The following is a 91,602-nucleotide window of genomic DNA, read 5'->3' on the forward strand; positions in this document are numbered from 1 at the left end:
TTTACTGGCTTTGTATTTAAAATTCAGGCTAATATGAATCCTCATCACCGCGATCGCATTGCTTTTGTCCGTATTGGCAGTGGCGAGTTTAAAAAGGGATTGGATGTAACTTTAGCTCGTACAGGTAAACCAATAAGGTTAAATAATGCGACAGAGTTTATGTCCAGTGAAAGGATGCAAGTTTCGGATGCTGTAGCAGGAGATATTGTTGGACTTTATGATACTGGTAATTTTCAGATAGGTGACAGTATCTATGCCGGCAAAGACAAAGTGGTTTATCCACCACTACCAGAATTCACACCGGAATTATTCGTAAGGGTCACTGCTAAAAACGTGATGAAACAGAAATCATTTCATAAAGGAATGGTCCAACTGGTTCAAGAAGGTGCGATTCAGTTATACCAAAATTATCAAACTGATGAGTATATTTTAGGTGCAGTCGGTCAATTGCAATTTGAAGTCTTTAAGTTCAGAATGAAAAATGAGTATAATTCAGACGTTGAAATGACTAATATTGGTCATAGAGTAGCCCGTTGGATTGACCCTGAACAACTGGATCCTGCCATGGCTAATAGTCGAAACCTACTGGTTAAAGATCGCTATGGTCAACCACTATTTTTGTTCGAAAATCAATTTGCTGAACGATTTTTCAAAGATAAATATCCTGATGTGAAATTAACCGAAAAATTATAACAAAAAAGCTGGTTTTTAAACCAGCTTTTTTTATTTATCGATATGGATTTCAATTACATGTTGGCTTTCATCAATTGTCAACTTGTATATAGGATCTTTTTCCTGAATAAGTCTTTTAATGACAAAATCTGTCTCGTCCTTGCGTACACGGCGATTGTGGTTTTCCAAGATAATTCCGATCGCTTTATCACTTTCGGTGTAGATAACGGAAGTATTGCCTAGAGAGTAAACTTTGACGTAATTTACGTTAGTCGTATTTAGTTGACTATGAACTAGGTCCTTATAACTATTGGTTACATCTATTAAATGCATGGATTTCACCCGTTTCTTCTAGTAGCTCTTTTTTATTTTAGTATACAACTAATCTAAACTTTTTTCTTTAGTAAAAAGCATGATTATCATAATTTACAATAATCATGCTTAATAGGAATTGACTTAGTTAGTAATTATCACTGCTGTTTGCTGAGTCGACAACATTTTCACTTTCGCTTATGACAATTTTGTTGTCAGAAACATTTGCTAGTAAGTTCTTTGCTGCAGGGTGGTCAAGCTTATAGTCAGCAACTTTATCTTCAATTTCTTCCTGAATAGTTCTGCGCAAAGGTCTTGCTCCCATAGCGGGATTATAGCCTTCTTCAACAAGTTTTTTCTTGGCATCGTCGCTAACAGTAATCTGTAAGCCCTGATTTTTAACCATATTGTTTACTTCGTCAAGCATCAAATTAACAATCTTAATCAGATCATCTTTAGTTAATTCATTGAATTCAATTACATCATCTAAACGGTTTAAAAATTCTGGTTTGAAGAATTGACTCATTGAACTTCTGGCAGAGTCCGGCTTATCCTTAGAATTTTCAGCTGCGAAACCAACACTGGTATTTTTAATGCCCTGACCAGCATTAGAGGTCATGATAATAATTGTGTCTTTGAATGATACAGTTCTACCTTGAGAATCGGTCAAACGACCATCATCAAGGATTTGTAAAAATAGATTCATAACAGCTGGGTCAGCCTTTTCAATCTCATCAAGCAATATCAAACTGTATGGGTGTCTTCTAACTCGTTCAGTCAATTGACCAGCTTCTTCATAACCTACATAACCAGGTGCAGACCCAATAAGTTTAGACACTGAATATGATTCCATATATTCTGACATATCAAAACGAATCAAAGCATTCTCTGAACCAAACATTTGTCTTGCTAACTGTTTAGCTAGTTCAGTTTTACCGACTCCAGTTGGTCCAACAAATAGGAAGGAGCCTATCGGACGACCAGATTTGTTAAAGCCAATTCTGTTACGCCTGATTGCCCGAGCCAGTTTATCAACAGCCTTGTCTTGACCAATGACGTGAGCTTTCAGATTTGGTGCCAGATTTTGCAGCTGGTTTTCTTCCTGCTTTTGCAAATCGCCAACAGGAATGCCAGTTTTTTCTTCAACAATCTTATTCATAATCTTGCTGGTAATAATAGGAGATTTATCTGGATCTACTTTTTGATCCTTCATCTTATTATATTTTTCAATTTGATCGCGGTAGTATGCTGCTTTTTCATAGTCTTCGTTCTTTAAAGATTCTTGTTTTAATTTTTGTGCTGCATCAATCCGTTCCTTCATTTTATCTTTATCAACGTAAGGAATTGTCAGATTCATGCGTGAACCTGCTTCATCAAGCAAATCGATAGCTTTATCAGGTAAAAATCTGTCCTGGATATAACGCTCGGATAATTCAGCAGCAGCTTTTATGGCATCATCAGTATAATGTACATGATGATAGTCTTCATAACGCTTTTGAATACCCTTTAAGATCTGGATAGTTTCTTTAACCGAAGGCTCTTTAACGTCAACGGGTTGGAAACGTCTTGCTAAAGCAGAATCTTTTTCAATTTCACGATATTCCTTTAAAGTTGTCGCACCAACTAATTGCAAATCACCACGGGCAAGAGCAGGTTTAATAATATTGCCTGCATCCATTCCGCCCTCAGCATTGCCTGCGCCGACTATTTCGTGAATCTCATCAATAAAGAGAATAATATCATCGTGATTTTCCACTTCTTTAAGAAGTTGCTGCATACGTTGCTCAAATTGGCCACGAATACCTGTACCTTGCACTAAAGAAACTACGTTTAATGATATTATTCTTTTATCTTGTAATTTGGCAGGAACCGAGCCATCAACAATTTGCTGAGCTAAGCCTTCAACCACAGCAGTTTTACCCACTCCGGCTTCACCAATTAAAACTGGGTTATTTTTTGTTCTGCGATTTAAAATCTCAATGACGCGGGCAATTTCTTTGTCACGCCCAATGACTGGGTCAATCTTGCCCTTTCTTGCTAATGCAGTTAGATCTGTACCATATTGATCTAAAAGTGAACGACTACCTCCGGCACCATTATTACCATTGCCAGGTCCACCATTATTCATTCTCGGATCTCCCGGATTTCCAGCATTGCCATTATAGTTAAACAGGTCGCTGAAATCACCAAAGAAGCCATTATTGTCATTATTCATATTAATATTTCCTTGTTGTTTAAGTTGTTGATAACATTGTCCGCATAAATTAATTTCGCGACTTTGTCCATTAACTTTTGCAAATAAGTGAATGGAAGCTGGTCGTTTTTGACAGTTTTGACAAAGCATTGTATTACCGCCTTTCATATCAGTTTACTAAATTATATAATTAGCACTCGGAATAATCAAGTGCTAAAACTTGGATCTTATTATTTGTAAGTACGTTAAATATGCTAAAATACATGTAGGCAAAATCAAAAATGTTGCTGAATTAATATAGGATAAAAGCGGTGGTAAATTTGGATTATCAAAAAATTCTTGAGCAGTTGGCAGATGGTGAACTAGATCATTATGAAGTTGACCCTAAAGATGCTTTTGAATTTCAATCTGCATTAAGGTCTTTTGGTAAGAGGCAAAACATAACGGGAAAGGCCTTGCGGGGTGGTAAAATAATTTATTCGCAGTCTAAGACTGGAGTTTAGTGATGTAAACTGTTACATTTATGTTGTCTAATTCACAAAAAAATGATAGTCTAAGTAAGCGAATAGGTATTTATTACCGTTTTGATTTTTTGAATTAAAAGGAGATATATATAATGGAAAAACGCGATTTTCATGTTGTTGCAGAAACAGGTATTCATGCTCGTCCAGCTACATTGCTAGTACAAGCTGCTTCTAAGTTTGGTTCAGATATCAACTTGGAATACAACGGTAAATCAGTTAACTTGAAATCAATCATGGGTGTTATGTCACTCGGAGTTGGTAAAAATGCTGATGTTACGATCAGTGCTGATGGTGATGATGAAAAAGACGCAATTAACGCTATTTCTGAAACAATGAAAAAAGAGGGTTTAGCTGAATAATGACCAAGACATTAAAAGGAATTGCTGCAAGTGATGGTATTGCTGTAGCACCAGCCTATCTCTTGGTTGAACCTGATCTTTCATTTTCAAAAACTACAGTTAGCGATGTTGAAAGTGAATTAGCACGGTATAAGAAGGCAATTTCAGTATCAACTGCTGAAGTTGAAAAAATCCGTGATAGCGCAAAGAAGAGTTTAGGTGAAGATGAAGCTCAAGTCTTTGAAGCTCATCTGATGATTTTAAACGATCCTGAATTTACTGGTGCCATCGAAAATGAAATCAAAGAGCAAAAAATTAACAGTGAAGCTGCACTTGATGAAACTGCTCAAAAGTTCATTACAATTTTTGAAGGCATGACTGATAACGAATACATGCAGCAACGTGCAGCTGATGTACGAGACGTTTCTAAGAGAATTATGGCTCATTTACTGGGTAAAGAGTTGCCTAATCCTGCATCAATTGATCACGAGGTAATTGTGGTAGCTCATGACTTAACTCCAAGTGACACTGCTCAATTAAACAAGAAGTTTGTTAAGGGCTTTGTAACTGACATTGGTGGTAGGACTGCTCACTCTGCTATTATGGCTCGTTCTCTTGAATTACCAGCTGTTGTTGGTACTGACTCAATCACAAAAGACGTTCAAAATGGTGATACTCTTGCTGTTGATGGTCTTAGCGGTGATGTTGTCGTTAAGCCGACGGACAGCGAAATTGCAGACTATAAGCAAAAGAGTGCTGATTTCTTGAAGCAAAAAGCTGAATGGGAAAAGTTAAAGGATGAACCTTCAGTAACTGCGGATGGTAAAAAATTCACAATTGCAGCAAATATTGGTACTCCAAATGATATGCCAGGTGTGAATGACAATGGTGCTGAGGCTGTAGGCCTTTATAGAACTGAATTCTTGTACATGGACTCAAAAGACTTTCCAACAGAGGATGAACAGTTTGAAGCCTATAAAGAAGTCATTGAAGACATGCATGGCAAGCAGGTTATTATTAGAACCATGGATATTGGTGGTGACAAGCACCTTGACTACTGGGACTTGCCAGAAGAAATGAACCCGTTTTTGGGAGTGCGTGCAATTAGGCTATCACTGCAAAATGAAGAAATTTTCCGTACTCAGCTTCGTGCTTTGTTACGTGCATCTGCTTACGGTAAGTTGGGCATCATGTTCCCAATGATTGGTACCATAAATGAATTACGCAAAGCTAAAGCGATTTTAAGTGAAGAAAAAGACAAGTTAGTTGAAAAGGGAGTTAAGATCGGTTCTGATTTGGAAGTCGGAATGATGATTGAGGTTCCAGCTGCTGCCGTTTTAGCCGACCAACTTGCAAAAGAAGTTGATTTCTTCTCAATTGGTACTAATGATTTGATCCAATATACAATGGCTGCTGATCGTGGTAATGATAACGTTTCTTACCTGTATCAACCAGCGAATCCATCAGTTTTACGCTTAATAAAGCATACAATTGATGCAGCTCATGAAAATGGTATTTGGTGTGGCATGTGTGGTGAAGCTGCTGGAGACAGTACCATGTTCCCAATTCTGTTGTCAATGGGCTTAGACGAGTATTCAATGAGTGCTACCTCAATTTTACGAATCAGAAGTTTGATGAAAAAGCTTGACACTAATGACATCAAGGAATTAGCTAATAAAGCTTGTTATGTTTCAGAAACAGCTGAAGAAAACGAAAAATTAGTTAGCGATTTAATGAAAAAAGTAAACAAGTAAATATTAATATTCAAAAAGGGTACATTCTTTAAGTTCTTGTATCCTTTTTTAATTTCTTTAATCTTTCTTGGCAAAAAGTTCACAGAATATTCATGTTTTTAACTTAACATAAGAATGTAATTAGTCATCAAAAACACTACTTACAAAAAAGAAGTAGTATGTTATAATAATTTAGAAAACAATTAAAAGGAGCGTGAAATATATGGTCAACTTATATATATCTCCGAGCTGTACATCATGTCGCAAAGCAAAGGCTTGGTTAAAGAAACACGACATTCCGTTTAAGGAAAGGAATATTTTTTCTGAGCCACTAACAAAAGACGAACTTATGCAAATTTTGCGAATGACTGAAAACGGTACGGAAGAAATTATTTCTACGCGTTCAAGAGCCTTTCAACAACTTAAAGTTAATCTTGATGATCTATCAATAGACCAACTGCTTGACTTAGTGGAAAAAAATCCTAGTTTATTGAGACGTCCAATTATTATGGATGATAGGCGTTTGCAAGTTGGGTATAATGAAGACGAAATTCGTCGCTTTTTACCAAGAAAAGTACGTCGTCTTGAACTTGAAGAAATGCAAAAGATAGCTGATTTATAAAATTCAGGTAAGTTTAAAATAAAAGCGTTAGTTTTTAAACTAACGCTTTTATTTTATTAGCAAAGTACGCTACAATAGAACAAAGAATCTGATGGAGGTGAGAACTCATGCAAGTAGATCATATAAACAATAATACGATTCGCGTGAGAATAGGTAAACAAGAGTTAGCTAATCGTGGTCTCAAAGTTTTGGATTTACTAGGTGATAAAAATAAAATCCAGCATTTCTTTTACTCAATTTTGGATGAAATTGATACTGACCACTCTTTTAGCCAGGATGCACCTGTAACTTTTCAAGTGATGCCTAATAACGGTGGACTTGATTTACTAATCACTAAAGTAACAGAAAAAGATCGTAATAATCTTGCTCAATTATTTGATAATGATTTTGCTGATAACGGCAATAAAAAGAATAATGATGCTCGCAAGTCTTTTCTCGACCTTGAACCTGAAAATGAGGAAGAAGATAAAGAAGATTCAAGTGACCCAGCAGATTCTTCTCAACCTAAGGTTAAGAAACAGTTTTGGAAATTGCAGAAAAAACAGGCATACTGCTTTAATGATCTTGATCAGGTAACTGAATTAGCAGACAGTCTTGAAGCAAGTGATTTATCCTCCAGCCTATACTTCGAACGAGGTAAATTTTATTTGGAGCTGATTTTTACTGATCAAGAATATTCAGAAATAAAGCCAGCAGATGCTTGGGCAATTGCAAACGAATATGGTATAAAAGTAAAGACTAGTGAAATGGCTCGCGTGCGGACAAATGGTAAATGTTTGTTATCTCATGATGCTTTAGACCGATTGCGCCAATATTTTAGTGATATTAAATAAAATAGCAAAATAGCTGAATAAAAAAGGCAGGTAAAACCCTGCCTTTTTGCGTATTTATTCTTAGGTGATAAATATGTATGCAGCATTGTTAAATAATATTTTGGTTTTAGCAATTGAGGAAGCCAAGTTGTCCCAAAGTAACAATAAAATTAAAAAACATTATTTTTGTCCACACTGTGAACGAGAAATGCGATTAGTAAGTAAAGACAAGCGACCCTACTTTAAACATATACCTTCTGAAATTAACTTATGTGGGGAAAATAAAGAACATGCTCAAAGTAAAAAATTACTAACTCAGGCACTGAGAGAGGTACATTTTAATGCTCAAACAGAGGCTAGTCTTGCTAATGGACAATTGCGAGCTGATGTATTGGCAGCTTCAAATTTAGCCTTTGAAATTCAGTGTGCTCCTCTCAATAAGTCAGAATTTCGCCATCGCCATTTTTTATATAAACAAATAGGCATTAAGGATATATGGATAGTTGGTAAGAGGCATTTCTTAGGACAAAACGTGAAAAAATCTCAGCTTATTTTCTTTCGCAGAAACAATTTTTGGCAAGATTATTATTTAGAGATTGATCCTTTTAAAAAGATTATTCGGCTAAAATATAACGTTTTGCTTGAGCCGCTAACAAATAAAGTTCACTTTCAAGAAGAAAACTTTGGTATCTGTGCAAAAGGTTTAAAAAAATTATGGCATTTTCAGCCATTGTTACAGAAATATTATGTTAATCCCAAACAGCAAAAACAATATTTGCAAATGCAGCTTGCACATAAAAGCTTGAAGGGCATGCAAATTGCAAATTTGTTATATAAAAAAAGGCAAACCATAGATGATTTGCCGCCTTGGGTTTTTAACAATTTTCGTAAAATAAATTCGTCAGATAATGCAAGTAAATATTTAAATCAACCGTAAATGTCGCACGGGGTAATAATTCTTTGGCTCTTTGGCAACACAATCATTATCCTTAAGAAGCTTTATCAGTTTATCATGTGCAAGAATACCTTCTAACATTACACCATTATAATTGCCACTTTCGTTAAAAATAATAGTAGTAGGAAAATTGCGAACGTTAAATTTACGGACAAGATCTTTATCTTGTTGAATTGAATCATCAACATAGCAAGCAATTTTGCGACTATTAATACGACTAAAATCCAAGTCTAAACTTTGCGCAATTTCTCTAGGCAAACTTTCTGAATATTTATTAAAATCGGTACTCATAACACGCTGTAAAGCAACTAAATAAGCACGTGCCTTCTTATTGCCATATTCTATTTTAATTGCATTGTAATGCCGTAAAGCCTGGTAAGAAGCAATTGTATACTTTGATATATCTTTTATTTTCTGGCCATTATTTTTTCTTCTAATAATGTCCTCTCTTATTACTTTTGAATTTATGATCGGAACAAAATGAAAAGAAGAGTTGATATTAAGTTCATCAATCGCGTCTTTGATTAAAACTTCCGTATTATAACAATAAATACCAACGGGATTAACAAAAAGAAAAATCTCGAACATGATCAGGCTCCTCCAATACTGATTGTTAAGTATAAAATGATTAAATATCTACCCTTTTAAAAGTTCACTCAATCATATTCTAACACGATGTATGTAAGCGCGTGCAACTTTTGCTTGGTTAGTATTAGTATAATTTTGTGTAAATTTATACTCTTTTTTTAATTTTGCAAGAATTTGCGCTATTAAATCTGGATTATGGTTTTCAATCTCAAGCTCAAAATCTTCGTAGTTATCTGGATAAATGTTATCATCAAAAGTCAGTTCACAATTTTGTGGCCCATTCGCTAATGTACGGTGAGTTTTGCAGAAAGTTTGTAAATGCAGTTTTAACTTCTGTGAAAATTTCTGATCCAAATATTCTCCTACGCTATACTTAAAAATTATAGGCGATCCTTTTGCTACCTGCTTAATTAATGCTTTAGCTTCATCTAATTTTAAGGAATCATTAATTTCTATTGCTTCGTGAAAATCGTTTTGTATGGGATTCTTATTTGGAACCTTCAGAGTTTGCTCTGCATGGTCACTAAAAAGCCTAATGCGACAGCTTATGTTATATTGTTTTAACAAACTTTCAGTAGTATCAAAATAATAATTTTCCTGTGTAAAGCTTTGCTTTACTGGAAAATCATGACAAAGTTTTTGGTATATTGCCTTATGCAAGATGATTTTTGCTTCAATTTCATTATTTTGTGACATTTAATATTACTCCATTCAATTTTGTTTATGAAAGAAATGCTTTAATTTTCTGTATCAAAATCTATATTTTTCAAAAGTAGTTTCTAAAAATCAAAAACAAATGTCATTAAATTTTAAAATTTTCTAAATAAGTAAAATAAGTGCTAAAGCTATGATAGTATAGCCTAATTGAAATTAATAAATTTATCATAATATCAAAAGGTTTAATGTGCAAGAAAAAAGACTTTGTAATAAGGCTTTAGGCACCTGTATAGAAAAACAGGGATTATTTTATTAAGGTAAATGACCATATGAAATTGCTATCATATAAATTATGTTAAAATGAATATGCTGTTTGAGAAAGGGTTATTTCTATGAATTATGACTGGGATAATTTTTTATGGCCATATGAAGAGGCCGTGCGAGAATTAAAGGTGAAATTTCGTTCTTTAAGACAAAGTTTCTTGACAAAGGGAGAACATTCACCTATAGAATTTGTGGTCGGCAGGGTGAAAACTGTTGACTCAATTAAAGAAAAAATGAAAAGACGTGTAATTAGTTTCGACGTTATTGAAACTGATATGCAAGACATAGCGGGAATTAGAATAGTTTGTCAATTTGTCGATGATATTTATAAGGTGGTAGACTTAATTCATACACGTGCCGACATGGAAGTCATTGAAGAACGTGATTATGTGAAAAATGCCAAACCTTCGGGCTATCGCTCTTATCATATGGTTATTTCATATACTGTTTATTTGCCGACTGGTCCAAAAAAATTATTAGCTGAAATTCAGATTAGAACATTGGCAATGAACTTTTGGGCAACGGTAGAACACACTCTCAATTACAAATATCAGGGTTCTTATCCTAAAGATATTTCTGAAAGACTAAAATCTACTGCAGAAACGGCATATAAGCTTGATGAAGAAATGTCATTAATTAAAGATGAAGTGCAAGAAGCTCAGAAAGTTTTTACCAAAAACAAGGGTAAGGAAAAATAATGAGAATTACAATTGCCCATAACACCAATCAGGAGACACTAAAGGTAGTGGCGCACTTGCGAAAATTGTTAGAAACCAAAGAGGGCGTTGTCTTTGATGCCAAGTATCCAGATGTAGTGATTACGGTCGGTGGAGACGGAACTTTGATAAATGCTTTTCACAGATATGAAAACCAAATCAGTTCAATTCGCTTCATCGGCATCCATACTGGACATCTGGGCTTTTATACTGATTGGCGTGGTCCTGAAGTTGATAAAATGGTAGATGCTTTATTTTTAAGAGAACCTGAGTCTGCCAGCTATCCGCTGTTAGAGGTGGAACTTCTAACTGAAGCTAATGAAAAGAAACACTTTTTAGCTTTAAATGAGTCAGCAGTAAAGCGCATTTCACATACGCTTGAAGCTAAAGTTTACATTGATGATCAGTTATTTGAAAATTTCCGCGGAGATGGTTTATGTATTTCAACGCCAACCGGCTCAACAGGTTATAATAAATCGCTTGGTGGTGCCGTAATCCATCCGAGACTTAAAGCCTTACAGATGGCAGAAATAGCTTCTATTAACAATAGTATTTTTAGATCTTTGTCATCACCAATTGTACTCGCTCCCCAGCAGTGTGTTACCATAGTTCCTAATGCTGATCATTTTGTAATGACCATTGATGGTCGTCGCATTAACATTAGAAATGCTAAAAAGATTAATTACCGTATTTCTACTAAGGAAATTCATTTTGACAGGTTTGGACATACCCATTTTTGGTCAAGGGTTCAAAGTGCATTTATTGGAGATAACGATGACACTATTTAAAGTTACTGTAGATGAAAAAGCCCCCAAAAAATTGGGGATTTTTTTATTAAAGAATGGTTTTTCAAAAAGAGCTGTCAATAATGCTAAAAATGCGGGTGGCATGATTCTTGTTAATCATAAAAGGCGCTATACAAACTTCATTTTACATGTTGGCGATGAAGTGATTTTCATTCCGGGTCAGGAAAAGCATAATCCATGGCTCACACCTTCTCAAAAACCTATTGAGGTTGTTAAAGAAACTGAAAACTACCTGGTTGTTAATAAGCCTGCAGGGATTTTATCGATTCCTTCCCGCTATGATGATAACGCACTCGTTAACCAAATTTTAGGTTATTTTGAGCGCAAAAAAAGTGTGAATATCAAGCCACATATTGTAACGCGACTTGACCGTGACACTTCTGGTTTGGTTTTAGTTGGTAAAAATGCTATTGCTCATGCACGTTTTAGTCAGCTCAAAAAGGATAAATTTATTAAAAAGTACCATGCAATAGTTCATGGTAATTTTGGTTTAGACGAACTAAAGGGCATCATAGATCAGCCAATTGGACGAAAAGGAACTTCGATTGTACGTAGTATTGAACCCACTGGCAAGAAAGCAAAAACGGCATATAAAGTGATTGCACAAAAAGAAAATGCCAGTATAGTAGAACTACGCCTTTATACCGGGAGAACTCACCAGATTCGTTTGCATATGCAATATCTTGGTCACCCCTTATATGGAGATCCATTATATGGGCAAAAAGATAATTTCAAAAGGCAAGCATTAAATTGCTTTCACTTAGAATTTCCTGATCCTTTCAAAAAAGAGAGGCAAATTAGTATTGAAGTGCCCGATCCACATGATATGCAGGAATTATGGCATAATATTCCAAAATAGTTTTAGTAAATGTAATAAAAAAGAGTTGTCATTATATTAGACAACCCTTTATTTGTTATAGGAAAATTATTCACTAAAAAGTACGCGAGTACCTTCGGGAACAAAAATATTTTTTTGCACAGGAGTCAAACAGCCATTTTCCGCGTCCCTGGTATATAAAGTAGCATTATCTGAATTTTGGTTGGTTGCCACCACATATTTTTCATCTTTGTCCCAGTTAAAATCTCGCGGAAATTCGCCAAAGGTTGAGACTCTTTGGCGCAACTGTAAAGTGTGATCATCATTAACTGCAAAAACAGTAATGGTATCGTGACCACGGTTGGAAGTGTAAATAAATTTACCATCTTTACTAATTTTAATAGCAGCAGCTCCATTGTGGTCGGAATAATCATCAGGGATAGTTGAATAAGTAGCAATACTCTTAAATTGCCAATTAACCTCATCAAACTTGACTAAATTAATTTTACTTGAAAGCTCACCAACAACATAAAAATAATTGCCATCAGGACTGAAAACAATATGACGTGTGCCAAAACCCGGTTCGTTTTGATATTTAGCTAAATGTTGCAGCTTATCATTTTTGAAACTGTAAAAATCAACACAGTCATTGCCTAAGTCGCAACTTACAAGATTGCCTTGCGGTGTTTGATCAAAAAAATGCGGGTGGGGACCATCAGCTTGTTCAGGACAAGGCCCCAGGCTATCTGCAGTGTGAGTCACTGAATCTAAAAAAGTTAGCTTGCCATCATTATCAAATGAGAATACAGCTAAAATTGCTGTATGGTAATTGGCAGTATAAAGCAATTTCTTTTTCTGATTAATGCCAATGTAGGCAGGTGACGAGCCGGCAGTTAAGTATGAATCTTTTTCTTGATACTTGCCATCAATAAGCTCAAATGAGCTGATACCACCCTTAGCGCCAGCGTTATTAATAGTAAAAATTAGCTTGCCATCCTGGACAAAATAAGTCGGACCCCCGACTTTAATTACTTCTTTGGCTGGTCCCATTTGCATTTCTAATCCATTTTTTGCACGGGTAAGTGGTAATTCATAGATTCCCGTTGACTTTTTTTTAGTATATCCGCCGATTAATAATTTCATGCTTGAAAAGCCTCCAATTTCATTTATAATTGTCTCAACAATTAGTATAGCATGACACGCAATTGTAAAAATATTGAGTGACTTTAACATTTTAAAAAGTGTTAAAGTATGGTGTCAGCTTTATTGATTAGTTTAAAATTGAAAGTTTTGAAATAAGAGGTATGTTGGGAATGGAAGAAAATAAAATTCGAGAGCTTTATGCTAAGAATGATATTTCTGAAGTTTATACTAATCTTCACTCATCTTCTGCAGGTTTAACTTCTGCAGAAGCAACCGCAAGATTGGCTAAATATGGTCGTAATGAAATTAAAAAGTCTGAAGAAGAATCTGAATGGAAGACTTTTTTTAAGAACTTTATTAGTATGATGGCAATCTTGTTGTGGATTTCCGGAGCTGTAGCGATGTTCAGTGGCACCATTGAATTGGGAATTGCCATTTGGATGGTTAATATTATTAACGGTCTGTTTAGTTTTTGGCAGGAAAGAGCTGCTAAAAGAGCCACAGATGCTTTGAATAATATGTTGCCAACTTATGTTCAGGCAATTCGTGACGGTAAAAAAACGCAGATTGATGCCAAAGAACTGGTTCCTGGAGACGTTTTTATTCTTCAAGCAGGTAATGCTATTCCAGCAGACGCCAGACTAATTACTGCCAGCTCGATGCAGGTTGACCAAAGTGCCTTAAACGGTGAATCCGTACCTGAATCAAAAACAACGGATTACGCACCGGGCGAAGGCAGTTACGCTGAAGCTAACTTGGTTTATTCAGGAACAACCGTTGGCTCAGGCACAGCTCGTGCAATAGCATTTGCCACGGGAATGAATACTGAATTTGGCAAAATAGCGCAGTTAACCCAAAAGCAAAATAAAGTCGATAGTCCTCTAACCCAGGAACTAAACCGCCTGACGAAACAATTATCAATTATTGCTGTTTCGATAGGCGTTTTGTTCCTAATTGCAGCAATTTTCTTTGTTAAATATCCGTTTGCTAAAGCCTTTATTTTTGCTTTAGGTATGATTGTAGCTTTTATCCCAGAAGGATTATTGCCTACTGTAACTCTTAGCTTAGCCCAAGGTGTTAAACGCATGGCCAAAAAACATGCATTGGTTAAGGAATTAAATTCAGTTGAAACATTAGGAGAAACTACAGTTATTTGTTCAGACAAAACGGGTACTTTAACCCAGAATCAAATGACTATTCATTACATTTGGACTCCTCAAAATGAATATAAAGTTACTGGCAACGGCTACGTCAATAATGGTCAAATTGAGTTAAACAATAAGCAGTTGTGGTATGAAGAAAATCCCGACTTGCATAAGTTGGTTCAAATAGCGTCTTTGGACAATGATACTGCTGTTCAACCCAGCAAAGTTAAAGGGGGTAAGCCTAAAATTTTAGGTACTCCAACTGAAGCTTGTTTAATTATCATGGCTGAAAAAGCAGGGTTTGATCGGCAAAAAGTTTTGGTTAAATATCCCCGATTAAGAGAACTGCCTTTTGACTCTAATCGAAAGCGCATGTCAACCATTCATCGCTGGAATGATCACCAATATATCATTTTTACTAAGGGTTCTTTTAGCGATGTGATTAAGCAGTGTGACCAAATTCAAGTCGATGGTAAAGTTCGGGCTCTGACTGACGATGATAAGAAACGAGCCGAAAAACACAATGCCGACTATGCTGCTAAAGGACTTCGCAGTATGGCTATGGCCTATCGAATTGTGGAAAAAGAAAATACTGATGTTACTAAGTTAACCATTGAATCAGCTGAGGAGCACTTAATATTTGTTGGTTTGACTACAATGAGTGATCCACCTCGTCCTGAAATATATAATGCCGTTAGACGTTGCCACCAGGCAAAAATTAAAATTATTATGGTTACTGGAGATTCCAAGTTGACAGCAAAATCTGTTGCAGTTCAAATTGGTTTGACCTCTGACAAGGCACGAGTCATATCTGGTGATGAACTAGAAACCATGAGCAATGAAGACTTACGAGAAGCATTGAAAGGAGAAGTGATTTTTGCTAGAGTAGCTCCTGAACAAAAATATAAGGTCGTTAAAACTTTACAGGAAAATGGTGAAATTGTAGCTTCTACTGGTGACGGAGTTAACGATGCACCTGCTTTAAAGCAGGCAGATATTGGTATAGCAATGGGCTTGACTGGTACGGATGTAGCTAAAGATGCAGCCAATATTATCTTGACTGATGATAATTTTGCGTCTATTGTGGCCGCAATTGAAGAAGGCCGTGCCGTCTACAGCAATATCCGTAAGTTTTTAACTTATATTTTGACTTCAAATGTGCCGGAGGCCTTTCCATCGATATTGTTCCTATTTTCTGGAGGCATGATTCCTTTGCCAATGACTGTAATGCAGATTTTAACAGTAGACTTGGGAACGGATATGTTGCCAGCATTAGGACTCGGTGGAGAAGCTGTTGATCCTGATGTCATGAAACAAGCTCCACGAAAACGTAATGAGCACTTGCTCAACAGAAGCGTAATTATTAAAGCATTTTTGTGGTATGGTTTGATTTCCAGTGCCATATCAATTGGTGCATATTTCTTTGTGAATTTCCAAAACGGCTGGCCTCATGTGCCATTAGCTGCTGATGGTCCAGTTTATATGCGTGCAACTACAATGGTTTTGGGAGCAATTATTTTTACACAGATTGCTAATGTACTAAATTGCAGAACAAATAAAGTTTCTCTGTTTAAGAAAGGCATATTCAGCAATCGTAATATCTGGTACGGAATTATATTCGAAATCCTTCTGTTTTTGGCTTTAACTGTTACTCCCGGCTTGCAGCAATTATTCAATACGACAAGATTATTACCGGTTGACTGGTTATTCTTATTCTGTCTGCCAATACCGTTAGTTATTATTGATGAAATTAAAAAATGGCTTCTCTATCATAAAAAATAAAGAAGTAACAAAGAAAACCGCTTATATATTAGTTAAGCGGTTTTTGTTATGCTAAAATTAAAGCTTAAGGAGAGCAAATTATGAAATGGACAGCAACTATTACGAAAATTGGTAAGCAAGCTATTGAGCCTAAGGGTAATATGGTGATTTTATTTGGTGAAAATGTCACTCCCGAACTAGTCGATGTTTCGGTTATTCAAAAATTTAATGCCCAAACCCCTGTCAGTAGTTTTATTATGAAAAAAGGCGACACAATTACAATCGATGGTCAGACCTATATTGCTGACTTTGTCGGTTCCATGGTTACTAGCGATATGAGAGCTTTAGGTCATGTAACGCTGTTTTTTAATCAGAAAAAGTCAAAAAATCCTCTTGCTAACGGTGTGTATTTCACTATAGAGGATAAACAGACAATGCCTGAATTTAATATTGGTGATGACATAGTATATGAACACATTTGATTAGGATGATTTGATGGACTACGAGAAAAAGCATAAAAAAAGAACCATATTTCAAAAATGGTTTTTGAATAATCGGTTTAGTATTGCACTACTAAACATTTTGTTGTTCTTCCTTGTGATTTGGTTGTTCAACAAAATATCATTTGTTTTAAATCCCGCTAAGGTCTTTGTAAGTGCGATTCTTCCTCCGTTAATGCTGGCTTTGATTCAGTTTTATATTATGAATCCGCTAGTAGATATTTTAGAGAGAAAGTTCAAAGTACCAAGGATTGTTACTATTCTTGGATTATTTGTTTTAGTAGCAGTTTTGCTCGTTTGGATAGTTAATACTTTATTGCCAATTGTTCAAAGTCAAATTAACTCATTAATTACTCATTGGCCTCATATCTGGAAGGATGCTACAAATGCGGTACAGGATTGGCTGAGTAATCCGCAACTTCACAGTGTTAAGGGCAATATTAATGATGCTATCAACAGGGCGCAAGATATGCTCTTTAAGTCAGGTCATGAGGCCGTCAATGCAGCGCTTAGCAATATTTCTTCAGCAATTAGTGTTGTTACTATTATAGTTATGACTTTACTTACTGCACCCTTTATTCTGTTTTTTATGTTAAAAGATGCTCACAATTTACGCCCTTACTTAATGCAATTTGCACCGAAGCGTTGGCAGAAAAGTTTTGGCGAACTTCTTTACGATATTAATACTGCACTAGCATCTTATATTAGGGGACAACTTACTGTTGCTTTTTGGGTCGGAATAATGTTTGCCATTGGCTACAGTATCATCGGACTTCCGTATGGCATTGCCCTTGCTGTTTTAAGCGGTATTCTTAACCTTATTCCATATTTTGGTACTTTTATTTCATTTATACCTGTAATCGTGATTGCTATTATGCTTTCTGTACCAATGGTAATTAAAGTTTTGGTTGTTTTTGCAATCGAACAGACCATTGAGTCAAGGGTTATTAGTCCTTTGGTAATGGGAAACAAGATGGAGATGCACCCGGTAACCACTATTTTGTTATTGATAGGCTCAAGTTCTGTTTGGGGACTTTGGGGCGTCATTTTTGGTATTCCAATTTATGCTATTTTAAAAATTATTATTTTGCGTGTTTATAACTATTACCGTAATGTTTCTCAGGTTTTCAAAGAAGATGAAGATGAGGAAAACTTCCAAGTTGCGGCTGAGAACTCGAATAATTTAAGCGCGGGATCAGAAGAAAAAGCGCCAAAAAAATAAGTTTTATTTGTTAAAAATATAGTGAAGGAGAAAAAGATTGACAAATCACGTAGTGTTATATGAGCCACTAATGCCAGCTAATACTGGTAATATTGCTCGAACTTGTGCCGGGACTAATACAGTTCTTGATTTGATTGAGCCATTAGGTTTTCAAATCGATAACAAAAAAATGAAACGAGCTGGCTTGGATTATTGGGATAAGGTTGATGTCCGGGTGCATGAAGATCTTAATGCATTCCTAGGTCAACTTGGTTCCCAAGACGAAATGTATCTTATTTCTAAATTTTCTTCAAAAAATTATGCGGAAATAGATTATACAGATTCTGCGAAAAATTACTACTTTGTGTTTGGCAAAGAAACTACTGGTTTACCAGAAACATTTATGCGAGAATATTACGAGCGCAATTTGAGAATACCAATGTCGGATAATATTCGTTGTTATAATTTGGCTAACTCAGTGGCGATAGTTTTACTTGAAGCATTGCGTCAGCAGGGTTTTCCTAATTTAGAAACTACACATCATTATGAAAATGATAAATTAAAAGATAACTACAATCGCCCTGAGCGCTATGAAAGAAATTTAGGAGGAAACTAAGATGGATTTTGAAAAAGAAACTCCTGTTATAGTCAAAAATTTTCATTATGATATTAATGAAGAGCCGGAAACTAAAGATCAGGTAAATTTTGGCTTAAAAAAGGTCGAAAAACAAAATGATGATGGCACAACTGATGCTGGTACTGACGGCAATTATTTTGATGTAACCGTTGTTTTTGACGTAGCACCTGCGCCGGGAGATTTTTCTGTAAGTGGAATGATTAGTCAGATCGTTAAAATTAAAGATTATTTTGGTGATGGCAGCGATCTGGAAAAGACAGATTATAAGTTGCTTAGTCGTCCATTAGTTGAATATATTGAAACCCTTACTTATGAAGTTACTCAAATTACTTTGGATGAACCAGTTAATTTGAACTTCCAAGCAAATTTTTAATTGTTGATTAGGTAGTATTATGCCTAAAAAGAAGAGGAGAAAAACCACTAAATCTCATAAGAAAAATCAGAATACTGGAATTACTTGGGCAATTGTTGGCCTTGTACAAATTATTATTTCAGTTTTGGCATTTGTTAAATTTGGAATTCTTGGTAAACAAGTTGCGAATATTTTTCGTTTCTTTTTTGGAGATTCATATTTATTAGCTGCTGGAATTTGTATTATTTTTGGCCTGGTTATGCTGATTTACAACAAGCCGATGCACTTTAAATTTAAGCGCAGTTGTGGTCTGTTTTTTGCAATACTCGGATTTTTATTAATTCAGAGCAGCATTTATTTTGAAAGTGAATTTGTAAATAATGCGTTTATGAATGCATTCTGGCATGAAATATCTGCCGAATTTGGCCGAATGGCTGTTACCAAACATGTTGGTGGAGGAGTCATTGGCGCATTATGTTACCAAATATTTTATCCCTTACTAGGCCATATAGGATTGCGTGTAGTTGCGATTTTATTGATTCCCTGCGGCATTTTAATGTTCTTTGATGTAAAGTTTGCAACTATAATTAAAAAATTTCAGACGGTTAGTCAGCTTTTTATTGATAAAAATAAGGCAGCTGGCACGAAAATAAAAGATAAATATGGTTCATTCAGAGAAAAACAACAACAGAAGAACTTGAATGAACAATCTCAAAATTTACAGGAGACATCGGATTCTCAAAATATGGTTTTTCCTGATGTTGATGATTTTGCTGTTAATGACAAGTCAACCGAAGAATTTGCAGACACTACGGATGTAGACAATTCTGTTTCGAATGAATCAGAATTTGGTGATATGCCAGAACAGTCTCCGGTTGAGCCACAAATTCAGGTGGCCAGTCAAAATAATATTCAAAAAGAGAGCAAAACTGATAATACCAGTGGCAATTTACCCAAATCACATTCTTTTGTTGAAGAAGATAAGAAAATTAAGCAAGAATTGGAATCTGTTGATCATGGCGAACTTAAACAAGATCAGAAAGTAAGTCCAAATTATCAAAAACCTCCTTTAACCTTGCTTGACAGCATTAAGAATGTTGATCAAAGTACCGATAAGGCTCTTATTCGCAAAAATACGCAAACTTTACAATCTACTTTTAAAAGTTTTGGCGTCAAAGTTATCATAAAAAAAGCGATTTTGGGTCCTACAATTACACGTTATGAAGTACAGCCTGCTGTTGGAGTTAAAGTTAGCAGGATTGTTAATTTAGCAGATGATTTGGCTCTTGCCTTGGCAGCAAAAGATATCAGAATAGAAGCGCCTATACCTGGCAAACCATATATCGGTATAGAGGTGCCGAATAAAAACACTTCGGTCGTTGCTTTTAAAGATGTAATGCAGAATCAAGATAATAGGGCTAAAAAAGATCCTATGCAAGTGCCTTTGGGCAAGGATGTTAGCGGACAAACGATTTCAGCTGACTTAACTAAGATGCCCCACCTTCTCATTGCTGGTTCAACAGGTTCCGGAAAGTCTGTTGCAATCAATACCATTTTAACGAGTATATTAATGAAGGCACTGCCGGATCAAGTTAAGTTGATTTTAATTGATCCTAAAATGGTTGAACTTTCGGTTTATAATGGTGTACCACATTTGTTGATACCGGTAGTTACAGATGCTAAGTTAGCTGCGAATGCATTAGGCAAAGCTGTTAAGGAAATGGAACGACGCTATAAACTATTTGCCGCAAGTGGTGTCCGTAATGTGGGTGAGTTTAATGATAAGGTTCAACTCAATAATCAAGATAAATCGAAGCCTGCAATGAAACCATTGCCATATATTTTGGTAGTAGTCGATGAACTTAGTGATCTGATGATGGTTGGTGGCCGCGATGTTGAAGGTGCAATTGTGCGTTTGGGGCAAATGGCGCGCGCTGCGGGAATTCACATGATCTTGGCTACTCAACGACCAAGTGTTGATGTCATTACCGGTTTAATTAAGGCAAACGTACCATCTCGAATTTCTTTTGCTGTTTCAAGTGGTATTGATTCAAGAACAATTTTAGACCAAACGGGAGCTGAGAAGTTGCTCGGCAGAGGAGACATGTTGTACATGCCGGTAGGAGCCTCCAAACCTGAACGAATTCAAGGTGCTTATGTTTCTTCAAGTGAGGTTGAGAAGATAATATCTTGGGTAAAGAAACAACAAAAGCCTGAATATGATAAAGGGATGATTCCGCAAAAAGGTCAAGAAAATTCAGGAAAACAAGATGACGCACCAGAGGATGAATTTTATGATCAGGCTGTTGAACTGGTAAGACAGCAACAAACAGCAAGTGTATCACTTTTACAAAGAAGATTTCGTATAGGCTACAATCGTGCTGCCAGAATAGTTGATGCGATGGAAGAGAAGGGGATTGTGGGCCCATCTGAAGGATCAAAGCCTCGTCAAGTTTTGTTACCGCCTAAAAAAGATGAGGATAAGACCTAATTTTTAAGAAAGTTTATCATGTCGTTTTATTAGTTCAAATTTGCAAAAAAATAATGTTAAAATAAAAATGAATATGAATACATAACTGAATTTATCTTTAATGGACTAGTTTAGCTATATGGTCATCTTCATACTAAAATAAAATAAAAGGAATGTTTTAATTGCAGCGAGCACTTGTATTTGGTGCAACAGGTGGCATTGGTCAAGCTATTTGTGCTGACTTAGCCAACGCCGGTTGGTCTCTTTATGTTCATTGCAGTCAAAATTGGCAAAAGGCCTATACTATGGCTGAAGGAATGAGTCAAAAATATCCTAGTCAGGACTTTATTCCTATAAAGTTAGATTTTTTGGCTAAAAATGACGAATTAAAAGAATTTGTTAGTGAGCTTTTGCCAGTGAACGCAGTGGTATTTGCCCAAGGAGTTACAGATTATAATTTTGTTAGCAGTCAGAATATGACCAAAATTGATGAAGTTTTGTACATAAATTTGATTACTCCTATTAAATTAACAGGCTTGTTAGAACCTCATTTGATAAAAAATGATTATAGTCGTATTGTTTATTTAGGTTCGGTTTATGGTGGTTCAGGCAGCGCTATGGAAGCTGTCTACAGTTCTTCAAAATCTGGACTTGAGCGCTTCGCACAAGCATATTCTCGTGAAGTGGCTTCTGCTAATCTCACAGTAAATGTTTTAGCACCTGGCGCGGTCAACACATCAATGAATTCAATATTAGCACCAGAAGCAATGGAAGAGGTTAGGGGCGAAATACCTGTTGGACGTTTAGCAGAGGGCAAAGATATCTCTTATTGGGTTAAAACGCTGCTGGACGTTAATTCTGGATATTTAACTGGTCAGACTATTTATGTAAGTGGCGGCTGGCTCATTTAAATATAAAAATAGTATGTAGTATATGTTATACTCAAAGAGTAAATTTAGGATTTAAAGAGGTAACTATGGCAGATATCGGAGATAAATTACGCAGTGCCAGAGAGGCTAAGGGACTTTCAATTGAAGATATTGAAAAAGCAACCAAAATTCAAGGCAGATATCTGACGGCGATTGAGCAAAATGATTTTGATAAGCTTCCGGGTGATTTTTATGTAAGAGCATTTATCAGACAGTATGCTCAAATAGTCGGTTTGGATGGTAAAAAGCTGCTAAGTGAATATCACGAGGATATACCAAAGGCTGAGCCTGAAGAATTTGTTGAAGATTCGATTGACAATAAAAGTGAAGAAGTCAGCAAAACAACTAATAATAAGAAAAAGATATGGCAAGATTACCTTCCACGAATTATTGTTGGCCTGGGAATAATCGTTGTTATTTTGGTATGCTATGTTGTTTATGCTCATTTCTCTTCTAACCGCAATGAAAATAATAATACAGCGGGTGATGTATCAGTTTCTTCAGATAATGATAAACATCGTCAAAAGATCAAGAAACCTAAAAAGAAGAGCGTAAAAATTAAAGAATTAGCTACAAATCAGTTCCAAATTACTGGTCTAAAAAATAATCGCAATTTGGTTGTGCGAGCTGGTGATCAGGCTACTACAGTTTCTATTGCTATGAACGGCGTTAACCAAAGTGGTCAGACTTTAACTGCTGGTCAAAAGCACACATTGAGGATTCCTGAAACTGCTCAAACTGTCGTTGTTACTTTCAGTAATGCTGTCGGGACTTCAGTTACAATTGGTGGTAAAAAAGTTCCATACACTGCTCAGAATTCGAATCTTTCTTTGACCTTTTATATTGGTAAACGTAACAGCAATCAAAGTAATCAAACTCAAACTGACCAGAACAATTCTGGAGCCACGACCAATAATTCAGGACATAGTAATTCAAATCATCAAAACCAGAGCCATAATCAAACTGGCAATCATAGCACTAATAATGGTACTAGTGGCAACAATAATTCTAGTTCATCCAATAGCCAAGAAAGTAATCAAAATAATAACCAGAGTAACCAGAATAATAATCAGTCAGGTCATGATAGCAATCAGTCAAATAATAATGAACACAGTAGTGAATCTGGTCATTCAGGTGGCACTTCTTCCGGTGGGAATGATAGTAATGAAAGATAGTTATTTTGGGAGGAAAAGTTAAGAATGAATTTGCCTAATAAGTTAACGGTTTTTAGAATATTATTGATACCAGTTTTTATGTTAATTGTCATTTTTGGTGGCGATGCTAGTGTTAAGGTTGCAGGAACAACTGTTTATTGGAAATTAGTCATTGCAGCTATTGTTTTTGCAGTGGCATCTGCAACGGATTGGTTTGATGGGCACATAGCAAGATCACGCAACCTTGTTACCAATTTTGGTAAATTTGCAGATCCGCTGGCAGATAAAATGCTTACCATGACTGCTTTTATCATGTTAATTTCGTTAAATCTGGCTCCTGCCTGGGTTATCGCTATTATAGTTTGTCGTGAATTAGCAGTAACAGGTTTGCGCTTAATATTGGCAGAAAACAAGGGTCAAGTTATGGCTGCAGCCATGCCTGGCAAGATTAAAACAACTTGTCAAATGCTCTCAATTATTTTCCTGTTAATCGGAGACTTCTATCACATAGGAACAATTTTGCTATACATTGCATTAATCTTTACAATTTATTCTGGTTGGGATTATTTCCACAGTTCATGGGATGTTTTCGAAGGTTCAATGTAAATTAATGAAAAGTTAATATAGAAAAAAAGCATTACTTTTAGTAGTGTTTTTTTGTGCATTATTTTTAATATAAACTGCTGTTGAAAAGACAGATTGTTGATTAAGTTACATTTACTTGTTAGGATTAAATTAAGGGAATATTGGAAAAGGAGGAAATTTTATGGTAGAAAAAGTACCAGCAGTTGAATTTCGGGATGTTTCAAAAATATATCCTAAGATGAAAAATGCAGCTGTTAAACATATTAGTTTTAAAATAGAAAAAGGTGATTTTTGCTGCCTGATTGGCACCTCCGGTTCAGGAAAGACAACTATAATGCGTATGATAAATCGCATGAACAGTGTAACTAAAGGTGAAGTACTTGTTAACGGCAAGAATGTTAAAAGTTTCAATCCTGTCAATTTAAGGCGTCATATCGGTTATGTTATTCAGAATAATGGTTTAATGCCTCATATGACTATCAGAGAAAATATAATTTTAGTACCAAAATTATTAAAGTGGCCTAAAGAAAAGTTGGCTGGAGAAGCACAAAAGCTTATTAAAATGGCTGAGTTGCCTGAGTCATATTTAGACAGATACCCAACAGAGCTATCTGGTGGTCAGCAGCAAAGAATAGGTGTCGTACGTGCGCTTGCGGCAGATCAAAACTTGATATTAATGGATGAACCATTTGGCGCACTCGATCCAATAACGCGTGAAAGCTTGCAGAACTTGGTTCAAAACTTACAAGTACGCTTAGGCAAAACAATAGTTTTCGTCACACATGATATGGACGAAGCGTTAAAGCTTGCCACTAAGGTAGTTGTTTTACATGATGGCCAGTTAATTCAAGTAGGAACACCGGATCAGATTTTACACCAACCTGCAAATGACTACGTTAAGAGCTTGATTGGTGAGGAGCGCTTGTCAGAAGCAAAATATGAAACTGTAAAAGTTAAAAATGTGATGCTGACTAATCCAACAAAAATTGATTTAGGTGCTTCTCTCACTGATGCTTTAACTATGATGAAGGAGCATCGAGTTGATACGCTTTTAGTAGTTGATAATGGAGACCATCTTAAAGGTTACATTTCAATTGATGATTTGCAACGCAATTACCCTAAAGCAAGTAGCGTCAGCGATATATTGATTACTAAACTAGGGACTGTCGGTCCGGAGGAATATCTACGTGATAATTTTAGTCGGATTATGAGTCGTAATAAGAGTTACATACCAGTAACAGATTCAGATAAAAAATTAGTTGGAATCGTCACTCGAGCTAGTTTGGTAAATGTTGTTTATGAAAAAATATGGGGCGATAAAAGTCACCTGCAAGGTTCTTCAGAAAAAGAGGCGAAATAATAATGTCAGCCTTTTTTGCACAACACGGTTCAGAGTTATTAGTAAAAACTTGGCAACAAATATATATTTCTGCTATTTCTTTAGGACTGGGAATACTAGTTGCAGTTCCACTGAGCGTTATATTAATGAAATTTAAGCGAATTGCTAAAGTGGTAATAGCAATAGCCAGTATGTTACAAACTATACCTGCTTTGGCTCTTCTAGCAATTATGATACCATTTTTTGGTGTTGGTAAAGTACCAGCAATTATAGCTCTTTTTCTTTATAGTTTAATGCCAATTTTACGTAACACATACGTAGGACTAACTGATGTTAATCAAGATACAATTGATTCTGCACGCGGGTTAGGCATGACTAATATGCAGCTTATTTTAAAAGTTGATATTCCTTTAGCCATGCCAGTAATTATGGCAGGAATTAGACTTTCTGCTATTTATGTAATTGCTTGGGCAACTCTGGCTTCGTATATCGGAGCTGGCGGCTTAGGAGACTTTATTTTTAACGGGCTAAGTCTCTACCAAACGGATCTCATTTTTGGAGGAACAATTCCTGTAATCATTTTGGCTCTTCTTACAGATTACCTATTGGGCAAGCTGGAACGTAAGCTGACTCCAAAAGGAATATAAGGAGGCGTTCATCGTGAAAAAGTATTTAAAAAAAATATTGTTAATGATAACAACCTTGCTGGTAATGCTTACTACTAGTGCTTGTGGTCTACCGGGACTTTCTGATAGTCAGGGCAGTGAAAAAAACATTAGAATTACGGCACTAACAACGACTGAATCTCAAATTATGGCTAATATTGTTGCTCAATTAATTGAGCACGAAACTTCATACAAGACATCAATTGTTAATAATTTGGGATCTGCACCTATGCAACACCAGGCATTGTATCGTCATGATGCTGATATACAAGCAGCCGCGTATGATGGTGGCGAGTTAACAGCAAATTTGCTCTTACCTGCAATTAAAGATTCCAAGAAGGCAAATGATACAGTTCGCAGAGAAGTAAAAAAGAGATGGGATCAAACTTATTTGCATACCTATGGTTTTGCTAATAATTATGCCTTTATGGTTAGAGCAAAAGATCAAAAGAAATATCATCTTTATAAAATTTCAGATTTAAAGAAAGTTAAAGACAAATTTTCTTTTGGTGTAGCATCGGAGTGGGTTAATGCCCCAGGAGTAGGTTATCCGGCTTTTCAAACAGCATATGGAATGACTTTTTCTAAAGCCCATCCTATGAACATAGGTTTAGTATATTCTGCTTTGAATAGTGGAAAAATGGATGTCATTTTGGGCTATTCAACAGATGGTCGAATTGACAGCTATAATTTACATCTTCTCAAAGATGATAAGCATTTCTTTCCACCATATAATTGTGGGATGTTAATCAATAATTATTTGTTGCGCGAGCATCCTGAATTAAAGCCGATACTGAAACGGTTAGTTGGCAATGTGAGTGTTCATGATATTCGTAAAATGAATTTCCAAGTTGATGATAAATTGCTTGAGCCGGCTATTGTTGCACATCAATTTTTAGTAAAGCATAATTACTTTAGGGGGGAGAAATAATGTCTCATTTATCATTGTGGCAGCAGTTTATTTATTATTATGCCCATAATGGCAGTTACGTATTGGAACAATTTAATCGTACTTTTCTCATTTCAATATATGGGGTATTATTTGCTGCAATTATAGGAATTCCAGTAGGAATTTTTATCTCCCGGAATGGTCATTTAGGTGACTTTGTTGTTGAAATTGCCAACTTTATTCAAACTATTCCATCTTTGGCTCTGTTGTCCATTGTAATGATTGGTCTGGGTTTAGGTGTTATGACTGTTATTGTAACTGTTACACTTTATTCACTTTTACCTATTATAAAAAATACATATACTGGTATGAGTAATGTTAATAAAAATGTTATTGATTCTGGTAAAGGTATGGGTATGACAAAGTTTCAGCTGCTTTACATGGTTCGTCTGCCTTTATCGATGTCAGTTATCATAGCAGGTTTAAAAAACGCTTTAGTAATAGCTATTGGTATTACATCAATTGGCTCATTTGTTGGTGCTGGCGGGTTAGGTGATATTATTATCCGTGGCACTAATGCTACAAACGGCAGTGCAATTATACTGGCTGGTGCTCTTCCTACAGCATTAATGGCAATTTTAGCAGATGTCATTTTGAACTTCTTGCAAAAAATTTTAGAACCAAAAGGATTAAAAAAGGCAAACTAAAAAAGTTTTGCTGGTTTTTGCGTAATTATTATTGTGAATAAAATTAATAAACATTTGTTCGCCTTTTTTCTTGCAAATATACACTAAAGCAAAGTATAATTATTACGTATTAAAATGATGAAACTATTTATAGGAGGACAAGAGTCTTGGCCAAAGATGAAAAACAAGCTGCATTGGAAAATGCGCTTAAGAAAATTGAAAAGAATTTTGGTAAAGGCGCCGTTATGCGTATGGGCGATAAAGCTGACACCAAAATTTCAACTGTTCCTTCAGGTTCGCTTGCTCTTGATGCGGCCTTAGGAGTTGGCGGCTATCCCCGTGGTAGAATTGTAGAAATTTACGGACCAGAGTCTTCTGGTAAGACGACAGTAGCTTTACATGCGGTCGCTGAAGTGCAAAAAAGAGGCGGCACCGCTGCTTATATTGATGCTGAAAATGCGATGGATCCTGCTTATGCAGAAGCACTAGGTGTTGATGTTGATTCATTAATTTTATCCCAGCCTAACACTGGTGAAGAGGGATTGCAGATCGCGGATACACTGATTACGAGTGGTGCGATTGACATTTTAGTAGTTGATTCAGTTGCAGCACTTGTACCTCAAGCTGAAATTGACGGCGAGATGGGTGACAGTCACGTTGGACTGCAAGCACGTTTAATGAGTCAAGCATTGCGTAAACTTTCAGGTAATATTAATAAGACTAAAACTATAGCAATTTTTATTAATCAAATACGTGAAAAAGTTGGGATCATGTTTGGTAATCCTGAAACTACGCCAGGTGGTCGTGCACTTAAGTTTTACGCAACTATTCGACTTGAAATTAGAAGAGCAGAAAAAATTAAACAAACTGGTGGTGAAATCACTGGTAACCGCGTAAAGATCAAAGTTGTTAAGAATAAGGTTGCACCACCTTTTAAAGTTGCCGAAGTTGATATGATGTATGGTAAAGGCATCTCGCAAAGCGGTGAACTTCTAGATATGGCCGCTGACAAGGACATTATTGCTAAAGCTGGTTCCTGGTATTCATATCATGATGAGCGGATTGGACAAGGCCGTGAAAATGCGAAAAAGTATCTTGAAGATCATCCTGATGTTTATGATGATGTTCAGAAACAAGTTCGTCAGGCTTTTGGTATTGATGAGGAATCCGTAGCTGAAAGAGAAGATCCGGAAAAAATAAAAGAGAAAAAAGCCAAGAAAGTTGCAAGCAAAGAAAAGGAAGCTTCTGATAAAAAAGAAGCTGACAGCAAAAGCAGCTAACTATGAGGAAATAGACCTCGACCTGTGAAAACTGGTTGAGGTTTTTTTCATGACGTTTGACATAATCCCCGTGGTTCTTTATCATTAATATTGTGTGAATAATCTAAAAAAATAAAAAAGGCGATAGAAATCATGATGAGTAAATTTTTGATTCCCGTCGCGATTGCTATTATTTCAATTATAGTAGGCACAGTTGCAGGATACGCTACACGTAAAAAAATTTGGGAGAAGAAAGCCCAAAATGCCCAAAACGATGCCGATCATATTTTAACCGAAGCAAAAGCACGAGTCGACGCTGCTAAGGCTGAAGTCAATGCACAAAAGCAGGCAGCTGACGCTATAAAACAAAGTGCGCAAAACACTAAAAAGGAAAAAATTCTTGAAGCTCAAGAACAAATTCAAGATTATCGACAAAAAGTTGAAGATGAATTAAACGACAAACGTGATACAATAGCACGCGATCAAAATCGCTTAACACAACGAGAGGATACTCTTGATCATAAAAACTCTTTGCTAAAAGAAAGAGAGGAAGATTTAGCTAAAAAAGATGAACAGCTGGAACAAAAGCAAACTGAATTAACCACTAAATTGCAAAAGGCTGATGAATTGGTCGAACAGACTACACAAAAACTCTATGAAGTTGCTCATTTAGACAAGGAGCAGGCGAAAAAGCTCGTCTTAAATCAATTGGCAGACCAATTGGTTAAAGAACGAGCAGAAATGATTAGTAATAGTAATGCAGAAGTAAAAGCCAAGGCGGATCACTATGCACGTAAAATAATTATTGATGCAATTCAAAGCAGTTCTGCTGATACAGTAGCCGAAACTACAGTATCAGTCGTTGATTTGCCTAATGAGGAAATGAAAGGTCGTATTATCGGTCGAGAAGGGCGTAATATCAGATCTTTTGAGGCACTTACCGGAGTAGATCTAATTATTGATGATACTCCTAAAGTTGTCACACTAAGTGGTTTTGATGCAATTAGACGTGAAATTGCTAAAAGGGCAATGGAGCGTTTAATTAAGGACGGAAGAATTCATCCAGCTAGAATCGAAGAGACAGTCGATAAGGCTCGTAAAGAGGTAAATGATGATATTTACGAAGCTGGAGAAAGCGCTCTAATGGAGCTGGGAATTCATAAAATGAATCCTGAGCTGGTTAAAATATTGGGTAGACTTAAATACCGTACATCATACGGTCAAAATGTTTTAGGTCACTCAATTGAAGTTGCAAAATTAGCTGGGACAATGGCTGCGGAGCTTGGATTAAATGAAAAATTAGCGGTTCGCGCGGGATTATTACACGATATTGGAAAAGCAGTCGACCATGATATTGAAGGTTCACACGTTGAAATAGGTGTGGAATTGACTAGGAAGTATCACGAGCCGGATGTGGTTGTTAATGCAATTGCAGCACATCATGGAGATGTGCCGAAGTTATCGTTTATTGCTGAATTGGTAGTTGCAGCGGATACAATTTCTTCTGCAAGACCCGGTGCCAGAAGCGAAAGTTTGGAAAATTATATTAGAAGACTTACTGACCTGGAAGAAATAGCTAGCAGGTATGATGGAGTTAAACAGGCATATGCTATTCAAGCTGGACGTGAAGTTCGCGTAATGGTTGAGCCTGATAAAATTTCAGATGATCGTATTACCGTATTGGCACGAGACATTCGTAACCAAATTGAAAAAGAACTTGATTACCCGGGTAATATTAAAATAACAGTTATTCGTGAAAAGCGTGCTGTAACAATTGCAAAATAAAGTATAAGGTTGAATTTTAAAAATTCAGCCTTTTTTATTTATTTCTTTTTTATAAATATGACTAAAAAGTGGCGTATTTTGACATATATTATCGTAAAGAGACATATTTTGCTAAAATGAAAGGGTATACAATTGAAATTGAATGGAGGAAACTGCTGTGAATCAAAAAATAACAATTGAGCTGAAAGATTTTTTGCAAGAGCTAGGGTATCCATTTGATTCTATTTCGGGGTTACTTGATTCCAGCGTTATGGACAAATATCTCAATGCCAAGTGGATTAAGAATTCGCATGTATTTGAGGTGCTTGATAGAAAAGCAAGTGATGAGCAGTTGCTGGCTTGCAGCGATGTCCGAAATTTTTACCAGTTTGTTCCTCCATATTTTGCTGCATTATCAAGTAAAAACGGAATACAGGCAATTTCTCGGTTGGCAACCTATCAGCAGCTTATAGGGCCAATCGAAATGGGAAGATTTAAAGAAGGTGAAAATTTAAGAATTCATATCAGATACCTGGATCAATATCGTAAATTCTCACGTTTTAGTCTACTAGTTGATCAAATTTCTTTAGTTAGTCTGATTAGAGCTGGAACAAATAAAAATATTGTTCCTGTATCTGTTGGTAGCAAATACAAATATGGATCAAAAATTAATAGTTATTTAGGCATTAAAGGTCAAAATAGTTTAGACAATTATTTGGTGTTTAGAAAGTGTGATTTAGAACAACCTTTTATAACTAAGAATGATGTAATGTGGAACTTTATTGAACCCGGTTTAAAAAAGTACATTAAAAAATTAAATATTAATCCTCCAATTTCAGCCGTTGTGCAAAACACTCTTTTTAAGCTGATTGCTGGGGGTAATTTTCAGCTAAAAGATGTAGCAAATAAACTGGGTATTTCTTCACGGACCTTGCAAAGATGGCTGCAAAATGAGGGTACTACATTTAAAAAGCAACTCAGTATTGTGCAAAAAATTTTGGCACAAAATCTGCTTCAAGATAAAACTTTAAATACTGCTGAAGTAAGTTTTTTAGTTGGTTTTAACAGTGTTGCCTCATTTTATAAGGCTTTTAAGAAGTGGTTCGGGGTAACAGTCAGAGAGTACCGACTGCAAAAAATTTTACAATCTAATAGCATTAATGCAATTTAATTTGGGAGAAAAAAATGTTTTTAAAAGATAACGAATCATGGAATGCAACTTATGACGTCGTGGTAATCGGTTTTGGCGGAGCAGGTGCTACAGCAGCGCGTTTTGCCGCAGATAAGGGAGCTAAAGTTCTTCTAGTTGACAGTGCTCCAGAAGGACATGAAGGTGGAAATACCAGATACTGTGGTCAGATTGTTGAAGCAGGTTATGATTATGACAAGCTCAAAAAGTATTATCAAAAAATGACTGCTCCACTTGATTTAGATGAACAGGTGCTTGAAACTTTTGTAAAAGGGATGGTTAATTTACCGGATTACTTTGAAAAATATCTGGGTGGTAAAGCATTTAGCGTAAAAAATAATCCAGGTAACAAAAATGTTGCTATGTTGGCATATATGAGTGCAGAATATCCTGAATTTGAAGGCGCAGACACCAATGATGACTTGTTAGTGCATGATCAGATATTCGATGCAGCTCTTTGGAAAAAATTGCGGCAGAATGTGCTGGATCGCAGCGACAAGATTGATGTGCTTTATTCAACACCAGCAAAGCACTTGATTCAGGATACGGATAAGACAATTATCGGTGTACAGATTGAAAATAAAGACAAGCTGTTCAATGTTCAAGCAAAAAATGGTGTAGTTTTAGCGCTAGGTGGATTTGAAAATAACGAACAAATGGTGCAGGACTATTTAGGTGAAACTAATTTACTGCCATACGGAACGCTTTATAACAATGGCGATGGCATCAAAATGGCTATAGAAGTTGGTGCGGATTTATGGCATATGAATAATTATGAACCAGGTGGAACTGTAAATTTAGCTGCTCCTAAAGGTCAAAGAGCTCATAATATTATGGCCTGGAAAGCATTATTTGCCGGTTCACTGATCACAGTCGGCGATGATGGTACGCGTTATGTAGCAGAAGACGATCCAACCCGTCATGGTCATCGCTATAATCATGGTCTTTGGAGAATCCCTTTAGCCCAAGTGCATCCTCATATGATTTTTGACCAGAAGAAATATGATGAACTATTCTCAGCTGAGAATGATGAATTTCAAAAGGAAGCTTTAACTAAAGTAGTTAAGTCAGAAACTATCTCTGACTTAGCTAAAGAAATAAAAGTTGATCCGGCAGTTTTAGAAAATACTTTGAACACATATAATTTCTTCGTTGATCGTGGAGTTGATTACCAATGTGGCCGCAAGCCAGAGTCAATGACCAAAATTTCACTTACGGGGCCATTTTATTCGTTAGCTCAACAGCACACCATGTTAAACACCCAGGGTGGCCCACGTCGAAATAAAAATGCTGAAGTATTAGATACAGATCAGAAAGTTTTGCCACACTTGTATGCTGCTGGTGAACTGGGTCATATCGGTGCAAATCAATATAATGGCGGTGGCGACATGGCTGACTGCTTAATATTTGGTAAAATAGCCGGAGAAAATGCCGCCAAGACTAAAGATGATCAAGTAGTCTCAGGTGCCAGTGCTAGTGAAAATAATACTGATGCTGCATTTCCTGAATCAGAAGGTAAGCAAGAAGATTATTCCACTGCTGAAAATCAATATATTGGTAAATCAACAAGCGGCATGGGCAATGAAATAGTAGTGCGAGTAACAGTTGACAGTGATAAGCGTCCAACCAATATTGAAGTTTTAAAAGAAAGCGAATCTCCTGACTACGGTGAAAAAGCGATTAAGAAAATGAAACAAGAAATGCTGACTAACAAAACAGTTAATGTAGATGCTGTATCTGGAGCTTCTGCATCAAGTCGTGCATTTAAAGAGGCTGTTGAATCTGCGTTAAATCAAGCTTAGTTTCTAACGAAAGGATAAGAAATGGCAAATTTAAAAGATGGCATTTATCAGGGACAAGGTTCTGGTAACCGCGGTGAAGTTAAGGTTTCGGTAACCGTTAAAGACAATAAAATTACGAATGTAACAATTGATCAACAGGATGAAACTTCTGGTATAAGCACTGTTGCTTTAAAAAAGGCACCAAAACTAATTGTTGAGCATCAGTCATATAACATTGATGTAGTTACTGGAGCAACTATTAGTTTTCAAGCTGTCCAAAAAGCAGTCAGAGATGCAGTTTCAAAGGCTGGCGATCCTAGTGGTCTTGATAAAAAAGTTGATTTGAGAAATACTGAGAAAAAGGATAATGGCAAAGACTATCGCAACATAAATCCAGATAATTTAGAATTTGAAGATCAAACAGATATTTTGGTAATCGGAGCGGGAGCTGCTGGTCTTTCAGCTTCTATTGCTGCAAGGCAAAAAGGTGCCTCAGTAATTTGTTTAGAATATACTTCAAGTTATATGTTGTCAGATATGACTTTATCTGGTGGTTATTACAACGCTGGTGGGGGCACTAGTTTGCAAAAATCTCAGGGAATAAAAGATACCAAGGAAAACTGGAATAATTATTTAAAAGCAGTTGGTCAAGGCTATGAAGATGCGGGCATGAGAGAAACAATCGTTGAACATGGCGCAGAAGATTATGAATGGCTGGCTGGTGAAGTTGGTGTCAATTTTCAAGAAGTCCAGGAAATTGGCAATGAAGAAGCAATGAAAGACTATGCTATTCCGGCAGCCAGATCGCATTTGACCATCGAAAAAAGTGGCTATGGTCTGTCAAAGCCGCTTTACAATAAGGCAAAAGCAGTTGGAACAAAATTTATTTTTAATATTACAGCTGAGAACTTAATAACTGACGAGAATAATAATGTAGTTGGTGTACATACTAATAAGGGTAACTACAAAGCCCAAAGTGTTATTATTGCTACGGCAGGCTTTTCTCGTAATAAAGAAATGCTTAAGAGTTTTGCGCCTGATTTTGCTGTTGGAGAATCGTATGGTTCAATCAGACAAATGGGTGATGGTATCACTATGGGTGCTGAAATTGGCGCTAAGTTAAAAGATATGTGGATGCCAATAGCAAACTCAATTGGCACTCAATCCGGCGATAATGTATGTATCGGTCCTCTGTGTACTGCCTGGACAAAGCCTTACATTTGGGTAGGCACAGATGCTAAAAGACACTTTAGGGAAGATATGTATTTTGAATATGCCTCTAAGAAAATCGCAAGTCTTGATCAAGGCTACGTTTGGTTAATTTTTGATGAAGGCATGGCAAATGAAATGCCAGCTGCTTTTTCAGCACCAGCTCCGTCACCACATTTAAAACGTGAGGTAGAAGATGGCTACTTTAAGAAAGCTGATACGATACAAGAATTAGCCCAGCAGATTAACCTAAATCCAGAGGTATTAGAGCAAACAATTAAAAAGTGGAATAATGATGTCACTAAAGGTGAAGACACAGAATTTGGTCGTCAAAAAGATTTAACAGCTTTTAAAGCGCCATTTTATGCTGCTAAACTGGCTCCATCAACACCAGACATGGCAGGTGGACTAGCTATTAACACCAAAGCAGAAGTTCTGGACAATTTTGATCACAAGATAAACAATCTTTATGCTGCAGGAAGTACTACAGGTGGCTGGCGCGGAATGACTTATCCTGGTTGCGGAATGGGCATTACTAATGCTGTTGTTTTTGGAAAAATAGCTGGAGAAAGTGCGGCAACTAATGTCAAAATAGAGGCTGATACGAGTTCAGCTGCCTCTCAAAGTTAGTTTTTATATTTTACAGATTAATCAGAACTGGATTCATTTGAACCCAGTTCTTTTTAATTATAAATAACAGTTTTTTGTTAAAAAATACTTGTATTCAATTAACCTAATTTGTGCATTTTTATTCCACCTTGTATAATTAAGACAACTATAAATGAAAGTAGCCGACTATGTTTAAAATTATTGTTGAATTATTCTTTTTAGTGATTATACAAGCTGCGATCACGCCTTTTATTAGGAGATTGGCTTTTGTATTAGGTGCAGTCGACATTCCAAATAAAAGAAGGGTAAATAAAAAACCAATGCCAACGTTGGGTGGATTGGGTATTTTTGTGACCTTTAATATTGGCGCTTTTGTTTTATTGCGTGAGCAATTTCCAACACATGAGGCTTTTAGCATACTTTTAGGCTCTAGTGTAATTGTCTTGACTGGCATAATCGATGATATTATGGAGCTGAAGCCAAGACAAAAAATGCTGGGTATTTTTATCGGTGCTCTAGTAATTTATTTTCTTGCCGGTATTAAAATGAATGTTCTCAATCTGCCATTTTTGAACAAACAAATAAATTTGGGATGGTGGAGTCTGCCAATTACTATTTTTTGGATCTTAGCTTTAACTAATGCTGTTGACTTAATTGATGGTCTTGATGGCCTGGCCGATGGGGTTTCGATGATTTCACTTATTACCATGGGGATCGTTGGTTATTTCTTTCTGCATACCGGTCAACTATACATACCTATTGGTTGTTTTATGCTTGCTGCATGTCTATTGGGATTTTTGCCTTATAACTTTCATCCCGCAAAAATATTTTTGGGTGATACAGGGGCGTTATACATTGGCTTTATGATTGCGGTATTTTCACTTAAAGGTTTAAAAAATGTGACTTTTATTTCTCTGTTAGTGCCAGTCACTATTTTAGGCGTTCCAATTACAGATACGATTTATGCCATGATTCGGCGCAAATTAAATAACCGTCCCGTTTCGCAAGCCGATAAGCACCATTTGCATCATCAACTAATGAAAATGGGTTTAACCCATAGACAAACCGTTTTAACTATTTATGCTTTATCACTTATTTTTTCATTCATTTCCCTCTTGTTTTTATTGTCACCAATGTGGGGGATGTGGGTTTTAATTGCTGGTCTGGCAGCTGCATTAGAGTTTTTTGTGGAATCCATTGGACTTTTAGGAGAAAAATATAAACCGCTGATGAATTTGACCCAAAAGCTGATTAATTCTCGGAGTAAAAAAGATCCTACTGTGGAAGTTTGGCATCTTGGGCAAGACAAGCCTGAGCAATTAAGAAAGAAAAAGAAAGATTAAGCTTGGAAGATACTAGTTTTAAGGTCAATTTGACTACTGCTAAAATTAACAAGAAAAAAGAAGACAAATTCCTTAAATGTGGATTGTCTTCTTTTGTATAGTTATTGAATTATGCTTTTATTGATCATGATAATTGTGCTGAGTAACGGGAACCTCATTATATCTTTTAGGCAGAAAAATAAACTGTATTTTGCCGGACAAAATATTAGTGAGGTCATTCTCTAATTCCTCTAATTTGCCTTCATCAATGTAAATTGAAATTGTCACGCTGACGCCATAGTCAATATTGGCAATAAAAATTTTTTCTTGTTTAAGATAATGCTGGACCTCATCGAATTTATTATAATCGACTTCGAATTTAACACCTTGTTGCTGAACGCGTTTAACTACACCCAAGGCTTCGGCTGCCTTAGTCACACTATTAGAATATGCACGGATCAATCCTCCAGCTCCCAGTTTTATTCCGCCAAAATAGCGTGTAACTACTGCAGTGACATTTTTAAGCTTCATTAACTGCAAGGCTTTTAATTCTGGTACTCCCGCAGTACCAGAAGGTTCACCGTTGTCGCTGGCTTTAACATGCTCATCGTTTAAACCAATGGTGTAAGCAAACGTATTATGAGTGGCATCACGGTATTTGCTAGAAACAGTGGCAATTGCCTTTTCAGCTTCTTCAATAGTTGAGGTCCGTATTAAAGTTGTAATAAAGCGACTTTTTTTAATCGTTAATTCGTGATTGCCATTTTCTTTAATGGTCAAATAATTTTCTTTTTCATTCAAAAAAATCAACCCTTCTTGCGTATTTATCATTGGAGGACAAAATGGAAAGTATTTCAAATCTTGCAGGCCGCCAATGGCTTAGTAGTCAAATGGATTTTAGCACAAAGGATGGTTTAACCAAAGTCGAGGCAATTAAAAATGGTCGTTGCTTGCGCTGCAATGCCAATGTTTATGCCCAATTGCCAAGTGGTAAAAAATATTGCAGAGCTTGCATTGGTCTGGGAAGAATTGTGGAAGGCGATTATTTAATTCGCAATAAACAAAAAATAAATTTTTCGATAAAAGCAAATGGTGGATTAACGTGGAAGGGTGAACTAACCTTACTACAGGCTAAAATTGCACGTAAGTTAGTTGAAAATTATGTTGATGGTCGCGATTCACTAGTTCATGCTGTAACCGGTGCAGGTAAAACAGAAATGTTATTTCCTTTAATAGCACATTGTTTGGCAGAAGGAAAAAGATGTTGTATAGCCACGCCAAGAATTGATGTGGTAAACGAATTATATCCGCGTTTTCAAAAAGCTTTTAGTGAAATTAAGATCGGTAAATATCATGGGCGTGAGTATCAAGAGCCGGGACTGGAGCAATTAACTATTTGTACAACACACCAATTATTAAAATTTTTTCATGCTTTTGATTTACTTGTGATTGATGAAGCTGATTCTTTTCCCTATGTCCATAATTCAGAATTACATTTTGCAGCAACGAATGCGGTTAATGATGGCGGTCAACGCGTTTACTTAACAGCAACGCCTACTAAAGATTTATTGGTATCTGTAGAAAAAGGTAAATTGCGCAAACTAAAGTTGAAAAGAAGGTTCCATGGAAATCTTTTACCTGTACCAAAAGAAAAATTGTTTCTCCGTCCCTTTCTGAGCCAAAACAAAATTAATGTCAGACTCATTAAAGAAATTGTGAAAGTTATAGAAGCAGGCCACCCATTACTGCTTTTTGTACCTCGGATTGACCAAATAAATATTTATATAGATGCCTTGAAAAAAGAGCCGAAATTTAGTCAGATTAGGATTTCTGGAGTTTATGCAAATGATACTAATAGAATTGAAAAGGTTGAAAAGTTTCGGGCGGGAAAAATTCAGCTGTTAGTGACAACTACAATATTAGAACGAGGCGTTACTTTTAACCATGTCTGGGTAATTGTTGTTCAAGCGGATGATAAAATTTATTCTGCATCGAGCCTAGTACAAATAGCTGGCAGAGTGGGTCGAGCTAAAACTGATCCCAGTGGTTTAATATTATTTTGTTATCATAAATACACTAAAAGTATTCGTGATGCGATGAAACAAATTCGTGAGATGAACAAATGAAAAAATGCATACTGTGTGGTCAGCTTTTTGTTGCTAAAGTGTCATTTATCCAATTATTTTCTTGGCACAAACAGGAAACCAAATGTATTTGCTCTAATTGTCAAAGTAAATATATGCGCATCCCTGACAAACATTGTCCAAATTGTTTTGGTAAGTTGAGCCAAAATAAATTTTGTTTAGATTGTATTAATTGGCAGAAAATCTATGGAAAAAAATTACTAAAAAATCATTCCTTATATTTATATAATGAAGCTTTTCATGATTTAATGGTTAATTATAAGAGGTATGGTGATTATGCTTTGCACAAAGTATTAGAGGAATTATGTCGGGAAGATTTAACTAAACGTCAAGCAGACCTCTATGTTCCTGTGCCCACTTCTCCAGAGCATCTTGAACAAAGACAGTTTGATACTATCAGTTCAATTTATAGTAATCTGGTTTCATTAACCTGTGTATTGAGTAAAAAACCAGGGCTAAGTGCACAAGGAGAAAAAAATCGCGCTGAAAGATTAAGAAGTGAGCAAAGTTTTTTTGTTAAGAAAAACTTTACGATTAATTTGAAGAAATACAAGATACTTTTATTAGATGATATATATACTACGGGCAGAACGCTTTATCATGCACGGGATGCGTTGGCAGAAGTTTTTCCTAATGCAAAAATTAGTAGTTTTACCTTATGCAGATAAAACTAAATTGTTCAGCGCTTTCATGTTTTGCTATAATTTTGCTATAATATAGGTAACATAAGACTGCATAAGCAGTTGAAAGGAGAATCTCATATGTTAAAGTATAATGTCCGTGGTGAAAATATTGAGGTAACTGATGCTTTAAGAAGTTACGTAGAAAAACGCCTAAAAAAATTAGAGAAGTATTTTGATTTGAATCAAGATATGATTGCACATGTAAATTTAAAGGTGTATCGTGATCACAAGGCTAAAGTCGAGGTAACTATACCACTGCCATACTTAGTATTGAGAGCTGAAGAAACAACTGACGATATGTACCGCAGTATTGATTTTGTTTCAGAGAAACTTGAAAGACAAATTAGAAAGTATAAGACTCGAGTGAATCGTAAGAGTCGTGAAAAAGGATTTAACGACTTCTTCGTTGAAAGTGCAGAAGAGGATTCTAAAGATAAAGAGGTCAATGAGTTTTCTATTGTGCGCAATAAGCAAATAGGTCTGAAACCGATGAGTCCTGAAGAAGCCATTTTGCAAATGAATATGCTTGAACATGATTTCTTTGTTTTCCAAGATGGTGAAACTAACGGTACAAGTGTTGTCTATCGCAGAAATGATGGCCGTTATGGTTTGATTGAAACAAAATAAAAATAGTATTATCAAGCAAGGGCCCCACATTTAGTGTGAGGTCTTTGTTTTGTTTATTTTTCATTTAGCGTCAATCATGGTAAAATTATTATGTGTTTTTATACTTTAACTACATATAAGGATCGATTAAATGGTAAACATTTTAAAGAAACTATACAATAATGATAAAAGAGAACTGAAAAAGTTTGAAAAAATTGCTAGTAAAGTTGAAAGTCATGCAGAAGAGTATGGCCAACTTTCTGATGAAGAATTGCAGGCAAAAACGCCTGAATTTCGTGATCGGCTAAAAAATGGTGAAAGTTTGGATTCACTTTTACCAGAAGCTTTTGCAGTTGCTCGTGAAGGTGCCAAAAGAGTTTTAGGACTCTATCCATTTCATGTGCAGGTTCTGGGTGGAATTGCGCTGCATTATGGTAACATCGCTGAAATGATGACAGGTGAAGGTAAGACTTTGACTGCAACCATGCCAGTATATTTGAACGCACTAACAGGAAAAGGTGTTCATGTTGTTACTGTCAACGAATACTTATCTAGTCGTGACGCAGAAGAAATGGGTCAGCTATATAAATGGTTAGGCTTAACTGTTGGTCTTAATCTTAATGCAATGTCGCCAGATGAAAAACGGGAAGCTTATAGTTGTGATGTAACTTATTCAACTAACTCTGAACTTGGTTTTGACTATTTACGTGATAACATGGTTGTTTACAAGGAACAAATGGTTCAACGCGAGCTTAACTATGCTATTATCGATGAGGTCGACTCAATTTTAATTGATGAAGCTAGAACGCCATTGATTATTTCGGGTGAAGCCGAACAAGCTAATGGTGACTATATTCGTGCAGACCGTTTTGTCAAAACCCTTAAAGAGGATAAGAGTGATGATGATGCAGACGATGACAAAGACTATGGTGATTATAAGATTGACTGGCCTACTAAAACTATTTCGTTAACCAGAACAGGTATCCAAAAGGCTTGTGATCATTTTGGACTTAAAAATTTATACGATGTTGAGAATCAAAAACTAGTACACCATATTGATCAGGCTCTGAGAGCAAATTACATTATGCTTAAAGATATTGATTACGTTGTTCAAGATGGTGAAGTCTTAATTGTGGACTCGTTCACTGGTCGTGTTATGCAGGGACGGCGCTATTCTGATGGTTTGCACCAAGCTATTGAGGCAAAAGAAGGCGTTAAGATTCAAGAAGAGTCCAAGACTCAGGCTACAATTACCTACCAGAACTTCTTTAGAATGTATAAAAAACTTGCTGGGATGACTGGTACAGCTAAAACGGAAGAAGAAGAGTTTCGTGAAATTTACAATATGCAGGTTATTACGATTCCAACTAACCGCCCGTTAATTAGAAAGGATAATCCTGATATTCTTTACCCAACTTTGTCATCTAAGTTTGCGGCTGTTGTCAATGAAATAAAAGACCGTCATTCTAAAGGTCAACCAGTTTTGGTCGGTACTGTTGCGGTTGAAAGTTCTGAAAGACTAAGTAAACTGCTTGACCAAGAAGGAATACCGCATGCAGTTCTGAATGCTAAAAACCATGCTAAAGAAGCTCAGATCATTATGAATGCTGGTCAACGCGGTGCCGTAACTATTGCTACTAACATGGCTGGTCGTGGTACTGACATTAAATTAGGGCCCGGTGTCAAAGAATTAGGTGGACTGTCTGTTATTGGTACCGAGCGTCATGAATCTCGTAGAATTGATAATCAGCTCCGTGGACGTTCTGGTCGTCAGGGTGACCCTGGTGTTACACGTTTTTATCTTTCACTTGAAGATGATTTGATGAAGCGTTTTGGTGGTGACAGGGTAAAAGATTTTCTTGATCGTTTATCAGATAATGACGATGATAAAGTGATTGAGAGTCGTCTGATCACCAGGCAAGTTGAGTCAGCTCAAAAACGGGTTGAAGGTAATAACTACGATACTCGTAAGCAAACTCTGCAATATGATGATGTTATGCGTATTCAACGTGAAATTATTTACGGTGAAAGGATGCAAGTTATCGGCGAAGAAGATTCTCTTAAGGATGTTTTAATTCCGATGATTCGTCGTACTATTAACAGTCAAGTAGATATGTTTACGCAAGGTGATCGCAGCAAGTGGCGCCTTGATTCTTTGCGGGACTTTATTTCTTCCAGTTTAACCAATGAAGAAGAGACAGATGCAATTGACTTCAAAACAATTACAGTATCTGACTTAAAGCAAAAACTATATGATCTTGTTGAAGCTAATTACGAAGAAAAAGAAGAAATTTTAGCTGATCCTTCAGAAATGCTTGAATTTGAAAAAGTAGTTATATTGCGAGTAGTTGATGACCGCTGGACTGATCATATAGATGCAATGGATCAATTACGGCAATCAATTAGTTTGCGTGGTTACGGTCAACTTAATCCGTTGGTTGAATACCAGGATTCTGGTTACAACATGTTTGAAGAAATGGTTTCAAATATTGAATTTGACGTAACTCGTTTATTTATGAAAGCTGAAATTAGACAAAATCTTAGTCGTTAACAGTTAAGATTGAAGAGAAAGCAGCTGCTTTCTCTTTTTTACTGAAATTTTATTAAGAATAAAGGTGTTATGCTTAAAAATGGAAATAAGTGAAATTCAAAATGAATTAGATAGTTTAAAAAAGCGGTTAGACCACTTTAGGGGGTCTCTTTGACTTAGATTCAATTACTGAAAATATTATTGTTAATGAAAACAAGATGCAAGATCCCTCTTTTTGGGATGATCAAGAAAAAGCCCAAAGCTTGATCAGTGAAACAAATTTGTTAAAAGAGAAACGCGATTCTTTTGATAAATTAAAGTCTGATTATGAAAATGAAATAACTGCAGTAGAGTTGCTGAGAGAAGAGTCAGATAATGATTTACAAAAAGAAGTTGAAGCAGATTTACAACAGTTGCAGACTGAATTTCATGATTACGAATTAGATTTGCTCTTATCTGGTAAATACGATAGTCATAATGCACTTATTGAAATTCACCCTGGTGCTGGTGGTACTGAGGCTATGGACTGGGGGCAAATGCTTCTTAGAATGTATCAGCGTTATGCTGATATTAGGAATTTCAAGTTTGAAATTAATAATTATGAACCTGGAGAAGAAGCTGGTCTTAAAAGTGTCAGTGCAAAAATTACTGGCAAAAATGCCTATGGTCTAATGAAGTCGGAAAATGGGGTTCACCGGTTAGTTAGAATCTCACCATTTGATTCAGCTAAAAGAAGACATACGTCTTTTGCGTCTGTTGAGGTTATTCCGGAAATTGATGACAGTATTAAAGTTGATATTAATCCTAAAGACCTTCGTATTGATGTCTACCGTTCAAGTGGTGCAGGGGGACAACATATTAATAAAACTTCAAGTGCCGTTAGAATCACTCACTTGCCCACAGGAATTGTAACAACATCTCAGGCACAGCGATCCCAGCTGCAAAATAGGGAAACCGCGATGAATGAATTGCGAGCAAAATTGTTTCATTTAGAAGAAGAAAAGAAACGTAAACACAAACAGGAACTTAAAGGTGACCAAAAAGAAATTGGCTGGGGTTCTCAAATTCGGTCTTATGTTTTTCATCCTTATAATTTGGTTAAAGATTTGCGTACAAGCTATGAAACTTCTGATACAAATGGTGTAATGAATGGTAAGCTGCAACCATTTGTTTATGCATATTTGCAGTGGCTTTTAAGTCAGGAAAATCCAGAGTAGGTGATTAGATGAGTTTTTGGGGAATTATTGGTTTAGTTTTACTTGCAGTAGTCATTTTGAGTATTATTTACGCCATGTTTCATGTCTTTATTTTGTTATTGCCCGCAGCCCTAGTAATAATTGGCATTATATGGTTGATTAACCATTTTACTAAAAATGATGAAAATAAGAGCGGACACTCAGGGTCTAGTTCCTATAACTGGGACAACTGGAGCCAAAATAATGAAGCCAGACCAAAACGTAAAAAAGTACGTGATGCTAAAACTAAAGATGTCGACAAGTAAAAAGGGGCAATTTAAAAATGACAAATGCGGTCAAATTAAAGAATTTAATTCGTGATAATAAAATTGTCCACGTTGTGCACGGAAAACAATATATTAACGATAAAGAAATTATAGTATCCGATATTTACAGACCAGGGTTGGAATTGACAGGATACTTTGATTTTTATCCGCGCCAGCGTATTCAGTTATTGGGTAGAACAGAAATTTCTTATGCTGCCAGGTTAGATCACGATAGCTTGGTCGATGTTTTTACTAAGCTTTGTACACCTGATACGCCGTGCTTTTTTGTGTCACGTTCTCTGCGTGTACCGCCTGAATTAGTTAAAGCTGCTGATGATGCACAAATTCCAATCCTTTCTTCACCTGAATCAACCACTTATGTTTCTAGTATATTAACGGAATATTTGCGAGAACGTCTGGCCGTTCGCGATACTATTCATGGTGTTCTGATTGAAGTCAAGGGCATGGGTGTCCTTTTGACTGGTGATTCTGGTGTTGGGAAATCTGAAACTGCCTTGGGTTTGATTCATCGTGGTCATCGTTTAATTGCCGATGATCGGGTTGATGTCTATCAAAAAGATGTGGAAACGGTGATGGGCGAAGCTCCGGAAATATTAAAACACCTAATGGAAATTCGTGGTATTGGTATCATTGATGTCATGGATTTGTTTGGTGTTGGTGCCGTCAAAAGCCGTGAAAGTATTCAACTAGTAATCAAGCTTGTTAATTGGGATAATAAGGCAAATTACGATCGTTTAGGCTTTGAAGAGAGCAAACGTGATATTTGCAATGTTGAAGTGCCACAAATTACTATTCCAGTTAAAGTAGGCCGCAACATGGAAGACATTATTGAAATTGCCACAATGAATTTCCGTGCCAAGAGAAGTGGTTATAACGCTACAAGAACTTTTGATAATAACTTAACGAAGTTAATTAAGAAAAACTCTAAAGAAGATTCAGCAAAGGATAAGAATAAATGACATTGACCATTAGTCCAGTAGCATTTAAATTAGGAAACCTAAGTGTCAAATGGTATGGCGTCATCATGGCAGTGGCAATTATTTTAGCCGTATCAATGGCAATTGTTGAGGGACGCAAACGGCAAATTGAAAGTGACGACTTCATGGATTTGCTGTTATGGGCTGTTCCGATTGGATATGTTGGCGCACGAATTTATTATGTTATCTTTGAGTGGAATTATTATTCCCAGCATCTCGATCAAATAATTGCTATTTGGAATGGTGGCATCGCTATCTATGGCGGCTTGCTAGCAGGCTTGGCAGTTCTTTTGGTATTTTGTTATAAAAGAATGCTACCCCCATTTTTGATGTTGGATATTATTACCCCAGGTGTAATGGCGGCTCAGATATTGGGACGCTGGGGTAATTTTATTAACCAGGAAGCCCATGGTGAACCAACAACATTAGCATTTTTACAAAGCTTACATTTGCCTAATTTTATCATCAGCCAAATGAAAATCGGTGGAATCTACTACCAACCTACTTTCTTGTACGAATCTTTTTTTAATTTAATTGGTTTGTTAATAATATTGTTTTTGAGACATAAAAAGCATTTATTCAAACAGGGTGAAATATTTATGCTTTATTTGGCATGGTACTCTGTGGTGCGTTTTTTTGTGGAAGGGATGCGGACTGACAGCCTTTATTTAATGGGTTCGATACGCGTTTCACAAATGCTTAGTTTAATACTATTTGCTGTGGTCGTAGGATTATTTATTTATCGCAGAAAAGTAGTTAAACCGAAATGGTATCTTGACGGCAGCGGCTTGAAGTATCCTTATAGTCGAGACTAATAAATTGTTTTAAGTGAAAGAGAGTTAGAAATGACAAAAATTGCAGTTTTAGGAGCAGGTTCATGGGGCACGGTTCTGGGATCGATGCTTGCTGATAAAGGCTATGAAATCGTATTGTACGGTAATAACGCAAAAGTTAATGATGAAGTTAATCAACACCATACTAATGAACATTACATGAAGAATTGGCAGGTAAATCAGACGGTTACTGCAACGGGTGATTTAAATCAAGCACTAAAGGATGCAGAAATCGTTTTATTTGTTCTGCCTACTCAGGCTATTCGCAGTGTTGCTCAAAATGTAAGCAAGGTGTTACAAAAGACTAATGCTAAGCCACTTATTGTGACAGCGACTAAGGGTATTGAGCCGGGATCTAAAAAATTGATTTCTGAAATATTGACAGAAGAAATCTATCCAGATGATGAGGACAAAATTGTAGCAATCTCAGGACCGAGTCATGCAGAAAGCGTTGCTCAAAAAGATTTAACTGCAATTTCATGTGCCTCAACAAGCAGGGAAAATGCGCAAAAAGTCCAGCAATTATTCTCAAATGATTATTTCCGCTTATATACTAACAATGACTTAATTGGCGTTGAAGTGGCAGGAGCAGTTAAAAATGTTATTGCTATTGCAGCTGGTATTTTAGTAGGAAAACATTATGGTGATGATGCCAAAGCAGCTTTAATGACTCGTGGTTTAGCTGAAATTACGCGTTTAGGAGTTAATTATTTTGGTGCTGATCCAATGACTTTCAGTGGACTTTCCGGAATAGGTGATTTAATTGTTACCTGTACTTCAGTTAATTCGCGTAATTGGCGTTGTGGTAAGCAATTAGGAGAAGGAAAGAGTCTTGACTACATATTGCAGAATATGGGTCAAGTTGTAGAGGGTGCTACAACGGTAAAAGCTGTGCATGAATTATGTCAGGAAAAGCAAATAGATATGCCAATCAGCGAAGCAATTTACCGAGTGTTATACCAAAATTCCAATGTTGACGATGAAATTACCAAGATGATGGGTAGAAGTCCTAAACAGGAAATTAGACTTTAGCGGTCAATTCGTTGTAACATTACTTACGAAAAATAAGAAAGTACTGGGGGTAAAACTATGACGGAAAAATATGATGTGATCATTATAGGAGCAGGACCAGGTGGGTTAACTGCCGCTCTTTATGCTTCTCGGGCAAATTTATCAGTTCTAATGCTTGATCGTGGCTTGTATGGCGGGCAAATGAATAATACCGATGCGATTGATAATTATCCTGGTTTCAGTGAAATAAAAGGACCTGAACTAGGTGAAAAAATGTATAATTCAATCATGAAATTTGGTACAAAATTTGAGTATGGCGATGTTCAAACAGTAACTATAGACGGAGACCAGAAAATCGTAAAAACAGACACTGGTGAATATAGCGCTCCTGCATTAATAATCGCTACCGGAGCTGATCATCGTCATTTAGGAGTTCCGGGTGAAGAAGAATATTCCGGTAAAGGTGTTTCTTATTGTGCAGTCTGTGATGCTGCCTTTTTTAAGGACGAAGACATTGCTGTTATAGGTGGTGGTGATTCAGCTATTGAAGAAGGAATTTATTTGGCACAAAGTGCTAAATCAGTCACGGTTATCCATCGTCGTGATCAATTACGGGCTCAGCCGACTTTACAAAAACGTGCTTTCGCTAATTCCAAAATGCACTTTATTTGGAATGGTTTGACCGAATCTATTGATGGCGATGGCGAAAAGGTTACAGGAGTCACATACAAAGATAAAGAAACAGGAGAAGAAAAGCATTTGCAAACTCGAGGTGTCTTTATTTATGTTGGGGTTATTCCTCAAACCGCTCCATTTAAAGATTTGGGAATAACTGACGAGAAGGGCTGGATCCCAACTGATGAACACATGAGAACTAAAGTTGATGGCATTTTTGCCTTAGGTGATGTGCGCGCTAAAGACTTGCGTCAGATTGCTAATGCAGTTGGTGATGGCAGCATTGCTGGTCAAGAAGCTTATAATTATCTCCAAGACTTAAATGATCGTCAAATATAAAGATTAAAAAAAGAATTCATTTAAATTGAATTCTTTTTTTGTTTTTACGGCTAGCAATAATGATAAATGCTAGAATAGAATCTATGAAACCGAATTTATTGCTAGAAATAGGGGTACCTTATCTAAATGAAAGCTGAAAAAACATTTCAAGAATGGCAAAATGCCCACAACATGCCTGATTACTTGCAAGAACAGTTAGCAAAGCTGAGTCAAGATCCTAAATGGATTGCGGATGCATTTGGCCAGGATATTAACTTTGGAACTGCTGGAATGCGGGGCAGACTTGAGCCAGGGACTAATCGTATTAATTTATATACTATAGGTCGAGTGACGGAAGGTTTGGCTCGTCTGATAGATGAAAAAGGTGACAAAGCTCAAAAAAGGGGTGTAGTGATCTCTTTTGATTCTCGCTATCACTCTCGCGAGTTTGCGGAGCATGCAGCACAAATTTTAGGAGCTCATAATATCAATGTTTATCTTTTTGATGATTTAAGACCAACTCCTGAACTTTCATTTGCAGTACGATATTTGCATTCTTATGCGGGAATTAATATCACTGCTTCTCATAATGCCAAGCAATATAATGGTTACAAGGTTTATGGTGCTGATGGTGCCCAAATGGGACCTGAAGATGCAGAACGGGTTTTTGAATACTCCCAAAAGGTAACTAATATATTTACAGTTAATACTGCATCGGTAGCTCAACTTCGTGCTCAGGGAATTTTACAGTTAATTGGAGAAGATATTGATGAGGCATATTTGGCAGAACTGAAAACGGTAAATGTTAATGCTAAACTTATAGAGCAAAATGCTGACAGGCTAACAATTATTTACACTCCTTTGCATGGCACAGGCAAAATACTTTATGAACGGGCTTTTAGGCAAAATGGTTTTAGTAAAGTAATACCCGTTCCCAGTCAGGCAATCATCGATCCAGAATTTCCCACTACTAAAAAGCCAAATCCAGAATACCGCGATGTTTTTGATCCAGGGATTAAGCTGGCAAATGAAAAAAATGCCGATTTAATCATTGCAACTGACCCTGATGCAGATCGTATGGGTGCTTGTGTGCGAACAAAAGATGGTGGCTTTCAAGTTTTAACAGGTAATCAGATCGCTACGTTGATGATTTACTATTTATTAGTTAATTTGAAAAATAATGGTCAACTCATCAGTGATTATGAATTGATTACTTCAATAGTTTCGAGTAGTATGCCACTTAAAATTGCTGATGATTTTGGTATCAAAACAAAATCAGTTTTGACAGGTTTTAAATTTATTGGCGAAGAAATTGACCGCATGAATAAAATGCATGATGGCAAATTTTTAATGGGATTTGAAGAAAGTTATGGTTACCTTTTTAAACCATTTGCTCGAGATAAGGATGCTATGCAAGGAGCGCTAATGTTTGCTGAAGTAGCCTCTTATTATGCCTCAAGGAATATGACAGTCTTAGATGGTTTGAGTGAAATCTGGCAAAAATATGGCACATCGTATGAAATTACCCAAGCTATAGAAATGCCAGGAATTGGTGGACAAAAGAAAATGGCCGAATTGATGGCGAAATTGCGTTCTGAAAACTTACAACAAATAAATGGGATCCCAGTCGTTAAAATTCAAGACTTTTTAAAGCAACAGGAATCTAATGAAGATGGCACTAAACCAATGAGAGACTTACCTAAATCAAATGTATTAAAATACTTTTTAGCCGATGAAACTTGGCTGGCTTTGCGGCCCTCAGGTACAGAACCAGTAATTAAAGCTTATGTTGGAGTAAATAAACCAGATATTGCTACTGCACATGAAGCTGCTGAAAGTTATCAAAAAGCATTGGCAAAACTGTTAAAATAAAACAAAAATGATGCGAAAATACGTTCGAGAGTGTAAAATATAATAAGTCAAAATAAGAGTTGGGCTGTTTTGTCCAACTTTTTCTACGAGAGGTTTTTCGATGATTAAACGACAAGAAGAACGTAAATTTGATCTGGTTTCAAAATTTAATCCAGCAGGTGATCAGCAACAAGCTATCGACAAATTAGCTACTGGTTTTAAAAAAGGCTATAAGGAACAGATCTTAGAAGGTGCTACTGGTACAGGTAAGACTTTCACAATGGCCAATATTATTGCAAAATTAAACAAACCCACTTTAGTTATTTCTCATAATAAGACTTTAGTTGGCCAATTATATGGTGAATTTAAGGAATTTTTCCCTCACAATGCTGTTGACTATTTTGTGTCATACTATGATTATTATCAACCTGAAGCTTATGTGCCTCAATCCGATACTTATATTGAAAAGGACTCGGCAATTAATGATGAAATTGACCAGTTGCGTCACCAAGCTACCAGCGATTTAATGGAACGTAATGATGTCATTGTCGTTGCTTCTGTTTCGTGCATTTATGGTTTAGGTGATCCTAAAGAATATGCTGCAAGTGTGATTACAGTTCATGAAGGCGAAGAATATAATAGAAATACTCTGTTGCGTGATTTTGTTAATATCCAATATGATCGTAATGATATTGACTTTCAGCGTGGTCGTTTTCGCGTTCGTGGAGATGTTGTAGAAGTTTTTCCTGCAGGTAATTCTAACCATGCCTATCGGATTGAATTTTTTGGCGATGAAATTGACAGAATTGTAGAAGTTGATGCTTTAACTGGTGAAGTAATTGGTGAAAGAGAAAGTATATCTCTGTTTCCGGCTACTCATTTTATGACCAATGAAGAACAGATGAGAAGGGCTCTTAAAGCAATTTCACAAGAAATGAAAATTCAAGTGAAAAAGTTTGAGGGTCAAGGTAAATTGCTAGAAGCCGAACGTATCAAGCAACGTACGACTTTTGACATGGAAATGATGGGCGAAGTCGGTTATACCAATGGTATTGAAAACTATTCTCGCCATATGGAAGGACGTAAAGAGGGAGAACCGCCGTATACTTTGCTGGATTTCTTCCCTGATGATTTCTTGATTTTAATTGATGAGTCTCATGCTACAATGCCGGAAATAAGGGCAATGTACAACGGAGATCGTAATCGCAAAAAAACATTGATCGATTATGGTTTTCGTTTACCGTCTGCTCTTGATAACAGACCTTTGCAACTCGCTGAATTTGAGAAGCACGTTAACCAAATTCTTTATGTTTCGGCAACTCCAGGTGATTATGAATTGCAGAGAACAAATCACAAAGTCGAACAAATTATCAGGCCGACAGGTTTGCTTGACCCTAAGATTGAAGTAAAACCGGTTGAAGGACAGATTGATGATCTTGTTGCCGAAATTAACAAACGAATTGAAAAGAATGAACGTGTTTTTGTTACTACTTTAACGAAAAAAATGGCAGAAGATTTGACGGATTATTTGAAGGATCTAGGCATCAAAGTGCAGTATCTGCATTCAGATGTTAAAACGTTGGAACGTATGCAGATATTGCGTGATCTGAGAACCGGTAAATATGACGTTCTAATTGGTATTAACTTGCTACGTGAAGGCATTGATGTACCGGAAGTATCGCTGGTTGCAATCCTTGACGCGGATAAAGAGGGATTCTTGCGTTCATACAGACCTCTCGTTCAGACAATGGGTCGTGCTTCTAGAAATTCTGATGGTGCAGTAATAATGTATGCTGATACGATTACTGATTCAATGCGACAAGCCATTGAAGCAACGCAGAGAAGACGTAAATTACAGATTAAGTTTAATGAAGAACACGGCATGAAACCGAAAACCATTGTTAAGCCTATTAGAGATGTGATTTCTGCCACAAAAGTTGCTGATGAAGACGCTCAAACTGACAGTTTTGCCGATTTGAATTTTGATGAATTAACTGCCAAACAAAAGAGAACTATGATTAAAGACTTGCGTAAACAAATGCAGGAGGCTGCTAAGAAACTTGACTTTGAAGGAGCCGCTACTTTACGGGATGCGATCATGGAATTGGAGAGCTCAACTAGAAGCCCAATTAAGAAAAAAGGAAAAGCATTAAATGGTAAATGATAAGATTGTTATTCGGGGTGCCCGTGAACATAATTTAAAAGACATTAACCTGTCAATTCCTAAGGACAAATTGGTCGTTATTACTGGTTTGTCAGGTTCTGGGAAAAGTTCTTTAGCTTTTGATACATTATATGCTGAAGGACGCAGAAGATATGTTCAGTCATTATCAAGCTATGCACGGCAATTTTTGGGTCAAATGGACAAACCTGATGTTGATTCTATTGATGGTTTAAATCCTGCGATTTCAATTGATCAGAAAACTACCTCACATAATCCCAGGTCAACAGTTGGCACAGTGACTGAAATCAATGACTATCTGCGATTATTATGGGCTCGAGTTGGGCATCCGGTTTGTCCAAATGATGGCACCTTAATTGAGCGCCAGTCAGTCGAGCAGATGGTAAATCGTATTTTAGCTTTACCTGAGCGAAGTCGTATACAAATCTTGGCACCAGTAATTAGATCTAAAAGAGGCGCTCATAAAGAAGTTTTTAAACGGGTACAACGCGCCGGATATGTGCGTGTCATTGTCGATGGCACTATGCATGAGATTGGTGAAGAATTCGATTTAGAAAAGAATAAACGTCATTCGATTGATATCGTTGTCGATCGTTTAATTGTTAAAGAAGGTATTCGCTCGCGACTTTTTGATTCAGTAGAAGCTGCTTTGCGTTTATCGGACGGTTATATGAATGTTGATGTTATCGGTGGTGATATGATCAATTTTTCAGAGTACTATGCTTGTCCTAAATGTGGTTTTACTGTAGGTGAAATGGAACCGCGTCTATTTTCTTTTAACGCACCATTTGGAGCCTGTCCTGATTGTGATGGCTTGGGTGTTAAGTTATCAGTCGATGAAGATTTAGTTGTCCCAGATAGAAATAAAACTTTGGCAGAAGGTGCAATCGCACCATGGAAGAATTCGAAGTACTATGGGGAAATGCTTGAACAAGCTTGTGCAGCGTTAAAAATTCCCCTAGACAGACCTTTTGGCAAATTAACTAAAAAGCAAAGAGAGACGATTTTGCATGGCTCAACTAAGAAAATTAAATTTCATGTAACTGGTGATTTTGGCGTTAATGACACTACTGCACCTTTTGAGGGTGCCATGGAAAATGTTGAAAGACGCTATTACCACCCAATGTCCAAGTTCATGCGAGATGTTATGGGCAAATATATGACAGAACTTACTTGCTCAACTTGTCATGGCAAAAGATTAAATCGTAAAGCATTAGCGGTTAAAGTTAATGGCAAGGATATCGCTGAGGCATCGGATTTGGCAATCAGTCATGCCCTTGAATTTTTCAATAATATCAAACTTGACGAGCAGGAATCTGTCATAGCTAAGCCAATACTAAAGGAGGTGCGTGACAGGCTCACCTTCTTAAATAGTGTGGGCCTAGATTATTTGACCTTGTCACGTTCTGCTAATACTTTATCTGGTGGGGAAGCTCAGAGAATCCGACTTGCGACTCAAATTGGTTCTAATCTTTCAGGTGTTATGTATGTTTTAGATGAGCCTTCAATCGGTTTACATCAGCGTGATAATGACCGGCTGATAGCTGCTTTGAAGCGCATGCGTGATTTAGGTAATTCCTTAATTGTAGTTGAACATGATGACGAGACTATGAGACAAGCCGATTACCTGATCGATATGGGTCCGGGTGCTGGGACTTACGGCGGTGAAGTCATGGCTGCTGGTACGCCAGAAGAGGTTGAAGAGAATGACAAGTCTTTGACTGGACAATATATGGCAGGTAAAAAGTTTGTTCCAGTTCCGTTAAAAAGACGCAAAGGCAATGGTAAAAAAATTACAATTACCGGTGCAGCTGAAAATAATCTCAAAAATTTAAAGGTTGAATTTCCTTTAGGCAAATTAATTGTGGTTACTGGAGTTTCCGGATCTGGCAAATCAACATTAGTTAATATGATTTTAAAACGGGCTCTAGCGCAAAAACTAAATCGTAACCAAACAAAGCCTGGCAAATACAAGAGCATCAGTGGCTACCAAAACATTGAAAAGATCATTGATATTGACCAGAGTCCGATCGGCCGCACTCCTCGCAGTAATCCTGCTACCTATACCAGTGTTTTTGATGATATTAGAGCTTTATTTGCCCAAACAAATGAAGCCAAACTTCGTGGTTACACTAAGGCGCGCTTTTCTTTTAATGTTAAAGGCGGCCGTTGTGAAGCTTGCCACGGCGATGGCATTATTAAAATAGAAATGAACTTTTTACCGGACGTTTATGTTCCTTGTGAAGTATGTCATGGCAGTCGTTATAATTCTGAAACTTTAGAGGTTACCTACCGCAAGAAAAATATCGCACAAGTCTTGGATATGACAATTAGCGAAGCATGCAACTTTTTTAAGAATATTCCCAAAATTGCCCGAAAATTGCAAACGATTGTAGATGTCGGCCTAGGCTATGTCAAATTAGGTCAGTCTGCGACTACTCTTTCTGGTGGGGAAGCTCAAAGAATGAAGCTTGCTGCTGAACTGCAAAAGTTGTCAACGGGAAAGAATTTCTATATTCTCGATGAACCAACAACTGGACTTCATACTGATGACATCAAGCGGTTACTGGAAGTCTTGCAAAGATTGGTTGATCAAGGAAATACCGTTTTGATAATTGAACATAATCTTGATGTGATTAAAAATGCTGATTGGTTAATTGACCTAGGTCCTGAAGGAGGAGAAGGTGGTGGCAAAATAGTTGCTACTGGAACTCCGGAACAGGTTGCACAAGTTGAGGAAAGTTATACTGGTCAATACTTAAAACCTGTGCTTAAGCGTGACACGTCATTAACGGAAAAGGCTAATAAAAAGCCAAGTAAATAGTATTAATTTATTGCGATAAAGTGTACAATAAAGCGCAAGGAGGAATAGAAATGAATAATTTTTCTAGTTACAGAGAAAATCGCGGGTTTAATTGGGCAGCATTTATCTCTGGTATTTTAATGGTAATTGCCGGGCTGTTCTTATTGCGTCACCCTGGCAAAGCACTTCATGCCTTTGTATTGCTTTTTGCTATTGTGTCTATTGTTCAGGGATTCGTGTGGCTGGTATTCTACAGTCGTTTTCGGTATTTTATCCCTTCCAGTTGGTTGTCGATTGTTTCAGGGGTGCTTGATATTATCGTCGGAATCTTATTTCTCTATTCCTACGATGCTGCTGGCTTAACAATTGCTTATTTGTTTGCCTTTTGGTTCTTATTTGATTCAATTACCGGGATCATTTTTTCATGGAATATGAGGAAGATTTCTACCTTTTTCTTTTGGCTCAATTTAATATTAAATATCTTAGGGCTACTGATAGCAATTAGTTTGATGTTTAATCCTGCGTTGTCAGCTTTAACTTTGATTTGGCTAGTTTCCTTCTGGTTGCTAATCTTTGGTATTAATCAGATAATTGCAGCATTTGTCAACAGATAAATTTAAAAAGTTCATTTGAACTTTTTTTTTGCCAAAAAAGTAATGAAACACCTGGTATGTTATAATTTTAGTAATAGGAGGTCAGCGAAAATGGCTAAGCATAAAAAGCAGCTACTGATTGTTACAGGCATGAGTGGTGCAGGGAAAACCGTGGCTTCTCATGCTTTAGAAGATATGGGCTATTTTGTGGTTGATAATTTACCTCCATCGCTTTTATCTAGTTTTTGGGACTTAATTGTTAATTCGGATGATTTTACTAAAGTAGCAGTTGTAATTGATTTACGTGTTAGACGATTTTATAAAGATCTTGATAATGAAATTAATTCGCTGGAAGACAATGGTACTGTCCAAACCAGAATTATTTTTCTAGATGCTGCAGATAATACTTTAGTTGCACGTTATAAAGAAACAAGGCGTGTTCCGCCATTAGCCAATAATGGTCGCTTACTTGATGGTATTCAGGAAGAAAGACGAATTTTAACCAGCATTAAGAGCCGGGCAAATGACATAATTGATACTTCTAATTTAAGTCCTAAAGAATTGAAACAAGAACTGGCAAATAGGTTTAGCAAACAGCATAAACAGCCTTTTGCAATTGAAGTATTATCTTTTGGCTTTAAATATGGTATACCGATTGATGCTGATATTGTGATGGATGTCAGATTTTTGCCTAATCCATTTTACATACCGGAATTGCGCCCTTTTACTGGCCTTGATAAGAGAGTTTTCAATTATGTGATGGAAAAAAAGGAAACGCGCAGCTTTTATCAAAAATTTTTGGACTTGTTAAAAGATGCTTTACCAGGTTATATCAAAGAAGGTAAAAGCAAGTTGACTATTGCCATTGGTTGTACAGGTGGACAGCACCGTAGCGTTGCAATTGCAAACCAATTAGCCAAAGATTTGGCTGAAGATTACACGGTTGACCTAACCCATCGCGAAATCAGTCGTTACACTAGAAATAGGTGATTATATGACATTTGATGAAAAAGCAAATCATACCAGTAAAAGCAGGAGACCCCAGGTTGTGGTTATTGGTGGCGGTACTGGTTTGCCTGTTGTTTTGAATGCACTCAAAGAGCAAAATGCTGATATCACAGCAATTGTAACGGTATCAGATGACGGTGGTTCTTCTGGTTCAATACGCAACTTTATTAACGTTGTCCCCCCGGGTGATATCCGTAATGTCTTGGTTTCGTTAAGTGAAATATCCCAAGAAGAAAAAGATGTTTTTCAATACCGTTTTGATTCTTCCGATTCCTTTTTCTCTGGTCATGCCATTGGTAATTTGATTATTGCCGCTTTGAATGAAATGCACGGCAACATTTTTGATGCTGTCCAGTCTTTATCTAAAATGATGAAAGTGGACGGACATATTTTCCCAGCTTCTAATGAGCCCTTAACGCTTAACGCTGAGTTTGTTGATGGTTCCATTCAAGCTGGTGAAAAAGAAATTACTGATAAGGATAAAAGAATTAAACGGGTGTGGGTTACTAATACAAACTCCAAGTCTGAACCACAAGCTGTACCGCCAGTTTTGGAGGCAATAAAAAATGCTGATGCTGTAGTCTTAGGACCAGGAAGTTTGTTTACATCAATCTTGCCTAATCTAATGATTCCTAATTTAGGAGATGCCGTCAAAAAAACTAATGCAGAGGTAATTTATATATGCAATATTATGACCCAATTAGGTGAGACCGATCATTTTTCAGATTGTGATCATGTAAGAGTAATCAATGCCCATCTTGGCGGACACTATATTAATACGACTTTAGTTAATGGTGCCAAAATAGATATGTCTAAGTTCAATCCTAAAGATTATGATGCCTACCTTGAACCTGTTAAAAATGATTTCAAGGGATTACGTGAGCAGGGGTGTCGCGTGATTACTGATGATTTTATTGACCAGCATAGTGGCTTGGTTTTTCATGATGGTAAAAAAGTAGCTGAGGAAATCATCAACTTGGCATATGCTGCAATGTCTCGCAGGAAGGAATAACAAACAATGGCAAGCTATGCAAGTAATGTGAAAAAAGAGTTAACCTCATTACCTATTCATCCTGAACATGCTAAAGCAGAATTGGCTGCTTTTTTGCGCATGAATGGTGTCTTAAATTTTCACGAGCATCAGTTTAGCCTTGATATAACTACTGAAAATCCTGCAATTGCTAGACGTATATTTTCTTTAATAAAAACTGCATATAAAGTTGAGCCACAATTAATAGTTTCACGCAAAATGAAACTTAAGAAAAATAATCAGTATTTGGTACGACTGCAAAATCATGTCAAAGAAATACTGAATAATTTAGAAATTTTAACACCCTCGTTAAATTTAATCACCAGAATCCCAGACCGAATAATTAAGTCACGTGAAGGAGCAATGTCATATCTTAGGGGTGCGTTTTTAGCCAGTGGCAGTGTGAATAATCCCAATACGAGCAGGTATCATTTAGAGATTTATTCTATTTATCAAGATCATAATGATGATTTACTTAAGATTATGAATGATCGTTTTAATTTGAATGCTAAAAGTACGAAAAGACGACGAGGTTATATTGTATACCTGAAAGAAGCTGAAAAAATTGGTGACTTTTTACATATTGTTGGAGCTTTAAATGCAATGCTGTCTTTTGAAGATCTGCGTATTATGCGTGACATGCGGAATTCTGTGAACCGGCTTGTTAATTGTGATACAGCTAATTTAAAAAAGACGGCAAATGCTGCAGCGAAACAGGTTGAAGACATTGAGCTAATTGAGCGCAAAATTGGCTTAGAAAATATTCCTGAAAAATTGCGGGGTTTGGCTAGACTAAGATTAGATGAACCGGAACTTTCACTCAAAGAAATAGCACAGCAAGTTCCGGATGGTCCGATATCAAAATCAGGAGTCAATCATCGTTTTAAAAAAATTCATGATATAGCAGAAAACATAAAGAAATAAAAAAGAAACCCATCCATGCGGATGGGCTTTTTTATTGTGTTGAAGTGACGATAAGGTCTATGCCGCTGCTAGTTATATTTTTAGCAATAGCAGTAGATGGAGTCTTATCAGTAATAATGGTCTTAATTTTTTTTGAATTGAAATCCGATAAAAGAATATAATCTTTTTTTCCAAACTTGGTATGGTCAATTAGTAATATTGTCTTCTCTGATTTTGCAATGGCTGCTCTCTTCATGTATGTTTGGCTTTCGTCAGCCATATATATACCATTTTCATCAATTGAACTACAAGAGATGAAGTTTAAATTTGGTCGATAATTATTGTTAAGATCATAGATTGCTTTTGGACCTAGTATTGAATTAGAGCGATTATAAATTTGTCCTCCCAACACAGAGATGTCAATATTTTTTAATTGTGTAACCTCATCGACAATATTTATATTATTTGTAATAATATGCAGATTTTCTTTTCCAGCAAAATACTTGGGCAAAAAAGTTAAGGTTGAAGACCCATCCAAAAATATAGCAGCTCCATTAGTAATCAAATCTGCTGCATATTTACAAAGCTTATTCTTAACTGCCACATTTTCACTTCTTCGAGTTGCATAAGCGATTTCTACGTTGGAATTTTCAAGCAAACTGACATAACCATGTGTTCTGCTAATTGTATTTGTTGCTTGTAGACTTATTAGATCTCTTCTTAAGGTTGAAATACTTATTCCTAATTTTTCTTGCAATTCTTTTGTACTTATTCTTTTATTTTTAGCTAAAATTTCGATTATTTGCTGTAACCGATCTGCTTTTGAAACATTCAACTTTGCTCCTCCTGTTTACCCAATAATACAAATATCATATTATCAAAAGAAAATGAATATGAAGATAATAAAGATTTTTTATAGTTTTCGATTTGAACAAAATTGCTGATAAATTATATATATCTTAACAGCTTTCATTATAACGTTTACAAGGCTTGAACACTTAGAAATATATTTTACATATTCTTTTTAGTCCGAGTTCATAAATTTGAACATTTGTGAACAAATAACATATTTTTTTCAAAAAAAACTTGAAATGCTCATGAAAGCGTTTTATAATCATACTTGTAAAATAAAAGTTCAAAAATGTTCGAACAAATGAACAAAGGGAGGATTTAATGAGTAGTTATTCTGATTTATTTAACCGTAATCTCGTATTCTGGGACGTAAATGCAAGCAGTTGCACTGAATTATATCAAAAAATTGCCAAAGAGCTTGAAAAATTCAATGTAGTTGAATCAAGCTATTTTAAAGCTTTAACCGAAAGAGAAAAGGAATTTCCTACTGGTTTGAATACCCAGTATTTACCAATTGCACTACCACATGCTAATCCTGAAAATGTCAAAAAAGCATTTATAGCTGTTGTGAAAACGGCAGGTAAAGTCAAGATGAAGCAAATGGGAACTAATGAAGATATGGAAACGAATTATTTCTTCTTTTTAGGAATTGTTAAAGAAAAACAAGATTTACAAGTCAAGTTATTACAAAGATTTATGCAGCTGATGAATGACGAAAGTTTCGTTAAGTCGTTTAAAAAGCTGTCGAAACCAGAAGAAGTTTATGAATTTTTAGTAAATAGATTTTAAGGAGTTTATTATGTTAAAAATTGTTGTTGCGTGCGGCAGTGGTATTGCTACTAGTGAAACAGTTGTAGGGACAGTGAAGTCATTTTTAGAAGACCATTCAGTTAAAGGTGTAGAGGTTGAAGCAACGGATTTTAAGCAACTAGCCAGTGTTCTGCCAAATTATGATATTTATGTTTGGTTAGCAAAACCTACACCGGAGATTCATGACATTTGCAAAAAAGAAGGAATTCCAGAAGTAAACGGAGTTGATATTTTGACAGGATCAAAGGGTGACAAGACTTATCTAGAATTAGTTAATGCCATGATGTCACTCAAAAGTAAGGCATAGTGAAGGAGATGAGTTAAATGGAAATATTAAAAAACGTAGTCAATTATGTTCTTAACTTAGGTGCAGCTGTCTTTGTACCATTGATTATGTTCGTCATCTCTATCATAGCAAGATTAAAGTTGAGCAAAGCAGTCAAAGCTTCACTTACACTGGGTGTTGCTTTTAGCGGAATGACTTTAGTTGTTAACTACATGACAGATTCAATATCACCAGCCGCTAAGGCAATGTCTAAGATGTTGCACTTAAGTTTGAATGCTATTGACCAAGGCTGGCCTGGTGTAGCTGCAATCACATGGTCATATAAAGCAGCATTTTTGTTCTTTCCATTCTTGTTACTAATTAATTTTGTCATGTTGACATTTAATTGGACAAAAACTTTAAACGTAGATATGTGGAATGTTTGGAACAAAATTTTCACGTATGTAGTTGTTTTATACTTCACGCATAATGCTCTTTATGGTTTTATTGTTGCCGGAATTCAAATAGTTTTAGAGCTAAAAGCTGGAGATATGTGGCAGAGGCACATTCAAGATTTGACAGGAATTCCAGGAGTTACTGTTCCTCATTTTATTACACTGTTTGCGGTAGTATTAATGCCACTCAATAAACTTTTAGATTTTATTCCAATAATGAATAAGCCAGCTGATGCCAACGCAATCCAAAAGAAGATAGGTATTTTTGCTGATAACTCAGTAATGGGCGCGATTATTGGATTGTTATTAGGTTTTGGAGCAGGTTATTCTGTTTCGGGTTCCTTAAAACTTGCCATTGAGGCCGCAGCAGCCATGACAATGTTTCCAATGATTTCAAAATTATTCATGGAAGCATTAAATCCGATAGCTAATGCTATGAATGAAATGATGAAGAAACATTTCAAGGGTCGGCAAGTATTTATTGGCTTAGATTGGCCAATTCTCGCAGGAAGAAATGAATTATGGGTTACAGTAATCATTTTAGTACCAGTTATGTTAATTATGGCAATGGTTTTACCTGGTAACACAGTTTTACCATTTGCCGGAATAATAAATCTGTCATTTGTAGTTGCAGCTTTGCTTTTAACAGGAGCAAACCTGTGGAGAATGTTGACATTAGGCGTCATTACAACCCCAATTTTCTTATACGGAGCAACCTATTTTGCACCAGTCATTACCAATTTGGCCAAATCGACTGGAGCCGTTCATGTTAATCCTGGTCAACAGCTGTCATGGTCAACTTTTGAAGGACCAGATTTTAGATTATTTTTTGCACAAGCCTTTAATGGCAAATGGTGGGCAATAGCTGCTGCTTTAGTATGGTTATTAATTTTTGTTTGGCTTTATAAAGATCAAAATAAAATTGCCTTGCCTAGCAAACGTTATGCCCTAAATAATGGCCAGGTTAACAAAGTAGAAAGTACTCACGATGATCTTGAGGTTAATGAAGAAGATAGATCATGGAGTATTTCCAGTATAGACGGTATTGATTTTGCTAATGTGCATAAAAAGATTCCTAGTCCTGCAACAAAAGGCAACTTCACAATCAACGATATTAATGACGTAGATTTTACGAACTTTAACAAATAAAACGGAGTAATCAAATGAAAGATAAAACTCCAAAATCAAAAAAATTAACCAAAATATGGTGGTCGTTTGCTTTATTCATTAACATCATTTTAACAATTCAGGCAATTTTGACTCAAAATATTATCGGTTGTATCAGCGTAACCTTATTTGGTCTTTTTATAGCTAAATATGGTGACCCAGTAATTTTTGAAAATTATAATCGCCAAAAAGAAATTAAGTATCAGGCTGCCTATAAAAAGCGCAAAGAATATGAAATAAGGAAAAGAGATAAATAAATGATAGAGAATTACAATATAACTAAGGAAAGACTTCCTTTTGAAAATGAACGTAAAGATATTGCTGAAGTAGCACGCGAAATGTTTAACCGGAAGATGACAAATATCGCGGGTGGAAATATTTCCGTAAAAATTACTCCAGATGAAACTTTCTCTTATGATAACCAGACTTATTATGCTAACCACGATTACTTACTAATGACTCCTACTTTTATGTCAGAAGCGTGGTTTTCAAAACTAAATGCTTCTCAAATTTTAGTCATTGATTTGGAAACAGGCGAAAAAATGGCTGGTGAAGGTAGATTAACCCGTGAAATCAACATGCATATAGGAGCATACAAAGCAAATAAAGACATTAGAGTAGTTTATCATTCTCATGCTCCAAAAAGCATGTTTTGGGCAACACTGGGTCAGGATATGCCTAATTTAACAGAGATTACCTCTTTTAATGTTCCTCTTGGCAAAATTAAATGCTTACCTTATCGAGTAGCATGCAGTAAAGAACTTGCAGATTTAGTGCACGATGAACTGGTAAAGCTTGGTGATAACGCTAAAGAAAATATTTTTCTATTAAACAGCCACGGAGTTTTAATTACTGAAACTGATTTGCATGCTGCAGCTCAAGTTTTAGAAACAGTTGAGTGGAATGCGGAGATTGCATATAAACAGGCAATCTTTAAGAAATTAGGAATCATAGATCAATATCAATCACGTGGCAAAAGTACTGATGGTATGGTTGGTTAAACTGCCAGGCTAAAAGTAAATATCTATTCAAACAAAAAGGAAGTCAAATACAATAATTTGACTTCCTTTTTCACTCTTAAAGAGCATCAATTTTTTAGTTGATAATAAATTTTATTTCTTTTGGTTAACCATAATTTCATCGATTAAACCATAGTCTTTAGCCTGCTGTGCGGTCATATAATTATCGCGCTCAGTATCCTTTTGAATCTTTTCTAAAGGCTGACCAGTAGTTTCATGTAAAATCCGGTTAATCTTTTCACGGCTCTTTAAAATCTCATTGGCTGCAATTTGAATATCAGTTTGCTGACCCTGAGCACCACCTAATGGCTGGTGAATTAAGACAGTTGAATTAGGTAATGCAAAACGTTTACCTTTTGCACCACTAGTCAGTAAAATGGAAGCCATAGAGGCTGCCATACCAATGGCGATGGTTGAAACATCTGATTTAATAAAGTTCATGGTATCCATGATTGCTAAGCCAGAAGTAATCACGCCACCCGGTGAATTAATGTAAAGTGAAATATCCTTGGTGTTGTCTTGAGCATCAAGAAATAGTAATTGTGCAATAATTGAATTTGCCATATCATCGTTAATTTCACCACTTAGCATGATGATTCTGTCTTTCAATAAACGTGAATATATATCATATGCGCGTTCGCCGCGTGCAGTTTGTTCAATAACTGTAGGTACAAGCATCTTTCTACCTCCTAAATATAATTAGCACTCTATCAAGTACAGTGCTAATTAAATCACTTACATTACGTGCTGTCAATGAAAGTGTATTAATTTTGTATTCTTTTTAATGAGGTTTTTATTATATAATTTAAAGGTAAACTTAAATATTGGAGGATATATTTTGAAGCTTTGTAAGAAAACAATAACCTATTTACTGACTATAGTTGCCGGACTATTGATCTATACCGGTTTGTCAACTACATCAGTTGCGGCAGATTCCAGTAGCACTCAGCCGCCAGTTCAAGATGATAATAATAAATCATCGAATAGCTCAACTGATGCAAATTCTGATAATAATGATACCAATAAATCTGGTCAAACTGATCAAAATGGTACAGGTGATCAGGATAATACTAAACCTAAGCCAAAACAGGTTGTTACTGGTTTTGCTATGATGACAAAAGTTGCCGGTAATAAGAACTATAAGGTTTGGAAAGAAGTTAAAGACGGCAAAGTTAATACTAAAGTAGCTGATGGCATTAATTTTCAGTACAGTCACATTCAGTCGGATCAACTGATCGAAACCAAGAAATATCGCTATTGGCGTATTTATGTCAATGGTCGTGAAGTAGGTTATGTAAATGAAAATTACTTTGACAGAAACAAAATCGCCGTTCCTAAGACTGTTACTTTGGTTCGCAATGAGTTTTATGACTTTTCAACAAAAGATGCAATTTCATATGTTACAAATAGTATGGGAACCGTAATTGACAACAGTCAGGTAATTGTTTCTAAAGATAGTATAAATTGTGGTACTCCTAAAACATATAAAGTGAAATATACATATGGAGACGCAACTGCCACCGTTAAAGTGACTGTAAGAAAGAGTACTAAAGAAGGAGTTGTTGATGCAGATACATTTAATTCCTTCCCTGCTCAACCGGGCACAAATGATTATCAAGCTTGGAAAACTCATTATGGTTCATCCTTAAATTATGTTAGTCCAACAGAGTATAGCCCTGAAGATAGTAAACATACTTTAACTAGTGGTGATTTAACTTTAAAGACGAAATTTTACCAGCCAGTTTTACTCAGTGTGGCAGATCCGACAGATGATAACATTAATCGTGTCGGTCATATTCCAGAAGGAGTAACCGTTTCTGATGGTTGGGCCTATACCAGTCTTTTGAGCCACACAGATGTGATGTCTGGTCACATTGTTGGTTATGATTTGAACAAATTAACTAATCCATATAATTCACAACACTTACTTGATATGACCCAAAAGAAGTTTAACAATTATGTTAAACATATTAAAGTAAGTCCATATATTCCAATCGGTCACGGTCAAGCTATGGGCTCAAGTGACAAATACATTTATGTTTTAAACAACGACAATACGTTAAAAGACACAAATAATTCTGAAGAATTAATTCAAATACGTAAAAGTGACTTGCAGATTAATAAAATTTGGACAATCAAAACGTGGATTGATGACGGCAAGACTAACCGCTATTTCCATAATGGTGTGATGATTTCTGACTATGACATGTATACCGTTTATCATGACACTGAAAATAATTGTTATGAATACTGGGAATTTACTCGTACCGGTGATAACTGGTATCCAAAATTAGTAGGAAAAACTGATGGCAACTTTGTTAATAACAATGCACCTGTCCAAGGTTTTACTTATGATCCCAAGCATAAAAACTTTTATTTAGCCTTTAACGATTTGATTTTTAAGATTGGACGCAACGGTAAAATAAAGGATACTTATTCATTTGATACTGGTCGTGAAATCGAAGGACTATCAGTAAGTGATAATAAGTTATATGTAAATCTAGCTCAAAGAGCTGAATTACTCGTAAGTATGAATATCAATTAGACAAAGTAATTTGAAATAAGAGCTGAAAAGCTCTTTTTTTGTTTGCGATTAAAAAAATTCCTTTAATAAAAATAAAATTACACGTTTAGAAATCCTAGAGTTAATTATATCTTACTAATTTATTGCTTTATAATTACACTTATAAATTATGAATAAATAATAATATTGTATAAAAACAAAAAGCTAAAAAGCATTTTTAGTAGTCAAAACGCTAAATTTGGTCTAAACCGTTTTTGTATGTTCATAAATGAAAAGTATACTCTCACTATAATCTTTATTTTTATTATTTTTATATGATGTTCCAAAACCGCTACAGCAGTTTTATTATAATTTATAGCACTTTTAAAATTAGTTTTACGTATTAACTAAAGTAATGGTGTACAGTATAATATTTGGTTATTTTGGTAGGAAAAAGACATATTAATTAATCTTCTATTTATATAATATAATAGAAATAATCATAATAGATATATTTAAGTTAAAAATGCCGGATTTGAATACTTGTTATTTATAGGAGAAAATAAATGAAAAAATGTCCCAATTGTGGTGCCTTAATGGAAGCTGACGTTAACTTTTGTACTAAATGCGGTACGGACTTGCGTAACATCAACAATGCTCAAGCTAATAAATCAGAACTTAAGCCAAATGTTAACTCACCAATTATTCCGGAAAGAATTGAGCCGGAGCATATAAAACAAAGTACAACTCTAAATGATCAGCAATCTACTTCTGAGCGAAATAGTCAAATTGAAAGCCAGTTTGCACAAGCTAAGGCCACGCCACCAAAACCGCAAAATTATGTTCAACCAGCTGTTTCAAATCAAGAACAAGCTAATAATCAATATCAAACTTCAAGTAGTGCAAGAAAAGAAAAGTTCAACAACTATTGGCAATGGTGTGTGGCATCATGGAAACGCCCATTCTCAGAACTTACTGGGGAAAGTTGGTATGGTTGGGTGACTATCCTCGCAGAAGATATTGTGCTGGTTTTAGGAATATATTTTGGAATGAAAGCTGTTGCTAATAGGTATGGTGCAAGTACTTTTGGTCTAGGAGATACAGTTTCTGGAATTGCCTTTAATTCTACAATTGCATTATTATTTTTCTCAGTCCTTTTTGAAGTGATAGTTATTGGTGGCTATTATGCTGCTTATAGATTTATTTATGGTCACGGGAAAAATTTGCTTGAATTTGTTAATTCTGGTGTTCATTGTAGTAATTTGAATTTGATCCTGTCCGTTTTAACTTTTGTTATTATGCTATTAGGTTCAAGTAATGACTCAATGGCAGCTTTATTGTTTTTGCTAATAATTGCAAACTTCTTTATGGGTTTTCAGGTGACTACTTTAGGTGAAAATCTTAAGCCGGTACATGACAAAATGTACGGCTACATCATTTCTTTCTTTATTATCATTATTGCTCTAATAATTTTATTTTCGCTGATATATAGTTCAGCTTATGATTCATTAATGAACCAGTTGTTTTCAGCCTTTAGCTGATAAGGTTAAAGGAGTAAGTAATAATGAGTGAAAAAAGATTTTGTCCCAATTGTGGCACAAAGTTAGAGAACAACGTCGAATTTTGTCCTAACTGCGGTTTCAAATTAGAAAAAAAAGAGCATGCCAGTCCATCAAGACAAGCATATCAGCAAACAGTTAGGAAACAGACCTCATCTCAAGGACGTAAAGCTTATCATGCTCAACCTATGAAGAAGAAAACGAAAGTTTTGCTTACTTTGGGTGTAACATTTTTAGCAGTTTTTACAATTTTTTATGCTTGGGGCTCAAACCATTATTCAAAAGAAAATCAAATTAATAGAATTAAAGCAGATTTAATTGATACTAAAGCTGGATTAGCTAAAGATGTTGTTGCAGATGATTCTGCTATGCAGGTAACAGATACGGCTTTAAAACCAACTCAGACTTATTTTGCGGAACATCATAAAGCTGCTAACGAGCTAATTAATTATTTAAAAGAAGATGCTTCATTCAATAAAATTCATCTTGTTCAATCTGGTCATCATATGTTGCTTTTTCCGAGATATGTTTTAAGAGTGCCTACGATTTATGCAACTGTAGCCACTAATCATTCAAATTCTTCCATAACTGTCAATGGTAAACACATCGGTCAGGTTAAACCCGGGAATTTTGCTAGTGAAAAACAAGATAATAAATATGGTGTTAAATTAAGACACTTGTTCGTCGGAACGTACCACATAAAAGTCAAGTCTAATATTTCAAACAGGAATTTGTCGACAACTTCAAATTATGACTTGTGGTCCAGTGGCACAGTTGATATGGGAATTAGGACTGAAAGCTTTACGGTTAAAAGTACTCCTGGTGCAATTCTTTACTTGAATGATAAAAATGTTGGCACTTTAAACAAAAAAGGTCAACTTACGTTTAAAAACTATCCAGTAACCGATAAGTTGAAAATTTATGTTAAGGCTAAAGTTGGTAGTAATACTATTAAATCTCAAGAATTGAATTATGGTGATGTGCAATATGATGATGCAAATGATAGTCATAAGACCATTGAGCCTAAGTGGGATGGTTTAATTGCCAAAGAAGATGCCCAAGAAATATTAGAGGACAATTTTAAGGATCCCGATGAAGATGCTTTTGTTAATGGTGCGGAAAACAAAAGTTATCAAGAATTACGCAAAATGGACAAGGGGTATGACGAAGATGACGACATTGACAGTTATGATATGTCATGTTCTGTTATTTCTGTCAGTCCAGCACCAAATAAGTCTAGCAATGTAGTTTATAAAATTACCTTTACTTTTGAAGTTGGCGATACTGAAAGAAAACAGGTTTTGCTGTATAAAGGTGCTTCATTCCGTTCTTCTGCTAGCGATGATGAAGATAATGAAAGTCAAAAAATTAAATCAATTGGAACAGGCAAAATAGTAAGTGATAAAAGGTATTAGTTAAGAAATTCAATTTAGAAGTAATAATATATAAATGTGTTCATTTTCTTTACCGGTATGTTTATCTCAAACACTAAACAGGAAAAATAATATGGAATCAAAAAATATACACAGAATAATTTTCAGTTTTTTAATTGTTATAACGTTAATAACATGCGTAATTGGCATCCTGCGAAATAATGTTGCAGCTTCCAGTAGAATTCATCATGGCTCTCTTTTGCATTGGGAACGTGTATTCAGTTATCAAGGAAAAAAGGGACATCGAAAACTAGATTATGTCAAAACCGGTAAAAAAGTTCTTTTACCGGGAGATAAAGTTCGCATATATGGTAAAGAAAACAAATATATGTATAAAATTGGCAAAAATCGATATTTACCGATTGTAGCAGTTGACGGTGTTAAACGTATAATTAAGAGAAACACTTACTATTACAACGATAAAGAAAGGCCAATTAAAAGCTGTAAACTGTATAAGGGGCAAACGGTTAGAACCTATGTGCAGATGTCTTTTCTAGGTAAAAAAGATCATCTTTACTATGAAACTCATTATGGCTGGGTTAGGGCAAAGGACATAAAAAAATAAGCTGAAATAACTAGCCCTAATATAAAAATATTATTTTGCTTAATTTTTTAATTGTATAAAATACTTAGTAATGAAAATAAAAACTTTGATTGTGAAATATTGGCAGATGATCGCATACCTGATTTTTGGTGGCTTAACTACTTTAATTAATTTGTTATTATTTAATTATTTATATACTTGGAAACATATGACTGGCTACCAGATGGCCACCTTTGTGGCTTGGCTGGTGTCAGTCATTTTTGCTTATGTTACCAATAAACTATACGTGTTTCATGCACATTCTCGTACAAAAAAGCAAATGATTCGAGAAATTTTTTCTTTTTTCTTCTGGAGAATTCTCAGCTTATTAATAGATTTTTTAATTCTGAAGATTGGCATTGGTATCATGAATGCAAATGCTTTTTGGGTAAAAATTGTCGATAACGTAATTGTCATTATTGCTAATTATCTATTTAGTAAAGTATTTATTTTTAAAGATAAGACTCGGCCAGGTAATTAAAAGATGTGGTTAGATTTAGGAAGAATGTAAATCGTGAACAAATGAATATAAATTTTTCAAATTGGATATCTAAACTTTTAAAACTTTGTTTTTTATTATTTAGCTGTCTTGTGACACTAGGAATTTTAACTTATTGCTTCCTTTTATATCAAATGAGGGGACTAAAAAGTAGTGTATTATTAATTTTTTGTATGATTTGTGCCTTTTTAGCAATAGCTTTTGCGTGTTATATTTTGGCTATAATTCCTGAAAGCGAGAGAAATAATATAATTGTTTTGTCTATCTTGCTTATTGTCTTTGTTTTGATTAGTTGTCTTTGGATCTATAAAACACCTATGCAACAGACAAGTGACTATGAAACATTTTGGCAAACAACACTTAAAGCATTAAAAGGTAAAGCAATATATCAAACTGACAATAATTATTTTGCCAAATGGGCATATCAAACTGGGTTTTTAACTTATTTAATGTTGGTTGTTAAGTTTTTGGGGACTCATATTAGAATTTTGCAATTACTGAATATTTTCTATCAAGTTATTATTTTGATTCTTTTATACTGCATAACTAAAAGGCTTTGGCAGAAGATAATCTTTTGTCGCTGGTGTGTTTTCCTAATGGCAATAAATATGGAATGGTTCTGCCTAAATAACCGCTTGAGTAATCAATATATTGCTATGATGTTCTTTTTAGCAAGTTTGTACCTCATTATGTGTAATTACTCAATTAAGACCTGGTTATTAGCTGGTATTTTTTTAGCAATAGGAAATTTTTTAAGACCTATAGGCGTCATTTATCTTGCAGGAATAATAGTTTTCGAAGTGATTTATAGTATTATTGATCATTTAAAAAATGGTAAACAGAATTTTTTAAGGTTACTTACATTTATTTTGACATATTTTCTGCTTTTGACTGGATTTAGTTTAGCAGTGAAAGCTACAGGTTTGAATGAATATGGTTTAAGTAATCGTGATAGTTTATGGAAGTTAGTTACCGGCTTAAATTACCAGTCAGCTGGCACTTATAGAAAATTTATAGATGAAAAATTTAACTTAACTGAATCACGCGTGGAAATGGCACAAAGGGAGGAAGAGGTAACAAAAGAAAACGTGCAGTACCTGAATCATAATCATCTATGGCTAAAACTTTTTATTCGGAAATTTAATTGTTTATGGTCTTATCCATCTAACAGTTTAAACTATGCCTTATCTCGCAAAAATTGCGGGTACCTGACCTATTATCTGCTCCTAATTTTGGCCTACTCCATTAATGCAGTAGAAATGATTTTTATGTTAATAGGAGCTTTTAGTCTTGTTACTAAGAAATTACCAGATAAAGCATATTTATTAATATTAATTCTTTTTGCGTACGTTGCAGCGCAGTTAATTATTGAGGTCCAGGGTAGGTACAGAATTGAATTTACGCCAATACTAATTATCTATTCCTTGTTTGGAATTCAAACAGTTTTACAAAAATTTGAGAAAAAGGAAGTACAACTATGAAAAAAGGTAAATTGTGTATAGTTGTACCTTGCTATAATGAGCAACAAGTTTTGCCCAAATCGGAGCCAATTTTTAAAAAAGTAATTGAACGACTAATTGGAGATCATCAAGTAGCAGAAACTAGTCAAGTGGTTTTTGTCGATGATGGTAGTACTGATAAAACTTGGCTTTTGATCAAGCAGTATAGCAATGAAGAACATGTTTCAGGCTTAAAATTAAGTCGCAATTTTGGTCATCAGGCTGCTATTTTTGCGGGTATGTCTGCGGTTAGTGATGCAGATATTGTAGTAACGATTGACTCGGATTTACAGGACGACCCTAATGTTATCATCAAAATGGTGGCTAAATATTATGAGGGTGCACAGGTAGTTTATGGAGTGCGGAATAATCGTCAAACTGATAGTCGTTTTAAACGTATTTCTGCCAAAATATTTTATAAGCTAATGAACTGCTTAGGTGTCAAAATGATACCAGATGCAGCAGATTTTCGTTTACTGAGTCATCAGGCAGTAGTGACTTTAATAAATTATCCTGAGCGAAATTTATTTTTACGAGGTTTAGTTCCACTGATAGGATTTCCTTCAGCAAAAGTATATTACAAACGGACTGAAAGAGTAGCTGGTAAATCAAAGTACCCCTTGCGGAAAATGATTAACTTAGCCTTAGATGGGATTACTTCTTTTTCAATAGTTCCTATTAGATTAATCATGAATTTAGGTTTATTAATTGTCTTAATTGCACTAATTTTGTTAATTTATACTTTTATTCAAAATGCTAAAGGCAATACCGTTTCGGGTTGGTCATCCTTAATGATCTCAATTTGGGCTTTAGGCGGGGTTCAACTTATTTGTATTAGCATAATTGGTGAATATGTTGGCAAAATTTTCAAAGAAGTAAAAAAGCGTCCGCGATATACAATTGAAAAAGATCTTTATCATAAAAATAATGCAGACTAACTTATGATGATATATTAAAATTTAAAAATTAAAGAAAGAGTTTAAAATTCAAAAATGAAGTTCTTGAAAATGTTAGGTAAGTTAAAAAGGTCAAAAATACTGCAATTTTTGGCTTTTTCATCTTCAGTGCTTTTATTGTTATCTGCTTGTAGTCAGCAAAAACAAACAAAATCTGCTTTTGCTCCCAAAATAGTAAAATCAAAACCAAGTGAATATAATTCTAAGACTAAATCTACACCTACCAAAGGTAAAGCAATTGATTCCAGCATAAATCCTAAAAGAACAGCTACTGTCATAGCGGTATATGCTGCTAAAAAATATGGCAGTGACTGGCAAAAAACATTAACTGAAGAAAAAGAAAACGGAATTGCTGTTGCTGTTAAAAATAGCGAATATTTTCCTCATGTACCTTCGAGCTTTGGTGTAGTTTACCAAATAGGGGATCATGAAGTGCTTTATACATTAAAACAAGTGGGTCATGATAATGTTGTCTATTTATATACGAACAATGGCTTGAAAGAGTTGGGTCAAGCAACATTTAGAACTATGAGTCAATACTTGAAAGAAAATGGCTGGGATTATTTAATTAGAGAATATGCACATAAAACTAAGATTTTTGATCTAAGGATCAGTCCAAAGCTAATGAGTCAAAAAATGCAGGGTGATGCTGGAGCTTTCATCATGCCGTTAGTTATGCGAGGTAACTGGTATAGTTATTTTAATAAACGTATGAATACTACGACAATTGGCCCAAATTATACTATTGAAAATGGTGAAAAATATGAACTGCATCGGATCGATAATAAATTTTTGGAGCATAAGACTTATGGAGAAATGTCTAAAAACTATCAAATAAGAACTGAAAACTGGGAAATGACAGGAGAATTGAACAGGAAGATCCATGGCATCAGATGGATTAATTTTCGAGCTTGGATGCAGGGAGCAGGAGATGGCATATATTATGGTCTGCATTCAGAAATGGGTCAACCAGTTTTAGTTGCTGCAAGCGGTGCCTCAATAGCAACTGATCAAATTTATTGGAAGACACCGCAACTTGCCATGCAAAATAAAAATAAAAAATTTAGCGATTTATATTATCTTAGGTAACTTGCAAAGTTAAAAAATGAAATCAATAGCTATAAATTCAAAAATATCATGATTAAAAGAGATTCATTAAGTAGGGTAGAATTAATTTTTATTTTGTCACATTCCTCTGAAGTAACTTACTTTTAGTACAGAACAAAAAGGTTGTATTGATCTATATTGGTTCTCAAATTTCAGCTTGTAGAAGCAAAATTGGATCAATTAGCAAAAAGCAATGGTAAATAAATCTGGTTAAAGAAGGTTACCAATAAATTATTTATGATAAATAAAAAAAGAGCCACTTTGATGTGACCACCAAATTTTTCTTAAATTGAGGAGTCGTATCATTCAGCTCTTTTTTTCTTTCTTTTGGCATTCAGGACAGATACCGTATATTTCAACATGGCTAGAGGATGTGACGAACCCAGTTTGCTTTTCGGCTTCTGTTCTCATGCGGTTTTCAATTGTATCAAATTCAGGATAATAGACGTCAGCAATTTTGCCACACTTTTTACAGATAATATGAAAGTGTGGTTTGACAAAGTAATCGTAGTGCAGAGAATCATCGCCATTTTTTATTTCAATCACAATTCCGGCATCAACTAATTTGTTTAGAGTATTGTAAACCGTAGCACGATAAGTAGGTTCATCACCACTAATTGCCGAAAAAATTGTGGCTGCAGTAGGATGATTATGATGTGCCATTAAGTATTCTAATATTTTTAAACGGGGTTTAGTTGCTTTTAAGTGATGGTTACGCAATAAGTCTTCAGCGTCATCATGAAAATTAGGCAAAATTCTCATCTCCTTTATTATTTAGTTATAGTTTAGCATTTTTGGTAAAGAAAAAACCGCCTTAAGCAAGGCGATTTTATTTAATTATTATTTTTCTTCTTGACGTCTTCTGATAGTTGGCATAATCAAACCAAGTAGCAGTAATACTACAGGGGTAGCGATATTTAGACATAATGTAAATGGATCAGATGAGTACATACCCATTAAACAGCATGCAATAGTAACTGCCAATCCCCAAAGGCCAGCTATATATGCCAGCCATTGGTGCTTGGTCATTTGGTAGTTGTCAAAACCCTTGTGGAACTTTTCATGTTGTTTTCGTAAAGCCAAATATGCAATGAAAACCCATAGATAACGCATTGGCATTACAATAGAATTAAGCTTGACCAGTTGCGCCATTACTGCTTGTGCATCAGGCATAACGGCTTGAAGTGCTATAATTCCACCCGAAAGTATAACAATCATCCAAATACCATTAATGTAGGCACCATGTTTGTTAACTTTTAAGAGCTTTTTAGGAATGAAGTCTTTAGCTTCTTTGCCTCCTAACAGCATTCTAAGAGGAGCATCAATACTTATAACCAATGCGGAAAATTGACCTATCACATTGCACCAGGCATAAATGTAGAGGAATAATCCACCAACCCCGTAATATTCACCCAATTTTTGAAAGGCAATGTATGGACCGTTTGAAATGTATTCATTCAAATTGCCATTAACGGTCTTTGGATCAAACATTAATGCTAAAGCTATTGTGCCCAAAATAGCTGAAATCATTACCATTCCGGCCAAGCCCAACATCGCTTTTGGAAAATTCTTTGAAGGATTTTTTAATTTATTAACATATGGCGAAATCTTCTCTGCTCCACCGACAGCAAATACTAAAATGGAAAGAGAAGTAAAATACTTAATGTTAAAATCTGGCACAAAGTTCTGCCAATTCCAGTTAATAGTATTGAAATTAGTGTGCGGATTAATCATTGGCGCCGCAAACATCATGATAATAAATAAAATTGACATGATGAACATTGAAGTACCAGCGATTGTTGACAAAGTTTTAATTACTGGAATTCCCCGACTGGCTACCCAGCAAAAGAATAAAAAGACTACTAGTGTAGCTAATTGTGTCCAAGCTGTTGGCAGACTGTCGTACCAGTTAGTATTTCCAAATATGCCCCAGGCCATGCCTCTCAGGCCACCTGTACCTTTACTGGAAATGTAAACTACGTGAACAGCCCAAAAGGTCCAGCCAGCATAATAAGCCCATTTAGGTCCAATGGTGGCGTTAATCCAAGAAGCAACACCACCTTCAGAATCCTTAAAAACAGACCCCAGTTCACCAACCATTAATGCATAAGGAATAAAGAAAAGCAGGAAAATAACAATCCAGCTGAAAATTACCTTAGTACCATCAAAATATATAAATCCGTTAACAACGTTGCCGAAGCTCCATACTATAGAAAAAGCCATAGTAGCAAGCGTTGTCCACATCATCTTTTTAGAATTGTTTGGTGTTTCACCCATGAAACTACTCCCTTATTTTAAGATAACAATTTTATTATTTTAGCTTAAATGGTTATAAAAATCTAATAAGAAGTAGTTTATTTTTATAACGGCGGTAATTATTGATTTATGCCTGAAAAAGTGCAAAACTGTTATTATATTATAAAGAAGGGTTGTAAGCTTTAATGGAAAAAAAATTTAAAAACAAATTGCTAGTTGCTGGAACGATAGCAGCAGTTGGCTTATTTGTTGGGAGTAATAATTCATACATTTCTGCTAAAAGTTATCATAAGGCTGTTACTAAGATAGCTGGCAATGGCAACTACGCAGTTTATCATAGTGCATCAAAGAAGGGACCATCTGGCAAATTCACCTCTACGAAGTATTTCAAACACGCACAGATTCAGTCTAAGAAGTCTATTGCTACTAAGAAAGGCAAGTTTTGGAAAATAATTGTTGATGGTCGCACAGTTGGTTGGGTTAACCAAAACTTTTTTGCCAGAAATAAGATTTCAGTAGCCAACAAAGTTAGTTTAGTACAAAATAATCAATATTCATTTAATACTAAAGATGCGATTAATTATGTGACTGATGATACTGGAACCGCTGTTGATGCAAATAAAGTTAATGTTTCTAAATCTAAGATTAACTCGGGTACGCCAGGAAAGACTACTGTAGATTACAGTTATGGCAAAGCTAAGGCTAGCGTAGACGTCACAGTTCGCTCTGACAAGAATGAAGGTATTGCAAGGGCAAATAAAACTCCTAAGAATGGTCCAAAGGAAGTTTCTACGTGGAAGGGCAGTTCTAAGTCTTCATCCAGAAATTGGAATGCAGCTCATCACTATACTCCTGAAACCAGATCTAATACTTTTAAAGCTAATGGTTTAACTTTGAGAACTAAGTTGTTCCAGCCTCGATTTGTGAGTCTTGACTACAATAAGGCAGGAGATAAAATGGGTCAGGTAGGTGTAATTCCTGAAGGAATTACTGTTCATGGCTCGAACTTCACAGTTGCAGTCTTTAACTCAAGCAAAGCACAAAACGGTCACTTAGTTTCTTATGACTTAAAACACATTAACAAGTTTAAGGCACAAAACTTATTAACCCTAAACTGGTCAACTTTTAAGAAATATGCATCACATATTAAAGTTAGTCCTTATATCAAACTAGGACATGGTCAGGCTATTGGTTCATCTTCTAAATATGTTTACGTAATTGCCAATAATAATACTTCAAGCAATTCAGATGCTTCTGAAGAAATCTTGCAAATACGTAAGTCAGATATGAAGATTAATCAAATTTGGACCTTTAGAATTTCTAATTATGGTAGTCCAAGATATATTCACAATGCTACATTTGCCGGTGACAATACAATGTATTGCCTGTTCCATAATGGTGGCCACGGTTATTATGAATATTGGAAAGTTACCCGCAGTGGTGACACCTGGACTCCAGTTGAAGTTGGCGCTACGAAAGGCAACTTTGTAAGCAATCATTCTCCAGTTCAAGGATTCACTTATGATCAAAAGCACAGTCAATTCTATGTTGGCTTTAATGATTACATCTTTAAAGTTGATAAAGATGGTACATTTAAGAAGACCCACCATTTGAATGTTAGACGTGAAATTGAAGGGCTATCCTCTTATGGCAATAAGCTTTATGTTGAGTTTGCTCAAAGAGGGGAATTAACAGCCGGTAACACGAATTAAAAATATATACTGAGCAGCTTGATAATCAAGCTGCTTTTTTTGTTTATCATTTTTGAACTTGAGATAAATGAAAAATACTTTCAATTATAAGTTTAATTTAAAATTTATACTTCAACTCTTACTTTAAAATGTTTTAAAAGTAATTAAGACTTTTTATATTCGCCTCCAATTAGTTTAAAAAAAAGCCGAATTCCTGTATTATGGTACGCAACAACATAAATAGAAATTATTTTAAGGAGGATTTTTTGGTTAAAAGAGACTTTATTGATACCTGTAGCTTTTCAAAAGATGAAATGCAATATTTAGCTGAGCTGGGTATTAAAATTAAAGCAACTATTAATCATGGATATTACCCATCGTTATTAAAAGGAAAAAGTCTGGGTATGATTTTTGATCAGGTATCTACAAGAACACGTTGTTCAGCTGAAACTGCCATGACTGAACTTGGAGGTCATGCATTGTATTTAGCACCTGGTCAAATTCAATTGGGAGAAAATGGTCATGAAGGCTTAGCTGATACGAGTCATGCTTTAGGTGACCTGGTTGATATCATTGGGGTTAGAACTGCCAGTCATGACGATATTGTTGAAATTGCTCAAAATTCACCTGCACCTGTAGTTAATTTTATGAGTGATAATGATCATCCAACACAAGCCCTTGGAGATTTAATTACAATCAAGGAATTTTTGCCTCAAGGGAAAAAACTATCTGATGTTAAGCTGGTTTTTGTGGGGGATGCAACTCAGATTACAGTTTCAGCACTATTTTTGTGTGCACAAATGGGGATGCACTTTGTTCAGTATGGTCCTGAAGAAAAGCATCTGCCTTTAGAAATATTGGACAAAGCCACAAAAATGGCTCAAGAAAATGGTGGCACAATTACACTATCTGATGACGAAAAAGTTTTAGAAAATGCTGATTTCCTTTATACAGATGTCTGGTATGGTCTGTATGAGCAAGAACTTGATAAAGAAGAGTATATGAAGATTTTTTATCCTAAGTATCAGGTTAATGATGATCTGCTAGCTAAGACAAAAAATTCGTCCGTTAAGTTCATGCACTGTTTGCCAGCAAACCGGGGCGAAGAAGTAACGGCTTCTGTACTTGATGGCAAAAATTCAATTATCTGGCAGCAAGCTGCAAACAAAAAAACAGCAATGAGAGCAGTATTTACGTATTTGCTTAAAGGTAAGTCTTTAGATGTTTTAAATGAAATTACAGAGTAAATAAAATAATATAAAAGTTTTTAGGTTTAAATAATTTTTACAGTCAATCTATTAAATTAGATTGGCTTTTTTTGAATTTTGCCGAAAATATCAACATGAATCATGTTTCATTGATAATACATTGTTTGACTTTATGACTCAACCAAAAAACTAGATATTAAGGTTATGTTTAGTGGTGAATTATGTTTCATAAAATGAAACGCTTCTACAGCAATCAAAATCCCATTGCATAAACATTGAAATCGATTTCAAATTATTGAATATCCATGTATATTTGTGATTGTAAAAGATAATTTGTTAGTTAAAAAGGAGAATTAAATATGAAAAAAAGAGATTACATTGATACTTTTACTTTTTCGCAAAATGAAATGCAATTTATGGTTGATTTAGGGATAAAGATCAAAGAATCTATTAGAAATGGCTACTATCCGCAACTATTAAAAAATAGAAATTTAGGAATGATCTTTGAACAAACTTCCACTCGTACCAGGAATTCTGCAGAAGCTGCCATGTCAGAACTTGGAGGTCATGCACTATATTTAGCACCTGGTCAAATTCAATTAGGAGAAGGCGGACATGAAAGTTTAAATGATACAGGTCATGTATTAGGTGAATTACTGGACATAATTGGTGCCAGAGTTAATCGTCATGAAGAGGTTGAAAACCTGGCCAAGTTTTCAAAAGTGCCAGTAGTCAACTTTATGAGTGATGAAAGTCATCCCACCCAGGCGTTGGGAGATCTGATAACTATTGAGGAGAATTTGCCAAAAGGAAAAAATTTAATGGATGTAAAGCTGGTTTTTGTTGGTGATGCAACTCAAGTAGCTATTTCAACTATGTTTTTCTGTGCACAAATGGGAATGGAATTTGCTCAGTTTGGTCCTAAAACTAATCAAATGCCCAAAGATGTTTTAGAACATGCAAAAAGAATAGCTCAAGAAAACGGTGGTTCAATCGAAATTTCTGATGATGAGGAAGTTTTAAAAGATGCTGACTTTATTTATACCGATGTTTGGTATGGCTTATATGATAAAGAATTACAAAGAGACAAATATATGAAGATTTTTTATCCTAAATATCAGGTTAATGATCAATTGCTGGAAAAAACTGGAAACAAAAATGTTAAATTCCTACATTGTTTGCCGGCTTCTCGTGGTGAAGAAGTAAGTGATTCTGTTCTCGATGGTGAGCATTCACTAGCATGGGATCAAGCAGGTAATCGTAAAACAGCTATGCGGGCGATTTTTGTTTATTTGCTTAATCCTAGAATAAAAATGGCTTCAGATGCTTTAAAGAATAAATATAAAGGCGAACTTGAAGAAATGCTAGTTAATGAACCTTATAGAGATAACGATGATCTGAGTATCAAATATTAACTATGGTTTAGGTAAGAACTATGCAATCTGAAAATACTCAAACAAATGAGTTTGAAACTAAAAACGTCAATCAATTATTTCTGAAATATGGGTTTGTTACACTTGCAGGCATGTTTGCACAATGTGTAATGGTTATTCTTGAGGCTATTATTACTGGAAATGGACTTGGAGCGGAAGGATTGGCAACTGTCAGTATCATTATGCCTCTTGAACTTATTAATGATGCTATTGGAACTGGGTTAGGTATTGGAATTACCACTATTGCAGCCCAGTATAAAGGACAAGGAAAAGAAGAAGAAGCCAGAAAAATTTGGAATGATGGCGTCTGGTTTACATTGATCTTTTCTATTATCTTAGCAACCTTAATCGCTGTATTTGCTGAACCTGTTGCAACGGCACTAGGTGCTCGAGGACCAGTTAAGCAAATGTCAATACAATTTATCAGGGTGTTTATGATTAGTTACCCATTTTGTTTCGTAGGACAAATTGGCATACCTATGCTTAGGGTTGATGAAAAGCCGGGACTGGCAAGCTGGATCACTGCAATCGCTGCTTTAATAGCAATTAGTGAATTATACTGGGGCATTTTTATTGCCCATATTGGTATCATCGCCTCAGCTATATATTATGGCTTAAGTATAGCTCTTTTCTGTTTTTCTTTTGTTCCTTTCTTCAAATCTACGAATAAATATCATTTGTCTTTTGATCTAAAGTTTAATTGGAAGGACTTAAAACACGCAATTGTACTTTCCATGCCTTTTATACTAATAACTTTGTCAAGTGCTGCTTATAACTGGATTATGAATTTAGTATTAGGCCATTTTGGAAATAACTATGATATTGCAGCCTTTGGACTCATAAATGGTTACATATTTTATGTTTTAAACATGATAACTACCAGTTTAATGCAAGGAATGCAACCAATTGCAAGTGACAACTATGGTGCGAAATTAAATTCACGACTGGCACAATTGCTTAAAGTAAGCTTGATCTCCAACATTGTTTCTGTTGCAGCTTTAACTGCTATTTTTGCAGCGTTTGCACGACCAATTACATCAATTTTTACCACGAATAGCCAGGTTGTTAATATCACGGCAACCTCCGGCATTGTTGTAGTAGGGTTAACAGCCTTAGGTTCTAGTATCAACATGATGTCTGGCTACTATCAAGCTGTTGGACAAGCTGGTATTTCAACCTTTCTAGGTACATTAAAGTTTTTAATATGTGCTTGCCCTCTGGCATTGCTGCTAGCATATACAACAGGTATTAAAGGAATTTGGTTTGCTCAACCAATAGCAGACATAATATCTTTTGCTGTCGCTCTGTTTTTATTAGTAAAAGAGCTTAGAAAGCTTAGAAAGAAAAATTAAAATGATTTGTAAAGCAGATATTATCATAAAAAGCAGTCAGATCTGGACTGGCAATATCGATGAAACTATATATGGTGGAATTGCAATAAAGAAAAACAGAATTCTGTATGTTGGATTTCAAGATTTGGATAAATATATAGGTCCAAATACGAAGATTTTAGATTACGGTGACCAATTAGTGATTCCTGGAATTCACGATGGTCATGTTCATATGCTGATGACTGCATTAATGAATTCAGGAAAATGCCCGTCCTTATATGATGCAAAATCAGAAAAAGAATGTGTTGATATAGTAAAGCGTTATGATAAACCGCAAAATTTAATTGGTGGATGGATAATTGGTATGGGATGGTATCAGTTACTCTGGGACAACAAAAAGTTGCCAACGAAGAAAAGCTTAGATAATGCTTTCCCTGATACGCCCGTTTTCCTAATGGATTCTAATGCTCATACTACATGGGTAAATTCTGAGGCTTTAAGAAGGCTTAATTTCACACCACAGAATACTAAAGATAACATTGATTTTGGTAAGTTTGAAAATGGAGAATTAACTGGAATTATTGGTGAAGCATCTTTTATGAAGTTGAGCAGTCAAATTATGACTGCAGATGAAAAAACCACTTCCAAGCTTTTTATTGATACTATTAAAAGAATGAATAGCTTTGGAATAACTCAAATAGATGATGTTGCTGGAAGCGCTGTTCCAGATTCTGATCAGATTGCTGATCAAAGCTGGAAACAAATATACAGTGAAAATAAACTAAACATACGTGTAAACCTGTTCCCGACTCTCTTAGATGATTTTTCTCGGATTCATCAAATAGAAAATAACTGCGGACGAGCTACCGGTGATTCCATGATTGGTATTGCTGGCGTAAAATCTTTTTTTGATGGTGTTTCAAGTATGCATACAGCTTATTTATCAGAACCCTACAGTGATGCACAAAATCCTGATGATAGGGGTCATTTGACAATAAAACCAGATGTTATGCAGAGAAGAGTTTTAAAAGCTGCAAAAGAAGGTTATTGTGTGAAAATTCACGCTATTGGTGACGGTGCGGTAACTGAAGCATTGAATGTTTACGAAAATGTAGAAAAAGAACTGGACAATAAAGTTTTATCCAAAGTACAGTTTAATATTGAACATTTGGAAAACATTGAGGAAAAAGACATTGAAAGATTGAGAGACTTAAATGTTATTGCTTCTGTTCAACCAGCACATGCACTAATAGATCCGGCGGGTGAAGAGAAAGATCTTGGTGAAAAAAGGACAAAAATGATGTGGCCCTTCAGGCATTATCTGGCAAGAGGAACAAAAATCGCATTTGGTACTGATTCACCTGTAGTTGATTTCAATCCATTCGAAAATTTATACAATGCCGTAACTCGTAAATCAATTAATGGCGGAAAACCATGGGAATCTCAAAACAGTATAAATATTCAAGAAGCATTAAGAGCCTATACTTTGGGATCGGCAAGATGTTCAAACCGGCAAAAAGATTTAGGAACAATAGAAAATGGAAAATTAGCTGACATTGCTGTTTTAAATTGCAACATACTTAAATCTTCACCAGAAGACTTCTTAAAAACTAATGCAGTTATGACAATGGTTAATGGAAAAATAGTTTATGGAGGATAATAAAATGAAAACATTAAATTCAAGTCCCAAAAAAGATGGCTATAAAATGCCAGGAGAATTTGAGGAACATAAAGGTGTATACATTCTCTGGCCGGAAAGACCTGATAATTGGCGTAACGGGGGCAAACCGGCTCAAAAGACTTTTGTGGAAGTTGCTACCGCAATTTCAAAGTTTGAACATGTAACAGTGGGCGTTAATGACGATCAGTATGAAAATGCATGTACTTTGCTGCCAGATAATATTGAGGTTATTGAATTATCTAACAATGATTCATGGATTAGAGATTGTGGTGCCACTTTTGTTAGAAATAACGAGGGAAACATTAGAGCAGTTGATTGGCATTTTAATGCTTGGGGAGGTTTAGTAGACGGCTTATACTTTCCTTGGGATAAAGATGACAAAATTGCACGAAAAATGGCTGAGCTAGAACAGGTTGATCGCTACAGGCTGGATGATTTTACTCTTGAAGGAGGGTCAATCCATTCTGATGGTGAAGGTACAGTGATTACGACAGAAGAGTGTCTTTTATCTAAAGGTAGAAATCCGCAATTATCAAAAGATCAAATAGAGCAGATTCTTAAAGAATACCTAGGTGCTGAAAAAGTTATCTGGTTGCCAAAAGGGATTTATCAGGATGAGACAAATGGACACGTTGACAACATAGCGAATTTTGTTTCACCAGGTCATGTTGTATTGGCTTGGACAGATGATGAAAGTGATCCACAATATGAAGCATCAAAAGCGGATTTAGATGTTTTAAAGAATACAAAAGATGCTAAGGGAAGACAAATCGAAGTTACTAAGCTATATGTGCCAAAACCAGTGAGAATTACGCAAAGCGAAGCTACTGGAGTAGATTCTGTTGATGGTACTCTACCTAGAAAAGAGGGCGACAGGCTTGCCGCTTCCTATGTAAATTACTATACGGCAAACGGAGGAATTGTTTTCCCAACGTTTAATGATCCTAATGATGAAAAAGCTAAAGAAACATTAGAAGCTTGTTATCCGGACCGCAAAGTAATAGGTATACCTGCAAGAGAAATTTTGCTTGGAGGTGGAAATATTCATTGCATCACTCAACAAGTTCCAAAATAGAGAAGGGATGAAAGTATGTCTGCTAAAATTCTGGTAGCTCTTGGTGGAAATGCTATTTTGACAAAAGATGCAAGTGATGTTGCCCAAAAAGAAGCTTTAAGAAAAACTTGCAAACAACTAATTAAGTTTGTAAAAAAAGGAAATAAACTGGTTATAACTCATGGTAATGGTCCGCAAGTAGGAAATCTACTTTTGCAGCAGGCAACAGGCTCAACCAAAGATAATCCATCAATGCCAATTGATACTGCAGTAGCTATGACTGAAGGAAGTATAGGATACTGGCTTCAAAACGCTTTAGATGAGCAATTAGAATGTAATAATTTAAAGCAGTCGGCAGCAGCTGTAATAACGCAGGTTATTGTTAATCCAAATGATCCGTCTTTTAAAAATCCTTCAAAACCGATCGGTCCTTTTTACAGCCATCAAGAAGCAAAGCAAATAAAAGAAAAAAACAGTGAATTTAAGTTGGTTGAAGATTCAGGCAGAGGCTATAGAAGAGTTGTTCCTTCCCCTCAACCTTTAGTGATAAAGGAAAGCAAAATTATAAAAGCAATAATGGAATCAGGTAATATTCCGATTGCCGTTGGTGGAGGTGGAACACCAGTTGTAGAATCTGGCGATCGACTTATTGGGAAAGAAGCGGTTATTGATAAAGATTTTTCTTCAGAAAAGCTTGCTGAACTAATTAACGTTGATAAACTTATTATTTTAACGGCCGTAGATAATGTATATTTGAATTTTAATATGCCAAATCAAAAGAAACTTGAAAAAGTTGAGGTTAGTGAAATTAAGAAATACATTGAGCAAGGAGAATTTGCTGCTGGTTCAATGTTACCCAAAGTACAATCAGCGGTCAGATTTGTTGAAAATAGTAAAAAACCGAATGCTGAAGCTGTGATCACGTCTTTAAATAATATAGAAGATTATTTAACAAAAGGAGCAGGTACAATTATTAAAAAAAGTATTGATTAATTGAATACATATAGATTTTAATAATTTTCAAATTGTAAAAAAGTATAATCCTTATGGAATTGGATTATACTTTTTTATTATTCTCAATTATAAAAATATCCTGTTAATCATATAAAAATTGATAGAGAATAAGTTCCATTATGATAGCAACAGAAACTCTGGAGCCTATGTCCACATCGTTACATTTCAAGCAATCTGTAAAAAAATAGAAATTTATGTCACTGAGATTTTGAATCGTATTATTATCGGCTCCTGTGATTGAAACAATTAAGGGTGCTTTTTCTCTTTTCAAGTTACTTATCAACTCTATAAATTCTTTGTTTTCACCGTTAAAACTCATTATAAAAACTAAGCTATCCTGATCAATTTCTCGCGAAATTATCTTACGATAGTTATGATCATTTGGAAAAAATACTTTAAATCCTGCTATTGAATAAATAAATGTTATATATTCTACTAGATGTTTTGTTGCATCTTTAGCGAAAAAATAAAGTTCTGGTTTTTGCTTAAGTTTTTGAGAAATTAAATTTAGTTGTTTATCCTTAATTACTCTTATAGTTTCTTCAATATTCTTTAGATAGCTTTCTTTGTATGACAGCTTTTCTGTATAAAAAATGCTTTTGTTTGGACTTTCTTTTTCATTAATAAGAGTAAATTTTATAACGGTAGCAAATTCACTATAACCAGAAAACCCAATTTTTTTGACGAATCTAATAAATGTTGCTGTAGAAACATAAGCCATTGAAGCTACTGATCTAATGCTTTTACCATTAATATTTTCCATATTGGAAACAACAAATTCAAAAAGTTTATGTTCATTATCGGTAAGATCTTTTAAATGAGAACTAACTATTTCAAAAAAGTTCATTTTAATCTCCTAAAGTTTGGAATAGCTTTTACAATTGTATGAAGGCCACCTCCACCGATTAAAATCTCACGAACTGGAAATGAAATTATTTTCTTATCTGGATAAAGTTTTTTAAATTTTATTTCTGCAATTTCATCTTGTGGATCATTAAATTTGGGGAAAATAATTACCTTGTTTAAAGTTATATAATTAATATATGTAGCTGTCAGCACCTGATTAATTGTTCGCGGCATCAAACCGTTAATTAAGTCAATCCCTTCAGTCTCTTTTGCGGACAGTCTTTGTAATTTGGGGATTTGAAATTTGGTTATTTTAAACCTTCTTCCTTTGGCATCTTTTTCATTTGAAAGAATGTCAAAAGCTTCTTTACAAGCTGAATATATGGGGTTCTCCTGATTGTCAGTCCATGTAATAGCAATTTCGCCTGGTTTAATGAAAGAAACCATGTTATCAATATCTCCACCAGTTTCGTCTAAAAAATAGCCGTGTCTTAGCCAAATTATTTTATGAGCTCCTAAATACTGTTCTAATATTTGGGTTATAAATTTTTTTGATATACCATAATTTCTGTCTTCTGCTAAAAGAACATCTTCTGTAGTGATAACGGTGCCTTCACCGTCAGTAATTATTGAACAGCCTTCAATGACATTATCAACAGAATAATAATCCAATCTAAGAAGATTTGCTATTTTAATTGCCAGTTGATCATCTTTTTCCCATGGATAATAAAGTCCGTCAATTAAACCACCATATGCATTAAACTTAAAATTTACAGCTCGAATATTTCCCTTATCATTCTTGACAAACACGGGCAAAGTATCCTGTGCCCATGCATCATCAGAAGACATTTCGATTACTCTTGCAAATTTTTCAACTTTATTTTTAGCATTTAAATATTGGTCTTGGTTTACTAACATTGTGATTGGTTCAAATTCACTAATAATTTTTGCAAGCGCTGTGAAGACTTTTTGAACTGGTTTCGCACCGTTTCGCCAGTTATCCTGTCTTTCTGGCCAAATCATGAAGATTTCTTTCTGTTCAGTATAATCAGGAACCATTTGGTAGTTATCATTTTTAGGTGTTGAATTATTTATTTCCATAATTATCACATTTTCTATAAGCGGATAGTCATATTTTACTCTTATTTCTTTAGACATACTATCTTCATTAAAATGTTATGTAAATAGTTTTTTTATATTCAAAATAGAAATAAAATCAAAAAAAAGTGATAAATGGATTAATCCATTTATCACTTTTGCTTATAATTCAATGGGTCCCCTGAGAGTCGAACTCAGATTTTAAGAACCGGAATCTTACGTGCGATCCATTACACTAAGGACCCAAATTGGCACAACAACAAGTATAACAGAAAAAGACTAAAAATTGAATTGTTTTTCCTTAACAAAAGAAAAAGAGGGTGTATTATTTTAAGAAAAAGACTAGGTCGAAAATATTAAGACTTTCTAATTGATTCATTTAAACTTGAATTATTTTTTGTGTGTTGCTATACTATAGTTGTCGATTGAGAAATGAGTAACTTGATTAGCGTCAGGTCACGTTTCTCATATATTTTTAGACATTCTGGGACACCTAATGACAATAAATGGGTCAATTTGGTCCCAGAAGAAGGAGAGATATTGATGTACTCGGAATTTCCCGTGCTTGAAGCTCTCGTTCCTGACATCTTAAAAGTTTTTCGACAAAGATATCTTGTTCTTGAGCAAATATCACTTAATGCACCAGTAGGACGCAGAAGTGTGGCTCAGTCACTAGGACTTTCTGAAAGAAATGTGCGAACAGAAACTGAATATCTTCGTGATCATGGTTTGATTGAGATCAAAAGTTTTGGCATGTTTATGACAGAAAAGGGCAAAAAGATATTGCAGGAGGCTGCTCCTCTGATAGATCGTTTGTTTAACGCTCGTAAAACAGAAATTGATTTGGCGCGTAAACTTGGTATCGAACGGACAATTATTGTACCGGGTGATAGCGATTTACAGGACTTGGTTTATGAGAGAATGGGTGAAGAGCTTAATGCAGCTCTGGATCTTCTTTTGCCGTTAGGACATTCAATTATTACTGTTCTTGGCGGTGAAGCTCTTGCAAAATCGACTAGGAATTTGTCTAAAAGTTTAAGTAAAAATCGACAACTGGTATTTGTACCGGGTCGTGGAGCTTTGGGCGAAAATGTTGCTATTCAAAGTAATACTATCGTTCAAGAAATGGCTGCTGAAACAGGTGGTAAATATAAAACGTTATATTTACCAGAACAGATTTCATCAGCTGCATACAAATCTTTAATTCGTGAATCTACATTTACTGATGTCCTTGAAGATATTTCACAAACCGATGTTGTAATTCACGGAATTGGACTAGCTCACGACATGGCAAGACGCAGAGGATACGATTCAGTTCGTTTGTCCGAGTTGCGTGAAAAAAAAGTAGTCACCGAGTGTTTTGGGTGTTTTTTCGATGGCGAAGGAAAGATTGTTGACCGCGTGCATCAGGTTGGCTTGCAGTTTGAGAATCTAAATAAAATACCTCACATATTTGCATTTGCTTGCGGTGGTCGCAAGGCTAAAGCAATCAAGGCTTATATGCCCAATGCTCCTCATCAAACCTGGTTAATTACTGATGAAGGAGCCTCAGAAAAGATTTTAAAGGAGAAATAATTCTCATTTAAAATAAATTGATGTTTACAGTTCTTACATAGTTCTTAAGGAGGACTTTAGAATATGACAGTTAAAATTGGTATTAACGGCTTTGGCCGTATTGGTCGTTTGGCATTCCGTCGCATTATGGATTTGGGCGAAAAGTCAAAGGATATTGAAGTTGTTGCTATTAACGACTTGACTACTCCAGCACTTTTGGCACACTTGCTAAAATATGACTCAACTCATGGCACTTTCAACCACGAAGTTTCAGCTACTGAAGATTCAATCGTTGTAGATGGCAAGAAATACCGTGTATACGCAGAACCTCAAGCTCAAAACATTCCTTGGGTTAAGAATGATGGTGTTGACTTTGTTCTTGAATGTACTGGTTTCTACACAAGCAAGGCTAAGTCACAAGCTCACCTTGACGCAGGTGCCAAGAGAGTCTTGATTTCAGCTCCTGCTGGTAATGACTTAAAGACTATTGTTTACTCAGTAAACGATGATACTTTAGATGCAAACGACAAGATCGTTTCAGCTGGTTCATGTACTACTAACTCATTAGCACCAATGGTTGACGCTTTGCAAAAAGAATTTGGTATTAAAGTAGCTACTATGACTACTATCCACGCTTACACTTCAACCCAAATGCTTTTGGATGGTCCTGTTCGTGGTGGTAACATGCGTGCCGCTCGTGCTGCTGCAGTTAACATTATTCCTCACTCAACTGGTGCTGCTAAGGCCATTGGTCTTGTTGTTCCAGAATTGAATGGTAAAGTTAACGGTCATGCACAACGTGTTCCAGTTACTGATGGTTCATTAACTGAATTAGTTTCAATCCTTGACAAGAAAGTTACTGCTGATGAAGTTAACTCAGCATTGAAGAAGTACGAGAGTCCATCATTTGGTTACAACGATGACGAAATCGTTTCAAGTGATGTAGTTGGTATGACTGCTGGTTCAATCTTTGACCCAACTCAAACCATGGTAACTACTGCCGGTGACAATCAGTTAGTTAAGACTGTTGCTTGGTACGACAATGAATACTCATTCACTTGCCAAATGGTTCGTACTTTGTTGAAATTTGCTACTCTTTAATCTGTAATATTTGATTACTGTTAGGTGGTAAAAGAGAAGGCGGAGGGAAATTCTTCCTTCCGCCTTTTTTTCAAAATTAAATAAATAAAGTTATCGGAGGATATAGATGGCTAAATTAATAGTTTCTGACCTTGATGTAAAAGGCAAAAAAGTTTTAGTCCGTGTTGATTTTAACGTACCAATTAAAGATGGTGTCATTGGAGATGACAACAGAATTGTTGCTGCACTTCCTACTATCAAATACATTATTGAAAATGGTGGTAAAGCAATTTTGCTTAGTCACTTGGGTCGTGTAAAGTCTGATGACGATAAGAAAGAATTGTCATTAAAACCTGTTGCGGAACGTTTAAGCGAACTTTTGAAAAAACCTGTAACTTTTGTTCCAGCTAACGAAGGTAAAGAGGTTGAAGATGCTGTTGCCAAAATGCAAGACGGTGACGTTGATGTTTTGGAAAACACTCGTTTCCAAGATATTGACAATGACTTTGGCAAGCGTGAAAGCAAGAATGATCCTAAGTTAGGTGAATACTGGGCTTCATTAGGTGACATGTATGTTAACGATGCTTTTGGTACAGCTCACAGAAGCCATGCTTCAAATGTTGGTATTGCTGAAGCCATGAAGAAGGATGGCAAGCCTGTTGCTGCCGGTTTCTTAATGGAAAAAGAAATCAAGTTCCTAGGTGATGCTGTTGCTAACCCTGTACACCCATTTGTTACCATTTTAGGTGGTGCTAAGGTTTCAGACAAGATTGACGTTATTACTAACCTCATTCCAAAATCTGACCACATTTTAATTGGTGGTGGTATGGCTTATACTTTCTTAGCTGCCCAAGGTCATGAAATTGGTAAATCTTTGTTTGAACCAGATAAAGTTGACCTTGCTAAAAAATTGTTAAAAGACGCTGATGGCAAGATTGTATTACCTGTTGACAACGTTGCAGCAACAGAATTTTCAAACGATGCTGCCCGTAAAGTTGTGGGCGATGACATCCCAGAAAACATGATGGGTCTTGATATCGGTCCTAAGACTGTTGCTAAGTTTAAGGATGTTTTAAAAGATGCCAAGACTGTTGTTTGGAACGGACCAATGGGTGCCTTTGAAATGTCAAACTTTGCTGAAGGTACTCTAGAAGTTGGTAAGGCTCTTGCTGATTTAACTGATGCTACTACTATTATCGGTGGTGGTGACTCAACAGCAGCCGCTAAACAACTTGGTATTGCTCCTAAGATTACCCACATTTCAACTGGTGGTGGGGCTTCCTTACAATACCTTGAAGGAAAAGAATTACCAGGAATTGCCTGCATTTCAGACAAATAGACTTTAAGAAAGGACATTATTTACATGCGTACACCAATTATTGCTGGTAACTGGAAATTACATATGAATCCTAAGCAAACAAAGGAATTTGTTGCTGCTGTAAAGGACAAGTTGCCAGAAGCAAGTAAAGTTGAAGCTCTGATTTGTGCTCCTGCCGTCGATCTTGAAAGTTTAGCGAACGCAGCTGCTGGCACAAACCTGCGCGTCGGTGCAGAAAATGCTTATTTTGAAGATGAAGGTGCCTTCACTGGTGAAACTTCACCTAAAGTTTTAAATGAAATGGGCATGAACTATTGTATTATTGGTCACTCCGAACGCCGTGGCTATTTTCACGAAACAGATGATGACATTAACAAGAAAGCTAAGGCTTTATTTGCTAATGACATTACGCCAATTATTTGCTGTGGTGAATCACTTGAAACACGTGAAGCTAACAAGCAAGAAGATTGGGTAGTTAGTCAAATAAAAGCCGCTCTTGCCGGTCTTTCTGCTGACCAAGTTTCTAACTTAGTTATTGCTTATGAACCTATCTGGGCAATAGGTACAGGTAAGACTGCCAGTTCTGATCAAGCTGAAGAAATGTGCAAAACTATTCGTGACACTGTTAAAGATTTATACAACGAAGAAACTGCTGAGAACGTTAGAATTCAATATGGTGGTTCAGTAAATCCTGGCAATGTTAAAGAATTAATGGCTAAACCAGACATTGATGGTGGTTTAGTTGGTGGTGCCTCACTTAAGCCTGATTCATTCTTAGAATTAGTAAACTATCAAGATTAGTTTTAAATGTATATAATAAAAGAGTCTCTGATTTTTGATGTGAACCCTAAAATTAGGACACTTTATATTAGCTATTAACTGAGGACTAGCTTCCGATATTCAAGCGGAGTTAGTCCTTTTAGTTTGATTTTGATTCTATTCTGATTGTAATACTCAATGTAGTCTCTGATTGCATCTTCCAGTTCAGTGAGATTCTTAAACT

Annotated in this window: 83 protein-coding genes (1 of these 83 only partly in view); 70 read left to right on the plus strand and 13 right to left on the minus strand. The window is 35.7% G+C overall.

Annotated elements, in window-relative coordinates:
• Positions 1 to 693: the final stretch of a peptide chain release factor 3 gene (locus F5ESL0261_RS03120; protein WP_122052129.1), read on the plus strand. The gene continues 879 nt to the left of window position 1, outside the view; the window shows 693 of its 1,572 coding nt (coding positions 880–1,572); its start codon lies off the left edge, out of view; the stop codon is at positions 691 to 693.
• Between the two features lie 30 nt (positions 694 to 723).
• Here the strand turns inward: F5ESL0261_RS03120 and F5ESL0261_RS03125 are convergent, their stop codons facing one another.
• Positions 724 to 1,005 (minus strand): DUF1827 family protein, encoded by a 282-nt coding sequence (locus tag F5ESL0261_RS03125; protein ID WP_045927766.1) that lies wholly within the window; start codon positions 1,003 to 1,005, stop codon positions 724 to 726.
• A gap of 127 nt (positions 1,006 to 1,132) precedes the next feature.
• Positions 1,133 to 3,328, minus strand: a complete 2,196-nt coding sequence (locus F5ESL0261_RS03130; protein ID WP_122052130.1) for an ATP-dependent Clp protease ATP-binding subunit — start codon at positions 3,326 to 3,328, stop codon at positions 1,133 to 1,135.
• Between the two features lie 170 nt (positions 3,329 to 3,498).
• On the opposite strand from F5ESL0261_RS03130, the gene F5ESL0261_RS03135 reads away from it, so the two are divergent.
• The 6 genes from F5ESL0261_RS03135 (at position 3,499) to F5ESL0261_RS03160 (ending at position 8,144) form a co-directional block, all read left to right on the plus strand.
• Positions 3,499 to 3,681, plus strand: coding sequence for a hypothetical protein (locus F5ESL0261_RS03135; RefSeq protein WP_046331841.1), 183 nt, complete (start codon positions 3,499 to 3,501; stop codon positions 3,679 to 3,681).
• Positions 3,682 to 3,794: 113 nt separating this feature from the next.
• A complete protein-coding gene (locus F5ESL0261_RS03140) occupies positions 3,795 to 4,061 on the plus strand; it encodes a phosphocarrier protein HPr (protein WP_034977366.1) in 267 nt (88 codons plus the stop codon).
• Positions 4,061 to 5,794, plus strand: a complete 1,734-nt coding sequence (gene ptsP / locus F5ESL0261_RS03145; RefSeq protein ID WP_122052131.1) for a phosphoenolpyruvate--protein phosphotransferase — start codon at positions 4,061 to 4,063, stop codon at positions 5,792 to 5,794. The genes F5ESL0261_RS03140 and ptsP overlap by 1 nt, the downstream gene beginning before the upstream one ends.
• Positions 5,795 to 5,996: 202 nt before the next feature.
• Positions 5,997 to 6,395: a transcriptional regulator SpxA gene (gene spxA, locus F5ESL0261_RS03150; RefSeq protein ID WP_034977372.1), complete on the plus strand. Its 399-nt coding sequence runs from the start codon at positions 5,997 to 5,999 to the stop codon at positions 6,393 to 6,395.
• Positions 6,396 to 6,502: 107 nt separating this feature from the next.
• On the plus strand, positions 6,503 to 7,228 hold the full coding sequence (locus F5ESL0261_RS03155) for an adaptor protein MecA (RefSeq protein ID WP_109586054.1): 726 nt from the start codon (positions 6,503 to 6,505) through the stop codon (positions 7,226 to 7,228).
• A gap of 73 nt (positions 7,229 to 7,301) precedes the next feature.
• Positions 7,302 to 8,144: a competence protein CoiA gene (locus F5ESL0261_RS03160; protein ID WP_122052132.1), complete on the plus strand. Its 843-nt coding sequence runs from the start codon at positions 7,302 to 7,304 to the stop codon at positions 8,142 to 8,144.
• Here F5ESL0261_RS03160 and F5ESL0261_RS03165 read toward each other — a convergent pair.
• The gene (locus tag F5ESL0261_RS03165; RefSeq protein WP_122052133.1) at positions 8,130 to 8,750 is read right to left on the minus strand and encodes a DsbA family protein; all 621 of its coding nucleotides are present in this window, start codon (positions 8,748 to 8,750) and stop codon (positions 8,130 to 8,132) included. The two genes, F5ESL0261_RS03160 and F5ESL0261_RS03165, sit on opposite strands and share 15 nt — an antisense overlap.
• 72 nt (positions 8,751 to 8,822) lie before the next feature.
• Positions 8,823 to 9,446: a CYTH domain-containing protein gene (locus F5ESL0261_RS03170; protein ID WP_122052134.1), complete on the minus strand. Its 624-nt coding sequence runs from the start codon at positions 9,444 to 9,446 to the stop codon at positions 8,823 to 8,825.
• A gap of 353 nt (positions 9,447 to 9,799) precedes the next feature.
• On the opposite strand from F5ESL0261_RS03170, the gene F5ESL0261_RS03175 reads away from it, so the two are divergent.
• The 3 genes from F5ESL0261_RS03175 to F5ESL0261_RS03185 are packed head-to-tail and all read left to right on the plus strand — an operon-like array spanning position 9,800 to position 12,112.
• Complete coding sequence (locus F5ESL0261_RS03175) at positions 9,800 to 10,429, plus strand: GTP pyrophosphokinase family protein (RefSeq protein ID WP_045927773.1); 630 nt, start codon at positions 9,800 to 9,802, stop codon at positions 10,427 to 10,429.
• Entirely contained in the window at positions 10,429 to 11,235 is an 807-nt protein-coding gene (locus F5ESL0261_RS03180) for an NAD kinase (protein ID WP_122052135.1), read from the plus strand. The genes F5ESL0261_RS03175 and F5ESL0261_RS03180 overlap by 1 nt, the downstream gene beginning before the upstream one ends.
• Entirely contained in the window at positions 11,222 to 12,112 is an 891-nt protein-coding gene (locus F5ESL0261_RS03185; protein ID WP_122052136.1) for an RluA family pseudouridine synthase, read from the plus strand. The genes F5ESL0261_RS03180 and F5ESL0261_RS03185 overlap by 14 nt, the downstream gene beginning before the upstream one ends.
• A gap of 66 nt (positions 12,113 to 12,178) precedes the next feature.
• On the opposite strand, the gene F5ESL0261_RS03190 is transcribed toward F5ESL0261_RS03185, so the two are convergent.
• Positions 12,179 to 13,213 (minus strand): lactonase family protein, encoded by a 1,035-nt coding sequence (locus F5ESL0261_RS03190; protein ID WP_122052137.1) that lies wholly within the window; start codon positions 13,211 to 13,213, stop codon positions 12,179 to 12,181.
• Positions 13,214 to 13,383: 170 nt separating this feature from the next.
• Here F5ESL0261_RS03190 and F5ESL0261_RS03195 point away from each other — a divergent pair, with 170 nt between their 5' ends.
• The 19 genes from F5ESL0261_RS03195 (at position 13,384) to F5ESL0261_RS03285 (ending at position 36,680) form a co-directional block, all read left to right on the plus strand.
• Positions 13,384 to 16,140 carry a cation-transporting P-type ATPase gene (locus F5ESL0261_RS03195; RefSeq protein ID WP_122052138.1) on the plus strand — a complete coding sequence of 919 codons (2,757 nt, stop codon included), beginning with the start codon at positions 13,384 to 13,386 and terminating at the stop codon, positions 16,138 to 16,140.
• Positions 16,141 to 16,220: 80 nt separating this feature from the next.
• The gene (locus F5ESL0261_RS03200) at positions 16,221 to 16,601 is read left to right on the plus strand and encodes a PTS glucitol/sorbitol transporter subunit IIA (RefSeq protein WP_034977398.1); all 381 of its coding nucleotides are present in this window, start codon (positions 16,221 to 16,223) and stop codon (positions 16,599 to 16,601) included.
• Between the two features lie 13 nt (positions 16,602 to 16,614).
• Positions 16,615 to 17,841, plus strand: coding sequence for an AI-2E family transporter (locus F5ESL0261_RS03205; protein WP_109586061.1), 1,227 nt, complete (start codon positions 16,615 to 16,617; stop codon positions 17,839 to 17,841).
• Positions 17,842 to 17,878: 37 nt separating this feature from the next.
• Positions 17,879 to 18,436, plus strand: coding sequence for a tRNA (cytidine(34)-2'-O)-methyltransferase (locus tag F5ESL0261_RS03210; protein ID WP_109586062.1), 558 nt, complete (start codon positions 17,879 to 17,881; stop codon positions 18,434 to 18,436).
• 1 nt (position 18,437) lies between these two features.
• Positions 18,438 to 18,830 carry a DUF1149 family protein gene (locus tag F5ESL0261_RS03215; protein ID WP_045927779.1) on the plus strand — a complete coding sequence of 131 codons (393 nt, stop codon included), beginning with the start codon at positions 18,438 to 18,440 and terminating at the stop codon, positions 18,828 to 18,830.
• A gap of 19 nt (positions 18,831 to 18,849) precedes the next feature.
• The gene (locus F5ESL0261_RS03220; protein ID WP_122052139.1) at positions 18,850 to 21,300 is read left to right on the plus strand and encodes a DNA translocase FtsK; all 2,451 of its coding nucleotides are present in this window, start codon (positions 18,850 to 18,852) and stop codon (positions 21,298 to 21,300) included.
• Between the two features lie 161 nt (positions 21,301 to 21,461).
• Positions 21,462 to 22,190 (plus strand): elongation factor P 5-aminopentanone reductase, encoded by a 729-nt coding sequence (gene ymfI / locus F5ESL0261_RS03225; protein WP_122052140.1) that lies wholly within the window; start codon positions 21,462 to 21,464, stop codon positions 22,188 to 22,190.
• A gap of 65 nt (positions 22,191 to 22,255) precedes the next feature.
• Positions 22,256 to 23,383, plus strand: coding sequence for a RodZ family helix-turn-helix domain-containing protein (locus F5ESL0261_RS03230; protein WP_122052141.1), 1,128 nt, complete (start codon positions 22,256 to 22,258; stop codon positions 23,381 to 23,383).
• 24 nt (positions 23,384 to 23,407) lie between these two features.
• Positions 23,408 to 23,968 (plus strand): CDP-diacylglycerol--glycerol-3-phosphate 3-phosphatidyltransferase, encoded by a 561-nt coding sequence (gene pgsA, locus F5ESL0261_RS03235; protein ID WP_109586066.1) that lies wholly within the window; start codon positions 23,408 to 23,410, stop codon positions 23,966 to 23,968.
• Between the two features lie 160 nt (positions 23,969 to 24,128).
• Entirely contained in the window at positions 24,129 to 25,307 is a 1,179-nt protein-coding gene (locus F5ESL0261_RS03240; RefSeq protein ID WP_122052142.1) for an ABC transporter ATP-binding protein, read from the plus strand.
• 2 nt (positions 25,308 to 25,309) lie between these two features.
• On the plus strand, positions 25,310 to 25,933 hold the full coding sequence (locus F5ESL0261_RS03245) for an ABC transporter permease (protein WP_034977425.1): 624 nt from the start codon (positions 25,310 to 25,312) through the stop codon (positions 25,931 to 25,933).
• 43 nt (positions 25,934 to 25,976) lie between these two features.
• Positions 25,977 to 26,882, plus strand: a complete 906-nt coding sequence (locus F5ESL0261_RS03250) for an osmoprotectant ABC transporter substrate-binding protein (RefSeq protein ID WP_122052183.1) — start codon at positions 25,977 to 25,979, stop codon at positions 26,880 to 26,882.
• Positions 26,882 to 27,547 (plus strand): ABC transporter permease, encoded by a 666-nt coding sequence (locus tag F5ESL0261_RS03255; RefSeq protein ID WP_034977428.1) that lies wholly within the window; start codon positions 26,882 to 26,884, stop codon positions 27,545 to 27,547. The genes F5ESL0261_RS03250 and F5ESL0261_RS03255 overlap by 1 nt, the downstream gene beginning before the upstream one ends.
• A gap of 146 nt (positions 27,548 to 27,693) precedes the next feature.
• Positions 27,694 to 28,806, plus strand: a complete 1,113-nt coding sequence (recA, locus tag F5ESL0261_RS03260) for a recombinase RecA (RefSeq protein WP_034977431.1) — start codon at positions 27,694 to 27,696, stop codon at positions 28,804 to 28,806.
• 135 nt (positions 28,807 to 28,941) lie between these two features.
• Complete coding sequence (rny, locus tag F5ESL0261_RS03265) at positions 28,942 to 30,570, plus strand: ribonuclease Y (RefSeq protein WP_370448889.1); 1,629 nt, start codon at positions 28,942 to 28,944, stop codon at positions 30,568 to 30,570.
• 157 nt (positions 30,571 to 30,727) lie between these two features.
• The gene (locus tag F5ESL0261_RS03270; RefSeq protein ID WP_052697056.1) at positions 30,728 to 31,720 is read left to right on the plus strand and encodes an AraC family transcriptional regulator; all 993 of its coding nucleotides are present in this window, start codon (positions 30,728 to 30,730) and stop codon (positions 31,718 to 31,720) included.
• Between the two features lie 14 nt (positions 31,721 to 31,734).
• Positions 31,735 to 33,540 (plus strand): FAD-dependent oxidoreductase, encoded by a 1,806-nt coding sequence (locus F5ESL0261_RS03275; protein ID WP_122052144.1) that lies wholly within the window; start codon positions 31,735 to 31,737, stop codon positions 33,538 to 33,540.
• Positions 33,541 to 33,561: 21 nt separating this feature from the next.
• On the plus strand, positions 33,562 to 35,358 hold the full coding sequence (locus F5ESL0261_RS03280; protein ID WP_122052145.1) for an FAD-binding protein: 1,797 nt from the start codon (positions 33,562 to 33,564) through the stop codon (positions 35,356 to 35,358).
• A 167-nt stretch (positions 35,359 to 35,525) separates the two neighbouring features.
• Complete coding sequence (locus F5ESL0261_RS03285) at positions 35,526 to 36,680, plus strand: glycosyltransferase family 4 protein (RefSeq protein WP_122052146.1); 1,155 nt, start codon at positions 35,526 to 35,528, stop codon at positions 36,678 to 36,680.
• 117 nt (positions 36,681 to 36,797) lie between these two features.
• On the opposite strand, the gene F5ESL0261_RS03290 is transcribed toward F5ESL0261_RS03285, so the two are convergent.
• A complete protein-coding gene (locus F5ESL0261_RS03290; protein ID WP_122052147.1) occupies positions 36,798 to 37,460 on the minus strand; it encodes a YigZ family protein in 663 nt (220 codons plus the stop codon).
• A gap of 41 nt (positions 37,461 to 37,501) precedes the next feature.
• On the opposite strand from F5ESL0261_RS03290, the gene F5ESL0261_RS03295 reads away from it, so the two are divergent.
• The 17 genes from F5ESL0261_RS03295 to whiA all read left to right on the plus strand — a co-directional run bounded on the left by F5ESL0261_RS03295 (position 37,502) and on the right by whiA (position 58,349).
• Complete coding sequence (locus F5ESL0261_RS03295) at positions 37,502 to 38,785, plus strand: helicase-related protein (RefSeq protein ID WP_122052148.1); 1,284 nt, start codon at positions 37,502 to 37,504, stop codon at positions 38,783 to 38,785.
• Positions 38,782 to 39,471: a ComF family protein gene (locus tag F5ESL0261_RS03300; RefSeq protein WP_122052149.1), complete on the plus strand. Its 690-nt coding sequence runs from the start codon at positions 38,782 to 38,784 to the stop codon at positions 39,469 to 39,471. The genes F5ESL0261_RS03295 and F5ESL0261_RS03300 overlap by 4 nt, the downstream gene beginning before the upstream one ends.
• A 93-nt stretch (positions 39,472 to 39,564) precedes the next feature.
• Positions 39,565 to 40,113, plus strand: coding sequence for a ribosome hibernation-promoting factor, HPF/YfiA family (gene hpf / locus F5ESL0261_RS03305; protein WP_034977454.1), 549 nt, complete (start codon positions 39,565 to 39,567; stop codon positions 40,111 to 40,113).
• A 130-nt stretch (positions 40,114 to 40,243) separates the two neighbouring features.
• Positions 40,244 to 42,643, plus strand: a complete 2,400-nt coding sequence (gene secA / locus F5ESL0261_RS03310; RefSeq protein ID WP_122052150.1) for a preprotein translocase subunit SecA — start codon at positions 40,244 to 40,246, stop codon at positions 42,641 to 42,643.
• A 79-nt stretch (positions 42,644 to 42,722) separates the two neighbouring features.
• Positions 42,723 to 43,839, plus strand: a protein-coding gene (gene prfB, locus F5ESL0261_RS03315; RefSeq protein WP_122052151.1) for a peptide chain release factor 2 whose coding sequence is annotated in 2 segments (ribosomal slippage) — positions 42,723 to 42,794 and positions 42,796 to 43,839 — 1,116 coding nt in all. Because the reading frame shifts where the segments join, the coding sequence is not laid out codon by codon here.
• 8 nt (positions 43,840 to 43,847) lie between these two features.
• Positions 43,848 to 44,123 (plus strand): hypothetical protein, encoded by a 276-nt coding sequence (locus tag F5ESL0261_RS03320; protein WP_045927794.1) that lies wholly within the window; start codon positions 43,848 to 43,850, stop codon positions 44,121 to 44,123.
• Between the two features lie 17 nt (positions 44,124 to 44,140).
• Positions 44,141 to 45,103, plus strand: coding sequence for an HPr(Ser) kinase/phosphatase (gene hprK / locus F5ESL0261_RS03325; RefSeq protein ID WP_122052152.1), 963 nt, complete (start codon positions 44,141 to 44,143; stop codon positions 45,101 to 45,103).
• The gene (gene lgt / locus F5ESL0261_RS03330) at positions 45,100 to 45,936 is read left to right on the plus strand and encodes a prolipoprotein diacylglyceryl transferase (protein ID WP_122052153.1); all 837 of its coding nucleotides are present in this window, start codon (positions 45,100 to 45,102) and stop codon (positions 45,934 to 45,936) included. Before hprK ends, lgt begins: the two co-directional genes overlap by 4 nt.
• 30 nt (positions 45,937 to 45,966) lie before the next feature.
• Complete coding sequence (locus tag F5ESL0261_RS03335) at positions 45,967 to 46,986, plus strand: NAD(P)H-dependent glycerol-3-phosphate dehydrogenase (protein WP_034977470.1); 1,020 nt, start codon at positions 45,967 to 45,969, stop codon at positions 46,984 to 46,986.
• 57 nt (positions 46,987 to 47,043) lie between these two features.
• Positions 47,044 to 47,979: a thioredoxin-disulfide reductase gene (gene trxB, locus F5ESL0261_RS03340; protein WP_122052154.1), complete on the plus strand. Its 936-nt coding sequence runs from the start codon at positions 47,044 to 47,046 to the stop codon at positions 47,977 to 47,979.
• 126 nt (positions 47,980 to 48,105) lie between these two features.
• Positions 48,106 to 49,830 carry a phospho-sugar mutase gene (locus tag F5ESL0261_RS03345; RefSeq protein ID WP_122052155.1) on the plus strand — a complete coding sequence of 575 codons (1,725 nt, stop codon included), beginning with the start codon at positions 48,106 to 48,108 and terminating at the stop codon, positions 49,828 to 49,830.
• A 100-nt stretch (positions 49,831 to 49,930) separates the two neighbouring features.
• On the plus strand, positions 49,931 to 51,973 hold the full coding sequence (gene uvrB / locus F5ESL0261_RS03350) for an excinuclease ABC subunit UvrB (protein ID WP_034977480.1): 2,043 nt from the start codon (positions 49,931 to 49,933) through the stop codon (positions 51,971 to 51,973).
• Positions 51,963 to 54,815 carry an excinuclease ABC subunit UvrA gene (gene uvrA / locus F5ESL0261_RS03355; protein ID WP_122052156.1) on the plus strand — a complete coding sequence of 951 codons (2,853 nt, stop codon included), beginning with the start codon at positions 51,963 to 51,965 and terminating at the stop codon, positions 54,813 to 54,815. The genes uvrB and uvrA overlap by 11 nt, the downstream gene beginning before the upstream one ends.
• Positions 54,816 to 54,865: 50 nt before the next feature.
• Positions 54,866 to 55,408, plus strand: coding sequence for an HdeD family acid-resistance protein (locus F5ESL0261_RS03360; protein ID WP_122052157.1), 543 nt, complete (start codon positions 54,866 to 54,868; stop codon positions 55,406 to 55,408).
• 90 nt (positions 55,409 to 55,498) lie between these two features.
• Entirely contained in the window at positions 55,499 to 56,377 is an 879-nt protein-coding gene (gene rapZ, locus F5ESL0261_RS03365; protein ID WP_046331878.1) for an RNase adapter RapZ, read from the plus strand.
• A 4-nt stretch (positions 56,378 to 56,381) separates the two neighbouring features.
• Positions 56,382 to 57,407 carry a gluconeogenesis factor YvcK family protein gene (yvcK, locus tag F5ESL0261_RS03370; RefSeq protein ID WP_122052158.1) on the plus strand — a complete coding sequence of 342 codons (1,026 nt, stop codon included), beginning with the start codon at positions 56,382 to 56,384 and terminating at the stop codon, positions 57,405 to 57,407.
• 6 nt (positions 57,408 to 57,413) lie between these two features.
• A complete protein-coding gene (gene whiA, locus F5ESL0261_RS03375) occupies positions 57,414 to 58,349 on the plus strand; it encodes a DNA-binding protein WhiA (RefSeq protein ID WP_122052159.1) in 936 nt (311 codons plus the stop codon).
• A 31-nt stretch (positions 58,350 to 58,380) separates the two neighbouring features.
• Here whiA and F5ESL0261_RS03380 read toward each other — a convergent pair whose 3' ends face one another.
• Complete coding sequence (locus F5ESL0261_RS03380; protein WP_122052160.1) at positions 58,381 to 59,163, minus strand: DeoR/GlpR family DNA-binding transcription regulator; 783 nt, start codon at positions 59,161 to 59,163, stop codon at positions 58,381 to 58,383.
• A gap of 338 nt (positions 59,164 to 59,501) precedes the next feature.
• Here F5ESL0261_RS03380 and F5ESL0261_RS03385 point away from each other — a divergent pair, with 338 nt between their 5' ends.
• Genes F5ESL0261_RS03385 through F5ESL0261_RS03405 form a run of 5 tightly spaced genes read left to right on the plus strand, consistent with a single transcriptional unit; the run spans position 59,502 to position 62,878 of the window.
• Positions 59,502 to 59,969 carry a PTS sugar transporter subunit IIA gene (locus F5ESL0261_RS03385; RefSeq protein ID WP_122052161.1) on the plus strand — a complete coding sequence of 156 codons (468 nt, stop codon included), beginning with the start codon at positions 59,502 to 59,504 and terminating at the stop codon, positions 59,967 to 59,969.
• 10 nt (positions 59,970 to 59,979) lie between these two features.
• The gene (locus tag F5ESL0261_RS03390) at positions 59,980 to 60,297 is read left to right on the plus strand and encodes a PTS galactitol transporter subunit IIB (RefSeq protein WP_109586088.1); all 318 of its coding nucleotides are present in this window, start codon (positions 59,980 to 59,982) and stop codon (positions 60,295 to 60,297) included.
• Between the two features lie 17 nt (positions 60,298 to 60,314).
• Positions 60,315 to 61,859: a PTS galactitol transporter subunit IIC gene (locus F5ESL0261_RS03395; protein WP_122052162.1), complete on the plus strand. Its 1,545-nt coding sequence runs from the start codon at positions 60,315 to 60,317 to the stop codon at positions 61,857 to 61,859.
• 14 nt (positions 61,860 to 61,873) lie between these two features.
• Entirely contained in the window at positions 61,874 to 62,134 is a 261-nt protein-coding gene (locus F5ESL0261_RS03400; RefSeq protein ID WP_122052163.1) for a hypothetical protein, read from the plus strand.
• Positions 62,135 to 62,878: a class II aldolase/adducin family protein gene (locus tag F5ESL0261_RS03405; RefSeq protein ID WP_045927809.1), complete on the plus strand. Its 744-nt coding sequence runs from the start codon at positions 62,135 to 62,137 to the stop codon at positions 62,876 to 62,878.
• A gap of 111 nt (positions 62,879 to 62,989) precedes the next feature.
• Here the strand turns inward: F5ESL0261_RS03405 and clpP are convergent, their stop codons facing one another.
• A complete protein-coding gene (gene clpP, locus F5ESL0261_RS03410; RefSeq protein WP_034977497.1) occupies positions 62,990 to 63,574 on the minus strand; it encodes an ATP-dependent Clp endopeptidase proteolytic subunit ClpP in 585 nt (194 codons plus the stop codon).
• A gap of 160 nt (positions 63,575 to 63,734) precedes the next feature.
• Here clpP and F5ESL0261_RS03415 point away from each other — a divergent pair, with 160 nt between their 5' ends.
• The 8 genes from F5ESL0261_RS03415 to F5ESL0261_RS03450 all read left to right on the plus strand — a co-directional run bounded on the left by F5ESL0261_RS03415 (position 63,735) and on the right by F5ESL0261_RS03450 (position 73,017).
• The gene (locus F5ESL0261_RS03415) at positions 63,735 to 65,441 is read left to right on the plus strand and encodes an SH3-like domain-containing protein (protein ID WP_233560889.1); all 1,707 of its coding nucleotides are present in this window, start codon (positions 63,735 to 63,737) and stop codon (positions 65,439 to 65,441) included.
• Positions 65,442 to 65,965: 524 nt separating this feature from the next.
• Positions 65,966 to 66,940: a zinc ribbon domain-containing protein gene (locus F5ESL0261_RS03420; RefSeq protein ID WP_122052165.1), complete on the plus strand. Its 975-nt coding sequence runs from the start codon at positions 65,966 to 65,968 to the stop codon at positions 66,938 to 66,940.
• A 23-nt stretch (positions 66,941 to 66,963) separates the two neighbouring features.
• The gene (locus tag F5ESL0261_RS03425; RefSeq protein ID WP_122052166.1) at positions 66,964 to 68,373 is read left to right on the plus strand and encodes a zinc ribbon domain-containing protein; all 1,410 of its coding nucleotides are present in this window, start codon (positions 66,964 to 66,966) and stop codon (positions 68,371 to 68,373) included.
• Positions 68,374 to 68,464: 91 nt separating this feature from the next.
• On the plus strand, positions 68,465 to 68,956 hold the full coding sequence (locus F5ESL0261_RS03430; protein WP_045927813.1) for an SLAP domain-containing protein: 492 nt from the start codon (positions 68,465 to 68,467) through the stop codon (positions 68,954 to 68,956).
• A 70-nt stretch (positions 68,957 to 69,026) separates the two neighbouring features.
• Positions 69,027 to 69,455, plus strand: coding sequence for a GtrA family protein (locus F5ESL0261_RS03435; RefSeq protein WP_045927814.1), 429 nt, complete (start codon positions 69,027 to 69,029; stop codon positions 69,453 to 69,455).
• 335 nt (positions 69,456 to 69,790) lie between these two features.
• A complete protein-coding gene (locus F5ESL0261_RS03440; RefSeq protein ID WP_147446223.1) occupies positions 69,791 to 70,954 on the plus strand; it encodes a hypothetical protein in 1,164 nt (387 codons plus the stop codon).
• Positions 70,951 to 71,910, plus strand: a complete 960-nt coding sequence (locus tag F5ESL0261_RS03445; RefSeq protein WP_122052168.1) for a glycosyltransferase family 2 protein — start codon at positions 70,951 to 70,953, stop codon at positions 71,908 to 71,910. Before F5ESL0261_RS03440 ends, F5ESL0261_RS03445 begins: the two co-directional genes overlap by 4 nt.
• A gap of 54 nt (positions 71,911 to 71,964) precedes the next feature.
• Positions 71,965 to 73,017, plus strand: coding sequence for a hypothetical protein (locus F5ESL0261_RS03450; protein WP_147446224.1), 1,053 nt, complete (start codon positions 71,965 to 71,967; stop codon positions 73,015 to 73,017).
• A gap of 324 nt (positions 73,018 to 73,341) precedes the next feature.
• On the opposite strand, the gene F5ESL0261_RS03455 is transcribed toward F5ESL0261_RS03450, so the two are convergent.
• Positions 73,342 to 73,788, minus strand: a complete 447-nt coding sequence (locus tag F5ESL0261_RS03455) for a Fur family transcriptional regulator (protein WP_223896895.1) — start codon at positions 73,786 to 73,788, stop codon at positions 73,342 to 73,344.
• Between the two features lie 87 nt (positions 73,789 to 73,875).
• On the minus strand, positions 73,876 to 75,312 hold the full coding sequence (locus tag F5ESL0261_RS03460; protein ID WP_122052171.1) for an APC family permease: 1,437 nt from the start codon (positions 75,310 to 75,312) through the stop codon (positions 73,876 to 73,878).
• Positions 75,313 to 75,476: 164 nt separating this feature from the next.
• Between F5ESL0261_RS03460 and F5ESL0261_RS03465 the strand changes: the two genes are divergently transcribed.
• The 7 genes from F5ESL0261_RS03465 (at position 75,477) to arcC (ending at position 84,682) form a co-directional block, all read left to right on the plus strand.
• The gene (locus F5ESL0261_RS03465; RefSeq protein WP_122052172.1) at positions 75,477 to 77,003 is read left to right on the plus strand and encodes a GW dipeptide domain-containing protein; all 1,527 of its coding nucleotides are present in this window, start codon (positions 75,477 to 75,479) and stop codon (positions 77,001 to 77,003) included.
• A gap of 245 nt (positions 77,004 to 77,248) precedes the next feature.
• Positions 77,249 to 78,229, plus strand: a complete 981-nt coding sequence (gene argF / locus F5ESL0261_RS03470) for an ornithine carbamoyltransferase (RefSeq protein ID WP_122052173.1) — start codon at positions 77,249 to 77,251, stop codon at positions 78,227 to 78,229.
• A 320-nt stretch (positions 78,230 to 78,549) separates the two neighbouring features.
• Positions 78,550 to 79,605 (plus strand): ornithine carbamoyltransferase, encoded by a 1,056-nt coding sequence (argF, locus tag F5ESL0261_RS03475; RefSeq protein ID WP_122052174.1) that lies wholly within the window; start codon positions 78,550 to 78,552, stop codon positions 79,603 to 79,605.
• 20 nt (positions 79,606 to 79,625) lie between these two features.
• A complete protein-coding gene (locus F5ESL0261_RS03480) occupies positions 79,626 to 80,975 on the plus strand; it encodes an MATE family efflux transporter (RefSeq protein WP_122052175.1) in 1,350 nt (449 codons plus the stop codon).
• Between the two features lies 1 nt (position 80,976).
• A complete protein-coding gene (locus F5ESL0261_RS03485) occupies positions 80,977 to 82,614 on the plus strand; it encodes an amidohydrolase (protein ID WP_122052176.1) in 1,638 nt (545 codons plus the stop codon).
• Positions 82,615 to 82,618: 4 nt separating this feature from the next.
• A complete protein-coding gene (aguA, locus tag F5ESL0261_RS03490) occupies positions 82,619 to 83,710 on the plus strand; it encodes an agmatine deiminase (protein ID WP_109586098.1) in 1,092 nt (363 codons plus the stop codon).
• A gap of 15 nt (positions 83,711 to 83,725) precedes the next feature.
• Positions 83,726 to 84,682 (plus strand): carbamate kinase, encoded by a 957-nt coding sequence (arcC, locus tag F5ESL0261_RS03495; protein WP_122052177.1) that lies wholly within the window; start codon positions 83,726 to 83,728, stop codon positions 84,680 to 84,682.
• Positions 84,683 to 84,785: 103 nt separating this feature from the next.
• Here arcC and F5ESL0261_RS03500 read toward each other — a convergent pair whose 3' ends face one another.
• Both F5ESL0261_RS03500 and aguA (F5ESL0261_RS03505) read right to left on the minus strand, forming a co-directional pair.
• A complete protein-coding gene (locus tag F5ESL0261_RS03500; protein ID WP_109586100.1) occupies positions 84,786 to 85,550 on the minus strand; it encodes a MurR/RpiR family transcriptional regulator in 765 nt (254 codons plus the stop codon).
• The gene (aguA, locus tag F5ESL0261_RS03505; protein WP_233560890.1) at positions 85,547 to 86,707 is read right to left on the minus strand and encodes an agmatine deiminase; all 1,161 of its coding nucleotides are present in this window, start codon (positions 86,705 to 86,707) and stop codon (positions 85,547 to 85,549) included. The genes F5ESL0261_RS03500 and aguA (F5ESL0261_RS03505) overlap by 4 nt, the downstream gene beginning before the upstream one ends.
• Positions 86,708 to 87,190: 483 nt before the next feature.
• Between aguA (F5ESL0261_RS03505) and F5ESL0261_RS03510 the strand changes: the two genes are divergently transcribed.
• The 4 genes from F5ESL0261_RS03510 to tpiA all read left to right on the plus strand — a co-directional run bounded on the left by F5ESL0261_RS03510 (position 87,191) and on the right by tpiA (position 91,400).
• Positions 87,191 to 88,222 carry a sugar-binding domain-containing protein gene (locus F5ESL0261_RS03510; protein WP_045927821.1) on the plus strand — a complete coding sequence of 344 codons (1,032 nt, stop codon included), beginning with the start codon at positions 87,191 to 87,193 and terminating at the stop codon, positions 88,220 to 88,222.
• Positions 88,223 to 88,285: 63 nt separating this feature from the next.
• Positions 88,286 to 89,302, plus strand: a complete 1,017-nt coding sequence (gene gap, locus F5ESL0261_RS03515; protein ID WP_034977515.1) for a type I glyceraldehyde-3-phosphate dehydrogenase — start codon at positions 88,286 to 88,288, stop codon at positions 89,300 to 89,302.
• 106 nt (positions 89,303 to 89,408) lie between these two features.
• Positions 89,409 to 90,620 (plus strand): phosphoglycerate kinase, encoded by a 1,212-nt coding sequence (pgk, locus tag F5ESL0261_RS03520; RefSeq protein WP_122052178.1) that lies wholly within the window; start codon positions 89,409 to 89,411, stop codon positions 90,618 to 90,620.
• 24 nt (positions 90,621 to 90,644) lie between these two features.
• Positions 90,645 to 91,400 (plus strand): triose-phosphate isomerase, encoded by a 756-nt coding sequence (tpiA, locus tag F5ESL0261_RS03525; protein WP_122052179.1) that lies wholly within the window; start codon positions 90,645 to 90,647, stop codon positions 91,398 to 91,400.
• 74 nt (positions 91,401 to 91,474) lie between these two features.
• Here the strand turns inward: tpiA and F5ESL0261_RS03530 are convergent.
• Positions 91,475 to 91,602, minus strand: a 128-nt coding sequence (locus F5ESL0261_RS03530; RefSeq protein ID WP_147446222.1) for an IS3 family transposase, incomplete at its 5' end; no start/stop codon positions are given.

Source organism: Lactobacillus sp. ESL0261 (assembly GCF_003693025.1).
Taxonomy (GTDB): Bacteria; Bacillota; Bacilli; order Lactobacillales; family Lactobacillaceae; genus Lactobacillus; species Lactobacillus kullabergensis.

Coding starts and splice junctions, on each gene's coding strand:
- ptsP (WP_122052131.1), top strand. CDS start 4,061: ATGACCAAGACATTAAAAGGAATTGCTGCAAGTGATGGTATTGCTGTA.
- F5ESL0261_RS03175 (WP_045927773.1), top strand. CDS start 9,800: ATGAATTATGACTGGGATAATTTTTTATGGCCATATGAAGAGGCCGTG.
- F5ESL0261_RS03230 (WP_122052141.1), top strand. CDS start 22,256: ATGGCAGATATCGGAGATAAATTACGCAGTGCCAGAGAGGCTAAGGGA.
- F5ESL0261_RS03440 (WP_147446223.1), top strand. CDS start 69,791: ATGCAACAGACAAGTGACTATGAAACATTTTGGCAAACAACACTTAAA.
- pgk (WP_122052178.1), top strand. CDS start 89,409: ATGGCTAAATTAATAGTTTCTGACCTTGATGTAAAAGGCAAAAAAGTT.
- F5ESL0261_RS03425 (WP_122052166.1), top strand. CDS start 66,964: ATGAGTGAAAAAAGATTTTGTCCCAATTGTGGCACAAAGTTAGAGAAC.
- F5ESL0261_RS03195 (WP_122052138.1), top strand. CDS start 13,384: ATGGAAGAAAATAAAATTCGAGAGCTTTATGCTAAGAATGATATTTCT.
- F5ESL0261_RS03420 (WP_122052165.1), top strand. CDS start 65,966: ATGAAAAAATGTCCCAATTGTGGTGCCTTAATGGAAGCTGACGTTAAC.
- rny (WP_370448889.1), top strand. CDS start 28,942: ATGAGTAAATTTTTGATTCCCGTCGCGATTGCTATTATTTCAATTATA.
- F5ESL0261_RS03395 (WP_122052162.1), top strand. CDS start 60,315: ATGGAAATATTAAAAAACGTAGTCAATTATGTTCTTAACTTAGGTGCA.
- F5ESL0261_RS03185 (WP_122052136.1), top strand. CDS start 11,222: ATGACACTATTTAAAGTTACTGTAGATGAAAAAGCCCCCAAAAAATTG.
- F5ESL0261_RS03430 (WP_045927813.1), top strand. CDS start 68,465: ATGGAATCAAAAAATATACACAGAATAATTTTCAGTTTTTTAATTGTT.
- F5ESL0261_RS03445 (WP_122052168.1), top strand. CDS start 70,951: ATGAAAAAAGGTAAATTGTGTATAGTTGTACCTTGCTATAATGAGCAA.
- F5ESL0261_RS03345 (WP_122052155.1), top strand. CDS start 48,106: ATGAAAGCTGAAAAAACATTTCAAGAATGGCAAAATGCCCACAACATG.
- yvcK (WP_122052158.1), top strand. CDS start 56,382: ATGACATTTGATGAAAAAGCAAATCATACCAGTAAAAGCAGGAGACCC.
- spxA (WP_034977372.1), top strand. CDS start 5,997: ATGGTCAACTTATATATATCTCCGAGCTGTACATCATGTCGCAAAGCA.
- F5ESL0261_RS03450 (WP_147446224.1), top strand. CDS start 71,965: ATGAAGTTCTTGAAAATGTTAGGTAAGTTAAAAAGGTCAAAAATACTG.
- F5ESL0261_RS03275 (WP_122052144.1), top strand. CDS start 31,735: ATGTTTTTAAAAGATAACGAATCATGGAATGCAACTTATGACGTCGTG.
- F5ESL0261_RS03130 (WP_122052130.1), bottom strand. CDS start 3,328: ATGCTTTGTCAAAACTGTCAAAAACGACCAGCTTCCATTCACTTATTT.
- F5ESL0261_RS03510 (WP_045927821.1), top strand. CDS start 87,191: ATGTACTCGGAATTTCCCGTGCTTGAAGCTCTCGTTCCTGACATCTTA.
- F5ESL0261_RS03360 (WP_122052157.1), top strand. CDS start 54,866: ATGAATAATTTTTCTAGTTACAGAGAAAATCGCGGGTTTAATTGGGCA.
- pgsA (WP_109586066.1), top strand. CDS start 23,408: ATGAATTTGCCTAATAAGTTAACGGTTTTTAGAATATTATTGATACCA.
- F5ESL0261_RS03400 (WP_122052163.1), top strand. CDS start 61,874: ATGAAAGATAAAACTCCAAAATCAAAAAAATTAACCAAAATATGGTGG.
- F5ESL0261_RS03180 (WP_122052135.1), top strand. CDS start 10,429: ATGAGAATTACAATTGCCCATAACACCAATCAGGAGACACTAAAGGTA.
- F5ESL0261_RS03190 (WP_122052137.1), bottom strand. CDS start 13,213: ATGAAATTATTAATCGGCGGATATACTAAAAAAAAGTCAACGGGAATC.
- F5ESL0261_RS03215 (WP_045927779.1), top strand. CDS start 18,438: ATGGATTTTGAAAAAGAAACTCCTGTTATAGTCAAAAATTTTCATTAT.
- F5ESL0261_RS03335 (WP_034977470.1), top strand. CDS start 45,967: ATGACAAAAATTGCAGTTTTAGGAGCAGGTTCATGGGGCACGGTTCTG.
- F5ESL0261_RS03160 (WP_122052132.1), top strand. CDS start 7,302: ATGTATGCAGCATTGTTAAATAATATTTTGGTTTTAGCAATTGAGGAA.
- F5ESL0261_RS03405 (WP_045927809.1), top strand. CDS start 62,135: ATGATAGAGAATTACAATATAACTAAGGAAAGACTTCCTTTTGAAAAT.
- rapZ (WP_046331878.1), top strand. CDS start 55,499: ATGGCTAAGCATAAAAAGCAGCTACTGATTGTTACAGGCATGAGTGGT.
- arcC (WP_122052177.1), top strand. CDS start 83,726: ATGTCTGCTAAAATTCTGGTAGCTCTTGGTGGAAATGCTATTTTGACA.
- F5ESL0261_RS03465 (WP_122052172.1), top strand. CDS start 75,477: ATGGAAAAAAAATTTAAAAACAAATTGCTAGTTGCTGGAACGATAGCA.
- F5ESL0261_RS03500 (WP_109586100.1), bottom strand. CDS start 85,550: ATGAACTTTTTTGAAATAGTTAGTTCTCATTTAAAAGATCTTACCGAT.
- hpf (WP_034977454.1), top strand. CDS start 39,565: ATGTTAAAGTATAATGTCCGTGGTGAAAATATTGAGGTAACTGATGCT.
- F5ESL0261_RS03485 (WP_122052176.1), top strand. CDS start 80,977: ATGATTTGTAAAGCAGATATTATCATAAAAAGCAGTCAGATCTGGACT.
- F5ESL0261_RS03240 (WP_122052142.1), top strand. CDS start 24,129: ATGGTAGAAAAAGTACCAGCAGTTGAATTTCGGGATGTTTCAAAAATA.
- F5ESL0261_RS03385 (WP_122052161.1), top strand. CDS start 59,502: ATGAGTAGTTATTCTGATTTATTTAACCGTAATCTCGTATTCTGGGAC.
- F5ESL0261_RS03170 (WP_122052134.1), bottom strand. CDS start 9,446: ATGTCACAAAATAATGAAATTGAAGCAAAAATCATCTTGCATAAGGCA.
- F5ESL0261_RS03250 (WP_122052183.1), top strand. CDS start 25,977: ATGATAACAACCTTGCTGGTAATGCTTACTACTAGTGCTTGTGGTCTA.
- F5ESL0261_RS03125 (WP_045927766.1), bottom strand. CDS start 1,005: ATGCATTTAATAGATGTAACCAATAGTTATAAGGACCTAGTTCATAGT.
- F5ESL0261_RS03140 (WP_034977366.1), top strand. CDS start 3,795: ATGGAAAAACGCGATTTTCATGTTGTTGCAGAAACAGGTATTCATGCT.
- F5ESL0261_RS03295 (WP_122052148.1), top strand. CDS start 37,502: ATGGAAAGTATTTCAAATCTTGCAGGCCGCCAATGGCTTAGTAGTCAA.
- hprK (WP_122052152.1), top strand. CDS start 44,141: ATGACAAATGCGGTCAAATTAAAGAATTTAATTCGTGATAATAAAATT.
- F5ESL0261_RS03285 (WP_122052146.1), top strand. CDS start 35,526: ATGTTTAAAATTATTGTTGAATTATTCTTTTTAGTGATTATACAAGCT.
- F5ESL0261_RS03280 (WP_122052145.1), top strand. CDS start 33,562: ATGGCAAATTTAAAAGATGGCATTTATCAGGGACAAGGTTCTGGTAAC.
- F5ESL0261_RS03255 (WP_034977428.1), top strand. CDS start 26,882: ATGTCTCATTTATCATTGTGGCAGCAGTTTATTTATTATTATGCCCAT.
- aguA (WP_233560890.1), bottom strand. CDS start 86,707: ATGTCTAAAGAAATAAGAGTAAAATATGACTATCCGCTTATAGAAAAT.
- F5ESL0261_RS03155 (WP_109586054.1), top strand. CDS start 6,503: ATGCAAGTAGATCATATAAACAATAATACGATTCGCGTGAGAATAGGT.
- trxB (WP_122052154.1), top strand. CDS start 47,044: ATGACGGAAAAATATGATGTGATCATTATAGGAGCAGGACCAGGTGGG.
- F5ESL0261_RS03205 (WP_109586061.1), top strand. CDS start 16,615: ATGGACTACGAGAAAAAGCATAAAAAAAGAACCATATTTCAAAAATGG.
- F5ESL0261_RS03460 (WP_122052171.1), bottom strand. CDS start 75,312: ATGGGTGAAACACCAAACAATTCTAAAAAGATGATGTGGACAACGCTT.
- secA (WP_122052150.1), top strand. CDS start 40,244: ATGGTAAACATTTTAAAGAAACTATACAATAATGATAAAAGAGAACTG.
- F5ESL0261_RS03300 (WP_122052149.1), top strand. CDS start 38,782: ATGAAAAAATGCATACTGTGTGGTCAGCTTTTTGTTGCTAAAGTGTCA.
- uvrA (WP_122052156.1), top strand. CDS start 51,963: ATGGTAAATGATAAGATTGTTATTCGGGGTGCCCGTGAACATAATTTA.
- F5ESL0261_RS03320 (WP_045927794.1), top strand. CDS start 43,848: ATGAGTTTTTGGGGAATTATTGGTTTAGTTTTACTTGCAGTAGTCATT.
- gap (WP_034977515.1), top strand. CDS start 88,286: ATGACAGTTAAAATTGGTATTAACGGCTTTGGCCGTATTGGTCGTTTG.
- whiA (WP_122052159.1), top strand. CDS start 57,414: ATGGCAAGCTATGCAAGTAATGTGAAAAAAGAGTTAACCTCATTACCT.
- lgt (WP_122052153.1), top strand. CDS start 45,100: ATGACATTGACCATTAGTCCAGTAGCATTTAAATTAGGAAACCTAAGT.
- F5ESL0261_RS03480 (WP_122052175.1), top strand. CDS start 79,626: ATGCAATCTGAAAATACTCAAACAAATGAGTTTGAAACTAAAAACGTC.
- F5ESL0261_RS03200 (WP_034977398.1), top strand. CDS start 16,221: ATGAAATGGACAGCAACTATTACGAAAATTGGTAAGCAAGCTATTGAG.
- F5ESL0261_RS03220 (WP_122052139.1), top strand. CDS start 18,850: ATGCCTAAAAAGAAGAGGAGAAAAACCACTAAATCTCATAAGAAAAAT.
- tpiA (WP_122052179.1), top strand. CDS start 90,645: ATGCGTACACCAATTATTGCTGGTAACTGGAAATTACATATGAATCCT.
- F5ESL0261_RS03435 (WP_045927814.1), top strand. CDS start 69,027: ATGAAAATAAAAACTTTGATTGTGAAATATTGGCAGATGATCGCATAC.
- F5ESL0261_RS03390 (WP_109586088.1), top strand. CDS start 59,980: ATGTTAAAAATTGTTGTTGCGTGCGGCAGTGGTATTGCTACTAGTGAA.
- F5ESL0261_RS03165 (WP_122052133.1), bottom strand. CDS start 8,750: ATGTTCGAGATTTTTCTTTTTGTTAATCCCGTTGGTATTTATTGTTAT.
- aguA (WP_109586098.1), top strand. CDS start 82,619: ATGAAAACATTAAATTCAAGTCCCAAAAAAGATGGCTATAAAATGCCA.
- uvrB (WP_034977480.1), top strand. CDS start 49,931: ATGATTAAACGACAAGAAGAACGTAAATTTGATCTGGTTTCAAAATTT.
- argF (WP_122052174.1), top strand. CDS start 78,550: ATGAAAAAAAGAGATTACATTGATACTTTTACTTTTTCGCAAAATGAA.
- F5ESL0261_RS03245 (WP_034977425.1), top strand. CDS start 25,310: ATGTCAGCCTTTTTTGCACAACACGGTTCAGAGTTATTAGTAAAAACT.
- clpP (WP_034977497.1), bottom strand. CDS start 63,574: ATGCTTGTACCTACAGTTATTGAACAAACTGCACGCGGCGAACGCGCA.